Source organism: Listeria valentina (assembly GCF_011800755.1).
In the GTDB taxonomy this organism is placed as follows: domain Bacteria; phylum Bacillota; class Bacilli; order Lactobacillales; family Listeriaceae; genus Listeria; species Listeria valentina.
Genome location: NZ_JAATJW010000007.1, coordinates 1 through 89,036 on the forward strand (window position 1 = coordinate 1; position 89,036 = coordinate 89,036).

The 89,036-nt window shown below is 40.3% G+C and carries 90 protein-coding genes, 1 pseudogene, 1 riboswitch and 1 other annotated feature; of the genes and pseudogenes, 79 read left to right on the forward strand and 12 right to left on the reverse strand.

Annotation, left to right across the window (positions count from 1 at the left end):
* Positions 1 to 516: 516 nt before the first annotated feature.
* Positions 517 to 675 carry a hypothetical protein gene (locus HCK02_RS03095; protein WP_167628673.1) on the reverse strand — a complete coding sequence of 53 codons (159 nt, stop codon included), beginning with the start codon at positions 673 to 675 and terminating at the stop codon, positions 517 to 519.
* A 153-nt stretch (positions 676 to 828) separates the two neighbouring features.
* On the opposite strand from HCK02_RS03095, the gene HCK02_RS03100 reads away from it, so the two are divergent.
* From HCK02_RS03100 to HCK02_RS03110, 3 genes are read left to right on the forward strand one after another with little or no spacing between them, the layout of a single operon-like run.
* A complete protein-coding gene (locus HCK02_RS03100; protein ID WP_167628674.1) occupies positions 829 to 1,395 on the forward strand; it encodes a LemA family protein in 567 nt (188 codons plus the stop codon).
* Between the two features lie 8 nt (positions 1,396 to 1,403).
* Positions 1,404 to 2,240: a TPM domain-containing protein gene (locus tag HCK02_RS03105; RefSeq protein ID WP_246215516.1), complete on the forward strand. Its 837-nt coding sequence runs from the start codon at positions 1,404 to 1,406 to the stop codon at positions 2,238 to 2,240.
* A gap of 48 nt (positions 2,241 to 2,288) precedes the next feature.
* Positions 2,289 to 2,933: an MOSC domain-containing protein gene (locus HCK02_RS03110; protein ID WP_246215517.1), complete on the forward strand. Its 645-nt coding sequence runs from the start codon at positions 2,289 to 2,291 to the stop codon at positions 2,931 to 2,933.
* A gap of 83 nt (positions 2,934 to 3,016) precedes the next feature.
* On the opposite strand, the gene HCK02_RS03115 is transcribed toward HCK02_RS03110, so the two are convergent.
* Positions 3,017 to 3,934 carry a COX15/CtaA family protein gene (locus tag HCK02_RS03115; RefSeq protein ID WP_167628676.1) on the reverse strand — a complete coding sequence of 306 codons (918 nt, stop codon included), beginning with the start codon at positions 3,932 to 3,934 and terminating at the stop codon, positions 3,017 to 3,019.
* Between the two features lie 290 nt (positions 3,935 to 4,224).
* Between HCK02_RS03115 and cyoE the strand changes: the two genes are divergently transcribed.
* From cyoE to HCK02_RS03160, 9 genes are all read left to right on the forward strand, one after another.
* The gene (gene cyoE, locus HCK02_RS03120; protein WP_167628677.1) at positions 4,225 to 5,142 is read left to right on the forward strand and encodes a heme o synthase; all 918 of its coding nucleotides are present in this window, start codon (positions 4,225 to 4,227) and stop codon (positions 5,140 to 5,142) included.
* A gap of 119 nt (positions 5,143 to 5,261) precedes the next feature.
* Entirely contained in the window at positions 5,262 to 6,338 is a 1,077-nt protein-coding gene (locus HCK02_RS03125) for a tetratricopeptide repeat protein (protein WP_167628678.1), read from the forward strand.
* Between the two features lie 153 nt (positions 6,339 to 6,491).
* Entirely contained in the window at positions 6,492 to 7,550 is a 1,059-nt protein-coding gene (locus HCK02_RS03130) for a CAP domain-containing protein (RefSeq protein ID WP_167628679.1), read from the forward strand.
* 64 nt (positions 7,551 to 7,614) lie between these two features.
* Positions 7,615 to 8,061 carry a YlbF/YmcA family competence regulator gene (locus HCK02_RS03135; RefSeq protein WP_167628680.1) on the forward strand — a complete coding sequence of 149 codons (447 nt, stop codon included), beginning with the start codon at positions 7,615 to 7,617 and terminating at the stop codon, positions 8,059 to 8,061.
* 47 nt (positions 8,062 to 8,108) lie between these two features.
* Positions 8,109 to 8,390, forward strand: coding sequence for a YlbG family protein (locus HCK02_RS03140; RefSeq protein WP_167628681.1), 282 nt, complete (start codon positions 8,109 to 8,111; stop codon positions 8,388 to 8,390).
* A 65-nt stretch (positions 8,391 to 8,455) separates the two neighbouring features.
* Positions 8,456 to 9,010, forward strand: coding sequence for a 16S rRNA (guanine(966)-N(2))-methyltransferase RsmD (rsmD, locus tag HCK02_RS03145; protein ID WP_167628682.1), 555 nt, complete (start codon positions 8,456 to 8,458; stop codon positions 9,008 to 9,010).
* Between the two features lie 4 nt (positions 9,011 to 9,014).
* A complete protein-coding gene (coaD, locus tag HCK02_RS03150) occupies positions 9,015 to 9,494 on the forward strand; it encodes a pantetheine-phosphate adenylyltransferase (RefSeq protein ID WP_167628683.1) in 480 nt (159 codons plus the stop codon).
* 32 nt (positions 9,495 to 9,526) lie between these two features.
* A complete protein-coding gene (locus HCK02_RS03155; protein ID WP_167628684.1) occupies positions 9,527 to 10,570 on the forward strand; it encodes a SepM family pheromone-processing serine protease in 1,044 nt (347 codons plus the stop codon).
* A gap of 161 nt (positions 10,571 to 10,731) precedes the next feature.
* On the forward strand, positions 10,732 to 12,165 hold the full coding sequence (locus tag HCK02_RS03160) for a glycoside hydrolase family 55 protein (protein ID WP_246215518.1): 1,434 nt from the start codon (positions 10,732 to 10,734) through the stop codon (positions 12,163 to 12,165).
* On the opposite strand, the gene HCK02_RS03165 is transcribed toward HCK02_RS03160, so the two are convergent.
* The gene (locus tag HCK02_RS03165; protein ID WP_167628685.1) at positions 12,124 to 13,281 is read right to left on the reverse strand and encodes a nucleotidyltransferase; all 1,158 of its coding nucleotides are present in this window, start codon (positions 13,279 to 13,281) and stop codon (positions 12,124 to 12,126) included. The two genes, HCK02_RS03160 and HCK02_RS03165, sit on opposite strands and share 42 nt — an antisense overlap.
* Positions 13,282 to 13,418: 137 nt before the next feature.
* Here HCK02_RS03165 and HCK02_RS03170 point away from each other — a divergent pair, with 137 nt between their 5' ends.
* From HCK02_RS03170 to HCK02_RS03310, 29 genes are all read left to right on the forward strand, one after another.
* Entirely contained in the window at positions 13,419 to 13,955 is a 537-nt protein-coding gene (locus HCK02_RS03170) for a YceD family protein (RefSeq protein WP_167628686.1), read from the forward strand.
* A 69-nt stretch (positions 13,956 to 14,024) separates the two neighbouring features.
* The gene (rpmF, locus tag HCK02_RS03175; RefSeq protein ID WP_167628687.1) at positions 14,025 to 14,198 is read left to right on the forward strand and encodes a 50S ribosomal protein L32; all 174 of its coding nucleotides are present in this window, start codon (positions 14,025 to 14,027) and stop codon (positions 14,196 to 14,198) included.
* 148 nt (positions 14,199 to 14,346) lie between these two features.
* Positions 14,347 to 15,237: a 2-dehydropantoate 2-reductase gene (locus HCK02_RS03180; RefSeq protein WP_167628688.1), complete on the forward strand. Its 891-nt coding sequence runs from the start codon at positions 14,347 to 14,349 to the stop codon at positions 15,235 to 15,237.
* Positions 15,218 to 15,598, forward strand: a complete 381-nt coding sequence (locus HCK02_RS03185; RefSeq protein ID WP_167628689.1) for a DUF3397 domain-containing protein — start codon at positions 15,218 to 15,220, stop codon at positions 15,596 to 15,598. The genes HCK02_RS03180 and HCK02_RS03185 overlap by 20 nt, the downstream gene beginning before the upstream one ends.
* A 219-nt stretch (positions 15,599 to 15,817) precedes the next feature.
* Complete coding sequence (gene mraZ, locus HCK02_RS03190; RefSeq protein WP_167628690.1) at positions 15,818 to 16,249, forward strand: division/cell wall cluster transcriptional repressor MraZ; 432 nt, start codon at positions 15,818 to 15,820, stop codon at positions 16,247 to 16,249.
* An 11-nt stretch (positions 16,250 to 16,260) separates the two neighbouring features.
* Positions 16,261 to 17,190 (forward strand): 16S rRNA (cytosine(1402)-N(4))-methyltransferase RsmH, encoded by a 930-nt coding sequence (gene rsmH, locus HCK02_RS03195; RefSeq protein WP_167628691.1) that lies wholly within the window; start codon positions 16,261 to 16,263, stop codon positions 17,188 to 17,190.
* A 17-nt stretch (positions 17,191 to 17,207) separates the two neighbouring features.
* Positions 17,208 to 17,573, forward strand: a complete 366-nt coding sequence (gene ftsL, locus HCK02_RS03200) for a cell division protein FtsL (protein ID WP_167628692.1) — start codon at positions 17,208 to 17,210, stop codon at positions 17,571 to 17,573.
* Complete coding sequence (locus HCK02_RS03205) at positions 17,570 to 19,834, forward strand: penicillin-binding protein (RefSeq protein ID WP_167628693.1); 2,265 nt, start codon at positions 17,570 to 17,572, stop codon at positions 19,832 to 19,834. Before ftsL ends, HCK02_RS03205 begins: the two co-directional genes overlap by 4 nt.
* A 173-nt stretch (positions 19,835 to 20,007) precedes the next feature.
* A complete protein-coding gene (locus HCK02_RS03210) occupies positions 20,008 to 21,480 on the forward strand; it encodes a UDP-N-acetylmuramoyl-L-alanyl-D-glutamate--2,6-diaminopimelate ligase (RefSeq protein WP_246215520.1) in 1,473 nt (490 codons plus the stop codon).
* Between the two features lie 45 nt (positions 21,481 to 21,525).
* On the forward strand, positions 21,526 to 22,500 hold the full coding sequence (mraY, locus tag HCK02_RS03215; RefSeq protein WP_167628695.1) for a phospho-N-acetylmuramoyl-pentapeptide-transferase: 975 nt from the start codon (positions 21,526 to 21,528) through the stop codon (positions 22,498 to 22,500).
* Between the two features lie 95 nt (positions 22,501 to 22,595).
* Complete coding sequence (murD, locus tag HCK02_RS03220; RefSeq protein WP_167628696.1) at positions 22,596 to 23,963, forward strand: UDP-N-acetylmuramoyl-L-alanine--D-glutamate ligase; 1,368 nt, start codon at positions 22,596 to 22,598, stop codon at positions 23,961 to 23,963.
* Complete coding sequence (murG, locus tag HCK02_RS03225) at positions 23,960 to 25,054, forward strand: undecaprenyldiphospho-muramoylpentapeptide beta-N-acetylglucosaminyltransferase (protein ID WP_167628697.1); 1,095 nt, start codon at positions 23,960 to 23,962, stop codon at positions 25,052 to 25,054. The genes murD and murG overlap by 4 nt, the downstream gene beginning before the upstream one ends.
* A 35-nt stretch (positions 25,055 to 25,089) precedes the next feature.
* Complete coding sequence (locus HCK02_RS03230; RefSeq protein ID WP_167628698.1) at positions 25,090 to 25,875, forward strand: cell division protein FtsQ/DivIB; 786 nt, start codon at positions 25,090 to 25,092, stop codon at positions 25,873 to 25,875.
* 235 nt (positions 25,876 to 26,110) lie between these two features.
* The gene (gene ftsA, locus HCK02_RS03235) at positions 26,111 to 27,394 is read left to right on the forward strand and encodes a cell division protein FtsA (protein ID WP_167628699.1); all 1,284 of its coding nucleotides are present in this window, start codon (positions 26,111 to 26,113) and stop codon (positions 27,392 to 27,394) included.
* Positions 27,395 to 27,437: 43 nt separating this feature from the next.
* Positions 27,438 to 28,607: a cell division protein FtsZ gene (gene ftsZ, locus HCK02_RS03240; RefSeq protein ID WP_167628700.1), complete on the forward strand. Its 1,170-nt coding sequence runs from the start codon at positions 27,438 to 27,440 to the stop codon at positions 28,605 to 28,607.
* Positions 28,608 to 28,659: 52 nt separating this feature from the next.
* The gene (locus tag HCK02_RS03245) at positions 28,660 to 29,334 is read left to right on the forward strand and encodes a YggS family pyridoxal phosphate-dependent enzyme (RefSeq protein WP_167628701.1); all 675 of its coding nucleotides are present in this window, start codon (positions 28,660 to 28,662) and stop codon (positions 29,332 to 29,334) included.
* Positions 29,335 to 29,355: 21 nt separating this feature from the next.
* Entirely contained in the window at positions 29,356 to 29,817 is a 462-nt protein-coding gene (locus HCK02_RS03250) for a cell division protein SepF (protein ID WP_115752023.1), read from the forward strand.
* A 23-nt stretch (positions 29,818 to 29,840) separates the two neighbouring features.
* Entirely contained in the window at positions 29,841 to 30,137 is a 297-nt protein-coding gene (locus HCK02_RS03255) for a YggT family protein (protein ID WP_036071913.1), read from the forward strand.
* 122 nt (positions 30,138 to 30,259) lie between these two features.
* Positions 30,260 to 31,036 (forward strand): YlmH family RNA-binding protein, encoded by a 777-nt coding sequence (locus tag HCK02_RS03260; protein ID WP_167628702.1) that lies wholly within the window; start codon positions 30,260 to 30,262, stop codon positions 31,034 to 31,036.
* Positions 31,037 to 31,189: 153 nt separating this feature from the next.
* The gene (locus tag HCK02_RS03265; RefSeq protein WP_167628703.1) at positions 31,190 to 31,708 is read left to right on the forward strand and encodes a transcription repressor NadR; all 519 of its coding nucleotides are present in this window, start codon (positions 31,190 to 31,192) and stop codon (positions 31,706 to 31,708) included.
* A gap of 146 nt (positions 31,709 to 31,854) precedes the next feature.
* A complete protein-coding gene (locus HCK02_RS03270; RefSeq protein ID WP_115752027.1) occupies positions 31,855 to 32,385 on the forward strand; it encodes a DivIVA domain-containing protein in 531 nt (176 codons plus the stop codon).
* Positions 32,385 to 32,604: a binding site (T-box leader), on the forward strand. It overlaps the preceding gene by 1 nt.
* A gap of 57 nt (positions 32,605 to 32,661) precedes the next feature.
* Positions 32,662 to 35,424 carry an isoleucine--tRNA ligase gene (ileS, locus tag HCK02_RS03275; protein WP_167628704.1) on the forward strand — a complete coding sequence of 921 codons (2,763 nt, stop codon included), beginning with the start codon at positions 32,662 to 32,664 and terminating at the stop codon, positions 35,422 to 35,424.
* 99 nt (positions 35,425 to 35,523) lie between these two features.
* A complete protein-coding gene (dapF, locus tag HCK02_RS03280; RefSeq protein ID WP_167628705.1) occupies positions 35,524 to 36,510 on the forward strand; it encodes a diaminopimelate epimerase in 987 nt (328 codons plus the stop codon).
* A 10-nt stretch (positions 36,511 to 36,520) separates the two neighbouring features.
* Positions 36,521 to 37,219 carry a phosphatase PAP2 family protein gene (locus HCK02_RS03285; RefSeq protein ID WP_167628706.1) on the forward strand — a complete coding sequence of 233 codons (699 nt, stop codon included), beginning with the start codon at positions 36,521 to 36,523 and terminating at the stop codon, positions 37,217 to 37,219.
* 368 nt (positions 37,220 to 37,587) lie between these two features.
* On the forward strand, positions 37,588 to 37,785 hold the full coding sequence (gene cspD, locus HCK02_RS03290) for a cold-shock protein CspD (RefSeq protein ID WP_167628707.1): 198 nt from the start codon (positions 37,588 to 37,590) through the stop codon (positions 37,783 to 37,785).
* A gap of 235 nt (positions 37,786 to 38,020) precedes the next feature.
* Entirely contained in the window at positions 38,021 to 39,703 is a 1,683-nt protein-coding gene (alsS, locus tag HCK02_RS03295) for an acetolactate synthase AlsS (protein ID WP_167628708.1), read from the forward strand.
* A 142-nt stretch (positions 39,704 to 39,845) separates the two neighbouring features.
* Positions 39,846 to 40,508, forward strand: coding sequence for a deoxyribose-phosphate aldolase (deoC, locus tag HCK02_RS03300; protein WP_167628709.1), 663 nt, complete (start codon positions 39,846 to 39,848; stop codon positions 40,506 to 40,508).
* A 109-nt stretch (positions 40,509 to 40,617) separates the two neighbouring features.
* The gene (locus HCK02_RS03305; protein ID WP_167628710.1) at positions 40,618 to 41,649 is read left to right on the forward strand and encodes a LacI family DNA-binding transcriptional regulator; all 1,032 of its coding nucleotides are present in this window, start codon (positions 40,618 to 40,620) and stop codon (positions 41,647 to 41,649) included.
* Between the two features lie 69 nt (positions 41,650 to 41,718).
* Entirely contained in the window at positions 41,719 to 43,020 is a 1,302-nt protein-coding gene (locus HCK02_RS03310; RefSeq protein WP_167628711.1) for a pyrimidine-nucleoside phosphorylase, read from the forward strand.
* Positions 43,021 to 43,058: 38 nt separating this feature from the next.
* Here HCK02_RS03310 and budA read toward each other — a convergent pair whose 3' ends face one another.
* The gene (gene budA, locus HCK02_RS03315; protein ID WP_167628712.1) at positions 43,059 to 43,772 is read right to left on the reverse strand and encodes an acetolactate decarboxylase; all 714 of its coding nucleotides are present in this window, start codon (positions 43,770 to 43,772) and stop codon (positions 43,059 to 43,061) included.
* 218 nt (positions 43,773 to 43,990) lie between these two features.
* Between budA and HCK02_RS03320 the strand changes: the two genes are divergently transcribed.
* Positions 43,991 to 44,512, forward strand: coding sequence for a GNAT family N-acetyltransferase (locus HCK02_RS03320; protein WP_167628713.1), 522 nt, complete (start codon positions 43,991 to 43,993; stop codon positions 44,510 to 44,512).
* A pseudogene (locus HCK02_RS03325) lies at positions 44,491 to 44,946 on the forward strand (DUF6884 domain-containing protein); the annotation flags it as partial. The gene HCK02_RS03320 and the pseudogene HCK02_RS03325, both read left to right, overlap by 22 nt.
* On the opposite strand, the gene HCK02_RS14265 reads toward HCK02_RS03325, so the two are convergent.
* A complete protein-coding gene (locus HCK02_RS14265) occupies positions 44,937 to 45,089 on the reverse strand; it encodes a hypothetical protein (RefSeq protein WP_425482848.1) in 153 nt (50 codons plus the stop codon). The pseudogene HCK02_RS03325 and the gene HCK02_RS14265 sit on opposite strands and share 10 nt — an antisense overlap.
* Positions 45,090 to 45,134: 45 nt before the next feature.
* On the reverse strand, positions 45,135 to 45,578 hold the full coding sequence (locus HCK02_RS03330; protein WP_167628714.1) for a YueI family protein: 444 nt from the start codon (positions 45,576 to 45,578) through the stop codon (positions 45,135 to 45,137).
* A 168-nt stretch (positions 45,579 to 45,746) separates the two neighbouring features.
* On the opposite strand from HCK02_RS03330, the gene HCK02_RS03335 reads away from it, so the two are divergent.
* Positions 45,747 to 46,253, forward strand: a complete 507-nt coding sequence (locus HCK02_RS03335) for a GNAT family N-acetyltransferase (protein WP_167628715.1) — start codon at positions 45,747 to 45,749, stop codon at positions 46,251 to 46,253.
* 50 nt (positions 46,254 to 46,303) lie between these two features.
* On the opposite strand, the gene zwf is transcribed toward HCK02_RS03335, so the two are convergent.
* Positions 46,304 to 47,785 (reverse strand): glucose-6-phosphate dehydrogenase, encoded by a 1,482-nt coding sequence (gene zwf, locus HCK02_RS03340; protein ID WP_167628716.1) that lies wholly within the window; start codon positions 47,783 to 47,785, stop codon positions 46,304 to 46,306.
* Positions 47,786 to 48,032: 247 nt separating this feature from the next.
* Between zwf and rnz the strand changes: the two genes are divergently transcribed.
* From rnz to dinB, 3 genes are all read left to right on the forward strand, one after another.
* Entirely contained in the window at positions 48,033 to 48,950 is a 918-nt protein-coding gene (gene rnz, locus HCK02_RS03345; protein WP_167628717.1) for a ribonuclease Z, read from the forward strand.
* Positions 48,951 to 48,963: 13 nt separating this feature from the next.
* The gene (locus HCK02_RS03350) at positions 48,964 to 49,755 is read left to right on the forward strand and encodes an SDR family NAD(P)-dependent oxidoreductase (protein WP_167628718.1); all 792 of its coding nucleotides are present in this window, start codon (positions 48,964 to 48,966) and stop codon (positions 49,753 to 49,755) included.
* 91 nt (positions 49,756 to 49,846) lie between these two features.
* Positions 49,847 to 50,917, forward strand: coding sequence for a DNA polymerase IV (gene dinB / locus HCK02_RS03355; RefSeq protein WP_167628719.1), 1,071 nt, complete (start codon positions 49,847 to 49,849; stop codon positions 50,915 to 50,917).
* A gap of 54 nt (positions 50,918 to 50,971) precedes the next feature.
* Here the strand turns inward: dinB and HCK02_RS03360 are convergent, their stop codons facing one another.
* Together HCK02_RS03360 and HCK02_RS03365 are read right to left on the reverse strand one after the other, a co-directional pair.
* Positions 50,972 to 52,171 carry a toxic anion resistance protein gene (locus HCK02_RS03360; protein WP_167628720.1) on the reverse strand — a complete coding sequence of 400 codons (1,200 nt, stop codon included), beginning with the start codon at positions 52,169 to 52,171 and terminating at the stop codon, positions 50,972 to 50,974.
* Positions 52,164 to 52,811, reverse strand: a complete 648-nt coding sequence (locus HCK02_RS03365) for a 5-bromo-4-chloroindolyl phosphate hydrolysis family protein (protein ID WP_167628721.1) — start codon at positions 52,809 to 52,811, stop codon at positions 52,164 to 52,166. Before HCK02_RS03365 ends, HCK02_RS03360 begins: the two co-directional genes overlap by 8 nt.
* 211 nt (positions 52,812 to 53,022) lie before the next feature.
* On the opposite strand from HCK02_RS03365, the gene HCK02_RS03370 reads away from it, so the two are divergent.
* Together HCK02_RS03370 and HCK02_RS03375 are read left to right on the forward strand one after the other, a co-directional pair.
* Positions 53,023 to 53,586 carry an NUDIX domain-containing protein gene (locus HCK02_RS03370; protein WP_167628722.1) on the forward strand — a complete coding sequence of 188 codons (564 nt, stop codon included), beginning with the start codon at positions 53,023 to 53,025 and terminating at the stop codon, positions 53,584 to 53,586.
* Positions 53,587 to 53,630: 44 nt separating this feature from the next.
* Entirely contained in the window at positions 53,631 to 54,329 is a 699-nt protein-coding gene (locus HCK02_RS03375) for a potassium channel family protein (RefSeq protein WP_167628723.1), read from the forward strand.
* A gap of 42 nt (positions 54,330 to 54,371) precedes the next feature.
* Here the strand turns inward: HCK02_RS03375 and HCK02_RS03380 are convergent, their stop codons facing one another.
* Positions 54,372 to 55,364 (reverse strand): NAD(P)/FAD-dependent oxidoreductase, encoded by a 993-nt coding sequence (locus tag HCK02_RS03380; protein WP_167628724.1) that lies wholly within the window; start codon positions 55,362 to 55,364, stop codon positions 54,372 to 54,374.
* Positions 55,348 to 56,187, reverse strand: coding sequence for an ABC transporter ATP-binding protein (locus HCK02_RS03385; protein ID WP_122865343.1), 840 nt, complete (start codon positions 56,185 to 56,187; stop codon positions 55,348 to 55,350). The genes HCK02_RS03380 and HCK02_RS03385 overlap by 17 nt, the downstream gene beginning before the upstream one ends.
* Before the next feature lie 316 nt (positions 56,188 to 56,503).
* On the opposite strand from HCK02_RS03385, the gene fur reads away from it, so the two are divergent.
* From fur to HCK02_RS03445, 12 genes are all read left to right on the forward strand, one after another.
* A complete protein-coding gene (gene fur, locus HCK02_RS03390; protein WP_167628725.1) occupies positions 56,504 to 56,959 on the forward strand; it encodes a ferric iron uptake transcriptional regulator in 456 nt (151 codons plus the stop codon).
* A gap of 164 nt (positions 56,960 to 57,123) precedes the next feature.
* Positions 57,124 to 58,017, forward strand: coding sequence for a site-specific tyrosine recombinase XerD (gene xerD, locus HCK02_RS03395; RefSeq protein ID WP_167628726.1), 894 nt, complete (start codon positions 57,124 to 57,126; stop codon positions 58,015 to 58,017).
* Between the two features lie 50 nt (positions 58,018 to 58,067).
* Positions 58,068 to 59,249 (forward strand): phosphopentomutase, encoded by a 1,182-nt coding sequence (gene deoB / locus HCK02_RS03400; RefSeq protein ID WP_167628755.1) that lies wholly within the window; start codon positions 58,068 to 58,070, stop codon positions 59,247 to 59,249.
* 24 nt (positions 59,250 to 59,273) lie between these two features.
* Positions 59,274 to 60,089: a purine-nucleoside phosphorylase gene (locus HCK02_RS03405; protein ID WP_167628727.1), complete on the forward strand. Its 816-nt coding sequence runs from the start codon at positions 59,274 to 59,276 to the stop codon at positions 60,087 to 60,089.
* A 237-nt stretch (positions 60,090 to 60,326) separates the two neighbouring features.
* The gene (gene lysA, locus HCK02_RS03410; RefSeq protein WP_167628728.1) at positions 60,327 to 61,640 is read left to right on the forward strand and encodes a diaminopimelate decarboxylase; all 1,314 of its coding nucleotides are present in this window, start codon (positions 60,327 to 60,329) and stop codon (positions 61,638 to 61,640) included.
* A gap of 15 nt (positions 61,641 to 61,655) precedes the next feature.
* On the forward strand, positions 61,656 to 62,399 hold the full coding sequence (locus HCK02_RS03415) for a segregation/condensation protein A (protein WP_167628729.1): 744 nt from the start codon (positions 61,656 to 61,658) through the stop codon (positions 62,397 to 62,399).
* On the forward strand, positions 62,392 to 62,979 hold the full coding sequence (gene scpB / locus HCK02_RS03420) for an SMC-Scp complex subunit ScpB (protein WP_167628730.1): 588 nt from the start codon (positions 62,392 to 62,394) through the stop codon (positions 62,977 to 62,979). Before HCK02_RS03415 ends, scpB begins: the two co-directional genes overlap by 8 nt.
* Positions 62,979 to 63,716 (forward strand): pseudouridine synthase, encoded by a 738-nt coding sequence (locus tag HCK02_RS03425; protein ID WP_167628731.1) that lies wholly within the window; start codon positions 62,979 to 62,981, stop codon positions 63,714 to 63,716. The genes scpB and HCK02_RS03425 overlap by 1 nt, the downstream gene beginning before the upstream one ends.
* A gap of 219 nt (positions 63,717 to 63,935) precedes the next feature.
* Positions 63,936 to 64,652, forward strand: coding sequence for a response regulator transcription factor (locus HCK02_RS03430; RefSeq protein ID WP_167628732.1), 717 nt, complete (start codon positions 63,936 to 63,938; stop codon positions 64,650 to 64,652).
* A 99-nt stretch (positions 64,653 to 64,751) separates the two neighbouring features.
* On the forward strand, positions 64,752 to 66,551 hold the full coding sequence (locus HCK02_RS03435) for an ATP-binding protein (protein ID WP_167628733.1): 1,800 nt from the start codon (positions 64,752 to 64,754) through the stop codon (positions 66,549 to 66,551).
* Between the two features lies 1 nt (position 66,552).
* Positions 66,553 to 67,071, forward strand: a complete 519-nt coding sequence (locus HCK02_RS03440; protein ID WP_167628734.1) for an acyl-CoA thioesterase — start codon at positions 66,553 to 66,555, stop codon at positions 67,069 to 67,071.
* Between the two features lie 85 nt (positions 67,072 to 67,156).
* Positions 67,157 to 67,278, forward strand: a riboswitch (FMN riboswitch).
* Positions 67,279 to 67,448: 170 nt separating this feature from the next.
* Positions 67,449 to 68,066, forward strand: a complete 618-nt coding sequence (locus HCK02_RS03445; RefSeq protein ID WP_167628735.1) for an ECF transporter S component — start codon at positions 67,449 to 67,451, stop codon at positions 68,064 to 68,066.
* A gap of 2 nt (positions 68,067 to 68,068) precedes the next feature.
* Here the strand turns inward: HCK02_RS03445 and HCK02_RS03450 are convergent, their stop codons facing one another.
* Positions 68,069 to 68,311 carry a ferredoxin gene (locus HCK02_RS03450; RefSeq protein ID WP_167628736.1) on the reverse strand — a complete coding sequence of 81 codons (243 nt, stop codon included), beginning with the start codon at positions 68,309 to 68,311 and terminating at the stop codon, positions 68,069 to 68,071.
* A gap of 131 nt (positions 68,312 to 68,442) precedes the next feature.
* Here HCK02_RS03450 and HCK02_RS03455 point away from each other — a divergent pair, with 131 nt between their 5' ends.
* The 18 genes from HCK02_RS03455 (at position 68,443) to HCK02_RS03540 (ending at position 88,939) form a co-directional block, all read left to right on the forward strand.
* Entirely contained in the window at positions 68,443 to 69,441 is a 999-nt protein-coding gene (locus tag HCK02_RS03455) for a YpbB family protein (RefSeq protein ID WP_167628737.1), read from the forward strand.
* Positions 69,438 to 70,850 carry a RecQ family ATP-dependent DNA helicase gene (locus HCK02_RS03460; protein ID WP_167628738.1) on the forward strand — a complete coding sequence of 471 codons (1,413 nt, stop codon included), beginning with the start codon at positions 69,438 to 69,440 and terminating at the stop codon, positions 70,848 to 70,850. The genes HCK02_RS03455 and HCK02_RS03460 overlap by 4 nt, the downstream gene beginning before the upstream one ends.
* Positions 70,851 to 70,982: 132 nt before the next feature.
* Positions 70,983 to 71,756, forward strand: a complete 774-nt coding sequence (locus HCK02_RS03465) for a LysM peptidoglycan-binding domain-containing protein (RefSeq protein WP_167628739.1) — start codon at positions 70,983 to 70,985, stop codon at positions 71,754 to 71,756.
* Positions 71,757 to 71,833: 77 nt separating this feature from the next.
* Positions 71,834 to 72,796 (forward strand): asparaginase, encoded by a 963-nt coding sequence (locus tag HCK02_RS03470; protein ID WP_167628740.1) that lies wholly within the window; start codon positions 71,834 to 71,836, stop codon positions 72,794 to 72,796.
* A gap of 22 nt (positions 72,797 to 72,818) precedes the next feature.
* Complete coding sequence (gene cmk, locus HCK02_RS03475; RefSeq protein WP_167628741.1) at positions 72,819 to 73,493, forward strand: (d)CMP kinase; 675 nt, start codon at positions 72,819 to 72,821, stop codon at positions 73,491 to 73,493.
* Between the two features lie 286 nt (positions 73,494 to 73,779).
* Positions 73,780 to 74,943 (forward strand): 30S ribosomal protein S1, encoded by a 1,164-nt coding sequence (rpsA, locus tag HCK02_RS03480; protein WP_167628742.1) that lies wholly within the window; start codon positions 73,780 to 73,782, stop codon positions 74,941 to 74,943.
* Between the two features lie 446 nt (positions 74,944 to 75,389).
* Positions 75,390 to 76,064, forward strand: a complete 675-nt coding sequence (locus HCK02_RS03485) for a hypothetical protein (protein WP_167628743.1) — start codon at positions 75,390 to 75,392, stop codon at positions 76,062 to 76,064.
* Positions 76,065 to 76,198: 134 nt separating this feature from the next.
* Positions 76,199 to 78,688: a DUF5011 domain-containing protein gene (locus HCK02_RS03490; protein WP_167628744.1), complete on the forward strand. Its 2,490-nt coding sequence runs from the start codon at positions 76,199 to 76,201 to the stop codon at positions 78,686 to 78,688.
* A 66-nt stretch (positions 78,689 to 78,754) separates the two neighbouring features.
* On the forward strand, positions 78,755 to 79,225 hold the full coding sequence (locus tag HCK02_RS03495) for a DUF4354 family protein (protein WP_167628745.1): 471 nt from the start codon (positions 78,755 to 78,757) through the stop codon (positions 79,223 to 79,225).
* The gene (locus HCK02_RS03500) at positions 79,218 to 80,495 is read left to right on the forward strand and encodes a nucleotide sugar dehydrogenase (protein ID WP_167628746.1); all 1,278 of its coding nucleotides are present in this window, start codon (positions 79,218 to 79,220) and stop codon (positions 80,493 to 80,495) included. Before HCK02_RS03495 ends, HCK02_RS03500 begins: the two co-directional genes overlap by 8 nt.
* 22 nt (positions 80,496 to 80,517) lie before the next feature.
* Entirely contained in the window at positions 80,518 to 81,276 is a 759-nt protein-coding gene (locus HCK02_RS03505) for a YveK family protein (RefSeq protein ID WP_167628747.1), read from the forward strand.
* Complete coding sequence (locus HCK02_RS03510; protein ID WP_167628748.1) at positions 81,245 to 81,901, forward strand: CpsD/CapB family tyrosine-protein kinase; 657 nt, start codon at positions 81,245 to 81,247, stop codon at positions 81,899 to 81,901. Before HCK02_RS03505 ends, HCK02_RS03510 begins: the two co-directional genes overlap by 32 nt.
* Positions 81,902 to 81,915: 14 nt before the next feature.
* Positions 81,916 to 82,566: a sugar transferase gene (locus HCK02_RS03515; RefSeq protein WP_167628749.1), complete on the forward strand. Its 651-nt coding sequence runs from the start codon at positions 81,916 to 81,918 to the stop codon at positions 82,564 to 82,566.
* A 63-nt stretch (positions 82,567 to 82,629) separates the two neighbouring features.
* Positions 82,630 to 83,322 carry a WecB/TagA/CpsF family glycosyltransferase gene (locus HCK02_RS03520; RefSeq protein ID WP_167628756.1) on the forward strand — a complete coding sequence of 231 codons (693 nt, stop codon included), beginning with the start codon at positions 82,630 to 82,632 and terminating at the stop codon, positions 83,320 to 83,322.
* The gene (locus HCK02_RS03525) at positions 83,312 to 84,577 is read left to right on the forward strand and encodes an O-antigen ligase family protein (protein ID WP_246215521.1); all 1,266 of its coding nucleotides are present in this window, start codon (positions 83,312 to 83,314) and stop codon (positions 84,575 to 84,577) included. Before HCK02_RS03520 ends, HCK02_RS03525 begins: the two co-directional genes overlap by 11 nt.
* 36 nt (positions 84,578 to 84,613) lie before the next feature.
* A complete protein-coding gene (locus HCK02_RS03530) occupies positions 84,614 to 86,410 on the forward strand; it encodes an asparagine synthetase B family protein (protein WP_167628750.1) in 1,797 nt (598 codons plus the stop codon).
* 19 nt (positions 86,411 to 86,429) lie between these two features.
* Complete coding sequence (locus HCK02_RS03535; RefSeq protein WP_167628751.1) at positions 86,430 to 87,887, forward strand: lipopolysaccharide biosynthesis protein; 1,458 nt, start codon at positions 86,430 to 86,432, stop codon at positions 87,885 to 87,887.
* A complete protein-coding gene (locus HCK02_RS03540; protein WP_167628752.1) occupies positions 87,884 to 88,939 on the forward strand; it encodes a glycosyltransferase family 4 protein in 1,056 nt (351 codons plus the stop codon). The genes HCK02_RS03535 and HCK02_RS03540 overlap by 4 nt, the downstream gene beginning before the upstream one ends.
* The last annotated feature ends 97 nt before the right edge of the window (positions 88,940 to 89,036 follow it).

Sequence of the window (89,036 nt, forward strand, 5' to 3'; positions counted from 1 at the left end):
GATATGTATCATGTACTAATGTTTTAGAGGTATGTTATTCTGAATGGTTCCAAAACACCAATTTTGAACAAGTGGCTGCTTTTAAGGTTTTAGAGCCATATTATTGATTAATTCTGAAATAAAAACTAAATGTTAATTAAAGATTAGTAGACCATCTTTCCAAGTTAAGGCTTGTGAATTAAGTTGAAGAATCTCTTCATGTTATTTTTAGCGTTGTACATCAGAAAAAGAGAAATAAGATGAAAAATGGCTGATTAAGTGTTATGTGATTCTGATTTTTAACGTAGCAGGGGTTTTTGTCGGGGAGGCTCAGAATGTGGTTGATCGCTATCAGCTTTTAAGCGCCATCTCGAATCTAATTTTTTGAAAAAGGAAACGAAGATTTATCTGGGAAAGAAACAAAGCGAGTCGTTTGCTCAAATTATCTTTTGTGAACGAGATGGTGGGAAATTTGTGGCTAGGGAAATAATTGAAACAAGATAGGAAAAAGCATTTGGCATGCGCCAAATGCTTTTTTTAGTCTTCGTAGATTTCAACTTTATCGCGTAAAGCTTTTTTTGTAAGGTTGTTTTCTTTCATATAGCGCGCAACTCTTTTGGCACTAAAATGATACTCGAACACAAAGAAAACGAAGCCAATTACGATTAGTGTAGCCAGTATGACAGCTTCTTGCATAAAATCATCCTTTCGAAACAAACTCTCTTTTTTTATTATGCTTGAAAATCACGAGAGGCGCAATTTTTTTAAACGAAAATCCTTCTGCAGGTGTAGGAAAAAAGATGTGGTTCCTGTTATAATGAAGAAACAAACTGGAAAAGGAGAGCGGTTATGAAAAATTCATGGAAGATTATTATTGGAATTGCGGTTGTGTTATTAATCATTGGCATTCCATTTGTAGCAACTTATAACTCGCTAAATAAAAAGCAAAATGAAGTGGACGCGCAGTGGGCAAATGTCGAAAGTAAGTTGCAACGGCGCTATGACTTGATTCCTAATCTTGTGAACGCTGTAAAAGGCGATATGAAACAAGAAAAAGAAGTGTTCGGAGCGATTGCGGATGCACGCTCGGCGGTTTCTAAAGCAAGTTCGCAAAATGAACAAATTAAAGCGGCTGGACAAATGGAATCTGCGGTTTCACGCTTGATCGCAACGGTGGAAAACTATCCGGAACTGAAATCGAGTGAAAATGTGACACGATTGATGGATGAGCTATCTGGAACGGAAAATCGAATTTCCGTTGAACGTGATAAATATAATGAAGTGGTCAAGTCTTATAATACGAAAGTGAAAAGCGCACCGACAAGCTTTGTTGCTGGGATGCTAGGGTTTGAAACGAAACCTTACTTCAAAGCGGTTGAAGGTGCTGACAAAGCTCCTGAAGTCAATTTTGATTGAGGCGATTTATGATGAGAAAACAAATCCCGATTTTTAGCTTGCTGCTTATACTCCTTTTGACTTTATTAATCGGTCCGGGAACGGCGTTTGCTGCAGATTTACCAAAGCCTTCGAAAGAATTTTATGTATCGGATGGAGCCGGGGTTTTGGATAGCAAAACGAAGGAAATGGTGCTTTCGGTCAATTATGCCTACCAAAAACAAAAGGAAAAACCACAAGTTGTGCTTGCAACGGTGAAAAGTTTTGGCGGGCTTTCGAAAGAAGAATATGCCAATCAGCTTTTTAATAAGTGGAAAATTGGTTCTGGTAAAGACAATAATGGCGTTTTGATTCTGCTTTCAACGAAGGAACGTGAAATTCGAATCGAAGTCGGCTATGGGCTTGAAGGTGCGATCACGGATGGAACTTCGGGTGAGATTTTAGATCATAATTTGTCGTATTTGAAAGATGACGATTTTAATCAAGGTCTCGCAAATATCTTTTCGGAAGTAGCTATTCAAGTGAATAAGGAATACGATTATCAAGATAAAACGATTTTTAAAGATTATACAAGTGAATTAGAAAAAGCACTTGAAAACAGCGAAGATAGCGGAGACGGCTTAGGGACGCCTGGAATTATTGCGATTGTGATTGGTGTCATTATTTTTGCGATTATCTTTGGTGGTGGAAATAATGGCAGACGAGGCGGTCGTGGTGGACGCGGTGGCGGCTCTGGAATGGGACCGTTTATTGGCGGTGGATTCTTTGGCGGTTCAGGCGGAAGCGGCTCTTCTGGCGGCGGTGGTTTCTCCGGATTTGGCGGCGGAGGATCTTCCGGCGGCGGTGGCGCTGGACGTGGATTTTAAGAAAAAGGATCAGCAATTGCTGGTCCTTTTTTGGAAGGAGGATGCGTGATGGGATTTGTGCTCGGCCTTGCGGTTGGAAAGCCGAAAGAAATAGATGTTGGACGAAATAAAACGATGATGTCAGGAATCGCGAAAGAACAAGTGGAAGCGGCTATGCTTCACTTTGCCGGCTTTGATGGGGATGCTTCATTTGATTTGAAGCACCACGGCGGGCTAGACCGGTCGGTTTCTATTTTCCCAAGTGAACATTATTCGTATTTTGAAGAGAAGTTTAATTGGATTCTTTCTCCAGGCACATTTGGCGAGAATTTAACGGTTTCAGGGATGCTTGAACAAGATGTTGCGATTGGGGATGTTTTTCAAGTGGGGGAAGTGTTGATTCAAGTTTCGGAAGCTAGAAATCCTTGTGCGACAATCGGGAAGTATCAATTGCTGCCAGAGCTTTTTCAAGAGGTCCGCAAAACAAGTCGGACAGGCTTTTTATGTCGAACGATCTCGGAAGGGAGAATTCAAAAGGGAGACGAAATAGTACGTGTGAAGCGAGAAGCGGAGCCCATTTCTGTTGCTTTTTGTCATGAAAAAGTCTTACACCGGATGGGCACGCGGGAAGAATTGGAACGGATTAGCCAAATTGAACCGCTTGCTACGCGCTACCGGGATGAGGTGCTTGGAAAGCTTAAGAAAATGAGATGAAAAAAGAGCCGCTCGGAAGAGCGGCTCTTGGCGTGTTTTTGCGTTTAATTGACTAGGGGAAATTCGGACAGCAAAAGCCTAATTTAGCGGATTCGTAGTCGATTTTTCTTGCTTCTTGCCCCAAGCATGCAAAGGTAACAAAATAGCGCAAACAAAATGGTAATAATTAAGCTGTGGAACAAGGCTACGTAAAGGTTAACGCCTGTGTAAACTGAAAGAATACCGGTTACAGCTTGAATCGCAACAAGGATAATGGCAAGAACCATGCCGTAAGTTAGTACGCGATAATGTCTGTAATCACGGAAAACGAGCCAAGTCACATATAAAATCCAAACAACGAGTATTATAGCCACGATTCGGTGGAAATATTGGACATAATCTTGTACGTTTTCAGGCCAGACAAAGCGGCCGTTTTCAAAGGGCCAAACTGGAACTGCGAGGCTGGCTTTTTCGTGCCGCACGAGTGCTCCTGTATAAACGGCTAGATATGTATAGATGGTCAAAAAGTAAATATTGAGTCGAAGTTTTGTTCCCATCACGAGATTTCGGGCATCAAATTTACGATCGACTTCAAAGATAAGCAGTGCGAGTAAAACGATGCTTGAATAGCAAATGATGGAGATACCGAAATGAAGCGCCATGATATAAGGGTTTTGCCCCCAAATAACTGCTGCAGCTCCCATGAATGCTTGAAGAATTAAAAAAACAACAGAAATAATAGCAAGTGGTTTTGTTTCTCTGCGATCTTTGATTTTGATCCACGCACAAATCGCAAGTACGACAACGAAAATGGAACCAAGTCCTGTCGTCATTCGGTGTGCCACTTCAATGAGTTTTTCAGGTGTGACGTCTGTTAGGTGGACGAGTTGCCCGTTACAAAGCGGCCAAGAATTTCCACAGCCGTCTGCTGATCCAGTTTTTGTGACCAGCGCTCCTCCGAAAACGACGAAAGTCATTGCCAGAATGGTGAGAACGGACCAGACTTTTAAAAATTTATTCATGTTCCCCTATCTCTCCTTTAGATGAATCTTAAAACGATTTTCTTAATTTTAGCTACCTTCGTTCATTTTAGCTTGTTTTAATGGATAAGTAAAGGAATCCTTTGTTACTGCGGTTTTCACAAAGTTGTAAGGTTTGTTTGTACGGTTTTTCACAAACATTCTGACTCTAGAAATGTTTTAAATAAAAGGATTTTTCGCGATGTGTGAAGACTATTTGGTTGACAAACCGTGTGCTTTTTTCACATAATGATAAGAGAACAATGCGGCAATTTATTTAAGGGGGAGAAGTTTTGAGCAGAATCGAAAATACTGGCGAATGGCAGAAAAGGGATGCAGTCAGTAAATTTAATGTGCGCGATTTTACGGAACTAATAAAAGTAGGAATCGTAAATTCAAATACAATTACAGCTTTCACTGGTATGTGGTTAGCTTTTCAATTAAATGGTATTTCTTTTATGCAGAACTTGGATGTTATCTTTTTTACGATTGCAGGTTCTGCCCTTATTGTGGGGGCATCAGGAGCGTTCAACAACGTAATTGATCGCGATATCGATGGCAAAATGGAGCGAACGAAAAATCGCCCTACAATGACAGGGAAAATTTCCGTGGGAAAAGCTCTTCTTGTAGCCGCTTTACTATTATTAATCGGTACAGGCATGTTATTTATGACCACTTGGCAAGCAGGTGTGCTTGGGCTTTCAGGTGTTTTTCTTTATGTTGTGGTTTATTCGATGTATGCGAAACGGAAACTTGTGAGTAATACAGTGATTGGTAGCTTTTCAGGAGCTGTACCACCGCTAATCGGTTGGTTTGCTGTTGATCCTCATTTTAGTTTAATCCCGGTTATGCTCTTTTTAGTGATGTTTGCTTGGCAACCACCGCATTTTTATGCAATTGCAATCAGACGTGCTGAGGAATATCGAGCAGCTGGTATCCCGATGCTTCCTGTCGTGAAAGGATTTAACCGTACAAAAGGAAGTATGCTTTTCTGGGTATTGGTGCTTTCTGTTCTTCCATTTTTCATGACAGAACTAAGCTTTGTTTATGTAAGTTTAGCAACGATTTTAAACGTGGGCTGGCTTGTGCTTAGTTTGTATGGTTTCAAAATGAAAGACGACTTAAAATGGGCACAGTGGATGTTTATCTATTCGCTTAATTACATGACGATTTTGTTTGTTTCCATGATTGTTATTTCCATTTTTCTTTAATGCAAGTGAGCCTCAGAACGAGGCTCACTTTTTTCTTTAAAAAATCTTGAAGTTTTCCTCATCAAATTCTTTTTTTCAACTGGTATAGTGGGAATAGAAAGGATGCCGAGGTGGTACTTATGAAAATCGCAAGTTTTGAAAGAATGAAGCAACTTGTTGAAAATGGTAAATACGCCGATGCCGAAATGGAAAGTCGTAATATGATTACAGAAAACCCATCGCACTTTGCTGGTTATCTTTGTCTCGCCTATCTTAACTTTGCTGAAGAAAATGTCAGTGAAGCGGCGCGCAACCTTGAACAAGCTCTTTTATACAACCAAAATATCGTGGAAAGTTATCAACTTGGCGTGAAAATTTACGACAAGCTAGAGGAAAGTGAGCGCGTCGTCGAATTAGCTCGTTTCGGTCTTACACTTGACTATGAAGAAGGAGAGTTCTATGCTGCTCTTGCCAAACATTACACAAATGATGTGAAAGAAAAAGCAGCTCTCTATGAAACGGCGCTTGCTTATTCGCCGGAACGTTTAGATTTTATGGGTAGTTTAGCTTACTACTTGTTCCAAATGGATAAAACAAGTAAACGAGTGCTTGCTTTGCAAAATACTGCTCTTACAATAGATCCGCTATTTGAACCGAATTTAGTTTATTTTGCAAAAATCTGTTATGCCCGTGGAGATTTTGAAGCAGCACGTGAGTTTACACGTAAATTATGCATGATTCAGCCGGATAATGCAGAGTATAAATCTCTTTATAATCAAGCGTGGGCAACTAAGAATCCATTTTGGTCGCTTTACGAACGTGTGAGATTATTTGGAAAAAGGATTTCTCTTACGCAGCGAGTCATTTTGATTAGTGGATACATATTACTTTTTGTTCTTTTAACGGAACTGATTGGTTATGTAGCTGTTTTAATGTGGATCCTGCCACTTCTCGTTGTGGTGATTGCTATTTTGTCGCAGACTGAACGCAAAGAACAACTAACAAGACAAGACCGAAAAAATAGGTATCTGCGTTTACCACTCGCGATTATTCTGCTGATGTTACTTGCTTTTCCAGCAGGTGTTCGAACAGTTTCGACGCTTGCAGATTGGGTAACTCCAGATAAACTTAAAAAAGAGTATCCGATTACTGAACCTTTTGAAAAACAAACGGATCCATTTACGCAAAAAGATTTTCCTTTAAAACTTCAGAAATAAATTTAGGCAGAAATTCTTGGAAAAGTAGTTAATTCTAAGTTTCTGCCTTTTGTTTGCGAATAAAATCGTAAGGAATAAAGCAAGCTTGGTAGCTTTTCATGAAAAAAAACGCTACAATTGGAAACAGGAAACAAGCCAAGAGGAGGGCAAAATTTGAAATTTGTACTAAGAGTATTGGTGCTACTCGTGATTTGCCTTTTTATCGGTTACAATACAGATTTATTTTTTGAAAAAACGGCAGAAAAAAATGAAGCACACGATAAAGTAGAACAGAAGAATATGCCAACAGAGGCAAAGAAAGCAAATGAAACAAGCGAGCAGTTACCTGCAGATGATGAAAGCTTGGGCACATTTATTAATCAAGACTTTTCAAAAGTGAAAGAAAAATTCGGGGATCCGATTCGAATTGATAAAACGCCTTATGGGTATGATAACTATGTGTACAACCAGCCTAATACGAGCTATATGATTGTTGGTGTACGCGACCATAAAGTGCAAACCATCTATGCACTCGGACAAGACTTGAATTTAAAGCCATATCAAATTGGAATGTCTGTAGAAAAGGTGTTCACAAATGCTAAGCTCCAATCTGAGATTGCTTTCTATTATGAAAATAATTTTTACCGGTTTGAGCTTTCAGAAAATGATTTAAACATGCGCCCTGTTGTGAGTCTCGGAAGCGGCGTTTATGTACAGCTTAATTTCGATAAAATAAAGGGTAAATTAACAAGTGTGCGCTATTTGAATAAACTTTCCTTTATCAAGATGCACCCTTATGAACTGAATTATCAAGGACAAATTTATAAAGAAAATGTTTCAGATGATTTATGGAATCAAGTGGACAAAGCAGCAGATTTAGAGGTTCTTGAAATTACGAACGTACTTCGAGAGCGCTACGGCGCAGAACCGGTCGCAGATGAGCAAAACGTTGCGAAAGTTGCTTATGGACACAGTGTGGATATGGCAGAAAACAAATATTTTAGTCACGATTCGCCTACTTATGGTTCACTAGGTGATCGGCTGAAAGAAGGGAATGTCGTCTACACGAAAGCAGGAGAAAATATTGCCTATAATTATATCGATGCGGCTGCGACTGTTGAAGGTTGGCTAAATTCACCAGGTCATCGTAAAAACTTGCTAGAGAAAACGTATACGTATATGGGATCTGGGACATTCCGCAAGTACTACACACAAAATTTTGTTACAAAATAAAGGACGCTTACGTTAGTTCATGCTATAATGAGTAGGTACAAGCGAAAAGTTTGGAGGGATCGGTTTGTTTGCAACGATGGAGAGTTTGGCGCTACTTGATTTATCAGATGAATTGTCTGCCATGATTCTCAGTTCAGAAGAAGCGAATAACTATCTGAAAAAGAAACAAATGCTGCAAAATCCAGAAACACAAGCGAAGATCCAGGCATTTGCAAAGATTAAAGAGGCTTACGAAGAGGTGGAACGCTTCGGCAGATATCACCCTGATTATAAAGAAGTAACTCGAAAAACTCGTGCTTTAAAACGAGAACTCGATATGGATGAAGGCATCGCGGATTTTCGCCGAGCAGAGACAGATTTACAGAATTTGCTTGATGAAATCAGTCTTTTACTAGCGGGAGCTGTCTCATCCAATATCAAAGTGCCAACTGGGAACCCGTTTTTCGAGCAAAAGTCAGCCTGTTCATCGGGTGGATGCGGAAGTGGCGGAAGCTGCGGCTGTTCGGCATGATGACTTTCAATACAGAGGCTTAAAGCTGGTAAAGGGGATAAATAACAATGGAAAATGATAGACAAGCTGTTGTGGTTTGGTTAAATCATTTGAAGCAAGTCAGATCACTAAAACGGTTTGGCAATGTACATTATGTTTCGCGAAAACTAAAATATGCCGTACTATATTGCGATATGTGTGATATTGAAGAAGTTTCTGCGAAGCTGTCGCGCTTTAATTATGTGAAACGCGTTGAACCTTCTTTCAGGCCATTTCTGAAAACAGAATATGAGTCGAAAAAAGAGAATATGCATGATCATAGAAGTGATGATGTTCAAATCACGATTTAAGATTAAGATGAGGCAGTGCTGTTTTAAACAGCGCTGCCTTCCGTTCATCTAGGAGGAGATAAATTTTGAGAGTTATTGCTGGTTCGAGAAAGGGACATCGCCTAAAAGCAGTTCCGGGAGCAAATACTAGGCCTACAACAGATAAAATAAAAGAAGCGCTATTTTCAATTATTGGCCCATTTTTTGACGGAGAAAAGGCACTTGATTTATTTGCTGGAAGCGGAGGGCTTGGAATTGAAGCACTGAGTCGAGGTGCTTCAAGCTGCGTGTTCATTGATCAAGCAGGTGCCGCGATTAAAACGATCAAAGAAAATGTTCAAGCCTGCCACTTTGAAAAAGAAGCACAAATTTTTCGAAACGATGCACATAAAGCTTTAAAATTACTTCAAAAAAGTGAACAAAGCTTTGATTTAGTTTTTCTAGATCCGCCGTATAAGAAACAACAATTAGAAAAGTTACTTTTGGAACTTTGTGAGCTCGAGCTGCTTCAAAAGGGGGCGCTCATTGTATGCGAACACGATAAAGAAGCGGAACTACCCGATGAGATTCCACAATTTCAAAAAATAAAAACGGCCGAATACGGAATCACTATCTTATCAATTTATGAGTTTGGAGTGTGAAGACATGGAAGAGAGAATAGCTGTTTACCCAGGTACTTTTGACCCGATCACAAACGGACACTTGAATATTATTGAACGAGCTGCCCGAAACTTTGACGTCCTCTATGTGACAGTGCTCAAAAATTCGAGCAAGAAACCGCTGTTTGACTTGGAGGAACGCATGCGGCTAATAGCCGAATCAACCGTACATGTTCCGAATGTCCGCGTGGAAAGTTCGGCTGGCCTTTTAGTTGACTATGCGAAAGAAAAATCCGCACATGCGGTTATTCGAGGATTGCGTGCTGTGAGCGATTTTGAATACGAGCTTCAAATTGCCGCGATGAACAACAAGCTCGACCCAGAATTGGAAACTTTTTTCATGATGACAAATCCGAGTTATTCCTTCTTGAGTTCAAGTATTGTTCGCGAAGTGGCTAGCTACGGGAGAAGTGTTGACGAATTAGTTCCGAAGCCTGTCAGTCTAGCGCTAAAAGCTAAATTTTAATTGGAATTGCAGATAAGGGGTTGTTTCTAGAAATGCGTAAACAGTGGAAAAAGTTATTAGTTATTGCGATACTACTCATTGTTATTGTGGGATTTTTCATCCCGGTGCCTTATTATATTACGAAACCAGGATCAGCGGAGGAACTTGAACCGCTTGTGCGAGTTTCGGGGCATGCGAGTAAGTCGAAGGGATCACTAAGCCTTGTGACCATCGCAATGGCAGAAGCTAATATTTATACATATGGGCTTGCCAAACTACTTCCTTATCATGAACTTGAAAAAGAAAGTGATGTTCGTTTGGATAATGAAACGAATGAAGAGTATAACGTTAGACAGATGTATATGATGAATGAATCAAAAAACAATGCGATTCAAATTGCATATAAAGCAGCTGGACAAGACGTGAAAATCAAGTATGATGGCATTTATGTAATGAGTGTATTGGATGATGTTCCGGCGGCTAAGTACCTTCATGCAGGAGACCTTGTGACTAAAATTGATGGCAAAGCATTTAAATCAAGCAATGAATTTATTTCCTACGTAAAAGGCAAGAAACCAGGGGATAAGGTCAACGTTGAATTTGTTCACAATAAAAAGAAAAAACAAGCTGATATTGAACTAACTAAAATTGATAAAAAAGGAACGACTGGGATTGGGATTACGCTTGTCGATGACGAAAAAAATGAGACATCGCCAAAAGTAGAAATTGATTCTGAAAAAATTGGCGGTCCGTCTGCAGGCTTGATGTTCAGCTTAGAAATTTATTCGCGCTTCCAAAAAGAAGACATAACGGCTGGTAAGAAAATTGCAGGAACTGGGACGATTAGTCCAGATGGAGAAGTGGGCCGGATTGGCGGAATCGATCAGAAAGTAGTGGCTGCTGATAAAGAAGGCGCTGCGATCTTTTTTGCACCAAATGATGAACTGACGAAAGAGATGAAGAAAAACAATGCAGGAATTAAATCCAATTACCAAGAAGCTAAAGAAACGGCGAAGGAAATTGACACTAAGATGAAAATTGTTCCTGTGAAAACTTTCCAAGATGCCGTTGATTATTTGAAAAAGCTACAAAAGTAAATGAGTGATGAGAAACCGCTGTAGAAATCGCGACTTAGGTTCTTAAAGGTTTGAATGAATTTCAACTTTTAAAGAAGCTTCGGAACTATTTCAGGCGGTTTCTTTTTTTGAAAGAGGGAAAGAAAGAATAAAAGAGCTTTGCTGAGAATGGAGGGATTCAATTGAAACTTAAAGTTCGAAATCAAGCCAGAATCAGCGCTTATTTTCCAGCCTATAGAAGCTCTAATGGGCTTGATGAAGGAATTCGAATGACTGAGACTTTATTTCAAAAATGGCAAGAGAGTGAAGTTAGTAAAGAACTAAATAAGCAACGAAAATGGTCACTATCTCCACTTGTTGCACGGACTCAAACAACTGGATTTAGTCGACCAGCTGCGATTGAAAAACGACCGCTTCTTGAAGTAGACTGGCAGCCGCTACTTTTTGCTGAATTAGGAACATTGAAAGATGAAGCCAAGGAAGTCTCTGTGCTAGACTACGGAGCAGACCCTGAAGGGAAAGTAGATTCCACACGGGCATTTAAGCAAGCGATGCGCCGGGGTGGGCGAACTGTTCATGTGCCAAAAGGGACATTTTTAATTTCTGGGCTAAAAGTTCCCTCGAATACAGCCATTATTGGGGCAGGAGAGACAGAAACACTGCTTTTATTAAAAAAAGAAACCCCGAAAAAGCGACAAGGCGTTCGAAATCGGAATCTTTTTGCTGGAAATAAACGAATTCGGCTAGAGGGCTTTACCTTAAACTGGGATGCCTCGCGTTTTGATGAAAGTGAGCCTAGCTCTTCGGGCGGGATTAACTCGAGTGGCATCACACTTGCTCATGTTCAATTTGCGCTTGTTCGAAATGTAAAAGTTATAGATCCCGGCTTGCACGGGGTGGATGTTACAAGTGCATTCTATAGTTACAAGGGAGACGGAACAACTTCAAGATTCCGCAGTGCCTATATCTGGATTGATCATGTTGAAGCGTCAGGGTTTGGTGATGATGGCATCACAACACATCACAGTGATTATATTTATATTTCGCATTGTTTTTTGCATGATCCAAGTGGCAGGACCCATGAAAAAGGCTTCTCGAATTCGAATGGGATCGAAGTAGATGACGGATCTAGGCATGTAGTGTTACACAATAACGCCACCGAAAATTGTTTCGGTGGCGTGGAAATCAAGGCGCATGAGACAAGCTCTGCCGCTTTTGATACTCAAATTATTGGTCATATTTCTTCTTCGGATAATCGTTCCTATAACTTTCGCCATATTGGTCACCATAAAGGCGAAGACGCTGAAAGTCAAACGGCAAGTGGCATTCGTGCAAGCTTTTTAATTGCAGAGACGCCCACATGGACGCCGCTTTATCGGGATAGTGAACCACGCGCGTTAGTTGTTTCAGCTTATAATAAGGTCAGCATTACGCAATTTCTCACGGTTGATGAAAAGGATGTTCCAATACTCGCTATCCAGTACCGCGCAAGGCAAGTTGCGCTCGATAAAGTTTACTTCAAAGGAAAGGAACCGGAAGTTCGACTGGGCAAGGAAACGCGCGACATTAACGTATCAGAAATAAAGCAGTGGCCGGGCACTGAATTCAGCGTTTAATTGTGCTGAATTCCCTTCTAGTAAATGGTAAAGTCTTGATGCTTGGACGTCATATTGAATGAGCTCCTGACTAACTTTTGAAGGTGTGGAAACGAGCGGAAGCGCCAGTTCTTTTTTGATAGTGGAAAGGTATGCTTGCCCTTGTTTTGTCATCCCTAGCAGGCGGAGATAATTTTCAGGTTGATCCTTTTTTTGAAATTGCAATAGAATCTGCATAGCTGTTCGGCGAATGCGCGCTGCACTGTAACGCTTTGTGACGGTCGCACGCAAGAAATTTTCTGCTGTTTCTTCCAAAGCTGCGCGTCGCAAGCGATTTTCGATGCCTTCTGTCACGCTGTTGATCGTCGTGAGAGATTCGTTTCGATCGCTTAAAAGGCGGTAGCGCAAATAAGGATAGGTGCTTGAAAAAGATAACAGCGGAGCCTGATAGTCTTCTAGCGAAGCATAAACAAAGTCAGGAACCTTCTTTTTGATGGCAGGAAGGCTATTCTCAAGTAGAAGCTTGCGGAGCGCCGTGGCACTGGCAAAATCATTTGAATTGGCCTCTGTTGAATGATAATCATTGGTTCGCTTAAGTGAATAAAGCTCAAGATCTGCTTTTTGTTTTTCGTTTGCGAGTGCGTAATGCAGACCAAGAATATTGTTGGGCTTTGTGACATCTAGCTCGTTCGTGAAGGAAGCAAGGGTTTCCGTGTAAGCTTCCCCATAACTTAATTTTTTTTCTGCCAAAGTCTGTCTTAACTTTTCTTCAAATAGGGAACTAGATGCTAGTTTAGCGGTGGTGCGAAATTGTGCGGCATCCCCGTTTTCGCTTCCAAAAAAAAGTGCATCCGTTTTTAAATCTTTAAGCAATTGAATGGCTGCTGATGCAAAGATATCTGCTTGCTGGACAGCAAACCGAACGGGCAATTCGAAAACAAGATCACAGCCAGCCTCAAGCGCCCATTTTGTGCGCAATTCTTTTGAGACAATGGCTGGTTCACCTCTTTGGACAAAAGAGCCGCTCATGATGGCAATCACGATATCTGCTTTCGTTTGCTTTCTTGCTTCTTGTAAGTGATATAAATGTCCATTATGAAGCGGGTTATATTCAACAATAATTCCTGTAGCACGCAAATTTTCTCACCTCGTTTACTTTTTTGCTTCCCTAAGCATATCATCTTGCGGAAATCCTGCCAAGAAACCGGAAAAAACATTGACAAAACCCTTTGAAAAAGCTATAATAGCTTTTGTTGCGCTTGGAGTGATGAATGATGAAATGGTCATTAAGTCAATTAAAAAAATACCGTAACGAACCTTTTAAAATCAATGAACAAATTGATTTAGCTGAATACTTGAAAGCAAATAATCAAGATGTGCGAGGGGCTTCTCCTGTAACGGTTCAAGGCGAACTCGAAATGCAGGGAAACGATGTAGTCGCAAACTTAAACATTAGCGGATCGCTTGTGCTTCCGTGTGCAAGAACGCTTGTGGATGTTGTTTGGGCATACGATATTCATTCGATTGAAACCTTCGTCCCGTCGAAAGAAGATCTTCAAGATGAATCTTTCCATTTAATGGAAAAAGATACGGTGGATTTGACACCTGTCGTTGAAGAACTTTTACTGGTTGAAATTCCCATGCAAGTGTTTAGTGATGAAGTACCAGGAAGTGAAGAACTTCCAAAAGGGCAAGATTGGGAGCTCCAAACAGAAGATGAATTTCTTCATGAAGAAGCTCTTAAAAAGCCAAAAGTGGATCCTCGTCTTGCGGGACTGGCCGATTTTTTTGATGAAAAAAAAGACGATTAGTACCGATCAAGCTGGAATAAATTTTAAGGAAATCCTTAAAACTCAAATTCGCTAAGGAGGTGTATAGAAATGGCAGTACCTGCTAGAAGAACTTCAAAGACTAAAAAACGTAAACGTCGCACACATTTCAAATTACAAGTTCCAGGCATGAATGAATGCTCGAACTGTGGAGAAATGAAACTTTCTCACCGCGTATGTCCTGAATGTGGACATTATGATGGTAAAGAAGTAGTGAACGGCTAATTAAACCGTTTATAAACAAGTGATACGTACACTTGTAAATTCATAAAAGCACGACAAGATACCATGGATCTTGTCGTGCTTTTATTTTTGGACATTTTCGCTTAAAATAGTAAGAGATAGGAACGGGAAGCAAGTCAGGAGGCAGAGTATGAAACCAAAAATAGGCATTATCGGTGGTGGCGCGATTGGTCTTTATTTCGCAGCGCAACTTAGCGTATATGCGGATGTTACTATTTTTGTTCGCCGTGCTGAACAACAAGTCAAGCTAAATACGGAAGGAATCAAGTTTGGTACAAAGATCTTTTCAGTGAAAAGTGCGCTGATTCAGGAGCAGGATTTGAGAGAACAAGATTTGCTTTTAGTGACCGTGAAAAGCTATCAACTAGCTGAACTGACTTCACAATTAGAAACATTTCCAAAAGAAACACCACTTGCTTTTTTGACAAACGGAATCGGGCATCTCAAGTGGCTTGAGGAATTATCTGCTAAAACGATTTTGCTTGGTATCACAAGCCATGGCGTGGTGCGTACCGGGGATCGTGAAATTGAATCGAGCGGAAAGGGAGAGACGAAACTCGGAATTTGGCGAGGGAAACTTGATGAGCAACTAAAAAACCAATTCACTCAATTTCGAGATTTTTCCATTCAATTTTCGGAGGATATCTTCAAAGCGATTTACCGCAAACTATTAATCAATACAGCTGTTAATCCGCTTACGGCGCTTTTAAATGTGCCGAATGGATCGCTTCTTACAAACAAGGAATTTAATAACTTTCTGCGTGAAGTGGTTCAAGAAGCAAATCAAGTGCTACATGTAGAAGACGGGTTAGATATAGTGGAAGAAATTTGCCGAAATACAGCATCCAACTGGTCATCGATGGCGATGGATGTATTACATAAAAGACAAACGGAAATTGATGCGATTGTTTTACCGGTTCTTGAAATGCTCGCTCGCGAAGGGCTTTCTGCCGAAAAGCTTGCAACGCTTTATCAACTCATTAAAGGAAAGGAGCGCGAAAATGCTAAATTGGACGACTGAAATTTCAGCTTGGTTGATTGTTTGCCCAGTTTTTTTGTTTTTCTTTCTTTATTGGGGGTTAAAGTGGGGGCTGAAAAGTCAACCTCGCGCGCTTAGGTGGAGTGCTGACTTAACGACACTTTTTTTCATTCTAGCGGATCACTTCTGGATGGTACAGCTATTCGGGCGCTCATTCTTGCTGTATATTCTGCTTGTGCTATTCATACTCGGTATTGGGATCGTTATTCTTTTTGCGCTTCGAGATGGGGAACTTCGTCTTGAACGCGTTTTTCGGACGTACTGGCGCCTGTGTTTTTTCATTTTTGCTGTCCTTTATCTCTTTCTTTACTTCACAGGACTCGTTCTTGCGATCAGCTACTAATAAATGAAAAAATCTTTTTTGGGCAGGAAGTGGGGGATTTTGTTTTTTTGCCCCATTTCCCCCCACCGCATTTCAAATTCTCATAAGCCGCTTTATACCAATGCTTTAAATCTCTTTCTCTTTGCGAGAAAGAGATTTTTTTTTGAAATTTTTAGGTTTAGGGTGGAGTAAAGTGGGGAGATGTGGTAAAGTGGTAAATAAGAAAGTGGGGGAAGTCTAATGTTCATGGGCGAATATCAACATAACATTGATATAAAGGGCCGTTTGATCGTGCCAGCAAAATTCCGTGAGCTATTAGGCGAACAATTTGTGATCACTCGCGGACTGGATAAGTGTTTGTTTGCTTATCCGCATTCGGAGTGGAGTAAATTGGAAGAAAAACTTCAATCGCTTCCGCTGACTAAAAAAGATGCCCGTTCATTTACACGGTTCTTCTTTTCTGGAGCTTCTGAATGCGAACTTGATAAGCAGGGGCGGATTAATATTCCACAAACTCTGTTAAGTTATGCTGATCTTGAAAAGAAATCTGTGATTATCGGAGTTTCCAATCGTGTGGAAATTTGGAGCAAACCGGAATGGGAGGCTGCTTTTGAAGAAGCCGAAGAATCCTTTGCGGACATTGCTGAAAATATGATTGGATTCGATATTTAAGGAGGGCTAAGATGTTTCAACATGAAACGGTTTTGCTGCATGAGACGGTAGACCGATTAGAAATTAAAAAAGATGGCATTTATGTGGATGCAACGCTTGGCGGTGCTGGGCATACATCTTATCTGCTAAGTCAACTTGGCGATGAAGGGCGCGTTTACGCGTTTGACCAGGATGATGTGGCCATTCAAAATGCTAAGAAAAACTTAAGCGATTCACGTCTTACTCTTATTAAAGCGAATTTTCGCGAACTCAAACTTGAGCTTCTTGCAAAGGGAGTAAACGAGGTAGACGGGATTTTATATGATCTTGGCGTGTCTTCGCCGCAACTTGATGAGCGCGAGCGTGGGTTTAGCTATCACAATGACGCCGCACTCGACATGCGAATGGACCAGTCGCAAGAGCTTTCGGCAAAAACGGTTGTGAATGAGTGGAGCTATGAGCAACTAGTTCGAATCTTTTTTCGTTACGGTGAAGAAAAATTTTCGAAGCAAGTGGCGCGTGAGATTGAAAGGCGACGAGAAACAGCTCCGATTGAAACAACTGGTGAGCTTGTGGATATTATTAAAACGGCCATTCCAGCACCAGCAAGACGAAAAGGTGGACATCCTGCAAAACGGATTTTCCAAGCGATTCGGATTGCTGTGAATGATGAATTATCGGCAGTTGAAGATTCACTGGCGGATGCACTGACGATGCTTCGGAAAAATGGAAGAATCAGCGTGATCACTTTTCATTCGTTAGAAGATCGGATCGTGAAACAAATCTTTCAAGAAGCTGCTAAAGGACCAGAAGTCCCAAGAGGATTGCCGGTTTTGCCAGATGAATATCAACCGAATTTTAAACTAGTTACAAGGAAACCCATTCTACCAAGTGTGGAAGAGGTTGAACATAATAATCGGGCACGTTCGGCAAAATTACGTGTCATTGAAAAAATCAAATGATGTAGGAGATGGTGTCTGTGAGTAATGTAGCCTACAAATCCAATTTGGAACCAAAGCGTATACATACGGAACAAACAGAAGAACAAACACAAAAACTTATTAAACGCAAACGAGTCACAACAGGTGAAAAAATAATCGTCGCGATTGCTATCGTAGTGGTAGCCGTTATCGCTTTTCAAATTATTCGGGTACAAGCAAGTATCTACGATGTCAATCAAAGCGTTGAAACAACGGAGTCTAAGTTGTCCGATCAAGAAAAAAATAATGCAGACTTAAAAGTGCAAGTTAACGACTTGGGTCGCTATGAACGTATTTTGCAAAAAGCGAAAGAAAAAGGCTTGAAGCTCGATGGCGATAACGTGAAAGTAGTAGACGGCAAATGAACCGGCGCAGAGGAAATATGAGGAGAGGCGCATTAGCTCTTTTTGTCTTTTTCACTGCGCTTTTCCTCGTTCTTACGGGACGCTTTTTGTATATTCAAATTCGCGGCGTCGTGAACGGGGAACCGCTTGCGGCACTTGCAAGTAAGCAACATGCGAAAAGTGAAGTCATCGAAGCAAAGCGCGGGTCGATTATTGACAGAAACGGAGAAGTGCTCGCTGAAGATACTGCCACTTATACACTTGCTGCGGTCGTCTCAAATCGGTTGTCTAAAACAGATAAAAATCCGATGTATGTTACAAATAAAGAAAAAACAGCTGAAGTGCTTAGCAAATATATTGCGATGTCAAAGGCAGATATCTTGAAGCAATTAAATAAGAAAAAGGTTTATCAAGTCGAGTTTGGAAAAGCAGGCAAAAACATTTCTGTTGAAACGAAAAAGAAAATCGAAAAAGAAGATTTGCCTGGATTGATTTTTACTAGACAAGCAGAACGCTTTTATCCAAATGGGACTTTTGCAACACAGCTCATTGGTTTTGCACAACAAACGGAAGGTCAAAGCGGCGAAAGCTCACTTGTTGGCAAGATGGGCATTGAAAAAAGTTATAATGAGGCTTTAACTGGCGAAAATGGCAAGCTGAAATATAGCACAGACCGCATGGGCTATATTTTACCGAATGCTGATAAAAATGTGGAAAAAGCCAAAAATGGTAGTCAAATTGAATTGACGCTTGATAAAAAAATTCAAACCTTCTTAGAAGATACGATGACAACAGTCAATGCGAAGTATAAGCCTAAAAATATGATGGCCGTTGTCATGAATCCGAAAACGGGTGAAATTTTAGCAATGAGTCAGCGTCCATCCTTTAATCCAACAACTAAAGCTGGTTTGAATGGAAAATCAGCAGGGGTTTGGCAAGATTTACCTGTCGAGTACGCATATGAGCCGGGCTCTGTTATGAAGATTTTTTCACTGGCATCCGCGATTGATACAGGTGTTTATGACCCGAACGCTTATTTTAAATCGGGTATCTATAAAGTTGGAGACATTCCGATCCATGACCATAATGGCGGAGTTGGTTGGGGCACGATTCCTTATCGTGAAGGCGTGGAACGTTCTAGTAATGTTGCTTTTGCCACTTTGCTTAATAAAATGGGAACAGATACGTTTGAAAAGTATCTAACGAAGTTTGGCTTTGGAAAGAAAACTGGCATTCAACTTCCAAATGAAGCAACTGGTAAAATTCTTTATCACTATCCAGTAGAAAAAGTAACGACTGTTTTTGGTCAAGGAACAACTGTCTCGATGATGCAAATGCTTCAAGGCGCTTCGGCGATTGCAAGCGATGGCAAAATGAAATTGCCTTATGTGGTTTCTTCCATTACGGATCCAAATACAAATAAAACGTCGAAAACGCAAATGAAAGTTACTGGAAATCCAATTAGTGAAGCCACGGCGAAAAAAACACGTGAAGAATTGGAACGCGTTGTGAGTGGGGAACATGGTACAGGGAAACTGTATGCGATTCCGGGTTATTCTGTCGCTGGTAAAACAGGGACATCACAAATTGCAGATCCAACTTCTGGTAAATATATGACGGGGAAAAATAATTACATCTTTTCCTTCATGGGGATGGCACCTGCAAATGATCCAGAAATTGTGATGTATGTGACGATGCAGCAACCGCAGCTTTCAGATACGGAAACAGGTGGAGAAGCAGTTTCCGAGGTCTTTAATCCCGTTATGAAAAATAGTTTGCAGTATTTGAATATCAAACCGGCTGCTGAAAAGAAACTTTCGAAAATTAAAATGAAAGATTATACAAGTAAAACGGTGGAAGAAGCGAAAAAAGCGGTGCAACAAGATAAACTTAACCCTATTGTGATTGGAAATGGGAAAAAAATCGTACAGCAAATTCCAAAAGTCGGAGAAACAATTCTTGAAGGACAAAAAGTCATTTTGATGACAGATGGAGATATGACGGTTCCAGATATGCAAAACTGGTCGCGAGAAGATGCGCTGAAAGTATCGGAAATCACGGGAATTCCATTCAGTTTTAGTGGAAGTGGATACGTGGTAAAACAAAGCGCAGCTGCGGGAACAATTTTGAATGATGATACGGAACTCAAGCTTGAACTTGCGGCTCCGGATTCGATTGAAGCATTTACGAAGAATAATGATGATTCGGATAAGGAAAAGGTGAAGCAAGACACGAATATTCAAGAAAATCAAGGTGTAGGTGACCTTTTGACGGGTCAATGATTTTTGCCTAGTAGGTATTCTGGCTTCTTTGTCAGAGAAGCCAGAATACCTATTTTACTGGGCTTTAGGTCATATAGAAATGCTTGTTACTTTTTGCTAAGATAGAAAAGGAGATTTTTCGCCTTATTTATTTTAGGAAAGAGCGAAAAGCGAGCTTAAAGGAGATGGAAGTTGTGAAATTAGAGAAGCTATTAAGCGTGCTGCCGCTTTACTATGGCGCTCAGGATTTGCCGGAAATAGAGATTGAAAAAATTGAACAAGACAGCCGTAAAGTAAACCCAGGAACTCTTTTTGTTTGTATTGACGGGGAAGTGGTTGATGGGCATCAATTTGCTAAAGTGGCTGAGGAAAAGGGAGCAACGGTGATTTTGGCGGAACGTGAGGTGCCTGTATCCATTCCCGTTATTCGCGTTCAAGACACAAAGCGTGCACTCGCGCTTCTTGCCGATCACTTTTATGGTTCACCAAGTCAACAAATGCATATGATTGGTGTAACTGGGACTAACGGGAAAACGACGGTGACGCATTTAATCGATCAAATTTTGCGGACGCATGGCGAAAAGACGGGCTTAATCGGAACGATGTACATGCGCATTGCTGAGCGCACGATTGAAACTAAAAACACAACGCCAGGAAGTTTGACGCTGCAGCAAGTTTTCTCTGATATGAAGCAAGCTCACGTAACGAGTGCGACGATGGAAGTTTCGAGCCATGCTCTTGTTCAAGGTCGTGTGCACGGAACGGATTTTGATGTAGCGGTTTTTACAAATCTTTCGCAAGATCATCTAGACTACCACAAAACGATGGAAGCCTATGCACATGCGAAAAGCTTATTATTTGCTCAACTTGGTAATAAGTTCCAAAAAGAAGCGCCTAAAATGGCGGTGCTTAATGCTGATGATCCGGCTTCAGAAACGATGAGAGAAGCAACGGCAGTTCCAATTATTACTTACGGAATTGATCACGATGCAGATTTTAGAGCCAAGAACATTGAAATTACAAGTAAGGGCTCGACGTTTGATTTAGTTTCGAAAACGGGTGTTCAGAAAGTGCATATTCAAATGATCGGGAAATTTAGTATTTATAATGTACTTGCAGCACTGGCCACTTCATTCGTGCTTCAAATTCCTGAAAAAGAAGCCATTCAAACGCTTGGTGAAGTGAAAGGTGTTTCAGGGCGCTTTGAACTCGTTCATGCTGGACAGGATTTTCCGGTGATTGTCGATTATGCGCATACACCAGATGGGCTGTTAAATGTGCTTGAAACGGTGGATGAATTCGCTAAAAAACGTGTGTTTGTCGTTGTAGGTTGCGGCGGGGACCGAGATAAAGGCAAGCGCCCGAAAATGGCGAAAATCGCAGTCGATTATGCGACAGATCCGATTTTTACATCAGATAATCCGCGAACAGAAGATCCGCGAACGATTATTCGAGACATGGAAAAAGGCGTAGAAGGAAAAGAATATGTCGTGCGTGTCAATCGCAAAGAAGCGATTCAGTATGCGGTCGAGCAAGCTGAAGCAGGCGACGTGATTTTAATTGCCGGAAAAGGTCATGAAGACTACCAAATTATCGGAACAGAAAAAATTGATTTTGACGATCGTGTTGAAGCACGGTTGGCTATTGAAAAAAAACTAGAACTTTAATACAATAAATAACAGTTTGAAAGAAAAGATTGGGGAGAAATCATTGTGTCATTTTATATGTTATTCACCACGCTTGCGATTGCATTCATTTTAACGGTAGCTTTTGTACCGGTCTTAATTCCATTTTTAGTTAAGCTGAAATTTGGTCAAAGTATCCGCGAAGAAGGACCGAAGATGCACGCTCAAAAATCAGGAACACCAACAATGGGAGCTGTCGTTTTCTTAACGGCTATCATGTTCAGTTATTTGGTTATGAGCTTTATCACGAAATCTTTCAGTTTAACAACCGGGTTGCTTTTTATCGCAATCGCACTTTATGGTGCACTTGGATTTCTCGACGATTATATTAAAGTCGTTAAAAAACGCAATTTAGGCTTAACATCCAAACAAAAATTTCTAGGGCAATTGGCCATCGCTGTGTTATTTTTCCTTGTTTATCATTTTGGAAATTTTTCAGAGACACTGCGCGTTCCATTTACACAAATTGAAGTGAACTTAGGCTGGTTTTTCTTGTTGTTTGTTTTGTTCTGGCTCGTTGGTTTTTCCAATGCGGTCAACTTAACAGACGGCTTAGATGGCCTTGTTTCAGGACTTTCAAGTATTGCCTTTGCAGCATTCGGCGTGATTGCTGTCGTGCAAAATCAGTTTGAAGTCGCTTTGTTCTGTTTTGCAGTAGTCGGGGGCATGCTTGGGTTTCTTCTATTTAACAAGAACCCTGCGAAAATATTTATGGGCGATACCGGCTCGCTTGCGCTCGGTGGGGCACTTGCAGCCGTTTCGATTTTGCTGAAGCAAGAATGGCTTCTCCTTTTAATTGGGATTGTTTTTGTTATTGAAACAGCATCCGTGATTTTACAAGTTTCTTATTTCAAGCTGACACACGGCAAGCGACTATTTCGAATGACGCCGATCCATCATCACTTTGAACTAGGTGGTTGGAATGAGTGGCGTGTTGTTCTAACATTTTGGGGAGTAGGGTTACTTGCTGCAGTAGCAGCCATTTTAATGGTACAGTTATAAGCGATTTTTAGCGTCTCTAGAAGGTTCTTTTTGGCCGTTTAGTTGACGCTTTCAGTCGTTTTTAGCAAAAAAGGGAGATATCGGAGGCTAACAAAATGAAAAATATTGAAATGTATTATCATAAAAAGGTACTTGTACTAGGGCTTGCGAAAAGTGGCGTGAGCGCTGCGAGTTTACTGCATAAATTAGGGGCGTTTGTCACGGTAAATGACCAATTGCCATTCAGTGAAAATCCAGAAGCACAAGGCTTGCTCGAGCAAGGCATTAAAGTGATTTGCGGGAGCCATCCGACAGAACTTTTGGATGAGGGCTTTGAACTTCTCGTGAAAAATCCAGGAATTCCTTATAACAATCCGATGGTCGCAAAAGCTGAGCGATTAAACATTCCGGTAATTACAGAAGTGGAACTTGCTTATCAAATTTCGGAAGCGCCAATCATTGGGATTACAGGGACTAATGGGAAAACAACAACGACAACGATTATTGACCGAATGTTAAACGAAATGGTTGCGGGAAAATCACTTCTTGCTGGAAACATTGGCTTCCCAGCATCAGCGGTTGCGGAAAACGCAACGAGCGATCAGTGGATTACAATGGAACTCTCTTCCTTCCAGTTAATGGGAGTTTCTACATTTAAACCCAAAATTTCTGTTATCACAAACATTTACGAGGCGCATCTTGATTATCACAAGACGCGCGAAGAATATGTGGCAGCAAAATGGAACATTCAAAAAAACCAAACGAAAGAGGATGTTCTTGTCATCAATTGGGATCAAGAAGAACTACAAGGATTGACGCGAAAAACGGCAGCTCGTGTGATTCCTTTTTCAACGACACAGCGTCTTTCAGAAGGTGCCTATGTCCAAAACAATCAGCTGATGTTTAATGATGAAGTAATCGGCTCGCGTGAGGATATTCTTCTTCCAGGGGATCATAATCTCGAAAACATTCTGGCTGCTATTGCCACTGTAAAAACAATTGGTGTACCTAATGAAGCGATTATGACGGTTCTTAAAACCTTTAAAGGCGTACCACATCGTACGCAGTTTGTGACTGAATTTAATGGGCGTAAATTTTATAACGACTCCAAGGCTACAAATATTTTAGCGACACAAAGTGCCTTAAAAGGCTTCAAACAACCCATTGTGCTTCTTGCTGGTGGATTGGACCGGGGAAATGAGTTTGATGAATTAATGCCATTTTTACGAAATGTGAAAGATGTTGTTGTGTTCGGGGAAACGGCAGACAAAATTGCGCGAGTGGCTAAAGAAACTGGAACGACGGTGCACTATGTCAAAGATGTTGAAGATGCTGTTCCAGTAGCTTACAAAGCATCTCAACCTGGGGATGTGATTTTACTTTCACCAGCTTGTGCAAGTTGGGATCAATACCGAACTTTTGAAGTACGAGGAAATGCATACATGCGGGCGATTCGCGTGCTAACTGATGAGGTGGAAAAATGAAAATTGTACTAACAGGAGGCGGAACGGGAGGTCACATTTTCCCGGCGCTTGCTTTCATCCGAGAATGTAAAAAAGAATACCCAGATGCTGAGTTTTTGTACATCGGTACCTCAAAAGGTCTTGAAGCAGATCTAGTTCCGCGTGAAGGCATTGCTTTTGAAGCGATTGAAATTACAGGTTTTAAACGTTCGTTTTCACTTGATAACTTTAAGACGATTGCTCGTTTCTTCAAAGGAACAAAACGAAGTAAGGAAATCTTACGACGCTTTAATCCGGATTGTGTCATCGGAACAGGCGGATATGTATGTGGACCAGTGGTTTATGCGGCAAGCAAGCTTAAAATTCCAACGATTATTCACGAACAAAATAGCGTGGCTGGGCTGACCAATAAATTTTTGAGCCGTTATGTGGACAAAATCGCTATTTGTTTTGAAGAAGTCAGCGATTCCTTTCCGTCAGAGAAAATTGTCTTTACGGGAAATCCGCGGGCTTCCGAAGTGGTGAACATCGAAACAACGAATGCACTCGAAGCCTATCAATTAGATAGCGCCAAACCCACCGTTCTTGCTTTCGGGGGGAGTAGGGGTGCAAGGCCGCTTAATGAAGCCGTTTGGAACATCTTGCCCGAGTGGAAAGATAAGGACTACCAGCTGCTTTATGTGACCGGAAATGTACACTACGAAAAAATAAAAGAAGAGCTCAAAACCCTTAATTTGGGTGAAAACATCAGTGTGGTTCCTTTCGTCTACAATATGCCTGAAGTTTTAAACGAAGTCGAGCTTGTGATTTCGCGGGCAGGGGCAACTACGATTGCGGAATTGACTTCACTTGGCGTGCCTAGTGTTTTAATTCCAAGCCCCTATGTAACGGCGAATCACCAAGAAAAAAATGCTCGTTCCCTTGAAAAAAGCGGGGCTAGCGTTGTCATAACAGAATCCGAGCTTGAGCAAACGGATTTAATGGCACAAATTGATGCGATCATGTCAGATAAGGCGACGCTTGATGAGATGGCGTTTCACGCTGGTGAGTTAGGTATTCCTGATGCTGCTAAGCGACTGGTGGACTTGTCTGTGAGTCTCATGAAAGCTTAATTAAGTAAACGAGAACAAAGGAGGTGAGGTTTTAAATGGCGAAAAACAAAAAAGTGGTTTCGATCGAAAGCCGCATTCCTGAATTAAAGAAATATCGTAAGAAAAGATTGGTTCGCCATTTAATTCTTCTGATAGGTTTCTTTGTTCTTCTGATTCTCGCAACTTTGTATTTTTTGTCTCCGATTAGCAAAGTAGAGACGATCTATGTTTCTGGAAATCGTGAATTAACGGAGCAAGATGTGCGATCGGATAGTGGCGTTCAAAAAGGTGACTATATGATCGCTATCAATAACAAAAATGTAGCAGAACAACTTGAAAAAAATAAAATGATCAAAAAAGCAGTCGTTGAAAAAAGTGGGCTGCGGAAGGTTAAAATCAAAATTACTGAATACAAAACGATCGGGTATCAGCCAAGAGACGGTTTTTACTATGAGATTCTTGAGAATGGCGAGCTATTACTAGAACGAGCAAGAAAATTCCCGATTGGAAATCGTGTACTCTTTTTCAATTTTAAAAATGACGACGTGCTGAAAGATATGGTGAAGGAGTGGAAAAAGTTACCAGTAAGTGTTCAAAATGCTGTATCTGAAATCCATTTGAAACTGACAAAAAGTGATCCTGAACACATTTTATTGTACATGAATGATGGCAACCAAGTGACGGCAACGATTCACGGGTTCGCAGATAAAATGAGTTACTATCCTTCGATTTCAGCTCAATTAAACACAGGACAAAAAGGTGTCATTGATCTTGAAGTAGGGGCCTATTTTGAAAGCTATTATAAAAAGAAACAAGAAAAGGAAAAAGCAGAATCCGAATGATTCTATAGAAAATTTGTCCAATAGGGGGTCGTTTGTTCCCCTTTTTCTATGATTTGCTTGGTAATTCTTAAAAAATGTTCAAAATTTGATCTTTGTACTTTAATTCAAAAGTTTGTTGGTGTAGACTAGAGTATAGGTAAATCTAACATAGTCTAAAAAGCGTCAACATGAAAATAAGAAATCGCATAAATAAAATGAAAGTGTACACGAATGAAAACAAAGGAGGTGCCGATCAGTGGGAGAAAGTGAAATTTATGTGAGCCTTGATATTGGCTCTTCAAAAATTAAAGTAATCATCGCGGAAATTGCAAATGACCGTTTGAATATTATAGGTGTTGGTGACGTTGAATCGGAAGGAATTAAAAAAGGCATTGTTATTGATATTGATAAAGCCGTAGATTCAATCAAACAAGCAATTCAAAAAGCTGAGCGAATGGTTGGAGTTGAAATTTCACAAGTGATTGTCGGAATCGTCTCTAATCAAATTATGCTTGAAGACAGTCGCGGCATTGTTGCGGTTAGTGGTGATAATTCTGAAATTACAGATCATGATGTATGGAACGTCCTTGATTCTGCACAAGTTGCTCCGCTTAGCCCTGAACGAGAAGTGATCAGTCTTATTCCGCATCAATTTATTGTTGATGGTTTCGATGGAATAACAGATCCGCGTGGCATGAGTGGTGTGCGTTTAGAAATGGAAGGCTCACTTGTAACAGGTTCAAAAACAATCTTACATAACATCCTCCGCTGCGTAGAACGAGCTGGACTGGAAATTACTGAAATTGTGCTACAGCCACTTGCTGAAGCTGCTATTTCGATGACAAATGACGATAAAGAATTTGGAACCGCACTTGTGAATATTGGAGCGGGAACAACGACGATCAGTCTATTTGATCAAGGAAAACTGGTGGCAACAAGTTCAATTCCTGTTGGTGGAGAAAATATCACGAAAGACTTATCACTCGGGTTAAATACTTCAACAGCAAATGCTGAAAAAGTGAAGCTTGAGCATGGTTATGCTTTTTATGATGATGCTTCACAAGATGAAGTATTTTCGGTGGATGTGATTGGCTCCGATCAGCAACAACATTTCAATCAACTTGAGATCGCGGATATCATTGAAGCGAGACTGGAAGAAATTTTTGAACTCGTTCAAGAAGAAGTTTACCGCATGGGAGCGAGAAACTTGCAAGGTGGTTACATCTTAACCGGTGGCACAATGGGAATGCCGGGTGCAATTGATCTTGCTGGGAAAACGCTTGGTAGTCATGCAAGGCTTGCAATGCCAGATTATATTGGAGTTAGAGATCCAGCTTATACAACGGCCGTTGGTTTGATCCAATATGCTTATGAATTAGAGGGGCTTGAAGGGCGAGACCTTGGAAGTGAGACTTCAGCTTATCATGAAGAAAGCGAAGGGCGAGCTGAAAAGAAAGCGAAAGCACCTAAACCTAAAAAATCTGATGATGAAAAAGTAACAACGAAAATGAAAAATTTCTTTGGCGCGTTTTTTGAATAATAGCTGCGATTAAAAAATCAAGAAAGTAGTAGGAGGAAATAGAATGTTAGAGTTTGAAACCAATTCTGAAAGCTTGGCAACGATTAAAGTAATTGGCGTCGGCGGTGGCGGAAATAACGCTGTTAATCGCATGATCGAACACGGCGTTCAAGGCGTTGAATTTATTTCTGTTAATACAGATGCCCAAGCCCTTAATTTAGCTAAATCAGAAGTAAAACTACAGATCGGTTCAAAGCTTACTCGTGGGCTTGGAGCTGGAGCTGTCCCTGAAATCGGGAAAAAAGCGGCAGAAGAAAGCCGTGAAGTTATTGAAGAAGCATTAAAAGGTGCCGACATGGTATTTGTTACTGCCGGAATGGGCGGCGGCACAGGAACTGGTGCAGCCCCAGTTATTGCACAAATTGCAAAGGAAATGGGCGCTCTAACAGTTGGCGTGATTACGCGACCATTTGGTTTCGAGGGGCCAAAACGCTCGAAACAAGCGGTTTCTGGAACAGAAGCAATGAAAGAAGCAGTGGATACACTGATTGTGATTCCAAACGATCGTTTACTTCAAATTGTGGATAAAAACACACCGATGCTTGAAGCGTTCCGTGAAGCGGATAATGTTCTTCGTCAAGGGGTTCAAGGGATTTCTGATTTGATTGCAGTACCTGGGCTTATCAACTTGGACTTTGCTGATGTGAAAACGATCATGACGAATCGTGGATCAGCTCTTATGGGAATTGGAATTGCAACGGGTGAAAACCGCGCGGCAGATGCTGCTAAAAAAGCAATTTCTTCTCCACTACTTGAAACATCGATTGATGGAGCTAAAGGTGTGCTGATGAACATTACAGGCGGATCAAATCTTAGCTTGTATGAAGTTCAAGAAGCAGCAGAAATCGTATCAAATGCTTCTGATCCAGAAGTGAATATGATTTTTGGCTCTGTTATTAACGATGATTTAAAAGATGAACTTGTTGTAACAGTGATTGCTACTGGTTTTGATGAATCGAAACAACAAACGGTTCAACCAAGACGTGCGGCAGGTCAAAAAATTGATGTGAATCGGCCAAATTATGCTAAACCTGAAGAGTCACGCAGACCGATTGAAAATGATTCAGCTGAACAACAAGCGCCTTCTTACCGTGAAGAAGAACCAGCAAGCACAGATCATGGAGATGTTGATGTTCCGGCGTTCATTCGCAATCGTAATAGACGTAAACGTTAAAAATGTTTGAAGCGTTAGAATTCGGGAATTCAAATGAACAAAGGTGACGCAGATGTCGAAACAAGATAATCTCATTCAAATAAATGCAAATATCAAAGAAGCTTGCAAAAAATCTGGGCGTTCTGAAGCAGACGTACATTTGGTTGCGGTAACGAAGACCATTGATGTTGCAGGAATGAAAGAACTTTATGATTTGGGAATTCGTGATTTTGGTGAAAACCGGGTGGATGTCTTTTTAGAGAAATATGAAGCACTTCAAGATTTCTCGGACATCCGCTGGCATTTCATCGGATCGCTCCAAACACGCAAGGTGAAGCAAATTATTGATAAAGTGGATTTTATTCATTCGCTTGATCGCGTGAGTTTGGCTGAGGAAATTGAAAAATGGGCTGTAAAGCCAGTCCGCTGTTTCTTGCAGCTGAATGTTTCTGGAGAGGAATCCAAACACGGTTTTACGAAGGAATCAGCCTTGGCATTTTTGAAACAAGCTGATTTCAAACACATTGAAATTGTCGGATTGATGACGATGGCTCCAATTACTGAAAATGAAGACGACCTTCATGAGATTTTTAATGCGTTGAAAGAAGCAGGAGCTGAAATTGCATCGCTTCAACTCAGCCAAGTGACAGCAAGCGAACTATCTATGGGAATGACAAATGACTACAGCATTGCAATTGAAGAAGGTGCCACATATATTCGTGTTGGCAGAGCGCTCGTAAATGACTAAAATTAACGGAGGTGCAAGATCATGGGACTTTCCAATAAATTCAAATCTTTCTTTTTCCTTGATGAAGATGAATACTACGAAGAAGAAACAAACCGAAAAAACAATCAGGAACCTGAGCCAATGATTCAGAAAAAAAATGAAAAACCAGCTAAAAATCGTTTTCGTGCTGTTGAAGAGGAGCCGAATGTCGTGAGCATGCAAGGTGCGCAATTTTCAAGTGAAGTAATGCTTTCTGAACCACGTGTGTACGCGGAGGCACAAGAACTCGCGGATTACTTAAAGGAATATAAAACGCTTGTTGTTAACTTACAGCGTATTAGTCACGATCAAGCTATTCGGATCGTAGATTTCCTAAGTGGAACGGTTTATGCACTGGGAGGCGACATCCAACGTATTGGGAATAATATTTTCCTTTGTACGCCAGAAAACGTTAGTGTGGATGGCTCGATTTCTGAAATGCTTGAAGAACAAAATTACATGTAAAGCTAGAGAGGTGGAACACAAGGTTGCAAACTTTTTTAATTCAAGTGGTTGATGTGATTTTGTTTATCATTCGCTACTTGCCAACACTCATGTTTGTCTACTTCTTGATGAGCTGGTTTCCCGGGGCACGTGATTCGAAGATCGGGCGCTTTTTAGGTCGAATTTTCGAACCAATTCTGGAACCGTTCAGACGGATTATCCCGCCGATTGGAATGTTCGATATTTCATCATTGGTTGCTTTTATTGCTTTCCAATTTGCGATGACTGTACTTACCAATTTGATTTATCAATACGTTGTACCGCTTTTATACGGGATTTAACGGGTCATGTCTTTCGGGCATGACTTTTTTTAAAGGAGGAAAACTTGTCCGACCCGAAAGAAGATAAAATCGGCCAAGTCTTGATGATTTGTTTTACAAAAAAATAAAGGGAGGTGAAGCAGATGGAAGGCATTTATCAACATTTTCGCAAAGAAGAATATGCTTTTATCGATCAGGTTTTAGATTTAGCGATTCAAGTGGAGAACGAGTATACCCCGAGGCTGACAGAATTTTTAGATCCACGCCAGCGTTTTATTGCTGAAACGGTTGTTGGTGGATATGAGATGATGGAAATCACCTTTTTTGGTGGATCGGAATTTACAGAACGAAAGCGAGCACTGATTTATCCCGATTATTACGTGCCAGAAGAGAAGGACTTTCAAATTAGTCTTTTTCATATTCGCTATCCTGTGAAATTCACGACGCTCACACATCAAAAAATTCTTGGAACGCTGATGTCGCTCGGTATTCGTCGCGAGGCTTTCGGGGATATTTTAAATCAAGGTGAAGAGTGGCAGTTTTTTGTAGATGCCGAAATGGCGCATTATGTAACAAGTCAACTCGAAAAAATTGGGAAAGTCAATGTAATGCTTGAAGAAGTTTCACTCAGCGAGGCTTTAATTGTGCAAGAAGAATGGGAAGAGCAAATGATTACTACTTCGAGTTTACGACTGGATGGTGTTTTAAGCAACGCGCTTCATCTTTCTAGGCAAAAAGCGAAACAAATGATTCAAGCCGGACTTGTTAAAGTGAACTGGAAAGTGGTTCAAAACCCAGATTTTGAGTGTGAAGAAGCGGATATTTTGTCGGCGCGAGGTTATGGGCGGATTAAATTGGTTCAAATTCATGGACGAACTAAAAAAGATAAAATTCGAATGGATATTGGCTTTTTAAAATAAGAAACTGGAAATGGTATGAAATCTGTTGACAGTTTCTTTTTTGTGGCAAGAAAATATGGAAAGCGATGGCAGATTGATGTTGCATAAGCGGTGCTTGTGATATAATAACCTTAATTTAAAGGGAAGAGAAGGACGTAAGGCAGGTGAAGAATTTTGAAAAAAATGCTTGGAGAAGATAGACGAGCGGCCATTTTAGACTGGCTACAACATACTTCTGAACCGATTTCTGGTGGCGAATTAGCCAAGCGGACAGATGTGAGCAGGCAAGTGATTGTGCAAGATATTTCATTGCTTCGAGCAATGGAGCAGCCGATCATTTCGACTCCACAAGGTTATATGATGACTAAGGAATCGAAAAGAATTCAACGGATCATAGCTTGTAATCACACGAAAGAAGAAGCTGAAAGTGAGTTAAATACTTTAGTGGATTATGGGGTTTCTGTCATTGATGTGATTGTGGATCATCCGATTTACGGGGAACTGACTGGGAATCTTCATTTGAATAGTCGCTTTGATGTTGAAAAATTCATCTATAAATTAAAAACGACCGATGCGCTGATGCTTTCTGGTTTAACGAATGGGCTTCATCTCCATACCATTGAAGCGGATACGGAGGAACAAATCAACAAAGCAATTGAAGTTTTAGCGGAAATTGGGATACTTGTTCGCTAAAATCGACATTGCACTAGGAAAAAATGATAGATTGTGTTAAAATAAAACTTATATTGGATTTGTTTTGTGAAAAGCAAGGCTCTTTCGAAATTTAGTGGTTGTGTATTGAAACTGCGATTTCGATAATTCGTACGGAGGTGTAGAATATGCCATTATCGCCACTGGATATACATAACAAAGAATTTACCCGTGGTTTTAGAGGTTATGATGAAGATGAAGTAAATGACTTCCTCGATCAGATTATCAAAGATTATGAACAAGTGCTAAAAGAAAAGAAACGTCTAGAAGATTCCTTAAACAACAATGAAGAACGCTTAGGACATTTTACAAATATTGAAGAAACGCTAAATAAATCATTAATTGTTGCGCAGACAGCGGCAGAGGAAGTTAAACAATCTGCTGATCAAGAAGCAAAATTAATTATTCGTGAAGCAGAAAAAAATGCGGATCGTATTTTAGCGGATTCTCTTTCAAAAGCACGTAAGATTTCAATTGAAATTGAAGACTTGAAACGTCAATCGAAAGTTTTCCGGGAACGTTTGCGCTTGCTTGTTGAAGCTCAAATGGACTTGATTAAAAGCGATGATTGGCAACAAATGATGGAATATGACGTGGATGCAACGGAACTGAAATCTATTAAAGAAGTTCAGGAAGATGCAGAAAACGAACAAGAATAGAAAAAATGTTGATCTGAGACAAGTATGTTTTTCTTAGACTTACTTAAAAGCGATCTGGTGATGGTGCGAGACCAGAAGTAAGTTGAAATTCAGAAATCACTCAAGGAGTTCTGGATCTGAATAAAGTAAGATTCAGCGCGGCCAGGCGTTAATGGAACGAGTGGATAAAAAGTTTCTTTTTATCAACAAGGGTGGTAACGCGATAATCTCGTCCCTTTTTTAAGGGAGGAGATTTTTATTTTTTGCGGAATAATAATATAAAGGAGTTTGTGAGCGATGGATTATAAAGATACGTTATTGATGCCGAAAACTGCATTTCCTATGCGAGGAAATTTGCCAAATAAAGAGCCGATTTGGCAAGAAAAATGGGAAAAAGAAAATCTCTATCAAAAAGTTCAAGAAAAAAATGCGGGGCGTCCGACTTACATTTTGCATGATGGTCCTCCATATGCAAACGGTGAGCTTCACATGGGACACGCGATGAACAAAACCATTAAGGACATTATAGTTCGCTATAAATCGATGGCAGGCTTCAGATCACCTTATGTACCTGGTTGGGATACACATGGGCTTCCAATCGAACAAGCACTAACTAAAAAAGGCGTGAAACGGAAAGAAATGTCAGTTGCTGAATTCCGTAAGCTTTGTGAAGAATATGCTTATAAGCAAATCGACTTGCAACGAACAGGTTTCAAGCGCCTTGGTGTAAATGGTGATTGGGAAAATCCTTACATTACATTAAAACCTGAATATGAAGCTGAACAAATTAAAGTGTTTGGGGAAATGGCAAAAAAAGGTTATATCTATAAAGGGAAAAAGCCTGTTTATTGGTCGCCTTCGAGTGAATCAGCATTAGCAGAAGCGGAAATCGAATATCATGATAAAAAATCTGCTTCCATTTATGTCGCTTTCGATGTGAAAGATGGCAAGGGAGTCATTGATAACGATACAAAAATTGTTATTTGGACGACAACTCCATGGACGATTCCAGCTAATATGGGGATTACTGTCAATCCTAATTTAGATTATGCAGTTGTAGAAACAGCTGGACAAAAGTATCTCGTAGCCGCTGCACTCGTTGATTCTCTGAAAGAAACGCTCGGTTGGGATGATGGAAAAGTCATTCAAACGGTTCGGGGTAGTGATTTAGACCGAGTTGTAGCGAAACATCCGTTTTATGATCGTGATTCACTTGTCATTAACGGTGAACATGCTACAGCAGACGCTGGAACAGGAGCTGTACACACGGCACCCGGTCACGGGGAAGATGACTTCATTGTCGGACAAAAATATGGTTTAAATGTGCTAGCACCAATTGATGAAAAAGGTGTCTTTACAGATGAAGCTCCAGGATTTGAAGGCTTATTCTATGACGAAGCCAATAAAGTGGCGACTGAAAAACTAAAAGAAGTGGGAGCACTTCTAAAACTTGATTTTATTACCCACAGTTATCCACATGATTGGCGTACGAAAAAACCAGTTATTTTCCGTGCGACGCCGCAATGGTTTGCTTCAATTAATAAATTCCGTGGTGAATTAATGGATGCAGTTCAAAAAGTGAACTGGACACCTGCTTGGGGAGAAACTAGACTGTATAACATGGTTCGTGATCGCGGAGATTGGGTCATTTCTCGTCAACGTGCTTGGGGAGTTCCATTACCGATTTTTTATGCGGAAAATGGCGATGCAATCATCACGGATGAAACGATTCAACATATTTCTGATTTGTTCCGTGAACATGGCTCAAATATCTGGTTTGAAAAAGAAGCGAAAGACCTCTTACCAGAAGGGTTTACACATCCATCAAGTCCAAATGGTGAGTTTACGAAAGAACAAGATATCATGGATGTTTGGTTTGACTCTGGTTCGAGTCATCAAGCTGTATTAGAAGCTAGACCAGAGCTTTCAAGACCTGCAGATCTTTACATGGAAGGTTCTGACCAGTATCGCGGTTGGTTTAACTCATCGCTTACAACGGCTGTTGCAATGACCGGAGAAGCGCCTTATCGTAATGTGCTTAGTCACGGATTTGCGCTTGACGGGGAAGGTCGCAAGATGAGTAAATCACTTGGTAACACGATTTTACCAGGAAAAGTAATTAATCAGCTAGGAGCAGACATTGTTCGCTTGTGGGTAGCTTCTGTGGATTATCAAGCGGATGTTCGTATCAGCGATGATATCTTAAAACAAGTTTCAGAAGTATATCGAAAAATCCGGAACACAATGCGTTTCTTACTAGGAAATGTGAATGACTTCCATCCAGAAAAAGATCAAGTGGCTTTTGAAGAGCTGCGAGAAGTGGATCAATATGTACTCGTTAAATTAGACCACTTGGTTAAAGCTGTATTGAATAGTTATGAAAAATTTGAGTTCTCGACGATTTATCATCAAATCAATAATTTCTGTACAGTGCTACTAAGCCAATTCTATATGGATTTTGCGAAAGATGTAGTTTATATTGAAGCGGCAGACAGCTTGAGCCGCCGTTCAATGCAAACGGTCTTCTATGAATCGGTTGTTGCCTTGACCAAATTGCTTGCACCAATTCTTCCTCATACAACAGAAGAAGTTTGGGCGAATCTAAATGGGGAAGAAACAACAAGTATTCATCTTGAAGATATGCCAGAATCGCATGATCTTCAAGTGAAAGCTGGGCTTGAAGAAAAATGGGATGAGTTCATGAAAGTGCGTGACGGCGTTCAAAAGGCGCTGGAAGAAGCTCGAAATGAAAAAATGATCGGGAAATCCATGCTAGCAAAAGTAACGCTTTATGTGGATGAAACAGGGAAAGCGCTATTTGATTCACTTGAAGGCGACTTTGCACAGCTCTTTATCGTATCTGATTTTGAACTAGTCGAAGGACTGGCAAAAGCTCCAGAGACGGCGCTCGAAATTCCGCATGTAGCGGTCCAAATTTCTGTTGCTGAAGGAGAGGTTTGTGAACGTTGCCGTGTTGTGAAAAAAGATGTGGGTACTGATGAGCATCATCCAACACTATGTGCGCGTTGTGCGGATATTGTAACTAAAAACTATGAATGAGTGAAGCTTAGAAAGGGCTGCCTCCACTGGCAGCCCTTTTCTAGTCACGTTCATTAGAATATGATACAATATAGCTAAAAATTTGGAAGGGTGAACACGTTGAAGCTGGATTTTATTAAAGTTCACGGGTCACAAAATGACTTTTTTATCTTGGATGAAAGAAAGAACGAGCTTGGCGCATGGACGGATGCCAAAAAAGCGCTTCTTGCCCAAAAGTTGTGTGATCGTTCGCATATGCTTGGCGGTGCTGATGGGATTTTGCTTGTCGGAGAAGGGGATTCTGGAACAATTGGAAAGATGCGTGTTTTCAATTCAGACGGTTCAGAAGCTTCGATGTGCGGAAATGGTCTCAGGACGGTAGCGCGTTATTTGTTAGAAGAAAACGGGTTAGAGGAAGCGAAAGTAGAAACCATGAAAGCGGATCTTCAAGTGAAGAAAAGCAATTCACTAGGATTTGGAATTCCTACTTTTGAAGTGGAAATTTCTCCGGTGCTGTTTACACCAAGCAGTTTGCCTTTTCATTATCAAGGAGACCAACTTTTTGATGAAGTGATACCAGAACTAGATCCAGAATTGCATTTTTCTGCTGTGGCTGTGCCGAATCCACATTTGATTAGTTTTGTTTCGAAAGAGACGCTTGCATCGGATAAACAAGAGAAGCTTGCAAGTTACTTAAATGGTGAAAATCCATATTTTCCAGATGGTGTCAATGTTAGCTTTGCTCATCGTCTTTCGGAAAATCAAATTTTTGTTCGAACCTTTGAACGAGGTGTTGGCTTCACGAATGCTTGTGGCACGGCGATGTCGGCCTCGAGTCTGATTAAAAAGTTGCTAGACCATGATAAACTGGAAGAAGCGCTTGAAGTGTATAACGACGGCGGTATGGTGAAAGTAACAGCGGAGAAAACAAATGGGTCTTTTTCATTACATTTGATTGGTAATGCCACTTTCACAGATAAAGGAACCATTGAAATTTCTGAAGATGGAGCAAGCGTTTCGCTACTTTCTACGGAAAAAACGAATGAACAAGAAGGTTACTTGCAACTTGTTGAACAAGTTAAAGCATTTTTGCAGCAAGTAAAGTAAGGAGAAGAGAATGAATTCAAATGGAAAAAAAGCTTTGCCGTTACTCGTTATCGGAGTGATTGCTTTGATTGCGTTTATTTTTGAGGCGGTAAGTGTGGCAAAAAGTAGTAATTGGGTGGCAAAGTTTGATTTAAGCTGGATCGCCCGGATTCGCGACGGACATATTGAAGCGGGAACGACGAAACTAGTAAAATTTTTAACGCATTTTGGATCTGCTGAATATGTGATCGTTATGACGATTATTGTTGTCATCGTCTTATTCATTTTACGGAAGTTTACTGTTGGATTATGGTTTGGGGGCACAGTTCTGTTTTGTGGCGTCGTGCTCAACTACTTACTAAAACATTTTGTTGAACGTAGTCGCCCGGATGCATCTAACTGGCTGATCTCTGAGACAGGCTTTAGTTATCCGAGTGGACATGCTACGGCAACATCTATTTTTTATGGTTTAGCCGCATTATTTTTGATTTTTACAGTTCGACAAATCTGGGCGAAAATCGTCATTGGCGCACTAGGACTCTTTGTGATTTTCTATATCTTATATTCACGAATTTATTTAGGGGTGCATTATCCAACCGATGTACTTGGCGGATTTTTGTTTGGGATGGCTTCGATTTTTATTTCAACAGGTGTTTACTTCCTTGTTCGAAAACCGCTCCATCAATTGTTAACCAAGTGGCGGCTTAAAGATCTAAGTAAAGTGGAATAAATCGACTTAGTTGCATCTTTCAAAGGAGCGTAATGGTTCTTTTGAAAGATGCTTTTTAATGTGTATTTAAAGTAAGTTCGCGAATTTTCAAAATGTAAACGCCACTATTTTTCTCTTGCAATTTCCTAGGATAAGCGTTAAGATAGAACTGTTGATAAGAAAATATGGTTTTACAAGTTGTATTTGTAGAGAACGGAAATATTCACATGTTATAAAGAGTATTCAAGCTTTTATCATATGAATACTTTTTATAATATGTGAATTTTTTTATGAAAAACACGCAAGGGCTTGTTGATTAGCTTGGCCAGTTTGTTTTTTATTTGAAAACCCATATTAAGTAAATTATTTTTTTGGAGGTCTGTGGAAACATGACAGGTAAGGTAAAATGGTTCAACAGTGAAAAAGGATTTGGATTTATCGAAGTTGAAGGCGGAGACGACGTTTTCGTACATTTCAGTGCGATCCAAGAAGAAGGTTTCAAAAGCCTAGAAGAAGGTCAAGAAGTTGAATTTGACGTTGTTGAAGGTCAGCGTGGCCCTCAAGCTGAAAACGTAACTAAACTATAATTTCAGTTTTAGGTAGAGAAACAAAAGAATGAACGAAGTATCTAGCAGCTTTTTAGAAAGTTGCTAGATTTTTTTATTTAATTGAAACACATTGTAAAACAGTTTTTCGATTCTTGTATAACAGTTTGTTGATTTTGGCTCTTGATTAAACTTAGTTTTTCTATATAATAAGAAAGTATAGTTTAAACTGTTTTAATGAAAATTTAAAACAAAGTGATACAGGAGATGAAACGAATTGGAAAAGAAGCAGGAACAATTTGATGATAAAACTGGAGCGGATCTTGTCGTTGATAGCTTAATCAACCAGGGTGTAACACACGTTTTTGGAATACCTGGAGCAAAAATTGATAAAGTATTTGACGTGATGGAAGAACGTGGCCCTGAGCTTATTGTGAGCCGTCACGAACAAAATGCTACATTTATGGCAGCGGCTGTTGGACGTCTAACTGGAAAACCAGGTGTAGTACTTGTGACAAGTGGACCCGGTGCTTCAAATCTCGCGACTGGACTTGTAACGGCTACATCTGAAGGAGATCCAGTTGTAGCGATTGCGGGAAATGTGGGCAGACAAGACCGATTAAAAAGAACGCACCAATCGATGGACAATGCGGCTCTTTTTAAATCAATTACGAAATATAGTGAAGAAGTGGTCGATGCCAAAAATATTCCTGAAGCGCTTTCGAATGCTTTTCGAGCTGCTGAAGAACCTCGGCAAGGTGGGGCGTTTATCAGTTTGCCACAGGACATTGTGACGGAAGAGCACGTTCCGGCAAAAGCGATTCGTTCGCTTGCTCGACCAAAAACGGGTCCGGCAACCAAAGAACAAGTTGCTAAACTTATCACACGGCTGAAAAAAGCCAAACTCCCGGTCCTTCTTCTTGGTATGCGTGCAAGTAGTCCAGAAGTAACTGCATCAATTCGCCGTTTGTTGCAAAAAACAAGCATTCCGGTGGTAGAGACGTTTCAGGCAGCGGGTGTCATTTCTCGTGAGTTAGAAAGCAATTTCTTCGGGCGTGTTGGGCTGTTCCGGAATCAACCGGGAGATATTCTTCTCAGCAAAGCCGATCTCGTTATTACGGTTGGCTATGACCCGATCGAATATGAACCAAAAGCTTGGAATGCATCTTCTGATCGGACGATTGTGCATATTGATGATATTATTGCCGAAATCGACCATTATTATCAACCGGTCACAGAGCTTGTAGGGAACATTTCGCTGACGCTCGACCGGATTAATGCAAAATTCGATGGGCTAGAACTTGGGGAAGCGGAGCAGGAAATTTTAAGAGGCTTGCATGAGCAGCTTGAACAACGTGATATTCCGAGTGAACCCGATGAAACCAATTTAGTTCACCCGCTTTCTGTGATTGAATCGCTACGCTCTAAAATTGACGATGATGTTACAGTAACGGTCGATGTTGGTTCCCATTATATTTGGATGGCGCGGCATTTCCGTTCTTATGAACCGCGGAGATTGCTATTCAGTAATGGCATGCAAACACTTGGTGTTGCACTTCCGTGGGGAATTGCTGCGGGATTAGTTCGCCCGGGTGAAAAAGTGGTATCTATTTCTGGTGATGGTGGCTTCTTGTTTTCTGCAATGGAGCTAGAAACAGCTGTTAGACTCAGAATCCCGCTTGTTCATTTGATTTGGAATGATGGAAGTTACGATATGGTAGCTTTCCAACAAAAAATGAAATACGGAAAAGAAGCAGCTGTTCGCTTTGGTGGAGTAGATTTCGTGAAGTATGCGGAAAGCTTTGGGGCCAAGGGACTTCGTGTTGAGCGCCCTCAAGATTTGGATGCTGTTCTTACTGAAGCTCTTCAATCTGAAGGTCCTGTGATAGTAGATATTCCAATTGACTATCGTGAAAACATCAAGTTGGGTGAATCGCTTCTCCCAGATCAATTCTATTAAGTTTAACTAAAAAGCAAGAATGGGGTTTCCTCCATTCTTGCTTTTTTGGTTGTTTACATTTGGAAATTTCCGTAAGAATCGTTGAAATTGCATGCGATCTAGAGTAAGATACAGTTAGGATAAAACAAAGGAGTTTTGAATGATGAATATTGCCAAAATGATTGATCATACTGCGCTTAAGCCAGAAACGACAAAAGAGCAAATTGAAAAGCTAACGGAAGAAGCTAAAACTTACCAATTTGCTTCGGTTTGTGTGAACCCTACTTGGGTTAAATTTGCGAGCAGCCAACTTGCAGATTCTGGTGTGGATACGTGTACAGTGATTGGTTTTCCGCTTGGAGCGAATACTTCTAGTGTGAAAGCTTTTGAAACAAAAGATGCCATTTTAAATGGAGCAACGGAAGTAGATATGGTCATTAATATCGGCGCGCTAAAAGAGGGAAATGATGCGTTTGTTGAAGAAGATATCAAGGCTGTTGTAGAAGCAGCTGATGGAACACTTGTTAAAGTGATCATCGAAACTTGCCTTTTGACGGATGAAGAGAAGGTTCGTGCTTGCAAGCTTGCGGTGAAAGCAGGAGCTGATTTTGTGAAAACATCTACTGGGTTCAGCTCTGGTGGTGCAACTGTTCATGATATCAAGCTTATGCGTGAAACGGTCGGACCGGATATTGGTGTGAAAGCTTCTGGTGGGATTCGGACAAAAGAAGATGTTTTGAAAATGATTGATGCAGGAGCAACGCGTATTGGAGCAAGTGCTGGCGTAGCGATTGTTTCAGGTGAAGCGGGCACATCAGATTATTAAGTAAATGCATCCAAATCAAGAGATTTGGATGCATTTTTGTTTTTTCTTTCCTAATGGAAGCTTTTATGTGAAAATGTAGGGAGAGCATATTGGAAAGCGAGGGATTCGGTTGAGCACGACGATTCGAGAAATTGCCGAAAAAACAGGAGTGTCGATTACGACCATTTCACAGATTTTAAATGGAAAAGGGGAACGGTTTAGCGAAGTGACAAGGAAAAAAGTCCTTCATGCAGCTGAACAGATGAAGTATAAACCGAATTTTTTCGCTAAAAATATGATCAAAAATCACACGAACACGATTGGCATGGTTGTTCCCGAAGTAACGGATGCTTTCTTTTCGCAGCTAGTAAAAGGAGCAGAAGATTATTTAAACGGGGAAGGGTATATGATCATGCTTTGCAACTCGTCGAATGACACGAAAAGAGAAGATCACTACATTGAAGAATTGCTGCATCGTGCCGTAGATGGACTGATTATCGCAAGTCCGCACATTCTCGATTCAGAAGTCTTTACGCGTCTAAAGGATAAGCGTTGTCCGTTTATTTTACTTGATCGCGAACGAAATGAGCGGCAAGAGGGAAGGATCGCCGTTGATGATTTTGCTGGAGGCTACGAGGCCACAAAACACTTGATCGATTTAGGCCACCGGGACATTGGGATTATCGTTTCAGATGCGTCCTTTTATAATGTGTTTGAACGATTTGAAGGTTACCGAAAAGCCATGAAAGAACATAGTTTGCCGGTTTTAGAAAAATGGATCGTAAGTGGCGATCAAACGATGCAAGGCGGCTTGGATGCTACAAGGAAGCTGTTTGAACAAGATGCGCAGGTGACGGCTATTTTTGCGACGAACGATTTGATGGCAACGGGAGCTTATCGTTATGCGCATGAAGAAGGGATCGCTATCCCAGAAGACCTTTCTGTCATTGGCTTTGATGATATTGAATTAGCGGCTTTTATGACGCCACCATTAACGACAATTCGGCAACCGATATATGAAATGGGAGCAATCGCGGCAAAAGCTCTTCTAGGGAAAATTGAACATCCCGAAGAAGCGATGCCAAATCATTTGCTCAAATTGAATTTGATTGAAAGAAGCAGCACGAAAAGATTTGACAGTGGAAGCTCTTCTACCGTATAGTGAAGGAGAAATGAGCTTTCCATTTTTATGGTTAGTAAAACGGTTTACTTAAGAAAGGACGTGCTTTAAGTGAGAATGGTGGATATTATTTCAAAAAAACGGGATGGCTTGCCATTAACTAAAAATGAAATCGCTTTTTTTGTGGATGGTTATACAAAAGGCGAGATTCCAGATTATCAAGCTAGCGCACTTCTGATGGCAATTTATTTTGAAGATATGACGGAGGAAGAACGGCAGGCTTTGACGATGTCCATGGTAAACTCTGGCGAAACGATCGATCTTTCAGCGATTAGTGGTATTAAAGTTGATAAGCATTCAACTGGCGGCGTTGGTGACACTACGACGCTTGTTCTTGCCCCGCTTGTTGCTGCTGTTGGTGTTCCGGTGGCTAAGATGTCTGGGCGCGGTCTTGGGCACACGGGAGGCACGATTGACAAGCTCGAGTCTGTGAAAGGGTTCCACGTGGAGCTTTCGAAAGAGGAATTCACGGAGCTTGTGAACCGCGATAAAGTAGCTGTTATGGGGCAATCGGGCAATTTGACGCCGGCGGATAAAAAGTTGTATGCGCTCCGAGACGTGACGGGGACGGTTAATTCCATTCCGCTTATTGCGAGTTCGATTATGAGCAAGAAAATTGCGGCGGGTGCTGATGCAATTTGTTTGGATGTAAAGACAGGTGCAGGTGCTTTTATGAAAACAGAAGAAGATGCAGAAAGTTTGGCACATGCCATGGTTCAAATCGGAAATGGCGTGGGACGAAATACGATGGCAGTCATTTCGGATATGTCACAACCGCTCGGCTATGCAATTGGGAATGCACTCGAAGTAAAAGAAGCGATTGCTACTTTGAAAGGAGAAGGCCCAGAAGATTTGACGGAACTTGTGCTTGTTTTAGGAAGCCAAATGGTGGTGCTCGCGGAAAAAGCAGATAGCTTAGAGGAAGCTCGCAAAATGCTTGAAGCGGTCATTCGAAGTGGGGAAGCACTTGAGAAGTTCAAAGAATTCTTGCGGAATCAAGGCGGAGATGATTCGGTGGTGGATAATCCGGATAAGCTTCCTGATGCGGCTTTTAAGCAAGAACTTCCTGCCAAACGAAGCGGTTTTGTAAGTGAGATCGTAGCTGATGAAATGGGAGTTGCCGCGATGATGCTTGGGGCAGGTCGTGCGACAAAAGAAGATGAAATTGATCTTTCTGTTGGAATTGTGCTTCGGAAAAAAGTCGGGGATGCGGTTCAAGAAGGAGAAAGTCTAGCCACGGTTTATAGCAGTCACGCGGATATTTCTGCTGTTCAAGCTAAAATTTATAAACATATTACAATTGCAGATCGAGCTGAAAAACCGAAATTGATTCATAAAATAATTACTGAATAAAAAAGTCAGCTTTCGGGAAGTTCCGAAAGCTGACTTTTTTATTTTTCAGCAGCATCAATTTGGGCAAGCATATCATCTGATACTAGATTTTTGTTTAAGAAGTCCTTCGAATGAGGGAGTTCTAAATGGACTGCAGTTTGTTCGGCAACTTCTACGGTTCCTTCAAGCAATTCATAGTCAAAAACGTGTCCGCCGACTTGCTTAGCTTGATCGATGAAATGGATGTGGTAGCCAGCAACACCAATTCCTGTAATGTAAGCCGGCATGTAGAAACCAACAATCGTTCCTTCGATTTCTTCAAAATGATAAGTTGGTTGCGTTTTAACGGCTTCGACAAGTGGCGGATAGGGTTTCGTTTGTTTTGGAGCGACTCGAGTATTCACAAAACGGAATTTACCTTTGATTTGGACCGCATAGAATAAATTAGGTCCCTTCGTCAAACTTGCTGTTCTTGCTTCGATTTGTTCACGTGTTGTGGCTTCGCTTATTTTGAAACTCGTATCGGGTACGAAATGAGTGATGCTCGCGTACGGTGTTGTTGCTTCAGGTGCGACTTCGTAAGCTTTGCCATCTTCGCGCACTTGATAAGCGACTCCATCTGCTACGACGAGCTCACCATCAAACTGGTCAAATGTGCCAATTCCGAGATCTCCGTGTTTGAGTAGCGCAGAAAAGGTCATTGTTCCGTCAAACAGTCCGCCAACAAGAGCGGCCATCGTGGAATGTTGAAAGAGTTGATTTTCAGTTTCCATTGTTATCTCTCCTTGTAGTACTAGTTTTTCATTCAAGACTAATACAGCTTTTATTCTTTTTTCATTATAGCACTAAAATAAAGTCTTGAAAATGAAGAGGATTCTTAATACAGATGTAAAAATCTGTATTAGTCTTAAGTGGCCTTTAAAGCAAAACTTGCAGAAAACAGCGGGAATTGGTACATTTAAACTATCTTGAAAAGAATGAAGGGGAAGGCATGGAATCTATTGAAACAAAGCGTTTGCTTTTGATTGAATATACCCGTGAAATGATTGAAGCGACGATCGCTGGCATTGGAAAGCTGGAAACAGTGCTTGGCTGCGAGGTTTCTGAGGACTGGCCGGGTATTGATTTCTTTTTTTATTTGCCTTATGTGCTTGATAATGTGAAAAAGAAACCAGAGATGACGAAATGGACGCGTCTTATTATTTTAAAAGAAGAAAATATTGTCATTGGTGAAATTGGTGGGCAAGGCGATCCAGATGAAACTGGTGAAATCGAGCTTGGATACAGTGTTGTTCTGGAGTTTCAACATCATGGATATATGACAGAAGCGCTTTCGGCGATGCTTGCTTGGCTAAAGGAACAAGAAGTGATTACGCGAATTTTTGCGCGTTCGTTTGAAAGTAATTTAGCTTCGATTGGAGTACTAGAGCGGACTGGCTTTGTTCATCAGGCAGATGAGGATGAAGTTCAATCTGGTGGGAAAATAACGCACTGGGAGTGGCAGAAAAAATGATGATTATTCCTTCTGGAAAACCGAAAATTTGGGATAGATCACCAGAACTCGGGGCGGTACGAGCAAGAGAAGCTTATACTGGAACTTTCCACAAACTTTGTCAGGCGTACGCTGAAAAATTTGCAGATGATTGGCTCATTCTTTCCCCACGTTATGGGTTTTTAAAGCCTGAAGATCTCGTTTTAGGGCCTTATGACGTGCGTTTCACCTTAAAAGGAACAAACGCGTCAACTATTCAAATGGAAGAGCTAAAAGCGCAGTGGCAAGAAAAAGGGGTAGCGGCTTTTGAACCAGTGACGATACTTGGAGGAAAGAAATTTACGCCACTGCTTTCTCAGGTGACGGATCAAAAAAATCCCTTGCTTACGCCCTTAAGTGGTTCAAAAGGAATTGGCGACATGCAAGGGAAATTAAAACAAGCGATTCAAAGCGGGCAATATCCCATTTTGCTGATTAAAAAAAGTGCGGCTGTAATTAATAAAAAAAGCACGCCCATGTTGAGATTTTTACGAATAAAAAAGTAAAGACTCTGCAAAAGCATTAATATGCAGAGCGAAACAACAATAATGTGTAGCATGAAGAACCTCCTGTAACGAAAACACGGACTTCGTAATCCGTGTTTTTAGTTTAGCAATTTTTTTATTTTATCAAGTAAGCTTGGCTGCGACTCAGTTTGACTTTCCTCTTTTGTAGGCGTTGCTTTTTCAAGTTTTACATCCGGTGTCGCCACTTCTTGTTTGGCCGCTAAGACAAGGAAAATATCCGTTTCATCTTCTTCGCGCTGAACGATAGAGAACTCATTTCCAGTTTTTTCAGCAAGCTGAATATAAGGCCGAAGGGACTGATAAGGAAGCGCTCCGTTTAAAAGCAGTTTCGCATCTGGATGTTCTTTCATTTTTTGTTCGAGTTCAGGAAGGAAATTAAGTGTTAATACCTGCTCTTTTGTAAGAGAAGTAATCACACGTTCCTGAAAAGTACCCAGATATTTTTTCTTTTGAAGAGGATGTAACTCTTTTCCGCCGGTAATTCCATTTTCAAGATATTGACCAACTTTATCTTCTTCCATGATTTGGATACTCCTTTAAAGCTATTTTCTCGTTTATTGTAGCATGAAGTAGAAGAAGGTGCAAAATTTCACAGGAATGATCGGGCTTTAATTCTAGAAATCTGACTGTGTAAATTTGGATATGGTATAATGAAACTGTATAAAAACTAATGAGAGCGAGCTGGAAATATGCACATTCGTGCCTTAGAAGAAAACGACTTGAACCATATCCATGAGTTAAATAACAAGTTAAATGTCATGGCATATTGGTTTGAGGAGCCTTATGAATCACTAAGTGAATTGAAAAGTTTGTATCAAAAGCACATTTATGATGAGTCCGAACGCCGTTTTGTGATTATTAAGGAAGGTCAATTTGCAGGAATCATTGAACTCGTTGAAATTGACTATATACACCGAAACTGTGAGATTCAAGTAATCGTTAAGGAAGAGTTTCAAGGTGAGGGACTTGCGCAAGGAGCAATGGAAAAAGGCATTAACTATGCGTTTCAAATTTTAAACCTGCATAAAGTCTTTTTATATGTGGATACCGAAAACGAAGGAGCTGTCCATATTTATAAAAAGTTAGGGTTTGAAATTGAAGGAACGATGGTTGAACAGTTTTATATGCGAGGCGAGTACAAAGACTGCTATTTCATGGGGCTATTTAAGCGAAACTGGAAACAAGCACAAATGTAAATAAAAAATCCCGATGGTTGTGGGGAACACAGCCATCGGGATTTTTTATTTTACTCATTTTCAACAGGAAACCAAGCGAATCCATCTTTTTGAACGAGTTCATCTGCTTCTTTAGGTCCCATTGAACCTGGTTTATAGTTCGGGAAGTGATCTTTTGTTGTTGTCCAAACTTCTGCGATGTGATCGACAAAGTTCCAAGAAAGGCTAACTTCATCCCAATGAGAGAAGTAAGTCGCATCTCCGCGCAAACAATCCAGAATTAATTTTTCATAAGCTTCTGGCGTGTTCATCCCGTCTTGTGAGGAATGAACGTAATCCAAGTTGACGGGCATCGTGACCATGCCTTGTCCCGGTTCTTTCACGTTTAAGTGAAGCGTAATCCCTTCATTCGGTTGGATATGGATTACGAGGACATTTCCACCTAGTGATTGCTGATCGCCAAATAAGTTCATTGGAACGTCTTTAAAATGGATAGCAATTTGAGTGGCCTTAGTAGCTAATCGTTTTCCAGTTCGGATGTAGAAGGGAACTCCTGCCCAGCGGAAATTGTCAATCATTAGTTTAGCAGCCACAAAAGTTTCAGTGTTGGAATTAGGATCAACATTTTCTTCTTCACGATAACTTCTTAATTCTTTTCCGTCTACTTCACCATTCCCATATTGCCCGCGGATAAAATGCTGATGCACTTCTTTTCCTTCATACACGCGTAGTGCACGTAGCGCCCGAACTTTTTCGTTACGAATTTCTTTCGTCGTTAGTTTGATCGGCGGTTCCATGGCCAGTAGAGAAACAATTTGCAAGACATGGTTTTGAACCATATCCCGCAGTGCGCCGCTTTCGTCATAGTAGCGCCCGCGATCTTCCACACCGAGTACTTCACTAAGCGTTACTTGGATGTTATCAATATAGCGATTGTTCCACAGTGACTCGATAATCGAATTTGCAAAACGAATGACGGAAATGTTTTGGATCATTTCTTTGCCAAGGTAGTGGTCAATCCGGTAAATTTCATCTTCGTGGAAAGCTTCCCTAAGCGAGTCGTTTAGCTCCTCGGCACTTTCTAAATCGTGGCCAAATGGTTTTTCGATAATTAAACGGTGAAAACCCGCAGTGTCTGTAAAGCCTTCTGATTTGATTCTTCTCGCGATTGTCCCGAAGAAATTGGGTGCCATCGCCAGATAAAACAAACGATTGCCTTCTAATTGATATTTTTCATCTAATTCGTCCGATAGATTTTTTAATGAAACGTAGGTTTCTTGATCCATTACATCATGTGATTGGTAATAGAAGTGGGAAGCGAATTCTTCAGCATGTTCCGAAGCCCCTTCGATTTCTTGAAGCGATTCCTTGACTTTCTCGCGGAAAAATTCATTGCTCCATTCTCTTCTTGCTGTTCCGATGACAGCAAAGTGATCTTTTAAATAGCCTTTCGTAAATAAATGGTATAGAGAGGGATAAAGTTTGCGATTTGCTAAATCTCCCGTTCCACCAAATATTGTGATCAAAGCTTTTTGTTCTAACTCGTCTGCCATACGTGACCTGACCCTCTTTCCTTCATTCTATCTGAAAGTTAGGTTTTACAATAAAAACTAACTTCATTTAATCTTTAACGAGCACAAAAAGCTCATTAGCTCCTTACTATTTTATCTATTTAGCAGGCACTATGCAACTGTTTGATTTACATTTTTAATTGGTCTAGGTTAAAATTTCTTTGGGTTTTCGAAAATCAGTTGATTATGCTAAAATGAAGACTAGTAAAACGAAAGCGGGGAAAGTAAAGTGGAACTCATTTTTCTTGGTACAGGAGCCGGTGTTCCGTCAAAAGGTCGAAATGTCACTTCTCTTGCGCTGATGATGCTGAATGAACGAAACGCAATTTGGCTGTTTGACTGTGGGGAAGCAACGCAGCACCAAATTCTCTATTCACAAGTCAAACTCAGCAAAGTCGAAAAAATTTTTATTACACATATGCACGGCGATCACATTTTTGGCTTGCCAGGGCTGTTATCTAGTCGTTCGTTTCAAGGCGGCGATAGCGAACTAGTCATTTATGGTCCTGAGGGCATCAAAAGTTACATTGAAACGAGTTTGGCGCTTTCTGGAACGCATTTATCCTACCCGCTTCGAATCGAAGAAATCGCTTTGAACGGGATGATTTATCAAGATGAAGCCATCAAAGTAAGCTGTATGGAACTTGATCATGGCATTTCTTCATTTGGCTTTCGGATTGAAGAAAGTGATAAACAAGGGGCGCTTGATGCTGAAAGACTTATGCAAAAGGGGATTAAACCAGGCCCGTTATTTAAGCAATTAAAAGATGGAGAAAAAGTCACGCTGCCAAATGGTGAGATCCTTAACGGGAAAGATTATATTGGGCCTACGCAAAAAGGAAAAGTGCTTGCAATTTTTGGCGATACACGTAGTTTTGCGCGTGAAGAAGAACTGGCAAGAGATGCGGATCTTGTTGTCCATGAAGCCACTTTTGAAGCGGAAAAAGGGGAAATGGCCCGAGCTTATATGCATTCTACAACGAAAGAAGCAGCCACTCTTGCAAGAAACGCCGGAGCGAAGCGACTGATTATTACGCACATTAGCTCGCGCTACGATAAAGAAACCAGTGAACAATTAGTTAGCGAAGCTAGATCGATTTTTCCGGAAACAGAGATAGCTAGTGATTTGAGAACGTTTGAAATTTAGGAGGAAAGAGACAATGAACCGATATCTTGCTGGAAAAACGGTGGTGATTACCGGGGCTTCAAGTGGACTCGGAGAGAGTTTAGCGCACCTTTGTGCACGCGAGAAGGCACATCTTGTTTTGCTTGCCCGAAGTGAAGATAAGCTTGCGGCACTTTCCGGAAAACTTGAATCAGCTTATGACATCAATGCTTCTTTCTATCCTGTTGATTTGACCGATTTTGCTGCGTTAGATGCTTGTGCGGCACGAATTTTAGATCAACACGATGTGGATGTTTTAATAAATTCTGCTGGCTTTGGCTTGTTTGAAACAGCACTAGATACGCCCTTTAAAACGGTGGAGGCGATGTTTGATACAAATGTGTTGGCGCTGATACGCTTTACTCAGCTACTTTTGCCCACTTTACTCGAAAAAAATGAGGGACATATCGTGAATGTTGCCTCGCAAGCTGGGAAAATTGCGACTCCAAAATCAAGTACATATGCGGCTACAAAGTTTGCTGTTTTAGGCTACTCGAATGCGCTTCGGATGGAGCTTAGTGAAACGCATATTCACGTGACAACGGTCAATCCGGGTCCGATGGCAACCAACTTTTTTACAATTGCCGATCAGTCGGGGGAATACTTAAATAATGTTGGCTTTTTTGCTCTTAAACCAGAAAAAGTAGCCGAGAAGACCGTTCGAATTCTTGGCAAGAAGCGGCGGGAAGTCAATTTGCCCATTTTAATGAATATCGGAACGAGACTTTACCAATTGATGCCAAGCCTCGTTGAACTTTTAGGAAAACACGCCTTCATGAAGAAGTAGGCGCGTTTTTCTTTTTTTAGGCTTGGCAAATGCTTCTTTTACTTGTATAATAAAAAGGGAACAGGTGTTCTTTTGAGAGGAGAGGAAGATCATGGATACAAGCCGAAAAATCATTCATATTGATATGGATGCGTTTTATGCATCGGTGGAGCAACGTGATCATCCAGAATTCCGAGATAAGCCGCTGATTATTGGAGGCGATCCTAAAAAACGTGGAGTTGTCTCGACTTGCTCTTATGAAGCTAGAAAGTTTGGCGTTCATTCTGCGATGCCTTCTAGTCAGGCTGTGAAACTTTGCCCACAAGGTATTTTTATTCGTGGCAACATGGAACACTATAAGGAAGTTTCGGCACAAATTCGTGAAATTTTCCATCGCTATACGGATGTGATTGAACCTTTGTCACTGGATGAAGCTTATCTTGATGTGACTGAAAATAAAGTTGGCATCAAGTCGGCGACGCTCATTGCTCGTGAAATTCAGCGGGCCATTTATCGGGAGCTGCATTTAACTTCTTCAGCGGGAGTTTCCTATAATAAATTTATCGCTAAAATCGCCTCGGATTACGAGAAACCTGCCGGGCTCACCGTTGTGCCACCTGAACAAGCGGAAACTTTTTTAGCGCAGATTCCGATTGATAAATTTTATGGTGTCGGCAAAGTGACGGCAGAAAAAATGCACCGCCTCGGGATTTATACAGGAAAAGATTTGCGGGCTTGGAGTGAATGGGATTTAATTCGTGAATTCCATAAGCACGGTTATGCGCTTTATCGGCATGTGAGAGGGCGCTCCAATAATATTGTTAATCCTAATCGCGACCGAAAGTCCGTTGGGAAAGAAACGACTTTTGCTGAAAATGTTTGGAATGAAAAAATACTCGAAGAAAATTTGATGCGTTTTGCAGGGAAAATTGAACAAGGGCTTGAAAGAATTCATAAGCACGGGAAAACCGTTGTTTTAAAATTGCGCTATAGCGACTTTACAACCATTACGAAACGAATGACTTTGACGGATTATGTCCATGAAAAGCAGTGGATTTATGAAGCGGGGCGTACCTTACTCCAAGAAGCTTATCATGGTGAAGATTCGATCCGCTTGATTGGCCTTACGGTAACAAACTTAAAGCCAATTCATTTTGAAAACTTACGCCTTGAAGGATTATAAATACATGAAGAAAAAGCGCTCCTTTCCGGTTCGGAAAGGAGCGCTTTAGTGTTATTATTTAAGTTCTAGCAAACGGTCTTTTAGTTCTTGCTCCATCGAAACGAGTTCTTGTTCAGCAGCGGCGCGTTTAGCACGACCTTCTTGCTGGATTTTAAGCGTTTCTTGTAAGGTTTCAATCAAGCTAGATTGTGTTTCTTTCAACGTTTCGATATCGACAATACCTCTTTCGTTTTCACGCGCTGTTTCGATCGCATTTGTTTTAAGCATATCCGCATTGCGTTTTAATAGTTCGTTCGTTGTTTCAGAAACTTGACGCTGCGCTTGGACAGCTTGTTGTTGGCGCAAGAGCGTGAGAGCAATTGCAACTTGGTTTTTCCAAAGTGGGATTGCCGTCATGATTGAAGACTGAATTTTTTCAGCAAGCGCTTGGTTGGTATTTTGAATCAACCGAATTTGAGGGGCTTGTTGAATTGTAATTTGACGACTTAGCCTCAAGTCGTGCACTCGTTTTTCCAGTCTATCAGCAAATTGCATCAAATCATTGTATTCTTGAAAATCCATTTGATCGCCTGTTTGCTCTGCTTTTTTCTTTAATTCTGGAAGAAGTTTGTCTTGAATATCTTCGAGTTTTAATTCCCCAGCTGCAATGTAAATATTTAAAGCTTGGAAATAATCTTTATTTTTATCATAGAGTTGCTCAAGAAAAGAGTTATCTTCGATTAGTCGTTTTTTCGAATGCTCCAATTTTAAAGCGATCCGATCAATTTGAGTTCCAATTTTTTGGTATTTAGATGTGATTTCATTGATCGACTGCTTCACACGGTGGAACATTTTTGTGAAGATGTTTTTATTGCGCGCTGCAAGTTCATCTGGATCAGCTTCTTGAAGGCGATACATCAAGTCACTGATAATGTCACCGATTGGTCCAACATCTTGCTTTTGGACGTGAGCGAGCATGGAGTGAGAAAAATCATGTAATTTAGCTTGCGCTGGCGCACCATAGCTTAAAATTGCTGCTTGGTTTCCCGGCTCGATTTGTTTACTTAGCTCAAGCGCTTGCCGCTTATTGCTTTCTGGAAGCATGTCGACAAGGCGAGGAGACGTGTTCCCATCAGTTTCACTATTTAAAAGACTTGTTTCAGTGCTATCATTTGTTCCAAATGGATTGGAAAGCAAGTCATCAAGCGTATGATTCATTTCTTTTTCAAGCATATCTGTTTGGTTCAGTTCTTTATTTTCTTTTGAGTCACTCATGATTTTGACCCCTTTCGAATTTCTTTTTTTGCTTTGAAATCGAGTTTTTAGCGACTTCAAGTTCAAAATCAAGGCTGTTTACATCTTGGTTAAGCAAGGTGAATAAATCTTTTTCAATCACGCGACTTAAATCATTTAAAAGGGAACGCGTATCAGATAAGGTTTGATAAATTTTCTTATCTTTCACCGGTTGGCTTTCTAAAAAGGCATACTTCTCTGTGAGTTCAACAAGCGAATCTAAGTGAGAGAAGAAGAAATCTTCCGCTTCATAAAAACGCTTTGGTTCTTCTTTAACGATTTGGTAAAGCCGTTTGGTTAATTGCAACGTTTTGTTGCGTTCTTGGAAGGAATAAAGAGCTTTATGTGAACTCATGATTTTTTGCAGGCGCAAGATTTTTGCACGTGCTTCTTCTAAATTAGAACGAATATAGCGATATTCTTTATTCGTTAATCCTGTTTTTTCAGCCAAGGCTTTTTCGCCAGCTTTTGATGAAAAGAAGAACAAAATACCAGCTACTGCAAGCGTTACGAGCGCGATAAGTAAGTAATGGTGTGTGAAAATCGCGGAAAGAATACCGAACAGTACGCAAACAATGATCACAGAACCTGTAAATGCCATTATTTTTTTAAATAGAGTCATGGTTTATCTTCTCCTTCAGTTCCTGATTCTAAAATGTTTAACAGAAAATCATGTTTGATTTATTTAAACTTTTTTGTGCGTTTTAGAAAGGATATTTGATTTAAATTCATCATATCATATTCCCCAGAAACATGTTATCAGTCGTGCGATGTAAATTCTTCTCGGACCGCTTAAGTATGTTACAATATAGAAAAAAAAGAAGGTGATCCAAGTGCGTAATTTAGAAGAAAAAACATTACGAGAAAAAACATGGTTTGAAGGGCGTGTCGTTAAGCTTGTGACGGCGGACGTTGAACTTCCAGATGGAACGACTGGAAGCCGTGAGATTGTGAAACACCCAGGCGCTGTCGCGATACTTCCAATTTGTGACTCTGGAAAGCTCCTTCTAGTGGAACAATACCGCAAGCCACTCGAGAAAGCAATTATTGAAATTCCGGCGGGGAAAATAGAACCAAGTGAAGACAAAGAAATAACGGCAGCACGTGAACTAGAAGAAGAAACAGGGCACGTGGCAGGAACCCTCAGTTACCTGACATCATTTTATACGGCTCCAGGTTTCTCGGATGAACTTTTACATATTTATGTGGCACGCGATTTAAAAAAATTGCAACATCACAGGCCACTTGATGAAGATGAATTTGTCAGCATCCTCGAAGTGACGCTTGATGAAGCGAAGCAATTAGTGGAACAACAAGTGATTCACGATGCCAAAACGGTTTATGCGATCCAGCATTTGGAGTTAGAAAACTTAAAAAGGCAGCTTGACGATGAGTAGCTTTTTAAAATGAAAAAGGAAAATGAGAAGAAGGGAGTCAAAATATGGTCCATTTTTTTCAGAAAAGAGCGGGTTTCATTTATCAATTGTTCATCGTGAGCTTGATCATTTTGTCGCTTTGCTTGCTAGATAATTCGTCGACTTGGGCGAATATCGTGCAGTGGTTGATTTGGCTCGTTTTTGTCATTGATTATGGCGTTCAGTTATTTCGAGCGAAGAATAAAAAGAAGTTTCTTAGAACGCATTTTTTAGAGGCACTCTCTGTTATTCCATTCCTACACGATTTTCGGGTTTTCAAACTAATCTCCGTTTTGCATTATGTCGGCTACCTTTCAAAAGGCTTGCGTCACTCATGGAATATTTATAATATGCTGCTCAAATATTTTTCAAATCGACTGGTGATTGGACTTGTGATTACGATCATCGTGGTACCGTTCATTATGTTTTTGATTGAGCCGAGTTTCACTTCTTACCGGGAAGCTGTTTGGTGGTGCATTCAGACGGTTTCAACGGTTGGATATGGGGATGTCATTCCAGATACGCAACTCGGTCGGCTAATTGCTGGATTTATGATGCTAATCGGTATTTCGATTTTAGGTGCTTTTTCAGGTGTCGTTAGTGAATATTTTCGTGGGAAAAAGAAAAATGACTTTGATGGTTTGGTGAAGTCTATTGCGAATACAGATTCCTTAACGCCTGAACAAAAGAAAGTCTTGAAAGATTTGATTGATACGAAAAAATAACTAAAAACAAGTCGCTTAATTTTCGAATTAAGCGACTTGTTTTTAGTTTGTAAAATGTTCGTGATGCGTGCTAACCATGGCTTCATTTGCAGCGCCTGGATCGAGATATTGTTTAGCGCTATTGACCGCGATGGCGCCTTCATGTAATCCGGCCGAGATGATTCGGATTTTGCGCGAGTAGGAAGCAGCATCTCCGCAGGCATAAACGCCCGGGATATTAGTTTGCATAAAGGAATTTACTTGGATGCCCCAGTCGGCGGTTTGTAGTCCCCAGTTTTTCGTGAAGCTAAAATCTACTTCCACACCGTGACTGATAAACAAGGCTTCACAGGCAAGGGTTTCTTCTTTGCCAGAGGGTTTTGCACAGATAGTGACAGTTTCTAGCTCACTTCCTTCATTTAAAGAAGTGATTTCATGTTGCAAATGAACATGGATATTCGAGAGAAGCAAATCAGCGGCTCGTTTTTCATAGCCTTTGAAGTTTTCACCTCGATAAATCAAATCTACACTTTTGGCGATGGGTTGTAAAGTGAAGGCCGCATCAATGGCCGCATCACCTCCACCTGAAATAACCACTTTTTTTCCACGGAATTGTTCGAGGTCACGCAAATGATAATGCGTTTTTGCATGATGCAAGTCAGCGTTTGTAGCAACGAGTGGATTCACTTCGTAAGTGCCACTTCCACAAGCGATAATCACCGTTTTTGAATAGTGATGTTCGCCGTCTTCTGTTTGCATGAGAAAAGTTTCATCTGGTTGTTTAGCGAGAGAAACGATGCGTTTCCCGAGTACAAATTCAGGCTCAAACGTTTCTGCTTGTTGCTTAAAGTTTTGCACTAGCTCGTAGCCCGTTGTTTCTGCGATTCCACCGACATCATGAATTTTTTTGTCTGGATAGAAATAGCGGATTTTTCCGCCCACATCCGGTTCGGCATCAATAACTTTGGTTTTTAAGGCACGCAGACCACTGTAAAAAGCTGTGTAAAGCCCAATGGGTCCAGCGCCAATAATCGTAACATCAAATAGTGAGGACATCTGGTTCAAGCTCCCTTACAACATCTTTGATTTCGCATCCGCTACACGTTTCATAAGGAATACAAATGGGGACACCGGCTCTTTTATCAAGAACGATATCGGCTTTGACATTAAATACGGCTTCAAGAGTTTCTTCGGTCATCACATCGACTGGAGCCCCGCTTGCTGCTACTTGCCCATCTTTAATGGCGATCATATGAGAAGCGTAGCGTGAGGCATGGTTCAAATCGTGCACAACCATGACGATTGTTTTGTGTTCCACTTGATTGAGTTCTTTCAAAATATTCATAACATCGAGTTGATGTGTCATATCAAGGAAAGTTGTTGGTTCATCCAAAAAGACAATCTCCGTATCTTGGGCAAGCGCCATCGCGATCCAAGCGCGCTGTCTTTGCCCGCCAGATAATTGATCGAGCGGGCGCTCTTTTAGATCAAGCAAGTTGGTCATTTTAAGAGCCCAGTGAATCATTTCGTTATCTGCTTTTGAGCGAGATTTGAAACCGGTTTGATGCGGGCTACGGCCGTAAGCAATCAACTCTTCAATTGTTAATCCGTCCGGGGCAGAAGGGTTCTGCGGAAGGATAGCGAGTTCTTTTGCAATTTGTTTAGTCGGTTCTTGATGGATTTTTTTGCCATCTAAAAACACGGCTCCTTGGCTAGGTTTAATCAAGCGAGCCATCGTTTTTAAAATGGTGGACTTGCCTGAACCGTTGGCACCAACAAGCGCAGTGATTTGCCCTTTAGGAATTTCTATGTTAAGCGAATCCACGATAATACGCTTTTCATAAGCGATTTGCAGATTCTCTGTATAAAATTGCTTCATTATATATTCCACCTTTGTAAAAAGTGATAATCATTCTCAATGTTTTAAGTATAAAAGTTTTGTGGATAAGTTTCAAGCAATTCTAGTAACAGCTTAGACGAGAATAATTCTAAAATAGATGGAAAATGTAAGTAATTGATAATCAATCTGGACAGAAGGGAGAATCTGTGGTATCTTTTTAACCATAGTAAGCAGAACGAAAATCAAGAATTTTTAATCAAGAAAATGAAATTTAGTCTTGTTTTTTATTTAGAATTATTATAATATAAAAAAGTTGATTGAGAATGAAAAAAAAGCTAGAGGGAGGTTCTGGGGAATGGAAGGACGGATTAACCGAATTAAAGCGCAGTTGCATGATGCGAGCTATAAGTTAACTCCACAGCGTGAAGCGACTGTACGTGTTCTTTTAGAAGATGAGAAGGAGCATTTGAGTGCGGAAGAGGTTTTTATGCGCGTGAAAGAGATTGCACCAGATACCGGTCTTGCAACGGTTTACCGAACTCTTGAACTTTTAACAGAACTGCGTGTGGTTGATAAAATTAATTTTGGAGATGGGGTTTCGCGTTTTGACTTACGCAAGGAAGGCGCTAAACATTTCCATCATCATTTGGTTTGCTTGGAATGTGGATCTGTTGAAGAAATTCAGGAAGATTTACTAGAAGAAGTCGAAAAAGTAGTGGAAGCCAAGTGGCATTTTCTTGTGAAGGATCACAGGTTAACCTTTCAAGGCGTGTGTTCGAAGTGCCGCGCAAATGGAAAGAGAAAAAATTGAACGAGCATCGGCGGGAGCTGATGCTCGTTTTGCTTTTTAATCGAGCAAGGGAAAACTCGGGAAAAGGGAGGAGGAATCTGGCGCTTTTTCTTGCGGGATTCGTTAGGTTTAAAGTTCAATCTTGGTTGGTTTCGTGGTAAAATGAGAAAGCGGGAGGCGAGGTTATGGAGGAATGGATTGAAGATTTTTTGCATTTTTTAACGGTCGAACGCGGATTGTCGGAGAATACGAAAAAAGCGTATGCGCGGGATTTGCATTTTTTTGCGAACTATTTAAAGGAAGAAGAAGGAATTACGCGGCCTGACGTTGTGTCACGTGCTGAAATTGTTTCATTTATGAATTTTGCTCGCGAAAATGGGAAATCTGCTCGGACGGTAGCGCGCTATATTGCTTCGCTCCGCTCATTCTTTCATTTTTTGCTTCATGATGGGAAAGTAGCGCACGATCCGATGATTCAAATCGAAACGCCTAAACAGCGCCAAAGTCTTCCTAAAGTCTTGAATTATCAAGATGTTGAAAAGTTGCTTGAAGCACCAGATACTGGAACGGTGTTTGGGCTTCGCGATCAGGCGATGCTTGAAGTGCTTTATGCGACTGGATTACGTGTTTCTGAACTAATTAATTTAAAACTAGATGATCTTCATTTACATATGGGGTTTATTCAAACGATCGGGAAGGGAAATAAAGAACGAATCATTCCGCTTGGAGGAACGGCGACAAGAGCTCTTGAAAGTTATCTGGAATCGGGGAGACCAAAGCTTTATCGCACGAAATCTCGCAATGATTTTGTATTTTTAAATCATCATGGCAAAGGAATGACGCGTCAAGGCTTTTGGAAAAATCTCAAGCAAATGGCGCTGAAAGCTGGGATAGACAAACCGATCACACCGCATACGTTACGACACTCGTTTGCAACCCATCTTCTTGAAAACGGCGCGGATTTAAGGTCTGTCCAAGAACTCCTTGGGCATGCCGATATTTCAACGACACAAATTTATACACACGTAACAAAAGCACGACTTAAGGATGTTTATAAAAAATATCATCCACGTGCTTAACCAAAAAAAAAGAACTTTTTGAGGACTTAAGAAGGGTGAGAAGTGAGCTAGTGGACAAATTTAAACGAATTCATGTGATTGTAATGGATTCAGTTGGAATCGGAGAAGCTCCTGATGCAGCTGAATTTGATGATTTTGATGTGGATACGCTTGGGCATATCGCTCTACAAAGAGAAGGACTACATTTACCTGAAATGGCTAAACTTGGTCTTTCCAATATTGAACCGGTTTTGGGGGTTCCAAAAAGCGACGCCCCACGTGCTTATTACACGAAGATGCAAGAAGCTTCACGTGGGAAGGATACGATGACAGGACACTGGGAAATCATGGGGCTTTATATTGATACTCCGTTTCGCGTTTTCCCAGACGGCTTTCCAGATGAATTGATTCACCAAATCGAAGCAAAAACTGGTCGGAAAGTGATTGGAAATAAGCCGGCGAGTGGAACGGAGATTATCGAAGAGTTTGGTGAAGAACAAATGAAAACGGGTGCGCTGATTGTCTACACATCAGCAGATTCGGTGCTACAAATCGCGGCGCACGAAGATGTTATTCCGCTTGCTGAACTTTATGAGATTTGTGAGTTTTGCCGGGAATTAACTCTGGATGATCCTTACATGCTCGGTCGGATTATTGCACGACCTTATGTTGGGGAACCAGGAGCCTTTGTGCGAACTCCAAACCGGCATGATTATGCGCTTAAACCGTTTAAGCCAACCGTTATGAATGCTCTTCAAGATGGCGGGAAAGACGTGATTGCGATTGGGAAGATTTCGGATATTTTTGACGGGGAAGGCGTCACAGAAGCGATTCGCACGAAGTCGAATATGGACGGGATGGATCAACTGAATCGTGTTTTGGAGCAAGATTTCACGGGGATGAGCTTTCTAAACTTAGTGGATTTCGATGCGCTCTTTGGGCATAGACGAGATCCGGATGGTTACGGCGATGCGCTTGAAGAGTTTGATGCTCGCTTGCCGGAAGTGTATAGCAGACTAGGTGAGGATGACCTTCTCATGATTACAGCGGATCACGGAAATGACCCCACTTACCGGGGAACAGACCACACACGAGAATTTGTGCCGCTGCTTGTTTTTTCCAAGCGATTTAAAGATGGAGGCAAGAAACTAGCGCTTCGGAAGACGTTTGCTGATCTCGGGGCAACGGTTGCAGACAACTTTGATGTCGCGATGCCCGAATACGGCGAAAGCTTTTTAAATGAATTAAACTAAAAAATGATGGGAGTTTGAAGTGAGATGAGTATGGAAAAATTGAATGAAGCTGTAAAAAAAATCCGATCACATTATACTGGGGAGCCAAAAATTGGTTTGATTTTAGGTTCTGGTTTAGGTGTGCTTGCAGATGAAATTAAAAATCCAACCAAGCTTTCTTATGAAGAGATTCCACATTTTCCAGTTTCAACGGTTTCAGGTCATGCTGGTCAATTTGTTTTCGGCGAACTTGAACAAAAAGAAGTGGTCGCGATGCAAGGAAGATTTCATTTTTATGAAGGCTATAGCATGGAAGAAGTGACTTTCCCTGTTCGTGTGATGAAAGATCTTGGCGTGACACATCTAGTTGTGACAAACGCAGCTGGCGGTGTGAATGAGCTTTATCAAGCGGGTGACTTGATGCTGATTTCTGATCATATCAATTTTATCGGGACGAATCCATTAATCGGTAAAAATAATGATCACTTTGGTCCGCGTTTCCCTGACATGTCGGAAGCGTATCAGCTAGATCTTCGTATTGCGGCTCGTAAGATCGCACAAGATCTCGGGATTGAAATTCGAGAAGGCGTTTATGCGGGTTTTAGCGGGCCAACCTATGAAACGCCAGCTGAAATTCGGATGATCCGCACGCTCGGGGCCGATGCCGTTGGGATGTCAACGGTACCTGAGGTGATTGTTGCAAACCATGCGGGGCTTAAGGTGCTTGGGATTTCTTGTATTACCAATATGGCGGCTGGCATTTTGGATCAGCCACTTTCGCACAGTGAAGTTATTGAAACGACAGATCGCGTGCAGCAAACTTTCCTCACTTATGTTCGGGCGATTTTGAAGGAGATGTAAAGCGAAACCGTTTTTTCTGCTTTTTGGCAGGGAAAACGGTTTTTTCTGCAAGAAACGTGAGGTGAGCCTGTGTGAAACGAAAAAGTCTTGAAAGGTGCCCGGTCGATTCTTGAAAGAAGAGAAGTTGGTTTTATTCTTTTCTAAAGATTGTTATTGTTTCGGGTGGGCGGTTTGTGCTACTATAAGAAGGAACTTTAACGCAAAAAGGAATGGAAGAGCGAAAGGTGGGGGACAGGTTTGACTTTTGAAAGGTATGGAACAATGAATGTAAACGAAGCTGGACATCTCGAAATTGGTGGGGTGGACACGCTAGAGCTTGCCAAAAGGTATGGGACCCCGCTTTACGTGTATGATGTTGCGTTAATCCGGGAGCGAGCACGTGGGTTTAAACAAACATTTGCGGAACTAAATGTGCAAGCTCAGGTGGCTTATGCGAGCAAGGCGTTTTCTTCTGTTGCGATGTATGAACTGATGGCAGAAGAAGGGCTTTCGTTAGATGTGGTTTCTGGCGGAGAGCTTTATACGGCGATTCAAGCAGGTTTTCCAGCGGAGCGAATTCATTTTCATGGCAATAATAAAACGCTAGATGAAATGGAAATGGCGCTCGACTATCAAATCGGCTGTATTGTGATTGATAATTTTTATGAAATTGAACTTTTAAAAGGTTTGCTTAAAGAGCGAAAAACTAAAATACAAGTATTGATTCGGGTTACGCCGGGAATTGAAGCACATACGCATGATTATATTTTGACTGGACAAGATGACTCAAAATTTGGTTTTGGTTTGACGAATGGACAAGCGGAACGTGCAATCGAGGAAGTGCTTGGGAATGCTGATGTGTTTGACTGCATCGGGCTTCATTGTCATATTGGATCGCAAATTTTTGAAACAACGGGTTTTATTATGGCGGCGCACAGAATCATGGAGCAACTGATTGTTTGGCATAACAAGCTTGGTTTTGATTCAAAAGTATTGAATCTTGGTGGCGGCTTTGGTGTTCGTTACACGGAAGAAGACGAGCCACTTGAACCAGAAGTTTACGTGCGTGAAATCGTGAAAGAAGTTAAGAAAATGGCGTTAGCAAATGGGCTTTCTATCCCAGAAATTTGGATCGAACCTGGGAGATCGCTTGTCGGAGAGGCAGGAACAACGCTTTACAAGGTAGGTTCGCGTAAAGAAGTACCGGGCATTCGAAACTACTTAGCGGTTGATGGGGGCATGAGTGATAATATTCGTCCTGCTCTTTACGAAGCACACTATGAAGCTGTTCTTGCGGCATCTCCGTTTAAAGAAGCCGAAGAAACGGTTGCGATTGCTGGAAAGTGCTGTGAATCAGGCGATATGTTGATTTGGGATTTGCCACTTCCAAAATCGAGTGCAGGCGAAGTGCTTGCTGTTTTTTGTACGGGTGCATATGGCTATTCAATGGCTAATAATTATAATCGCATTCCAAGACCCCCTGTTGTGTTTGTGGAAGATGGCGTTAGTCGGCTGGTTGTTCGAAGAGAATCTTATGAAGATTTGGTGCGAAACGATTTGCCACTTTACTGAGGTGGATGAATAACGATGGAAATGAAATTGAAAGTAGATGCGTTTGAAGGACCGCTCGATTTATTGCTGCACTTGATTGGAAAGCTTGAAGTGGATATTTATGATATTCCTGTTGCAGATATCACGGAGCAATATATGGAATACATTCACACAATGCAAATTTTAGAGCTCGATGTGGCAAGTGAATATCTAGTGATGGCGGCTACGCTTCTTGCGATCAAAAGCAAAATGCTTCTTCCTAAGCAAGAACTCGAGGAAGACTTCGACGAATTTGATCCGGAACTCGATCCACGTGATGAACTCGTGGAGCGCCTTATGGAGTATAAGCGCTACAAAGAAGCGGCTCGTGAGCTTAAGGATAAGGAAAACGAGCGCGGTTTTTATTTTAGTAAAGCACCAATGGATTTGTCGGAATATGAAGATGAGACTACGGCGCTTGATCTGGATGTGACGCTAAATGATATGCTCGGAGCGTTTAATAAATTGCTTCGTAGACAAAAACTAAGCAAGCCGCTTCATACGCGGATTACAACACAAGAAATCTCCATTGATACGCGGATGGATGATGTGATGAAGCAGCTTCAAGCGGTTTCTGGCAAAATCAAATTTGAAGATTTATTTGAAGAACAAACACGTGAGGAACTGGTTGTCACGTTTTTAGCTTTACTTGAACTGATGAAGCGTGAACTAGTGTTAGTTGAGCAAGAATCGAGTTTTTCCGATTTGTTTGTGAAAGGTAGAGATAATCAAGGTGAATAAAGAAGAACAATTAGGTATTCTTGAAAGCTTGCTTTTTGCAGCAGGCGATGAAGGGCTATCAACCAAGCAATTGACAGAAGTGATGGAAGTGACTTATATAGAAGCGCTCAATTTGCTTGAGACACTTAGCGAAAAATATGCGGAAAGTCCTGCAAGTGGGCTTGTTTTACTTGAACTTGCGGGGGCTTTTCAACTCGCAACGAAAAAAGATTATGCACCTTACTTGAAAAAATTGGTTGAATCTCCGCATGCCTCGTCACTTTCGCAGGCTTCGCTTGAAACGCTTGCGATTATTGCTTATAAGCAGCCGATTACACGGATGGAAGTGGATGAAGTCCGGGGAGTGCAAACGGACGGCCCGATACGCACGCTTGTCGCACGAGGACTTGTTACGGACGCCGGGCGCGCAGAAGGCGCCGGGCGAGCTAAATTATATGTCACGACCAATGAATTTTTAGATGCATTTGGATTGAAAAGTTTAGAAGACTTACCGAAACTTGCAGAGCAAAGTGAAGATACTGAACAAGATGAGTTAGACTTGTTCTTTGACCGGTTTAGTCAAAAGGAGGAAAAAGAATAATGGAAAGACTCCAAAAGGTCATTGCAAATGCTGGTGTGGCTTCGAGACGGAAAGCGGAGCAAATGATTCAAGATGGGAAAGTGAAAGTAAACGGAAAGCTTGTGACGGAGCTTGGTGTGAAGGTAAGTGATTCTGACCAGGTCGAGGTAGAGGGCGTGGAACTAACGAAAGAAGTGAAACGCTACTTTTTACTGTATAAACCACGTGGGGTTGTTTCGGCGGTAACGGATGATAAAGGAAGAAGCGTTGTAACGGATTACTTTGATGATATTCCTGAACGCCTTTATCCTGTGGGAAGACTGGATTATGATACATCAGGTTTATTGCTGATGACAAATGATGGCGAATTTGCTAACTTACTGATGCACCCAAAATATAATGTTGAAAAACGTTATGTGGCTCGTATAAAAGGCATTCCTGAGAAGGAAAAGTTGCAACAGTTAGCACGAGGAATTATGATTGAAGGTAAGAAAACGGCTAAAGCCAAGGTGCGCCAATTATCTTTTGACAAAGCCAAGCAAAAAGCGATCGTTGAAATTACGATTCATGAAGGCAGGAACCGGCAAGTGCGGAAGATGTTCGAAGCGATTGGGCATCCCGTACAAAAATTGACGCGTGAAGCATACGGGTTTCTGGATTTGCGTCATTTAAATGCAGGGGAAAGCCGCGAACTGAGTCATCATGAAGTGAGGCAGTTAAAATCGCTGGCCAAATTTGGTCAAAAACCACATGGCTGAATAAACTTTCAAGTGATTGACGAAGTTTCTAATAGATTGTTTGTATAAAAACATGTATAATTTAAAATGTAGTTATTTTGTTAGTTATGTTTATTCTTCAAAAAGTATGTGGGTGCTTTTGAAGAAGTAAGGGAAGAAATCGACTTTTTTTATAGTAAAGGAAGTTTTGATTTTCCCTGCCTGATGAAATAAAAAAGAGAACTTGGGGGATGAGTGCTTATGAGTGATCAAATAAAAGTGCTTGTTGTTGATGATGAAGACAGAATTCGTCGCCTTTTGAAAATGTATCTGGAGCGAGAGAATTTCCGTATCGATGAAGCAAGTGACGGAGAAGAAGCGATACAGATGGCACTCAACAACGACTATGAAGTAATACTTCTTGATTTGATGATGCCTGGCAAAGATGGAATTGAGGTTTGTAGAGAATTACGGGAATACCAATCGACGCCAGTAGTGATGCTAACTGCTAAAGGAGAAGAGGCAAACCGCGTCCAAGGATTTGAAGTTGGTGCCGATGATTACATCGTAAAACCATTTAGTCCACGTGAAGTAGTCCTTCGTGTGAAGGCTGTACTTAGACGGGCAAAAAGAAACGACACGAGTGTTGTAGCTTCTGTTCCTGGTGATATTATCAATTTTCCGCACTTAAGCATTGACAATGAAGCGCATCGCGTTATTGTTGATGGAATTGAAGTAAACTTAACACCTAAAGAATATGATTTGCTTTATTATTTGGCGAAGTCGCCGGATAAAGTTTTTGACCGTGAATCTCTCTTAAAGGAAGTATGGCGTTATGAATTTTTTGGTGATTTGCGAACGATTGATACCCATGTCAAACGGTTGAGAGAAAAGTTGCTTGATATCTCGGAAGATGCAGCCAAAATGATTGTAACTGTTTGGGGTTTAGGTTATAAATTTGAAATTCCGGAAGAATAAATCCGAATAGAAATGAGCAGGTTATGTAAAGATTGCAATTTGTCAATTTCTACAATGCGCCTGTTCATTTTTAAATGGTAAAAGGGAGGCGTGAATGAGTTGAAGTTTTGGAATAGCATAGTGGGGAAAATTTGGAGCACTACAATCCTGCTTCTCATTGGCGTGCTCGTCATTTGCGGCTTCCTTGTCGCAGTGATTTATGAAAAAAATAATTTAAATGAACTTGAAAAAGAAATGAAGGACACATCGGATAAAATTATCCAAGTGATGCAAAAAAATGATGAAGTCATTAAGCCGGGCAGTACCGCAGCTGAAACACTTGGCATGCTGGATGATTCTGTTGGCGTCATTATTGCTCAAGATGGGGCAAGTGTTTTTACGAAATCATCTAAGGATCCCATCTCGAAAAGTTCGATTGATCGCTTAACGCAAAATAAAAAATTAAATGAAGCGCTAGAAAAGTCTCCGAATTTGTTGATGAAATATGATTTTGAAGACAATCCAGAGAACATGTCAATTGAGCTTTATGCGAAAAAGTTTCAACTGGCTAATGGGGAAACAGGGGTCGTCTATTTGTACAAGTCGTTTCATGAAATTCTAAATGTTACTAAGAAAGCGACGCGGACTCTCATTCTTGCAGGAATTGGTGCGATTTTAATTACTTCTTTACTATCATTTATTTTTTCTTCTCGAATGGCGTTCCCACTTCGTGAAATGAAGAAAATTGCGGTTGCTGTTTCACGCGGAAATTTTGACAATCGGGTTCCTAGCTATACGCATGATGAAATCGGGGATCTTGGGCTTGCTTTTAATGATATGGCGCAACAGCTAAAATATAATATTAGTGCGCTTAGGCAGGAAAAAGAACAGCTTTCTAATATTCTCGTTGGTATGGCAGACGGAGTTATCAAATTTAATATCGATAAAACGATTATTTTAAGTAATCCTCCTGCTGAGGAATTTTTGCATAGTTGGTTTTTCTCTCAAGACAACGAAGAGAAAGTGTTAGTACCAGAAAAGCTAAATCAAATGTTGGATGAGATTTTAAATACTCAAGCAGAAACGGTTGGCGAGATTACTTTTGATGGTCAAACTTTTGTTGCGATCATGACGCTTCTTTATAATGGAGATAATATCCGAAGCATTGTGACGGTTATTCGGGATATGACAGAAGAAAAACGGCTAGAGAAAACCAAAAGTGATTTTGTTAGCAACATCTCGCACGAGCTTAGAACGCCGATTTCGATGCTCCAAGGCTATAGTGAAGCGATTATTGATGGGGTGGCGCAAACGGAAGAAGAGGTTCGCGAATTCGCACAAATTATTAATGAAGAGTCGCTCCGGATTGGCCGCTTGGTGAACGATATGCTTGACTTGTCACGGATGGAAGCGGGCTTTACTCAACTTGATAAGCGTGAAACAGAGCTCGTTCCATTCTTGCAAAAAATTGTTTCCAATTTCGACGTGCTTTCGAAGGAAAACAATGTGAAGTTGAAATTAGAGGCAGATGATCCCGATGTGCGATATTCGTTTGACCGAGACCGGCTAGAACAAGTTTTGATCAATTTAATTATGAACGCGATCCGGCATACTGGAAATGATGGTAAAGTCGGAACGGTTACGGTACATGAACATGTCGACCATGCCAACGAGCAATTGTTGATTTCAGTTAATGATGATGGGACAGGCATCCCGGAAGCGGATATTCCTTATTTGTTTGAACGGTTCTATAAAGCCGATAAAGCACGAAAGAGAGGGAAAGCGGGTACTGGAATTGGACTTGCGATCGTGAAAAATATCGTGGATGCGTATAATGGCCAAATTACGGTGGAAAGTACGGTGGGCAAAGGGTCTTCCTTTATTGTTAGCCTGCCATTAAATGAATTGAGGGGGAATTAAATTGACTGAACGTATTCAAAAAACTTGTAAGGAATCTTTGGTGATTAAGACAAGCCGAGTGTTCCCGCAAGATACCAATAATCATAATACGCTTTTTGGTGGGAAACTGATGACGTATATTGATGACACAGCTTCTATCAGTGCTTCAAGGCATTGCCGGGTGGGGATTGTTACAGCATCAACGGACTCGGTGGACTTTTTGAAGCCGATTAAAAATGATCATTCCGTTTGTTTGGAATCTTATGTTGCTTCTGTTGGTAGAACTTCGATGGAAATTTTTGTGAAAGTCATTTCTGAGAATTTGATGACGGGCGAGCGTTACTTAGCAGCGACTTCTTTTTTGACTTTTGTTGCGATTAATGATGACGGAAAGCCTGTTGAAGTGCCAGAAGTGATTCCTGAAAGTGAAGAAGAACAAATGATTCATAGCGGGGCAAAAGCTCGGGCGGCTGCTCGTAAAGAGCGGCTTAAAGCGAGTCGAAGTCTTGCAAGTGCGCTTAAGACAGATATCCCTTGGTAAAAAAGGGTTGCCAATTTAAACTTTCGTGGTAAAATTAATATTGTGTTCATGTTTTGTGTAACTTGACACAAATAAAATTCATATTGTTCATCTTCGGGGCAGGGTGTAATTCCCGACCGGTGGTTAAAGTCCACGATCTGCTTTTTAGCGGTTGACGCTGGTGAAATTCCAGGACCGACAGTATAGTCTGGATGGGAGAGGATGTAGACGGTCTTTTTGGCTTGTCTTCTTTAGTGATTCGTTTCTGTCTATCTTAGACAGTTTGTTTGCTGATTCACAAACCTCTCTAATCTTTGGGTTAGAGAGGTTTTTTTATGGAAGCGGCTTGATAAGGTTGTCTGACTTTCTTTTTAGATGAACCAAAAGGAGAGTTAAATTTGAAAAACTATTCGTTGAAGACTTTTGTAAGCATTGCGGTATTTGGAACCGTGGCATTTATTATTATGCAAATTGAATTTCCCATTTTGCCAACTGCGCCCTTTCTAAAACTGGATTTTAGTGAAATTCCTGTTTTGATTGGCGGACTGATGTTTGGCCCACTTTCTATTGTCTTGATTGAAGCTTTAAAATGTGTTTTGCATTTTATTATTTCAGGAAGCCCAGTTGGGATTCCTGTTGGCGAGATGACAAACTTTCTTTCGGGGATTTGTTTTACGCTACCGATCTACTATTTATTCCGCTATATTCGTGGGGTAAGAGGGATTATCATTTCAGCTTCGCTAGGAACGCTACTTATGACGTTTGCGATGGCTGTATTTAATTACTTTATATTGCTTCCTTTTTATGTAAAATTGGGTGGATTGCCTGCAAATACAGATGTTTCGGCATTGATTTTTGCCGCGGTCATTCCATTTAATTTATTAAAAGGTGTGATTGTAGGTGCTGGCTTTATGCTACTTTACGCACCAATGCGAAATTTCATTGCTAAAAATCGCTCGAAAAAAGAACAACAAAAGTATCAAAAAAAGCACCGTGAAATGGAACACCGTGCTTAAGATTAACGATGCGGATCGCCATGAAAAGGGTGATCCGCTATTTTTATGGAAAGTGAAGGACAATTAAATTCTGCTTCAAGCGCATTGTCTTCTTCCACTTCTGGGATGGGTTCTGTGCCGCTATTGTTATCTAGAATGGTGTAGGCTACACCTTCTGTATTGTAGTCGTATAGATTTGGAGCGTGGAGAGCGCAAGCCCCACAAGCGATACACGTATCTTGATCAACGATTGTAAACTTAGCCAAATCAATCGATCCTTTCCTAGTTAAGTTTCATGCAAAGTATAGCATGTTTTGGGAAATCTGCGCAATGCTTCTAAAAGAGATGTCGAACGCGTGTTTCTATGGTATGATGAATAAAGACTGAGGTGAATCGTGTGGAACTTTTAGATCAATATATCGTAGCGTTACTAACGGCTTTTAAGCGACCTAGAAAAGAAGCTTTTTTGCATGCTGTTATGACGGGGCGGCGAACTGGTCAAGCGGTAACTGATACGCATTTAGCCAAAATCAGTTCGCTATTCGGGCTTTCTCCGTTTTTAACCGAAGAGGTTTTAACTGCTAGATTAACAAAACTGAAGCAAGCAGGAACGCTTGAACTGCAGGCTGATACTAATGAATGGTGCGTGCGAAAGCCAGTTTCAGCGCCTTATTTTGAACGTGTGGGCTGGGATGGCTTTTGGATGCAGGAACGGCCGTTTTTGTTTTTTCAAAATTTGTTGCTTGCGATTCAAGTTTTGAGTAACAAGCATCATGGGAAGAAACACTACATGCCCGTTGTGCGGGATAAAAAAGCGCAGTTCTGGATCAAAAAGTGGCTGGCGAATTTCGCGAATGCGGATGATTTAAATGAACGCTTGTTTTTGGAGTTAGAAGCTTGGCTTTCGAAAGGGTATATTTCGCAACCAGAATTTTATACCGACCAGTTTTCAGGAGGGAAATTAGTCGGGGAAACGCTTGAGCAAATTGCGGATGCGCATTCGGTTTCGGCAGATGAAGTTTATTTTGAAACTTTATACGGCTTGCACCAGCTTTTTCAGGAGAAAAACCATTATCCGCTACTTCAACTTTTGATGCCACGTCCGGAAGCACTTTTGACGTTATCAGGCAAGAAGACTTACGGATTTTTGCAGAAAGGCTATGACTTTGATGAAATCGTGCAGATGCGAAATTTGCGGAAAAGTACGATTGAAGATCATTTTGTGGAAATTAAAGCGACTTTTCCGGAGCAAGCAGTGCCAGAAATGCCGGATATGGCACTTGTTGAACAAATCCGAGCTGGAGATTTTTTGACTTTGAAGGAAATTAAAGCGTCGTTTCCGAAACTGGATTATTATCAAATTCGCTTGGCTGTGGTTGCAGGAGGGAAGGCATGAATTTAGAACAGGAATTAAAACGCTATTTGGGTTTTGATACTTTTCGAATGGGGCAAAAAGAAGTTATAGAAACAGTTTTGAGCGGTGAAGATGTCTTTGCGATGCTTCCAACTGGGATGGGGAAAACGGTTTGTTATCAACTGTCGGGATACTTATTAGACGGGCTTGTGGTGATTGTTTCGCCATTACTTAGCTTGATGCAGGATCAAGTGGAACGAATGCGCGCTTACGGGGAAAAACGTGCCGTTGCGCTGAATAGTTTTTTATCGACAGCTGAAAAAAATGAGATTCTCGCTCATCTTTCTGCTTACAAATTCGTTTTCCTCTCACCAGAAATGCTCGCGAGTGAGGGGGTTCGGACAGCTTTCTTGCGGGAAAAAATAGGGCTTTTTGTGATTGATGAAGCGCATTGTATTTCGCAGTGGGGGCATGATTTTAGGCCGGATTATCTTTTTCTTGGGGAATTTCGAGAAAAAGCGGGCAAGCCGACGACGATGGTGCTCACGGCAACGGCAACAAAGCGAGTTCGAGCGGATATTTTAGAGCAGCTTGATCTTTCGGGGATCAAGGAAATAATCTATTCGGTTAATCGGCCCAATATTAGTTTTCGAGTGGAAAAATTTGCGGCAAAGCGTGAGAAAGAAGAGGCTTTGCTTGACCTCGTGGAGAAGCTTGCAACGCCTGGAATTATTTATTTTTCGAGCAAACGACTTGCGGAAGAAACTGCTCATATTCTGCGCCGAGAAAAAGGACGGCGTGCGGCTTATTATCACGGAGACATGGAACCGCTTGACCGAATTTTGATTCAAGAGCAATTTGTTTCTGGGCAGCTTGATTTGATTTGTGCGACAAGTGCGTTTGGAATGGGGATAGATAAAGCGGATATTCGTTTCGTGATCCATTATCATTTGCCAGCTGATCTTGAGGCTTATATGCAGGAAGTGGGTCGCGCGGGTCGTGATGGTTTAGCAAGTGTTGCGATCCTTCTTTACGCGAATGGTGACGAAGTTTTGAGGCGCCAACTGGCTGATCGAGACTTGCCAGATCCTAATTTGCTTCAGCTACCAGAAAACTTAAAAGAAACGTTACCTGAAGCAGAAAAAAGATTTTTGAATTATTTTTTACGTTCTGGGCTTGCAGAAGCTGAAATTAGGGAAAGAATAGAAAAAAGACGCTTGGTCAAACAAGAAAACTTAGAAGCCCTCTTAGGTTTTATTCAAACGGAGGATTGTCGTAGAGTTTACTTAATGCGCTATTTTGGAGAAAATGATTTTAGTGAGACAGGTGGTGAAGGCTGTTGCGATAATGACGCTGCATCGCTTGAACCTTTTTTACGACAAGAGGAAGAGAGAGACACGGTTTCAAGCAGTTCTTTTCGAGAAAGATTGCATGATTTACTCTTAGAATGAGTTTTTTTCAATAATTCTTGTACTAATTGTTGTTCAAGATCGGGTTTGCGGTTATAATTGTTACAGGGATATGTCAAATTTATTTTAAAATCCAGAATGAGGAAAGAGTTTTGTTTTAAGGAGGATTTATGCATGGCAAGGAAAAGGCGCAATGATGAAAAAGAATATACGCCGTCCGATGATTACGATCATGATTTTTATAATAACTCGGAGGACGAGTTTAACGACGAACCGCCGATGCTTTCACGGACAGATAGTAGAAAAGCAAAGAAAACTGGAATTTTCCGTTATCCACTTTTAAATATTTTAATTATTTTCTTTCTACTAATTCCAATTGTTGTTGTTATTGTTTTTGTAGCTGTTCAAAATTCGGGGCAGCCTGACAATGCAGTAAAAGAAGAAAGCAGCGTTTCTGTCAATAGCAACACGAAAGCCAAACAAGAAGCCAAGGAAAAAGCAGCTAAAGAAAAAGCGGCTAAAGAAAAGGCTGAAAAAGAAAAAGCAGCGAAGGAAAAAGAAGCTAAGGAACAGGAAGCAAAAGAGAAAGCTGCTGCTGATGAAAAGGCAAAACAAGATGAACAAGCACAGCAAGCCGCACAGGAAAAAGCCGCAGCAGAAAAAGCAGCGGCTGACAGACAAGCAGCAGAAAAAGCCGAGCAGGAACGTCAAGCTCAGGCAGCTGCAAAAGCTGAGCAAGATAGAAAAGCAGCAGAAGAAGCAAGAAAACAAGCAGAAGCAGCACAGGCTTCTAGTCATACGGTTCAGTCAGGCGAAACGCTTTACCGAATTGCTGTGAATGCTTATGGCGCTTCAAATGCTACGCAAGGGGTTCAAAAAATTAAGCAAGCAAACGGGCTGTCTTCAGATAGTGTACCGGTTGGAACCGTGATTAAAATTCCTAAATAAGTAAGAAAAGAATGAGCGGAAGACGGGAAGAAATTTCCGAAAAAAGCTCGTTCTTTTTGTGGAAAAGGGGAGATGAAATGACAAAAGTAGCACTGGTCACAACAGGCGGAACCATCGCAAGTCGAAAGACGGCTTCTGGGAAACTGGCTTCTGGTGAATTAACAGGTGAAGAACTAGTTCAGATTTGCGGGCTTCCAAATGAAATTGAAGTGGATATTTTTTCGACTTTCCAACTTCCATCGATGCATATTTCAAGAGAGCATCTTGTGGACCTGCAGAGGACTATTGAAGAGATTTTTACCGATCCTTCCTACGCAGGAGTTGTAGTCACCCATGGTACGGATTCACTTGAAGAGACTTCTTATTTTCTTGATTTAACGATCCGAGACGAGCGCCCTGTCGTTGTGACGGGTTCACAGAGAGCTCCTGAAGAAATGGGGACAGATGCTTTTATCAATATTCGTCACGCGATACATACTGCGTCTGAACCGCTTCTTAAAGGGGCTGGAACGGTTGTTGTGTTTAATGAGCGTATTTTTGCGGCACGCTATGTAAAAAAAGTCCATGCATCTAATATCCAAGGATTTAGTGCTTTTGGCTTTGGTTATCTTGGAATCATTGATAATGATCAAGTTTTTATTTATCAGAAACCAGTCATCCACGATTGTTTCGAACTTAAACGACCACTTCCAGATGTCGCGATCGTGAAATGCTATTTAGACGCGGATAGCTTCATGATTGATGCTTTGATTGAAAAAGGCGTGGATGGTATCATACTTGAAGGAGTTGGACGCGGACAAGTGGCTCCCAAAATGATGCCGGGGATTTTACGGGCGCTTCAACAACAAATTCCTGTGGTTATTACAACAAGTGCTGAAGAAGGGAATGTATATACAACTTATGATTATTTGGGTAGTACATTTGACCTTTTTAATCAAGGTGTTATTCTGGGAAAAGATTATGACAGTAAAAAAGCGCGCATGCGTTTAATGGTGCTTCTTGCTTCTGAAAAAGGTGCGACGCAAGCCAATTTTTATTGAACAGAAGGGAATTAAATTTGAAATGACGAAAAAAATATGTATTGCGATTGATGGCCCTGCTGCGGCTGGAAAAAGTACGGTAGCTAAAATTGTAGCAAGCAAACTTCAATTCATTTATATTGATACGGGCGCTATGTACCGGGCAGCTACGTATTTAGCTTTCCAGGCTGGTGTTTCTTACGAGGATGAAGCAGGCATTATGAAATTGTTGCAAACGAAAACCATTCGTTTTGAGCCGGGGGATATTCAACAAGTGTTCATTGATGACGAAAATGTCACAAATGTCATTCGAACGGATGAAATTACCAATCATGTTTCAGTTGTTTCTGCTCATCTACTTGTTCGCGAAGCCTTGCAGAAAAAGCAACAAGCCTTCGCTAGTGCTGGAGGTGTTGTTATGGACGGACGAGATATTGGAACAGCGGTTCTTCCAAATGCTGAACTGAAAATTTTCTTGCTTGCGAGTGTCAAGGAACGCGCAGAAAGACGATATAAAGAAAATAAAGCAAAAGGCTATGATGTGGACTTTGAACAGCTTCAAAAAGAAATCGAAGATCGTGATCATCTTGACTATACACGAAAACATTCGCCACTAAAAAAAGCAGATGATGCCATTACTGTGGACACAACAAGTATGTCTATTCAAGAAGTAGCTACTAAGATTCTTGATTTGGCAAATCAGACAATTGAACAATGAAAAAAGGGCTTGTAAACTAATTTACAAGCCTATTTCATTTGACGAAAAAACTTGACAAATCTGTTGTTTTGTAGGATGTTAGAAGAGAGATTTTTTCTAACATAGAGATCAAATCTTTTAGGATTTTCTTGCAAAAAATCAATCTGACGAATGCCTTTTAGTGAGTAGGTGGACTCCCGTAATGACGAATTTGCTACGTGCCTTGTCATGAAGATTGTTAGAAGCTGTACTTCTTTTGCGGTTACAGAAAGTCCTAATTCGAGAAACGAATTAAGGAGGGCTACGCATGTCTGATGAATTAAACGATGTGGAAGTTAGAAATTTTGAAGAAGGGGACAAAGTCACCGGCACAGTTACAAGCGTGGAAGATAAACAAGTATATGTCGGAATTCCTGATAGCAAATTGGACGGGGTTGTGCCGATTAGCGAACTATCCAATGTACATGTAGAAAAAGCTTCTGACGTAGTAAATGTCGGAGACACTCTTGATCTTGTTGTTACGAAAGTAGAAGAAGATGTTCTTGTTCTTTCTAAACGCAAAGTAGATGCGCTGAAAGCTTCTGACGAAATCAAAGAAAAATTTGAATCGGGCGAAGTTTTTGATGCTATTGTGAGTGATGTTGTTAAAGGTGGTCTTGTAGTTGACCTCGGAGTTCGAGCTTTCGTACCGGCTTCACTTGTAGAAGATCACTTTGTGGAAGATTTTTCTGATTATAAAGGAAAAACTTTGGCGTTTAAAGTTGTTGAATTTGAACCAGAAAAAAATCGTGTGATCTTGAGTCACCGAGCTGTGGCTGAAGCTGAAAAAGAAGAAAAGAAAAAAGAACTTCTTGCGACAATTAAAGAAGGAGATGTTCTAGAAGGAACAGTCGAGCGCCTTGCAAGCTTTGGTGCATTTGTTGACCTTGGTGGTGTAGACGGGTTAGTTCATATTTCGCAAATTTCTTATGAGCACATTGGAACTCCTGGCGATGTCTTAACAGAAGGCGAAAAAGTAAAAGTGAAAGTTATTGGAGTGGACCCTGAAAACGAACGGATTTCACTTTCAATTAAAGAAACACAACCAGGACCATGGGATAACATTGCTGAAAAAGCTCCTGTTAGTGCTGTGTTAAAAGGTAAAGTTATGCGCCTTGTTTCATTTGGAGCGTTTGTTGAAGTATTCCCTGGAGTAGAGGGGCTAGTTCATATTTCGCAAATTGCGCATAAGCACATCGGAACACCAAGTGAAGTTCTTGAAGAAGGTCAAGAAGTAGAAGTGAAAGTATTAGATGTGAGCGAAGATGAAAAGCGTCTATCACTAAGCATTAAAGCCCTTCAAGAAGAACCACAAGAAGAAAATGATTATGAACTTCCAGAAGAAAACACAGGTTTCCAAATGGGTGATTTAATTGGTGATAAACTGAAAAATATCAATAATGATAACGACAACGACAACGACGATAAATAAAGTTGTTTATAAGAAAGTCCTTTAAGAGATGACACTTGTTGACTCTTAAAGGGCTTTTTTTGTGCAAAAAAGTCATAATTTGGACAAAAAAGCAGTTCTAATAAGAAAAAATTTAGCATATAGACAGTTTATAGTTATTTTTACATAAGATAAAATAAAATTTATAGAAAGAACTTAAATGCAACTAGCGGATTGACACGAATAGATTTAAGTTTTTTATGGAAAAGGAGGATTTCGTTTGGGGTGTTAATTAGGATTTACCGAAAAAAGTTGTTGGAAAGTTAATTTTTATAGATTTTTATAACAAAATTTTATATTTTTTGAATGGTAATGTACAATTTTCGACACAAATTGTTCAAAAAGTGGCAGCTTTTTTGCAATAATAGTTGCAGATTTACATGTGGATTGTTATTACAATAAATGTGCATAGAAAAGGAGATGGGGAAATGGGGATGACTCAAAGAGTTTCTATACAAGAGATGATTAAAGAATTGGATGAGAATAAAGTCAGTCGGTTTCAGGTAGTTTATAAAAGATATGACAAAGATGAGTTATTGGATTTGCGGACACAAGGTTATCTGGCATTTTTTATTGAGGGATTGTGCTTTATTTATTTAAAAGCAGTGCAAGATAACAGTGAGTTTTTAGTAGATGTATTGGTGGGAAATTCTATTTTAGGACTAGAGGATAGTAATTCATCCAATCAAATGTGTGCTAAAGTTCAAAAGGGGAGTAGCATAGCATTTATTGAAGAAGAATATTTCTTTAATTATCTATCAATAAGACCTTCTTTTTCCGAATTTTTGATTAATTACACGAATATACAGGAAGAAAAATTAATGAAACGGCTTATTAGTTTGTCTTATTCAGGGAGACGAAAAAAGATTATTTCTTCGTTAATGGAATTGAGTGAAAATATTGGAATAGGAATGGGGGAGTGGCGACATTTGCCTGCTGGAATTGAAAATAAATTTTTACTCGAGTATAGCAATGTTGACCGAACTTTTTTCCAAAAAACGATGAAAGAGCTTTTTAGGAGCAAAATTGTCAAGTTTGATTCGGAAGGGCATATCCAATTAAACCATGGACAATTGCAAGATGAGTTTAGAAAAATTGAATAAAAAACTTCAAATGAATTTTGCGTAACGATTAAACAAACCTAAGTAGGCCGTTTAAGGGGGGGATGCCGTGCCATTTAGGAAATATTTGTGATTACTTTACTGTAGCTATTTCAAAAGAAAAGGAGAATTCAGACATGACCAAACAATCAAGTAAGAATTTAAAAAAAGGAGTAGTGACAGCGGTCGCTGTTGCAACTGTAGCCAGCCAATTTTTAGTGGGGACTCCGTTCCAAGCTAAGGCTGCGGAAACGAATGGATCAGAGGCTACTCAAAAACCTACACCACGTGCACTAGCAGTGTGGACAAATGCGACGCTTGAAACTGCGGCTGTAACACCACTTAATCTTGATACGCAAGTTGGTGGTAATTTGCGATTAGATTTTTGGGTCAATGCTTGGGGAGCTGGTCTAGCTGAGGAAGTTTATATGACAACAGAAATTCCAGTTGAATTTCGTCCTCTGATTGAAGCCGCATATGAAAAAGGGACACTTTTTGATGCGCTTAACCAAACAGGGAAGATTACAAGTCTTGGCATTTTTGGAGGTTCAATTTCATTTAGCAAAGAAAATCTTACTTATGATAAAGACTCCGGTGTTTTGAGTATGAAAACTGATCAAGCGTTAACAATTCCGGCTCAATCGACGGTTAGTTACCAAATGAACTTGGATTATAAATCGCTTTACAACGACTTAAAAGTAGCTATTCCAGATTCACAAACTGGGAATGGTTATCATGTTAAAGTCGGAGAGAACAGCAGTGGATATGTCAGTATCCAAATTGGTGACCGCGGTGCGGAGGCATATACTGCTGAAAAGCAAGCCATTGTTGGGACTGGTGGTCTTCCAACACTTACAGGAGTTAGCGACACCCTTGTCCAAGTGAATGAAGAATTTGATCCACTTGCTGGAGTTAAGGCAACAGATAAAGAAGATGGGGACCTCACAAACAAAATTGTGGTGGATTCAGATGTTAATATCAATAAACCAGGTGTATATACTGTAACTTATACGGTGACAGATAGCGACCGGAATGAAACAAAGGTAGAGCGTAAAATTACTGTTTCTGATGAAAATATTAAAGGAACAGTTTCTCCTAAGGCTTATCAATTAGGGCAAGAAAATGTAACAGGGTCTTATACAGGAGATGTGAAAACTGTTGCGCTTGTTGTAAATGGAGAAAAATATCCTCAAGTTGACGTTCGTGCTGATGGAAGCTTCTCCTATTATGCAGAAGATAAAATCACAAATGCTACTGACGATGTTCGTTTAGTTGGATATAGTGCATACGGTAAAGTGTTAGACGATAAACCAGTTAAAATTGGGAATCAACAAGGAACGATTACCCCAGCTGAATATACAGTTGGAAGTTCAAACATTACAGGAACATATACTGGTGATGTTGAGTTTGCAAAACTTTATGTAAATGGGGTTCTTCAGTCTCAAGGTGGTACTTTTGCGAATGGCGGATTCTCTTACTACGTCAATCCAAATGTCATTAAAGCCGGAGATATTGTCACAATTGAGGGCTATACAAAAGATGGACAAACAAGTCTAACAGAAAAAGTGCCAGTTAAAGTAAATGGAGCAGTAACAGCTGGAACGATCACTCCGAATAGCTATACTGTTGGTAATTCCACTATTACAGGAAGCTATACTGGTGACGTTGCTAATGCTCGCCTAACGGTAAATGGAAAAGTTGTGTCATGGGGCGGTACCTTTACTAATGGAAGCTTTTCATACTACACAGGTACAGGCGCTATTAAAGCAGGAGATACAGTTGTGTTAACTGCTTATGACAAAGATGAAAAACAATTGGATCAAAAAACTGTGACTGTAAATGGTGGGGCTACTCAAGGAGCCATTTCACCAAAAACTTATGCGGTCAATGATTCAAACATTACTGGAAGCTATACTGGTGATGTCGCAAAAGCTCGTCTAACAGTAAATGGAAAAGTTGTGTCATGGGGCGGCTCATTTAGTGGAGGAAGTTTCTCTTATTATGTAGGTTCTGGTGCTATTAAAGCAGGAGATACAGTTGTACTAACCGCTTATGACAAAAATGACAAACAATTGGATCAAAAAACTGTGACGGTTAGTGGTTCTGCTACGACTCAAGGAACGATTTCACCAAACACGTTTACTGTCGGTGATCTAGAAATTAATGGTACCTATACTGGTGATGTGGCAAAGGCTCGCATCTCAATTAATGGTAAAGCACAGGCGTGGGGTGGAACATTTAGTAATGGAAGCTTCTCTTATTACGTTGGAGCTGACAAAATTAAAGCAGGAGATGTAGTCACAATTTCTGCTTACGATAAAAATGATCGTTTGTTAGATGGCAATAAAACGATAACAGTCAAAAGTTCTACATCTCAAGGGACAATTTCACCTGACTCTTACTCTGTTGGAAATGTGACAATCACTGGTGCTTACACAGGAGATATTACAATGGCGCGTGTGTCTATAAATGGCGTTCAACAAGCATGGGGCGGAAGTTTTGAAAATGGAAGATTTTCGTACTATGTGGGTGCAAATAAAATCAAAGCAGGAGATGTGGTTACAATCTCCGCTTATAATGAGCTGACCACTTTGCTCGATCAAAAAAGTGTAGCTGTAATTAATTAAAAAACATTACCCACTAGAAAACACTTGTTTTCTAGTGGGTAACTAATTATCTAGTTGAGGTGTAGTATGAAAAAAATAGTAATGAGCATTTCACTTGTTTTACTTGTCTTTTTAGGAGCTTGCTCTGGGAATAATGCAGCTGAAAAAGAACAAAAAAACCAAACAGAGAAAACAAGCGAAAAAAATCCAGCAAATAAAAGTCAAGTTGTTGATGGGCTGAAAATAACGATTAAAAAACAAGAAGAAAATGAAAAAGTAGAAGGCAAGAAAAAAGAAAATCTATATACTTTCACGATTGAAGGAGAAAATGCTTCTTCCGTAAAGAAAGGACTAGGATCAATTGATTTCGTACTAAAAACGAAGGATAAAAAAGAAGTGAAGCTAGATGATTCACTTGCAACGTTTGGAAATGAACTAAAGTCTGGTGAAAAGCTGTCGGGTAAGGTCTCTTTTGCTACCAATAAGGTACCAGATAAGTTAGTTTACAAACCAAACGGAAAGGAACTTGCGGAATGGAGTGTCACCGTAAATGAGTAAGTTAATGACGATTGGGCTTGGGTATATTGGGCTTCCAACAGCGCTTAGTTTTGCAAAAAGCGGCGAAGAAGTCGTTGGGGTAGACATTTCATCTAAAATTGTGTCGCAGCTCAATCAAGGAATTGTGCATCTTGAGGAACCAGGAGTTGCCGAACTGTTAGCAGAAGTTTTAGCGGATGGAACATTCAGAGCTTCAACTACTCCGGAACAAGCAGATGTTTTTATTATTTCTGTTCCAACGCCTAATCAAAATGACAAGTATCATAGTTGTGATTTTCAGTATGTAGATCAAGCAGTTCAGTCCATCCTACCGTTTTTACAAAAGGGTAATACCGTGATTATTGAATCTACTATCCCTCCTAAAACAACAGTAAACCACATTCAGCCTATGATCGAAAGCTATGGTTTTGTGGTGGGGGAAGATATTTATTTAGTGCATTGCCCAGAACGGGTACTTCCTGGAAAGATTTTGTTGGAACTAAGAAGAAATAATCGAATCATTGGTGGCGTGACAAAGCGTTGTGCGGAAAAAGGAAAAGAAATTTATGGCAAGTTTGTCGAAGGTGAACTTATTTTGGCGGGAGCTTCTGAGGCGGAATTATCTAAGTTGATGGAAAATACGTATCGTGATATTAATATTGCGATCGCTAATGAACTTGTCAAGGTTGGAGATGATCTTGAGATCGATGTGCTAAAGGTCATCGAGATGGCAAACAAACATCCGCGTGTGCATATTCACCAACCGGGTCCGGGGGTTGGAGGACATTGCCTTGCTGTTGATCCGTATTTTGTTGTGGCTGCTTCACCAGAAAATACGGAGTTAATTCAAACGGCAAGAGCTATCAATAGGAATATGCCCACATTTATTGTGCAGAAAACTAAGCAACTCATGGATAACATTTGTGGGAAAAAAATAACGATTTTTGGATTGGCATACAAAGGAAATATTGATGATATACGGGAAAGCCCAGCAATTGAGGTTTTACGACTTTTAAAGGAAACAACAAATTATGAAATTAGCGTTTATGATCCACACGTTCAAATAGACCAGCTGACGCAAAATAAATCTGATGCACTTAGGAATAGTGATTTAGTTTTAATTTTAACGGATCACGCGGAATTTAAACAAATAACAGAAGCGGATTTTTCGCACATGAAACAACGCTATTTGTTAGATACGAAGCAAGTTTATGAACATTCAAATTCGAGCGTTCACTATTATTCGTTAGGGGACATTTCCGCGATTAAGCAAGAAAAATTGAGTGTTTAAATCATTATTTTGGGAGAATCCAATGAATGAAATAATTAATTTAAGTAAAATTATACAACTGATGAAACGCGAAAAATGGCTTCTTATTGGCGTCATTGTAGTACTGGTTGCAGGAATGTTTTCTTATTTGCAATTTATAGCTGTTCCAGTTTATCAAAAAAGCGCACAGATTTTAATTAGCCAAAATGATAATCCAAAAAATGCGAATCTTGAAGTGCAATCTGTTCAAGCCGATTTACAACTTGTAAATACGTACAGCAATATCATTTTAAGCCCGCGAATTTTAAGTGAAGTTGAAGAAAAACTAGATGGAACTTATTCTAGTGAAGCTTTGATGGAAGCGATGACGGCTACGAGTAAAGATAATTCTCAAGTGATTGAAATTAATGTTCAAAATAAAGATGTAGCAAAGGCAACAGAAATAGCAAACTTAACTGCTCAAACTTTTCAAAAAGAAATACCAAAAATCATGAATGTCAATAATGTCACCATTTTATCGCAAGCGGATGAAACCAGTAGTGATCAACCAATAAAACCGAATAAAACTTTATTACTTATTTTAACACTACTATGCGGGATGGTTGTGGATCTTTTGATTATGTTTATGAAGCTGTTTTTTAACCGCAAATTTACTGACACTGAGGAAATTGAAAGTTTACTTGGAATTCATGTTTTAGGGGTAGTAAGCGAATTTAATGATCGGGCAGTGAAACACAGTGCGGAAAAAGGTAGAAAGCGAGGTCAAAAATATGGGAACGAAAACGATTCTCACACAGATTGATTCACATTCACCGCTTTATGAGCAATTTCGAATGATTCGAACCGGAATCGATTTCACTAGTATTGATAAAGAAAATAATGTTGTGATGGTCACATCATCGGAAAGCGGAACAGGAAAATCAACAATTGCTTCTAACATTGCCATTGTAACCGCACAATCTGGGAAAAAGACACTGTTAATTGATACGGATTTGCGCAAACCAACGATCCACAAAATTTTTTCGAAAAATATGTATAGCGGGCTTTCGAATTTGATTACAGGAGACCTAGAACTTGAAGAGGTGCTTCAAAAAACAACGGTTAACAATCTAACTATTATGACAAGTGGCATTATTCCGCCGAATCCAACAGACTTACTGGCTTCTAGCCGGATGAAAAAAATTTTGGCTGAACTAAGAACAAAGTTCGATTTTATTATCATAGATACGCCACCAGCGACGATTGTTCCTGATGCGTTAGTCTTGGCTGATGAGGTAGATGGAGCTATTCTCGTAATTCGCTATCATAAAACACTCAAAGAAGAAGCCAAAAAAGCTCTTGATAAGTTGAAATTTACTAGAGTGAATTTATTAGGTGCTATTTTAAATGGCACAAAAGACTTGAATAAAAACTATTACTATTACTAAAAAGGGTGAGAATAATGGAAAACGATAAAGTGATTTTCCAAATAGCGGCAGAAGAAAGAGGCCTTTATTTGCGCTTTAAAAGACTGTGGGATTTTGTTTTTGCACTTCTAGCGCTACTGTTTCTTTTTCCGCTGTTTATTTTAGTAGCGTTAGTAATTAAGATGACAGACCTAAAAGCACCGATAATTTTTAAACAAGTCCGAGTTGGGCGAAACGGTTCGAATTTTCAGATGTATAAATTTAGAACAATGCGACCAAATGCAGAAACAGAACTTGCGAAGTATTTAGAACTAAATGAAATAAAAGGCGCGATGTTTAAGATGAAAAGAGATCCGCGGGTAACGCCGATTGGACGTTTTTTAAGAAAAACAAGTATTGATGAATTTCCGCAACTATGGAATGTTATCCGAGGAGAAATGTCGTTAGTGGGACCGCGTCCACCGCTTCCACGAGAAGTTGAGATGTATTCGGCATATGACAAGATGCGTCTGACAGTTACACCAGGTTGTACAGGTCTTTGGCAGGTTAGCGGGCGAAATCAAATTGGGTTTGCTGAAATGGTAGAACTAGATCTTGCCTATATTCAGCATATGTCGTTTTTGAATGATTTAAAAATTCTTGCTCGGACTATTTTAGTTGTGATTGCTCCGAAAGGGGCTTACTGAAACGTGACTTCTGAACAAAATAAACGGTTTTCTTTACTTGGAACACAGCTAGACCTTCTCACGATGGAAGAAACACTTGCACGAGTAGAGCAAATTATCTTAGCACGTCAACCAGAGCAACATGTGGTTGTGAATGCTAGCAAAGTTAATTTAATAGCTAAAAACAAAGCATTGCAAGAAATTGTGAATAGCTGTTCGTTGATTAATGTAGACGGGCAGTCAATTGTTTGGGCTGGTCGCTTTCTTGGTTTTCCGGTTCAAGAAAGAGTGACAGGGATTGATTTGTTTTCGAATCTTGTAAAACTAGCGGCAAAAAAAGGTTACCGAGTTTACTACTTTGGTGCGGAAGAAGAAGTGGTAGAAAAGGTGATACAGATTCATCAGGAAACCTTTCCAGCATTAAGGATTGCGGGCTACCGGAATGGTTATTTTGAAGAAGGGGAATCTCTTTCTATTGCAGAAGAAATCCGAGATAGCAACGTGGATATCTTGTTTGTTGCATTTTCGAGTCCCAAAAAAGAATTTTGGATTCACACGTATAAAGAGATTATGAATGTTCCTTTTTCTATGGGCGTTGGCGGGAGTTTTGATATTATTGCTGGCAAAACAAAGCGTGCACCTAGTTGGATGCAAAAGATCGGCTTGGAATGGTTTTATCGCTTTCTTCAAGAACCACGGCGAATGTTTCGGCGCTATTTGCTAGGAAATCTGACTTTTTTAAAGCTGGTATGGAAGGAGAAACGGCGTGGAAAATAGACAATTGCAACGTATACCTTGGAATATCTATTTGTTTTTGGCACTTGTTGCTGTTTTTCCTTTGATTGATAGTGTAAATGGCTTTTTTTTGACAACAGGTAAGACTTTTCCAATTGGTATTTTGTATCGCTTTGTCTTCTTTTTCTTTTTACTTTTTGCCATTTTTAGCAAAGTAATGCCTAAGAGTCGCTACACCTTCCTCACTTTCATGTTCATCTTAGGAAGCTTCTTGCTTTTTCTCCTTCAAAGTATTGTCCTACAGAATCCAATTTCTTGGTTAACTAGCGATTTAGGTGTTTTAGTGAAGTACTTTTTATGGACACTTATTCCGTATTATATGTACCAACGGAGAGAGACTTTTCAGATTTTGTGGTTAAATCGAATGTTTACAGTGATTAATTTGTTTTTTACAGCAGGCCTCATTATTCCCTATTTACTCGGTATAGGAACCTATACTTATGCAGCTTCTGAGGCGGGTTATAAGGGCTTCTTCTATGCACAGAACGATCTTTCTTGTGCGTTCATTATTTTAATTACATTATCCGGCTGGGAACTACATAAAAAATTAAAAGGAAAATGGGGCATGGGTTTAATTTTAAGCATTTTGCTTTATGTGGGCAATTTCTTTTGCTTAATTTTAATTGGAATGAAAACGGGAATTCTTTACGGTGCTTTTGTCAGCTTGATACTACTCGTCACTGTTTTATTTGGCTCGCTGTATCGATCGTTACTTCATCGCTTAACAATCTGGATCATTTGTTTAGGGATTTTACTCTGGGGCGCTATAAAAGGTGCACGAGATATTGTTTCAATGCTGAGCGGAACTTTCGAACGGCTAAGTTACTTTTATCAACTTTATGATGGTGACTTAGTTCGACTTTTGTCTAGCTCACGTAGCACCTTTCTGGAAGGCGGAATGACTGCTTTTTTGAGTGATCCTCATTTTAATTTCACTTTTTTTGGTGGACAGGGCTTTCAGTACCGGCTAGAACAATTTGGTCGCATGGGCCTAATTGAAATGGATTTTTTTGATGCTTTTTTCGGTTTTGGCTTGATTGGAATGATTCTCTTGCTCGTTTTGCTAGGGTATTTTTTGAAGCTAGCTTTAGAAAAAGAAGGACGTTCTGTTTATAGCTTTATTCTGATTGTCATCATTTTTTACGGCTTTTTTGCGGGACATGTTTTATTTTCAGCATTGTCCTCAACTTTTTTAGGGCTCATTTGTGGAGCTGTTCTTATCACGCGCAAGACTTAAAAATGATTGATTTTGATAGAAGGGAAGAAAGATGCTATGCCTGGATTTTATGGCTTTGTTTCAGACAGGCCTGACGTACTTGAAAAAAAACTAAAATGGAGCGATTTTGTAACACACGAATCAGGATTTATAGATGAAGAGGCTGTGATTCAGGTTGCAGGACTTTACGGTCGCTTTTTTCGACACGCTACAAAAAAATTTATTTATGACAAAACGTTTTCTGAGGATGCAGAACACTTTTTTATTCTTGATGGCGTTGTCTTAAATAAGCAGAAACTACTAAAACATTACAGAATGAATGCTGAAACAAAGATGGTTTCATTACTTCAGAAAATGAAACAAACGGCCGCTACCCCTTTCTTTAAAAACTTGCGGGGCAGTTTTGCAGGAGTAGTACTTGAAAAGGAAACCGCAAGAATTGCGATTTATACAAATCATATGGGTGATAAAGAAGTTTTTTACTATATGGATCAAGAAACGAATACACTTTATTTTGCAACAGACTTTGATCTGCTAATAAAACTCGTTCATGTTCATTCCGAGAAGACATTTAGGCTTAATAAAAATGCTAGTTATAGTTTAATGACTCATGGGCACACGCTTTGTAATGAAACTTTGTTCGACGAAGTGAGACGTCTTACACCAGGAAGCTTTTTAATGTTTTCCTCTAAGGGATTGATGCAAAAAAGTTATTATGAGATTCAAACTAAAGTACAGCCGATTGAAGAAGAACAAGCGCTTGAAAAATTAGATACATTATTTCGCAATGCTGTTCGTCTTTCTTTTGAAAAGGATTTGGAATATGGCTATAAACATTTAGTAGCACTTAGTGGCGGACTCGATTCACGAATGACAACTTGGGTAGCACACGAAATGGGCTATACGGATATGTTAAATTACACGTTTTCCCAATCTAATTATCTGGATGAGACTGTGGCGAATGAAATTGCGAATAAGTTGCATCACGAGTGGTTGTTTAAAAGTTTAGATAACGGACTATATTTATACAAGTATTTTGATGAAGCCGTCAGGATATCGGGAGCAAGAGCCCAAAGTTCAACGGTTTCGCACACACTCAGTCTATTGAAAAATGTCAACTTGGATAGGTTTGGGTTGGTTCATACCGGTCAGCTTGGGGATGTCATCATTGGGACTTATTATGATGATGGAAAGCAGCAAGGCTTTAAGCGAGGAGATGGAGCTGTTTCGACGAAGCTGCTCGACCGGGTTTGTTATACAGAAGAGCAAGCAGTTAACTTATCGGATCAAGAGTTGTTTAAGTTTTACAATCGTGGATTCACAGGGATAAATATTGGCTTAAAGCCAATGTATCAATTTACAGAAACCATTTCTCCGTTTCTTGATGTCGAGTTTTTAGATTTTTGTTTGTCACTTCCGTTTGAATATCGTAGTGGACATGCGCTTTATTTGAAGTGGATCAATCACTATTACCCAGAAGCAGCTAATTTTGTCTATGAAAAGGTGCAGGGAAAGATCAATCGCAAAGTCTGGACTGTGAAGGGGGTTCCTATTCCGTGGACAAGTCTTCCAAAAGCGGTAGGAAAGTATCTTAAGAAAAAGCTTGGGCTGCGATTAAACACAAAGAAACATATGAATCCGGTGGACTACTGGTATAAACAGAATCCAGAGCTACAAGCTTTCTATGAAGAGCGTTTTGAGCGAGGGTTAGAGGTGTTAAAAGATAAGCAGTTAAAGCAGGATTGTATGTTTCTTTTTGAAAATGGGACGGCGCAGGAAAAAGATCAAGTTGTAACATTTTTAGCTTTTGTAGAACAAATGCAGCAGTTTATGAAAAAAAGTGACGGGTGCTAAGTAGGAGGCGAAAACTTTCGTGAGTCAAACAAGCAATATTTTAAATAAGTTTTTATCAATTTCGATTGGAAGCTGGATTGCCATGTTGATCGGTTTTGTGAGCACGCCGATTACAACAAGGCTGCTTTCACCTGATCAATTTGGACAAGCCTCCATTTTTTTGCTCGTTGTGGATGTTTTGACAGCGATCACACTTCTCGGATCGGATCAAAGTTTTATTCGTTTTTTTTATGAAGAAGAGACGTCGAATCGTAAGTTTTTGTTGCGTAGCAGTTTAAGGATCTCACTTGCGACTTTTGGATTAGCAGCTCTTTTAATTTTGGTTTTTTATCAAAGCTTTTCCGCATTCATATTTTCAAAAATCAGTTTGTGGCTTGTTTTTTTACTGCTGCTTTATGTTTTTTTGCGCATTGTGAGCACATTTGCGTCACTTGTTATCCGCATGCAACAAAAGGGAAAGATTTTCTCGTTGATTCAAGTCTTAAATAAATCACTTGAATTTCTAGGTATTCTTTTTTTCGCGTATCTAATGGGCAATCACTATGAAGTTATTATTTATGCACATATTTCATTTATGATTTTAGTCACCGTGATTGCTATTGGTGTAGAGTATAAATTTTGGCATTTTTTTGGTGGCCAAGTTGCTCCTCTAAAGAGTGGTACGAGCGAAAGACTACATTATGGTATGCCACTTATGGTCACGCTCCTAATGACGCTAGCTTTTCAGTCTGTGGATCGACTCGCTATTAAAGAGTGGTCAAACTATAGCGAATTAGGGTTATACTATGCAGCATTTAAAATTATTGCTGTCCTTAATATGTTACAGATCAATTTTACGGCTTTTTGGACACCGCTTAGTTATGAAAAATTCAAAGAAAACCCTGATAATACCGTGTTTTTCCAAAAAATGGCTCAAACGGTTATTTTTGTAATGTTTATTATTGCAACGGGTGTTTTACTTTTTAAAGAAGTTATTGTTTATCTTTTAGGTTCAGAATACCGGGATGCTGCTTCGATCATGCCATTTTTAGTATTTATCCCTGTGATGTATACCATTTCAGAAGTGACTGTGGTTGGAATTAACTTTTATAAAAAAACAAAGTGGCATCTTCTGATCGCTTGCTGTGTCTTTTTTATTAATGTGCTTGGAAATATCTTCCTTGTTCCGTTAATTGGGGCTGCAGGGGCTGCAATTTCTACTGGAATTTCTTATATTGCTTTTTTTGCGATGAGAACTTATTTTTCCACTCGTTTATTTCAGGTTGATTATAAATTGAAGCGATTTTATGTGGGAACTTTGTTTTTAGTCTCATATGCGCTTTATACAACTTTTTGCGAACAGTCTATGTGGAGTTTTGGTTTTGGTTTTTTGGTGCTCTTAGTGATTTCTTGGTTATACAACGAAACGCTGATGGCACTCATTAATAAATGTCGGGAATTTATGGGTTCTTATAGAAAGAAAGGAGGCAAAAGATGAATATCTTGATGGTTGGACCAAGTTCTAAAGCAAAAGGTGGCATAGCGACAGTTATTGCCAATTTCCGGAAATATTACCGCAGTAATAAAATAGTTTACTTGGAAACTTGGCAGGAAAAGCATAGATATTTTGCTGGAATTCGGACTTTATTTTTGATCCGTAAGAAAATTCGACAAGAAAAAATTGATATCGTTCACTTTCACGTAGCACAAAAAGGAAGTTTTTATCGAAAAGCTTTGCTTAGCTACTTAGTTCCTAGGTATACGCATTATATTTTCCATATGCATGCTTCACAATTTGATTTGTTCTACGAAAAAAGTCCACGATTCTTAAAAAAACGAATTCGAGACGTATTAAATCGTGCTGATCACATTGTTGTTTTAAGTGAAAGTTGGGCGAGCTTTTACAGAGGCCTTACAAAAACCCCCATTTCTGTGATTCCTAATGCAGTAGAAGTGCCAAAAGAAGCAAACTACGATTCAGATGCCAAAAAAATTATTATGTTAGGGCGTCAAGGGGAGCGAAAAGGAAGCTATGATGTGCTACAAATTGCCCCACTCTTTCCAGATTACCAATTTGTTTTATATGGAGATGGGGAAATCGAACGACTTACAAAAGAAATCAAGCGAAGAAACATTCAAAATGTGACACTTCCTGGCTGGCTAGATGTTTCAAAACGTGATGAGGTGCTTTCGGATGCAGTGTTGCACTTGTTAATCTCTTATAATGAAGGTTTGCCGATGTCTATTCTTGAGACGATGGCGTGGGGGATTCCCAATCTTGCAACGAGTATTGGAGGAATACCGGAAGCCATTCGAGATGGTGAAAATGGTTTTTTAGTAGCACCGGGAGATTTGCAGCAAATTCAAATTTATTTGAAATTGTTTTTAAATGAGCGCGAGTTGAGACTTTCACTTTCTAAACAGGCTAGACTTACGGTGGAAAATCGTTTTTCGATAGAATCTTATTTTAGTCAATGGAATGCTCTTTATGATGCCTCAATTTATAAAAAGAAAAGGATTGAAATAGACTCAGAATCTCGTCATTTATAGACGAGATTCTTTTAATTTTTAATTTGGATAGATGTCAATAAAGTAGACACAAAAAGAGTAAATACTTAAAAATTTTCAAAATAAAGAGCCTCCTTTT

Bases quoted from the DNA above. Each gene is read 5' to 3' on its own strand.
- HCK02_RS03095 (WP_167628673.1), bottom strand. From the start codon at position 675: ATGCAAGAAGCTGTCATACTGGCTACACTAATCGTAATTGGCTTCGTT.
- HCK02_RS03100 (WP_167628674.1), top strand. From the start codon at position 829: ATGAAAAATTCATGGAAGATTATTATTGGAATTGCGGTTGTGTTATTA.
- HCK02_RS03105 (WP_246215516.1), top strand. From the start codon at position 1,404: ATGATGAGAAAACAAATCCCGATTTTTAGCTTGCTGCTTATACTCCTT.
- HCK02_RS03110 (WP_246215517.1), top strand. From the start codon at position 2,289: ATGGGATTTGTGCTCGGCCTTGCGGTTGGAAAGCCGAAAGAAATAGAT.
- HCK02_RS03115 (WP_167628676.1), bottom strand. From the start codon at position 3,934: ATGAATAAATTTTTAAAAGTCTGGTCCGTTCTCACCATTCTGGCAATG.
- HCK02_RS03125 (WP_167628678.1), top strand. From the start codon at position 5,262: ATGAAAATCGCAAGTTTTGAAAGAATGAAGCAACTTGTTGAAAATGGT.
- HCK02_RS03140 (WP_167628681.1), top strand. From the start codon at position 8,109: ATGGAAAATGATAGACAAGCTGTTGTGGTTTGGTTAAATCATTTGAAG.
- coaD (WP_167628683.1), top strand. From the start codon at position 9,015: ATGGAAGAGAGAATAGCTGTTTACCCAGGTACTTTTGACCCGATCACA.
- HCK02_RS03155 (WP_167628684.1), top strand. From the start codon at position 9,527: ATGCGTAAACAGTGGAAAAAGTTATTAGTTATTGCGATACTACTCATT.
- HCK02_RS03170 (WP_167628686.1), top strand. From the start codon at position 13,419: ATGAAATGGTCATTAAGTCAATTAAAAAAATACCGTAACGAACCTTTT.
- rpmF (WP_167628687.1), top strand. From the start codon at position 14,025: ATGGCAGTACCTGCTAGAAGAACTTCAAAGACTAAAAAACGTAAACGT.
- HCK02_RS03180 (WP_167628688.1), top strand. From the start codon at position 14,347: ATGAAACCAAAAATAGGCATTATCGGTGGTGGCGCGATTGGTCTTTAT.
- HCK02_RS03185 (WP_167628689.1), top strand. From the start codon at position 15,218: ATGCTAAATTGGACGACTGAAATTTCAGCTTGGTTGATTGTTTGCCCA.
- mraZ (WP_167628690.1), top strand. From the start codon at position 15,818: ATGTTCATGGGCGAATATCAACATAACATTGATATAAAGGGCCGTTTG.
- rsmH (WP_167628691.1), top strand. From the start codon at position 16,261: ATGTTTCAACATGAAACGGTTTTGCTGCATGAGACGGTAGACCGATTA.
- HCK02_RS03205 (WP_167628693.1), top strand. From the start codon at position 17,570: ATGAACCGGCGCAGAGGAAATATGAGGAGAGGCGCATTAGCTCTTTTT.
- murD (WP_167628696.1), top strand. From the start codon at position 22,596: ATGAAAAATATTGAAATGTATTATCATAAAAAGGTACTTGTACTAGGG.
- murG (WP_167628697.1), top strand. From the start codon at position 23,960: ATGAAAATTGTACTAACAGGAGGCGGAACGGGAGGTCACATTTTCCCG.
- HCK02_RS03230 (WP_167628698.1), top strand. From the start codon at position 25,090: ATGGCGAAAAACAAAAAAGTGGTTTCGATCGAAAGCCGCATTCCTGAA.
- ftsZ (WP_167628700.1), top strand. From the start codon at position 27,438: ATGTTAGAGTTTGAAACCAATTCTGAAAGCTTGGCAACGATTAAAGTA.
- HCK02_RS03245 (WP_167628701.1), top strand. From the start codon at position 28,660: ATGTCGAAACAAGATAATCTCATTCAAATAAATGCAAATATCAAAGAA.
- HCK02_RS03250 (WP_115752023.1), top strand. From the start codon at position 29,356: ATGGGACTTTCCAATAAATTCAAATCTTTCTTTTTCCTTGATGAAGAT.
- HCK02_RS03260 (WP_167628702.1), top strand. From the start codon at position 30,260: ATGGAAGGCATTTATCAACATTTTCGCAAAGAAGAATATGCTTTTATC.
- HCK02_RS03270 (WP_115752027.1), top strand. From the start codon at position 31,855: ATGCCATTATCGCCACTGGATATACATAACAAAGAATTTACCCGTGGT.
- ileS (WP_167628704.1), top strand. From the start codon at position 32,662: ATGGATTATAAAGATACGTTATTGATGCCGAAAACTGCATTTCCTATG.
- HCK02_RS03285 (WP_167628706.1), top strand. From the start codon at position 36,521: ATGAATTCAAATGGAAAAAAAGCTTTGCCGTTACTCGTTATCGGAGTG.
- cspD (WP_167628707.1), top strand. From the start codon at position 37,588: ATGACAGGTAAGGTAAAATGGTTCAACAGTGAAAAAGGATTTGGATTT.
- deoC (WP_167628709.1), top strand. From the start codon at position 39,846: ATGAATATTGCCAAAATGATTGATCATACTGCGCTTAAGCCAGAAACG.
- budA (WP_167628712.1), bottom strand. From the start codon at position 43,772: ATGGAAACTGAAAATCAACTCTTTCAACATTCCACGATGGCCGCTCTT.
- HCK02_RS03320 (WP_167628713.1), top strand. From the start codon at position 43,991: ATGGAATCTATTGAAACAAAGCGTTTGCTTTTGATTGAATATACCCGT.
- HCK02_RS14265 (WP_425482848.1), bottom strand. From the start codon at position 45,089: ATGCTACACATTATTGTTGTTTCGCTCTGCATATTAATGCTTTTGCAG.
- HCK02_RS03330 (WP_167628714.1), bottom strand. From the start codon at position 45,578: ATGGAAGAAGATAAAGTTGGTCAATATCTTGAAAATGGAATTACCGGC.
- HCK02_RS03335 (WP_167628715.1), top strand. From the start codon at position 45,747: ATGCACATTCGTGCCTTAGAAGAAAACGACTTGAACCATATCCATGAG.
- zwf (WP_167628716.1), bottom strand. From the start codon at position 47,785: ATGGCAGACGAGTTAGAACAAAAAGCTTTGATCACAATATTTGGTGGA.
- HCK02_RS03350 (WP_167628718.1), top strand. From the start codon at position 48,964: ATGAACCGATATCTTGCTGGAAAAACGGTGGTGATTACCGGGGCTTCA.
- dinB (WP_167628719.1), top strand. From the start codon at position 49,847: ATGGATACAAGCCGAAAAATCATTCATATTGATATGGATGCGTTTTAT.
- HCK02_RS03360 (WP_167628720.1), bottom strand. From the start codon at position 52,171: ATGAGTGACTCAAAAGAAAATAAAGAACTGAACCAAACAGATATGCTT.
- HCK02_RS03365 (WP_167628721.1), bottom strand. From the start codon at position 52,811: ATGACTCTATTTAAAAAAATAATGGCATTTACAGGTTCTGTGATCATT.
- HCK02_RS03375 (WP_167628723.1), top strand. From the start codon at position 53,631: ATGGTCCATTTTTTTCAGAAAAGAGCGGGTTTCATTTATCAATTGTTC.
- HCK02_RS03380 (WP_167628724.1), bottom strand. From the start codon at position 55,364: ATGTCCTCACTATTTGATGTTACGATTATTGGCGCTGGACCCATTGGG.
- HCK02_RS03385 (WP_122865343.1), bottom strand. From the start codon at position 56,187: ATGAAGCAATTTTATACAGAGAATCTGCAAATCGCTTATGAAAAGCGT.
- fur (WP_167628725.1), top strand. From the start codon at position 56,504: ATGGAAGGACGGATTAACCGAATTAAAGCGCAGTTGCATGATGCGAGC.
- xerD (WP_167628726.1), top strand. From the start codon at position 57,124: ATGGAGGAATGGATTGAAGATTTTTTGCATTTTTTAACGGTCGAACGC.
- HCK02_RS03405 (WP_167628727.1), top strand. From the start codon at position 59,274: ATGAGTATGGAAAAATTGAATGAAGCTGTAAAAAAAATCCGATCACAT.
- HCK02_RS03415 (WP_167628729.1), top strand. From the start codon at position 61,656: ATGGAAATGAAATTGAAAGTAGATGCGTTTGAAGGACCGCTCGATTTA.
- HCK02_RS03425 (WP_167628731.1), top strand. From the start codon at position 62,979: ATGGAAAGACTCCAAAAGGTCATTGCAAATGCTGGTGTGGCTTCGAGA.
- HCK02_RS03430 (WP_167628732.1), top strand. From the start codon at position 63,936: ATGAGTGATCAAATAAAAGTGCTTGTTGTTGATGATGAAGACAGAATT.
- HCK02_RS03460 (WP_167628738.1), top strand. From the start codon at position 69,438: ATGAATTTAGAACAGGAATTAAAACGCTATTTGGGTTTTGATACTTTT.
- HCK02_RS03465 (WP_167628739.1), top strand. From the start codon at position 70,983: ATGGCAAGGAAAAGGCGCAATGATGAAAAAGAATATACGCCGTCCGAT.
- HCK02_RS03470 (WP_167628740.1), top strand. From the start codon at position 71,834: ATGACAAAAGTAGCACTGGTCACAACAGGCGGAACCATCGCAAGTCGA.
- cmk (WP_167628741.1), top strand. From the start codon at position 72,819: ATGACGAAAAAAATATGTATTGCGATTGATGGCCCTGCTGCGGCTGGA.
- rpsA (WP_167628742.1), top strand. From the start codon at position 73,780: ATGTCTGATGAATTAAACGATGTGGAAGTTAGAAATTTTGAAGAAGGG.
- HCK02_RS03485 (WP_167628743.1), top strand. From the start codon at position 75,390: ATGGGGATGACTCAAAGAGTTTCTATACAAGAGATGATTAAAGAATTG.
- HCK02_RS03490 (WP_167628744.1), top strand. From the start codon at position 76,199: ATGACCAAACAATCAAGTAAGAATTTAAAAAAAGGAGTAGTGACAGCG.
- HCK02_RS03495 (WP_167628745.1), top strand. From the start codon at position 78,755: ATGAAAAAAATAGTAATGAGCATTTCACTTGTTTTACTTGTCTTTTTA.
- HCK02_RS03500 (WP_167628746.1), top strand. From the start codon at position 79,218: ATGAGTAAGTTAATGACGATTGGGCTTGGGTATATTGGGCTTCCAACA.
- HCK02_RS03505 (WP_167628747.1), top strand. From the start codon at position 80,518: ATGAATGAAATAATTAATTTAAGTAAAATTATACAACTGATGAAACGC.
- HCK02_RS03510 (WP_167628748.1), top strand. From the start codon at position 81,245: ATGGGAACGAAAACGATTCTCACACAGATTGATTCACATTCACCGCTT.
- HCK02_RS03515 (WP_167628749.1), top strand. From the start codon at position 81,916: ATGGAAAACGATAAAGTGATTTTCCAAATAGCGGCAGAAGAAAGAGGC.
- HCK02_RS03520 (WP_167628756.1), top strand. From the start codon at position 82,630: ATGGAAGAAACACTTGCACGAGTAGAGCAAATTATCTTAGCACGTCAA.
- HCK02_RS03530 (WP_167628750.1), top strand. From the start codon at position 84,614: ATGCCTGGATTTTATGGCTTTGTTTCAGACAGGCCTGACGTACTTGAA.
- HCK02_RS03540 (WP_167628752.1), top strand. From the start codon at position 87,884: ATGAATATCTTGATGGTTGGACCAAGTTCTAAAGCAAAAGGTGGCATA.